The sequence below is a fragment of the Peribacillus sp. NPDC055009 genome (genome assembly GCF_053608705.1).
Genome location: NZ_JBSGVZ010000009.1, coordinates 115,343 through 213,453, shown reverse-complemented (window position 1 = coordinate 213,453; position 98,111 = coordinate 115,343). Strand labels below are relative to the sequence as shown.

Here is a 98,111-nt window from a genome sequence, read left to right as displayed (position 1 = left end):
TTTTTAATTTGTTGTTTTATAATCGAATTAACTAAAAGGAAGGGATTTCATTATGGCTTATAAATTAATCACAAATTGTCCTGTCTGCAGTAAAACATTGAAAATTACAAAGTTGCAGTGCTCTCATTGTCACACTACGATTGAAAATGAATTTGAAATATCTAAGCTGGCATCCTTATCAAAGGATCAGCTTCATTTTGTGGAAGTATTTTTAACATGCAGAGGGAATATCAAAGAAGTTGAAAAGGAACTGGGGATTTCGTATCCAACGGTTCGAGGCAAGCTAACAGACATCATTTCATCCCTTGGATATGTGCAGAAGAAGAAAAATGAAGTGGACGAGAAAAAAGTTGTCACCATGTTGGAAAATGGCGAAATAACACCAGAAGAAGCCATTAAGCTCTTAAAAGAGGAATAGGAGGAATTTATCATGAAAGAGGAAATTACAAGAGTGTTAACAATGGTTCAAGAAGGGAAGATTGATGCAGATAAGGGATCAGAACTGATTCAAATATTAAAAGAGAAAGAAGAAACAGGTAATAAGCTTCTTGAAAAACCGACTAAATATTTAGATAAAACATTAAAAGTTCGTGTTGTATCAGCCGAAAATGATAACGTCACGGTCAATTTGCCTATAAAACTTGTCAAGGCAGTATTAGTGGCTGGACATAGCATCGCAGCGAGTATTCCTCAATCGGAAAAATACGTTAAAGATATAGACATAAGCCTTATTATTGAAGCAATCGAAAACGAATTAGATGGCCAAATTGTTGATATTAAATCGGCAAACGGGGATACCGTTTCGGTCATCATTGATTAGTGATTCGCTTATGATGCATGTTAAAGTGAAAGCGAAAGGCGTTCGGTTTACCCTCCCAATTCCATATGCCATTTTAAACATTGTTATTTCAATTTTATCTTCAAAACTTATTCAGCAAAATGCAAACAAATGGACAAAAGAGCACTTCGAAAGAAAAAAACTGGACTTTACCTTTCCACTAATAGACAAAAAAACGCTAAAGCCTATCGTCAAGGAACTGAAAAATTATAAGGGAATCGTGCTAGTAGATGTTAAAGCTAAGGACGGTACTGAGGTTAAGGTTAGACTATAATTTATCATGGAATACACCGACCACTGAAGGCATATTGAAGAAAAGGCCTAATTTTCCGCTTACAATACCGAGAAAATTGTAAAAAGACAATAAAGTTATTTAATTTTAAAACCTCAAACAAGCATAACCCCGTTCTAAATATAGGACGGGGTTAAAAAAACAGAAAAAATCTTTATTGATACCGTACCAGTGTCTTTTTGCTTTTTTCAACCATTTTCAAATCCCTCCTATAAAAAGCGACTGATTGTTTCCACTAATTTTTGAGGAAACAATTTAAGGTCAGTCATATCGAGAAACCTCTCTCTTCCGTGTAATTCTGCAATCTTTTCTTTATCTTCTCCAATAGCAACAGATAGGAATAGCACGTCTTTTCTTTCATATTCTCTAATAACTGATTGGATATCCACCCTCGCTGCATCCCCTGAATAATTAGGCATGGCTTTTGGTTGTCCATCACTAATATTTATCAATAGCTTGGTAGAAGCGATTTGTTTCGATAGTTTTTCTGCCAATATTCGTAAATTAACACCATCTCGATTATTTTGGCGAGGCTTCATTGTCGCAATTTTCCCTATAGCCCCATCGTACCCATCATCAAACTCTTTGTACGAGTATAGTGAAGTCATTTCCCTTTGACTAATATCTGCAGTGTCTCCATAAATCATCAAAGGAACATTTAACATTCTACAAAACTCTGTTAAAGAGATTATTGCTTTTTTGGCACTCTCCATTCGTTGAGCCCGAACCATGGAACCAGACTCATCTATACGTATCGCTATAGCTAGAGAGGGATTTTCAGTTGGAGGATTTTTTTTATCAAAGTAACGATAGTCTCCCATCACAACCTTAGAAGCATTAAATCGCGTACCGTATAACTTCCCTGGAGTGTATGTTACTGACTCTTCTTTTTCTAATACAGCAAGAATTTTTCTTGCCATACTCTCCACAAGAGGTGTTATTTCCTTTTTAATATGTTCTGCTTCACTCATACTTTCCTTCGTTGCATGAGGGCGGTGAATAATGATCCCTTCTTTTTGATGAATCGTGTTTTTCATAAGCGTTCGAGCTTCTTTATTCAACTCTTTTTTCTTATCAGCTTCTTGCTTCTCTAGTATTTCCGGCAACTGTTTTACTTGTTGCTGAGAAATGCCTGTTTGAGATTCCTCATGCTCTTTTCCTTTATTACTATCGATTTCAATGTCCTTTGATCTCTTTTCAGAAAAAATTTCTAATGGTTTCCCTTTTTCTTGTTGAGGCAGAGCGGAATCACTATTTTGAATTTCCTCCTCTTCTTTTGTAAAATCAATGGAAGATGTATCTTTTTGAAGTTCCTCCTCACCGTCTTGTTGTTCCTCATAATTATCTACCATTGTTGACCCTGGAGGAGCTTGCGGTTTGTTCATTGGATTCTTTTGATTCAGTAAATAAGATTGAATACGCTCCAATAATTGACTGCTTTCTAATTCTTTTTCTAGTATTCTAATCTCAGTTTCATCGGTGGTAATTTTATAGATGACTTTTTGATAAATAGAATCAAAGATATTTTCTCCTTGATGCACTGCATTCACCCAATAGAAATAACTTCTCATTCCTGCTACACCCTTGATTCCATTAGCTTTTGAAGTAGCATCTAATAAAATAATGATTTCAGCCATCATTGCTAATAGCTCTTCATCTGCAAAACCAACTTTACTGAGAGCCCGGTTGACCATCACTTCCTTAGAAGGAAGATTCATTCGTTCCGTGTGTTGAACTCGATCACGTAATGATTCATTAAGAGGTCTATTCCCCTGATAATTTCTATTGGTTGTAATAACTACTACAGCATCATGGTGCCGTTTGATCATTCCAGTTGGAGTATTTAAAATACCATCAATTTCAAGAGCAGAATTCAATGCAACTAAAACCGATGCATCTCTAATGACAGTAGGTTCTTGTATCTCTAACAGGTAGCCTTCTTGTAGTGCACGAACAATTTCTGATGGATAATACTTATATGTTACATTCTTACCGATGTCTTTGATTTTCTTTTCAAGTTTTGCCAAGTATTCTTTCGTTTCTGCCATATTTAACTGTAGATAGGAAGACAAATTTTCTAAAAGCTGCTGAGCCGTGCTATTATTTTCAAAAAACTGAATTATTTTTTTATCTTCCACTTGTGCTTCTTCCATTACTGGCAAAAGTGAGCCGAAAACATCTGATTTATCCATGTCGGCAAAACAGGTAATTTTCGTATATGGCAATCGAAGATCATGAGAGAGAGCTTTGGCAAGTTGTGTTTTACCTGAGCCAGCATCCCCCTCTAGCAGTACATTGATGACTCGCAGTTCTCCATTATGCCAATTCCTATTGATTGTATCTGCAACACGTAATTCCTCCACACTTTCTTGATGGCTAGGAGACTTTTTCCAAATCATTTGTTTTTCTTCTTCTGTAAATTTTCTGCCATCTGAAACGACAAATCCTCTTATCATTTTATGATTCTCCTTACCGATATCCCATTTCCTTCATAATATTGTTGATGATTCTAAATCTTTCTCCCAAAATTTCGCCATCCGATTGCAACATATCATAAAAATATTGAATATCTTTATCTAAATTCTCATTTTTTGTGTCAATTTCTAATTGCATCTTATTTCCCTGCAACCCTAAAGCAGTAACGATTTGATTTTCAGGATCATACAGCTTTTCAAATTTATAAGCATCTCTAAAATATAAGTTGGTCGATAAAATAAGGATGGCTAAATCTAAAATTCTAGTGGCAGATAACTTAATTTCTTGAGCAGAATCATCAGTCATTACAATTTTTCCAACGATATCTCCTGTTCTAGGAGATTTCCCCTGTAGCATTCCTGTGCTTAACGATTCGATTTCTTTACCATAGGCAGCCTTACCATCTACTTTGTCGTAATTTTCAACAGTGATAATTGATTTATACTTATATTCATCTTTATTCATATCATTGCTCCTTTTTATTTTTTCGTTATTTTCCTTCCCCCAATACGATGTTCCGTCAGAAATTTCTGCTTAAAAATCCTAATTATCTTCTTATTTAAGATTTCTGATAAACATAGGACAGGCGAAATTCATATTTTAAACACCACATTCTACTCTTACTAATTAACAAACATTATATTATTATGTTTGTTATATTGCAAACAAAAGTTAATTACGTTTATTTTTATGCATAACAAAATTGATTATGTTTAAATAATGAAGATTTCACGATTTTTTTGGAACGCATTATTAGAAGAATTACGGGGTATATTCGAGAGTCTGATTTATATATGTCTCTTATACGTATTTATCCTCATGAGACGGTATAAAAAAAGGACCTTCAAAACTGAAGGATCCTTTTTACTGCTTATTTAATATAAGTGGAGGAGATAGTTGAAGAAGAAAAGGATTTTCAATACAACTATTGCACTTTTGTATATCTTTATTAATTGATTACCTTTGCTGTAGTACATTTTTTATCCTATAATGATGCGCTCTTTGGGATAGTGATACGGATGTTTAACTGGTTTGCCTCCCATACTGAATAAGAAGGTAAACATCCCGATTTTCCCTATAAACATTAAAATCATGATTACGGCCTTCCCGGCAGTACTCAATTCCGGTGTAATGCCAAGCGAAAGGCCTACAGTGCCAAAAGCAGAGGAAACTTCAAATAAAATTTCCATTAGGGAAAAGGCAGATTCAATGCATGCAAGAATGACAACTGCCAAACTGCACAGTATCATACCTGTTGTGAAAACGATGAATGACTTGATGATATCTTCCTCATCGATCTCCCTTTTGAATATTTTTATTGTTCTGTTCCCTTTCGCATAGTTGTAAATGGTAAGCAGCATCACAGCAAACGTGGTGGTTCTTATCCCACCCCCAGCACTGCTAGGGGATGCCCCTATGAACATAAAAATACTCAGTAACAAAATGGTAGGCACTGAAAATTGGTTGACGTCGCTGATCGCCATTCCGCCAGTCCTTGAAGATATCGAATAAAACAAAGAATGGACAAAGGATTGATGCCAGGTTTCTGAATAGAAATGACTGTACTCAAACAGATAGATGAAAATGGCTCCGATTACGATCAGTATGAAAAAAGTTACGGTTGTAATTTTTGTGAACAAGGTGAACCGGAATGGCATCTTACCCTTATGCCTCAGCCACTGACTTACCTCCATTAGAACAGGAAACCCAAGGGATCCGATAATAAAGAGTACTATATTAAGGGTCAGGACAAAATAATCGTCTGCAAACGGCATCAGTGATTTTCCTGTGATATCAAAACCGGCATTTGTCGTAGCAGACACAGAGGCGAAGAAACCCTGCAAATATGCCTCTTGCCATGTTGGGAAATACTTCAAAAAATATGTACCGAAGACAATAGCCCCTAATAGCTCAATCATGACAAAGAAAAAGAAGATCATTCGTATGAACCGAACAATCCCGGAAAAAGTGGGGCTGTTTTGTTCTGTCGTCATGAGTATTCTTGCCCTGAGTCCTATTTTCTTTCCTGATGCAAGCCATAGTATTGTTCCGAAAGCCATGATCCCAATTCCACCAAACTGGAGGATGATTGCAAAAATAAACGTACCGGGAACACTAAGCAGCTGGCTTACATCTACCGGAGATAATCCTGTTACAGTTACCGCACTAATAGAAATGAATACTCCATCAATAAATGAGAGCTCTGCATTCTGCGTTTGAGTAATAGGAAGCAGCAATAAAATGGTTGAAACCACTACAGCCACTAGGTAATAAAAAACAATTATTTGAGCAGCAGATAGTCGTTTTGTTAAGTTCTCTATTTTACTATTCATTTCTCTCCAATTTCTATATGTTTTTTGACAAACATAAACCTATTTGTACTAACGTACCATTACACAATTCAACTTATAATAATTTGTCCATTAAATTAAGAAAATAAACTACCTCGTTGAAGAAGACCTCAAAGGAACGAATGAATATGTTATACAACTCTATTTTAGGTAGTAGCTAAAAAAGCCAAACCCATGTGTATCAAGGGTTTGGTTCTTAGTCATTTATTATCGTATATTCAGGATTTTATACAACCTTGATGTAGCAAGGCTTTGCTAGATGATCAATAAAATCACTAGATTAACCACTAGAGCTTTTCTATTTCATCTTTATTTATCTAATTATGAAAGCTGTAGGTTCGTATTTATTTAGCAGCATGCTAAAAACCCCTTAGGTCTCAAGGGGTTTAATGTCTTTCGTTTTTATTGTTTATGTATGTATTTATACATCGTTGGACATTAACATTTTGACTTCTGACCGCATAAAAAAATAGTTTTAACAAAATAAAACAGGACATTTCCTAAGCCCTCTTCCTAGTATCGGCCCCGCCTACGCCAGATACTAGGACAGCCACACATGCCATCCAACCCATTATCCTATGGTGCTAATGCACCCGTTAGTTTAAGTACAATATTTCACAAAGTTCACATTAAGTGGGCACATTTTTCTTAAATCACTAAATAGTGCCTTCAATCCAAATGGGCGAGGCACTATTAGTAATTACCTAATTACTGTTCTAAGTAACGATTAAGGCATGATTTTGTTATTCATCTGTTTTTTTACTAGTTAATCAAAATCAAACCTAATTCACTTCAGTTCACGGTTCTTCTTATTTATATATATATAATATTTATCCGCTAAGGGACCAATATAAACTAAAAATAGCGATACACCTAGACCTCCTAAGCCAGGTGTACCGCGATTTTTTCACAATCCGAAACAATACGATGAAGACTAAATCTTATATATATCCTCTTCGTTTGGTAGAGAAGAAATCGCTCCTACCTTCGTACACACGACGGCACCTACTTTATTTGCAAAAAGAATGATCTCTTTAAGTTTACTAAAATCACTAAGAATTGTGTCACAAGACTCAAGATTTGCAAATTGAAATAAAGCAGCACCGACAAATGCATCACCAGCACCAGTTGAGTCAATTGAATTTACTTCGACGCTGTTTATTACACTCATTCCACTTCCATTTGAAAGAAGAGTGCCTTCCCATCCAAGGGTGACAGCCACTATTTTTACCCCTAAATGATGGAGCATTGCTATTCCATCATATTTATCAATTTTTCCCGTGATTAGTTCAAGCTCTACTTCGCTTAGTTTTACAAAGTCAGCCATTGATATACCCTTTCTAGCTAAACTAATAAATTCAGCCACTCTATTTTTCCATAAATCATGTCGGAAGTTAGGGTCAAACGATAGAAATATCCCCCTATTTTGTGCAAATTCCATTGCCTTTAAATAAGTTGTTTTAAAAGGGTTTTCCAGAAATGCAGTTGCAGATCCAAAGTGAATGATCTTTGCACCACTTAATCTATCTAGGTATATGTTATCCTCTGTTAAATTTCGATCCGCTCCTCTATTGAATACAAAATCCCTTTCACCATTTGCTTGTAAAGAAACAAATGCTAAAGTAGTTGGTGCTAAATCGTCAGTAACAATCATCGATGTATCAACCCCCACCTCTTTTATCGTTTCTATTAAAAATAATCCAAATGGGTCATTTCCTACTTTTCCTATAAGACTCGCTTCCCCACCTAGCTTTGAAATAGTAGCTGCGACATTCGCTGGTGCACCCCCGGCTTTCTTTAGAAAATGATTACCTTCTATTAAATTAACATCAATATCTGTACAATAAAAATCGATCAAAAGCTCCCCAACGCATATGACTGCGCGGTTTGTTTTATTCATTTACATTACACTCTCCATTCTTGTGATTTAGGTAAAATGAAAGGCTATCGATCATTTTCGACAGCCTTCATAAACTCTTACTATCAACCCCTCTTTAATAGGATTGAAATATTAGTCTTTATCTTTTCCATATACTCTTTAAAGGGTATATTTTCAAAGACTTTAATGTAACTTCTCCACCTTTACTATAAATTTGTAATCCTTTACTTGATGAATCCGGGAAAATTTGATCAGAAATAACCGTCCCACCTTTGTTTCCAAACACTTCTACAGCAGATTGGTCAATGAAAATATGCATTTTCAAAGTCCCATTTAATGCATTTAACGGTCCGTCATGCTTACCAACTACATTGTTCCCATAATCAAAGCTTCCTGAATTTGAACGGTCTACGAATAACTGTTTGGTCGCAACATCATAGCCAATAGTCGTATATTCAGTTGCTCCTTTACGAACTTGAAAGCCGAATTCAGTTGCTTTTATATCATCTACATCAAACTCTGCTATCATTTCAAATGTATCTTCTGATAGTTTAGATAGGAGATTACTTTCACCAGATATGACTTTATTTTTATATGAAATTTTTTCACTCTTATCTCGAATGGTTTTTAAAGAAACTGGTGTTTGTTTTAAACGTAAACCTTCTTCTGTCTGAGTTAGTTCCATCTTTCTTGGCAATGTCGTTGAACTTCTCCAAGTCGAAGTTGGTGTATTATTTGCATATTGCCAATTACTCATCCAGCCAATCCAATATTTTTCGCCATTCTTCCCTTCAATTCCGCTCCAATCAACTGCGGCATAATAATCTGCCCCGTAGTCAGTCCATAACACTTGATCGGAAGGGTTTTCATTTTTAAACGTTTTCCCGTCAAAGGTACCTACAAAATATTGCATACCTGACCCGCCTGCAGGAGCGCCATCATTAATGCTTACCTGTAGTACCCATTTTGTTTTTGAAGGGTCACCATCAATTGGTAATTCGATTAGAGTAGGACATTCCCAAATCCCTCCGTTACTACCATGAGTAGAAGGTATCCACTCTCCAGAAACAGCAGACCAGTCTGTAAGGATGCCGCTTTCTTTCGAATCGTCTTTCTCAGGCTCTTTGGCAACTTGGTCTACTTCATTTGGCATGGCCCCTTCATTATAAACATTAACATCATCCATGTTTAAATGACCCCAACCACCTGTAGCTTGGTCTACAGCTTTAATATATAACACTTCACCAATGTATTTAGAAGCATCCCAGACGTATTTTTGATATTTTTCTTCTTTAAATTTGGTATTGGCTTGTCGAATTAATTCTTGATCATCAGAGGCTCTCACTAACGAAACATAGCGGTTGTTGATATCATTACCACCGCCCAACAGAAAGTTGATTTCTCCAGAGCCATCTAGTTTAAAATATGCGGAGTGCAGTTCACCTGTTGCGTCATCTCCCTTTTGAAGATCAGTAAACCCCCATAAGTGGTAGTTTCCTTGATGGCCGAAATCCCCTCCCCAGTATGATGGTACATTTGTCACATGATCTTTTGTGAAAGCATTACCTTCGATTGTACTCCACCCAGTTATATCACCTGTCTCAAAATCATGATTAGTAATTTCCTTCTCATTTGTCATGATGTTCTTACCAACTTGAACATCTTGGAATAACGTGGATGAATTCCAAACATTTAAGCCAAAATGCCCTGATGAAAAAGTTGAATCATTTACATCATGAATGAGATTACCATCTAAAGAAATTTTAATATTTTTCCCATGAGTGCTTGCTTTTAAATGGTACCTTTTATCTGTATCTAGATTTATTGTTTTTTCAGCTAGAATGGATATTTCTCCATTTTCAATTTTCATGATTTTTATTGTATCGTTTAAAGCATCGATATTCGCCATATAACCGTTTGTTGCATTAGGATCTGCACGAAAAACGAGCGAGCCAGCTCCGTTGCCGCCTTTTTCCCCAGATACCTCAATGTTTGCTTCATAAAAAAAGTTATCCCCTGTTTGACCACTCATTACAAAAGCATCCTCGGTAGAGGCTCCACTTTTTCCGACCATCGTGTTCTCCCAGCTTCCGTTTACATCTGTCCATTTTGATAAATTGGTTTCAAAGTTAGATGTATTCTTGAACTCCACATTTCGAAAGGCAGCCGTTGAATTCCACGCTGACAATCCATAGTATCCATAATCGAATTCTATATCTGTTTTTTTTATAACGGATTGATCGTTTACAAAGACTTGAATTTGATCCCCATCTGTTTCCACCTTCACATGGTAGGTAGTTGAAGTTTTGAGGGTAAAAGGTTTTCTCGCAATTTCCTCGTTTGTTCCATCTACATTCTTACTTAATGTTATGACATCGTTTTTGGCATCTAAGCTCGCAACATAGCCGTTCTTTGCACTCCTATCTGACCGAAAAACTAAACCGCCTGCCCCTTCTCTCCCATTCTTCTCATTAAGGGTAATATCTCCCTCATAGCTAAATGATTCACCTTTCTGGGATGACATGGTATAAGAAGTTCTGTCTAAGCTATTTGCTTGTATTCCACCATCTTCGCCGAATTCACTTGCATACTCCCACTCTTTTAAATTAGGTGAGGTATAAAACATGATCTTATCCTTAGCCGCTAACGACATAACCCATTGGTTTGATTCTTCATGCCAAAATACTTTAGGATCGCGCCAATCTTGTATAGGAGGGTCTGGCATTACGGGATTCCCTTTATACTTTTCCCAAGTTCTTCCTTTGTCTAGGCTATACGCTATACTTTGGACTTGCTTATCCCCTGAATGCGTAAAGATGGCAACCATTGCTTCTTTTCCAAAGCCAGCTGTATTGTTCCAATCAATAACAGCACTCCCCGAGAAAATCTGACCGTTTTCATCCGGCGATAAAGCAATCGGCAAATGCTCCCAATTAACAAGATCTTTACTGACAGCATGCCCCCAATGCATAGGTCCCCATGCCGTTCCATACGGATGATATTGATAAAACAAATGATATTCACCTTTATAAAAAACCATACCATTCGGATCATTCATCCAGTTAGCTTCAGGAGAAAAATGAAATTGATTACGGTATGGTTCATTATAATACCCAGGGTCTTCTGCATTTGCACTATTAAATGGTAAACAAGTAACAGTTGAACATATTAGTAGAATACTAATAATCCTCTTCACTTTTAATCACATCCCTTTTTTAAAATCTAAAATGACATGTGATCGTTATGCTGGACTATTTCCGCGCAATCGATCTAATAAAACGGCTGCTACAATAACTCCACCTTTTACAACTAACTGCCAATAATAGTTGACATCCATTAGAGTTAACCCATTACTGATTACCCCCATAATTAAAACCCCAATAATTGTTCCTATTATTTTCCCTTTTCCACCTGTTAAACTTGTTCCTCCTAGAATTACAGCAGCAATTGCGTCTAATTCATACATTTGACCAGCAGTTGGCTGTCCAGAAAACAACCTTCCCGCTAAAACGACTCCTCCTAAACCAGCTAGTAAACCACTAATCGAATACACATTGATTAAAGACTTTTCAACCTTAATTCCAGTTAACCGAGCCGCCTCTTCATTGCCACCAATCGCATAAATATGACGACCAAACATCGTATATTTAAGAACAAAAAACATCACAACATATACTAAAGACATGATATAAATAGGAGTGGGGATTCCGAAAATACTTCCACCACCGATGAATTTAAATGTTTCGTTTTGTAAAACAATTGGATAACCGCCACTAATGACATAAGCGAGTCCACGAACATATGTGAAGCTGCCTAGTGTAACAATAAATGCTGGTAACTTTGCTTTGGCTGTGAGAAACCCATTAATCAGTCCTACTGCATACCCTACTAGTACGCCTGATAACATCGCAATTATAGGATTAACTCCTGTAGAAGAGACCATGACTGAGATAACGCCAGATAGAGCAACTGTTGCACCAACTGATAAATCAATTCCACCAGTTAAAATAACAATTGTCATCCCAGCAGCTAAAATAGCAATAATAGAGACTTGTTTTAATACATTCAATAAATTGGCTGTATCTAAAAAATTTGGTGCTGTAAATGAAAGTACTACACACAATAATAATAAAATCATGATCATGCCAAGCCTACTCCATAAAGAATAAAGGACATTTCCTATATTTAGGCGTTGTGAATGTGTAATAGTTTGCGTATTCCCTCTCATTTCTCTCTCCCCCCTTTGGTAGCTAAACGCATAATTGTTTCCTGTGTAGCTTCTTCCTTCGAAAGCTCGCCTGTTAACCTTCCTTCACTCATGACAAGTATTCGATCACTTACCCCCAATACTTCAGGAAGTTCAGATGATATCATTAAAACGGCCAATCCTTCATCTGCAAGCTTCGAAACAATCTTGTGGATTTCAGTCTTGGCACCTATATCAACCCCTCGTGTTGGCTCATCAAGTAGTAATACCTTTGGTGCAATTGATAGCCACCTAGCGATCACTACCTTTTGTTGATTCCCACCACTTAAGTTTGATACTTGCTGTTCTGGGGAAGCTATTTTTATATTTAAGTCTTCAATATATTGGTTAGCGCTTTCATTTGCTTGCTTCCAACTAACAATTCCTGCTTTAGCATGTTTTTTCAATTCAGCCATTATGATATTCTCTTTTACGGACATTGATAAAAATAACCCTTGTTCTTTCCTGCTTTCAGGTACATGTGCAATCCTATTAGCAATAGCATCTATTGAGGATTTGATTCTAACAGATTGACCATCAACCAATATTTCGCCACTTTTCAACTCGGACAAACCGAAAATGGCCCTAACCAATTCTGTTCTGCCAGCTCCAACAAGCCCCGCCAAACCAACAATTTCACCTGGGTAAATTTTTAAAGATACATTCTTTACAATCGTGTTATCAGAAAAATTTTTCAATTCAAGTACAGGTGAAACTTCCTTTGAATTTTTTGTACCAAAAGCTTTTGACCGATTAAACAAGTCCTTTAAATCCCGTCCTACCATTAGCTTTACAAGATGATCAGGATTTGTCTCTTCAATCGGCCCACTTGCAATCCATTCACCGTCACGTAATACAGTGAACCTATTAGAAATTTTAAAGATTTCTTCCATTCTGTGAGAGATATATACAATAGCAACTCCCTGCTTTTTCAAATCATCAATAATTTCAAACAGCTTTTTTATTTCTTTATCTGTTAAGGAGGCGGTTGGTTCATCCATTATGAGTACCTCTGCATTAAAGGATAATGCTCGAGCGATCTCGACCATTTGTTGTTGAGCAACACTTAAGGTCGAAACCAATTGGCGTGGATTTAGATTCGACCCCATTGAATCTAACACCTCTTGGGCACGTTCATGGACCTCATCCCATTTCACCATTCCTAAACCATTTCTAGGAAAGGTCGAACCCATTAAGATATTTTCACTTATTGTTAAATTAGGAGCAAGGTTTAACTCCTGATGAATAACACTAATTCCTTTGTTCCTTGCATCAGTAGGGTCCTTCCATAAAATTGGTTGACCTTTTAAGTAGATTTTCCCACCATTGTCATCAGGTGTATGAATGCCTGCGAGGATTTTCATGAAAGTTGACTTTCCAGCGCCATTCTCTCCCATTAATGCATGTACTTCACCTGGATAAAGTTCAATTCTCACATTGTTCAATACGGTTACACTTGAGAACGTTTTACTAATCCCTTCCATATTCAACACTGGCTTTTTTAGACTTTGTTGGCCTTTAAGGGACATTTCATTGACAGCCATACCTTTATCTCACCCCTTATATTGATTTGAATAGGCTGATTAAAGGAGGAATCCTTATCAGCCTATTTATTGAAAGATTCTTACCAACCTTGGTAAGAATCTAATGTATCTTGAGTTACAATCTCAACTGGAACTTTAATAAGCTCCTCAACTTCTTCACCATTTTTCACTTTCATTCCGATTTCAACAGCTTTTTTGATCATGTTACTAGGTGACTGAGCTGAAGTTGCAGCAATTGTACTTCCTTCCTTTGCCATTGCTTCTGTGGCTTCAGGAGCACCGTCCACTCCGACAATGAAAAATTCATCTTTACGATTCGCTTGCTCTTGAGCAATTTCAACACCAATTGCTTCTGGATCATTAATCGCAAAAACAGCGTCAATAGAGCCAGATGAATTAGCTTGTAAAATACTTTCCATCACCGTTAATGCCTTTTCGCGATTCCCTTCTCCATTTTGCTTCGCAATTACTTTAATTTCGGAATCCTTTATTGCATCTTCAAATCCTTGAATACGATCAGATACAGCCGAAACAGGAGGTCCATCAATAATAGCTATTTTTCCTTTTCCACCTAATTGTTCAATCACATATTCTCCGGCTAGTTTACCAGCTTGATAGTTGTCTGAAGTAACAGTGGCATCGACACCACCTTCAGCATTAGTATCTACAGCAACTACTGGAATATCAGCAGCTTTGGCCTGTTGAACAGCTGCCGCAATTCCTTTTGTATCAACAGCATTTAAAAGAATAATATCTACCTTTTTCGTAATAAAGTTTTCAATTTGAGCAGCTTGTTTTGCTAAATCATATTCAGCGCTTTCAACTAGAACTTCAGCACCTAATTCTTTTCCTGCTTCTTCAGCACCTTTAGCCATGGAGACGAAGAAAGGGTTTGCTAAACTACCCACCGCTACACCGATCGTTAATTGTTTGTTACCTTTTTGTCCTTCGTTACCGTCTGTTGATCCATTTGATGATTCACTAGCCCCACTACATGCCGTCATCGCGGCAATTACAAACGCCAAAACTAGTATTCCTATTATTTTTACATATTTATCCATATTAATCCCCCTAGTTTTTGAAGATGAAAATAATTAGCTACAGAACGAGAAATTGTTACCGCTCTCAATCTCTTAAACTCTTAAACTAGATCACCTCCTTAAATGAATAATTTTGATTGAAATAATGGAAATATGATTGATTTTGATAGTTTTTTCACATAACATCCAATTTATTGATAACGCTTTCATATCTTGTAAAACAATATAATTACCCTTTACACATTAGAATTACAATTGATTGATTTTGGTTGTTTTTGATTGATTTTGATTATATTAAAGCTGTTTATAATTGTCAATGGTTCCAATTATTCCAAAAAATATATTGATAAAATAAAATATTAAACGTTTCAAATGGAAGATTTAATAGATGGAGCAGATTTTCCCTCATTGTTAATTGGCCACATTACAATTAATCAAGCATTCTTTATTATATTGATACAACAAAGGGAAAAATTTTCAATAAAATAATTTCAGAATATTCAAAAAAAGCTGGTATTCTAAATGTCTAATCAGACAGTTTGAATACCAGCTTTCCTTCAACGATAACTAATTTAGTTTTTAGTCCCTCACAATAATTATCTCCGTTTTCTCCTTATATTTTCCTAACGTTATTGTACCTTCCTCATTCGTAATAACTTTTGTCTGGTTTAAATCTGCAAACTTAGAAAATGATACTTCTCCAAATTTTGTATGATCCGCTAATACAAAGGCCTCACGTGACAAAAAAATGGCTCTTTCTTTTATTTGCGCCTCTTCTGGATCAGGGGTAGTCAATCCAAAATTATAATGAATAGCGTTCGCACCCATGAAACACTTATCAAATCTGTATTTTTTTATACTTTCGTATGCATAACGTCCAACTGTTGCTCTGGTAATCTTTTTAACAAATCCACCAATAAAATATGTACATATTTCATTTTCAAGTAATGCATCTAAATGACCAATTCCGTTTGTAATAACAACGATATCTTTTTGTCTTAAATGTTTGATCATCTGATACGTTGTTGTTCCAGCATCAAGATAAACACAGTCGCCGTCCAAAATTAGTTCTGCCGCATATTTTGCTATCTTAGCTTTTTCCTCAAGGTTCTGCGTTATTTTCTCAAACACACTTGGTTCGTCTCGTTTACTATGTAAAAGTGAAGCTCCACCATGTACACGTTTTAAGTAGTTCTGCTTTTCTAATTGATCTAAATCACGACGCAAAGTAGATTCTGAAGTATTTGTTAATTCTACTAGCTCATGAATCTTAACATTCTCCTTTTCTTTTAATAGCTTTATAATTAATTGATGCCGTTCCGTAATAAGCATGATATCTCCTCCTCGTATTACACTTCTATTTAAAGGTTCTTCGTGTATTCTAGTTTAATTAATTTTAGTATATAGAATTTTGCAGTGACATGTGAGAACTATTAGGGTACGCCCATAAGAAAAAGGAGCTGTTGATCAGCTCCTGGTAATGAAGTAAGCACCTGTTTGTTGAATAAACAATTTAAAATCCATTACCCTGGAATATTATTCTCATTAATTCAACAGCTCATAAAGTAAACTAAACCAACAAATATACTAAGACCTAAAGCTAAATTTCTCCAAAGTCCTTTCTCACTAAGAAAAGAGAAAGAGAAAGATATATTGATTTCCACATATCGTCAATACACGAAAAGTTGTTACTCCAGGGTCAATTACTTGTTTTATATTTCCATAAAAGAAACAAATAACCAAGATAATTAAAGCAAACGAAATAGCCCCTAAATATTATTAAACACCCTTCTCCTCTAATTAATCGGTATTTTTTTATTATCGGATTATCTTCCCACTTTAAATGCAGAAAAAGCTGCCTTAAAGACAGCTCCGATCTTCAGCTAACGCACCCTATAGTTTAAGTACAATATTTCACAGACTTCTAACTAATAAAAAAAGACGGTGACTTATATAAGTCATCGCCCCGATATTACTAATTATTCAATGCACTAGTAGCATTCCACTCGTCAACTATATGGTCCCTAAAATGAGCTACTTTAATTGTTTATTCATTCCCCACTGGAAGTACAACAGTAAATGGTTGTAATTCCTTAGCTGGAATAAAGTTTGAAAAATTGAATTGCAAAATTGTATTTTCCAGTTTAAAGTTCATGATTTTTTCTTCTCCATTTATATCGAATGTAGATTGGAAGTGCGCTGTCTTTTTATCGATAGTTTTCACTTTATTAATGCGAATGCTATGATTTTTAGGTGGCACTGGATTTTCAGGATCTATTTCCCCTATATATTCCTTATCTACCAACAATAATTCATATTTCAAATTATTTTCAAATAAATCAAGCTGGTGTTTACTCAATTCCTTGGAGAGCCCTGTAAATTGATAATCGATTACTAGTTTACTACCCTTTTTAGTTATATCATTTACCTGAAGGCCTAAATTGAGCCGTTTGCTTTTTAACGTAAATGATTTTTTGTCCAATAGCTGTTGTACTTTTGGGTCTGCAACAGATAGCTGCGGATAAAAAGTAAGTGAAGTAGTATTTGAGTTCAGCTTGGTCATTTTTGTTCGAGCAGTACTATGATATCCATCCTCTAGTGCTGCCTCCTCTAGAGATGTTCCGTTTCCAAACCTATATACCTTTCCTTTATTATCAATTGCTTTTAGTATATAAATTTCATCATCTTTGTATTTTTCCACCGTCTCATAAATAAGCGAAGATGACGCCCTTGCGGTGAGGACCTCTTTAATACGGATTTTGACCTCATCATCCGGGTACCCTTGCTCTTGATTAATGGCTAATGTACGATTTTTTTCTTGTTGAATTGGAATATCAAAATTCCATTCACCTTTTATCCCGTTGATATTATGAATCGTTATGGGAAGAGTAGAATTCTCCTTAAATGATTTATAAGGATATACCATTTTCCATTGAAAGTTATATCCATTTTCCACTTTCTTAATGTCATTTGACTTTCCATTTAACCAAGGGTCATGATCCCCTTTATTGTGTTCAAAGTTTACATCAAAGCTTACTTCTCCTTTTTCGTTATGCCCCTTTTCCACATCTTCATCTACAAATCCTGTAATTGATACTACATTGCCATCAAAGTAAGCGCTGGTCAGTCTTACAGTTACCCCATTTTTTGTAATTGATTGGTTTAATTCTGTAACTGCATCCTGGTTAGCTAATTCCACGCCTGTTGAATCATTAAATTCTTGAAAAATCCCGCCTATTAAAGGGGTATTAGCTAATACTCTATTCATTGTAGGATTAACAAATCCTGAGGCTACGGTGATTCCAAGAAGAGCAGCAGCAGTCGCCACACCTGCAAGAACCTTTTTTTTCTTTGCCTTTCCACTATTACCTTCCTTGTTTATCCCTTTGGAAATGGCACTAAATACTTTTTCTTTCGGTACAGCTATTTGTTCTATTGCTTCTTTGAGTTCCTTCTTATCCATGGCATTTGTCCTCCTCCTCATTTTTATAGGACTTTTTCAACTCCGCTTTCCCTCTGCTTAAATAAGTTTTTACGGTATTCTCTGGAATTTCCATGACACTGCTAATCGTTTTTATCGAGTAGTCGTAATAGTAAAATAGAATAATAACAGTACGGTAATTCTCTTTCAGCTGCTGAATTGCATCAATCAGCAGTAATGATTCTTCAATGTTTGGATTAACTTGACCCGGCAGGTTTGACAATATCTCATCACTCAAAGGAACGACATTGCTTTTTCTCTTTAGGACATGTCCCGAACATCGTATGACAATCCTGGTGAGCCAGGTCATAAAATACTCCGGATTTTTTAACGAATGGATAGATGTAAAGGCCTGATAGGTTGCTTCTTGGACAACATCCAACGCATCTTCTTCGTTATGTACATAAAGATAGGCAGTACGGTAGATTCTTTCATAATGTTGTTGAACTAACTTTTCAAAGGCGCTTTTATTACCTTTGATTGCTTTTTTAACTAGCCGGTGGCTTTCTATTTCCATCTTATTTGACCCCCTTTACTAATTAGTGGAATCTATAAACAAGAAAAGTTTCAAAAAGTTTAAGTATTTTCCAAGAAAAGCATATCATGCAATTAGAATCCTAAGTTCAAAATAAACAAACGGAAACCATTTTTGGTTTCCGCTTTCTATTTTTCTTGAAAGCTGTACCATTCTTTTAGTGTGTGCTGCGACATCTTATTGAACTATCCTGCCCCGTTTGCTCATTAAGACTTATTGTAGAGTGACACAAACTCTGCGTAAGTTAAATAAAGAAGTAGTTTAGTGGAAGTAAGGTGATTAATAAAGCTTAGTCTTTTTACTTGAACATAATAAAAGGCAGTGCGGGATTTCCCCTCACTGCCCCATTTCTTTATTTTGTTAAAATCTTCGTATGTCGTTTTCGAAAATTAATTGAATTATTTTCACTAATAAAAGTTGAACCTAAAAGGAGTGTGCCACCTATAATTTGAACAATTGTCATTTTTTCTTGTAAGATTACAGCAGAAATCAGTATAGCTACAAAAGGATCTACATAGCTTAGCATAGCAATGCTTTGTCCCTTTAACTTTAGCATACCAGAAAAAAATAACCAAAAGCCAATACCAGTGTTAACAACGCCTAATAGTATTATAAAAGGAATGGAAGATCTTGAGACTTCCAAGATACCAAATCCCTCAGTGAATAATACATAGGGAAAGAGAAGTAAAGCAGTTGTTCCAAGTTGAATGATTGTAATCTCTAACATGCCCATGTTTTGAATGAATTTATTTAATAACATTAAGGCCGCGTAAAATGCAGCCGCAACTAATCCGAAAAGGATTCCAAGTAGATCATCTTTACCAGAGGCGCTAATGCCGTTTCCAATAATCAATAACATACCTAATATCGCTACACCAATACAAACAATTTTTTTAATTGGTAAAAGCTCCTTAAGTACAAATGGCGAGAGAACCATGACAAACACTGGCGCAAAATAATACCCCAGTGTTGCATTAGCAAGTGTTGTATGATCGTAGGATTGATAAAGAAAAATCCAATTCCCTCCTAATGCAATCGCAGAAAGAAAAAGGGCAGAAGCATTAACTTTCACTAAATTCCATGGAATGGATTTCTTCATAATGAAAAATACAAACATTAAAAATAGACACCCAATTGAACTGCTTAGAAAAGCTGTTTCACTCGAAGATAAATCAATGTATTTCACAACTAAACCCATTGTACCGAAAATAATCATTGATAATATAAACTGAATTTTAGATTTCATCGTCTACTCCTTCGAATCTGCGAAACAGCTTATATATTTCGCAGATTCTTAATCTGTTTTATATATAAGCGTATATAAAGGAGTAAACGGTGGTGGTGGTGATGTCGAAACGGACTTTGTAATATATGGATTTATAAATGATATTGGCATAATAAGCCTCCTGATTATTCAAATGTAAGATTTATAAAAAAATATAATTAAAATCTTATTTTTTGAATTGGATATTTTTAAGATTAGTGCTTTCATTAAACATTTAGAAGGTATTTATTAATGGTTTTGGTGTTTGATTTAATTATATTTTTGTTTCCTTTAGTTACAAACATATTGTCTCTTTATTTAGTTCACGATGTAATACATCACCCATACGCTTCATGCCTTCAATGATTTGCTCTTCAGGCATATTCGAGTAATTTAAACGTAAAGTGTTCTTCTGTGTGCCATTTGGAAAGAATGGAACACCAGGAACACAAGCAACATTATTTTTCAAGCACTCTGAAAATATATGTTTGGAATCAACCCCCATTGGGAGCTCAATCCAAATAAACAATCCACCTTCTGGCTTACTGTAAGACAAATCTTCCGGAAAGAATTCTTTTATGCATTTTAACATTATTGTACATCTTGCTTTATAAACTGCTTTGATTTTTTTAATATGCTCTTCCATATCGTAAAGTTCCATATACTTTGCTGTTATCCTTTGAGCAAAGCTGTCAGTATGTAAATCAGCTGTTTGCTTGAAAGCCACGTACTTATCAATAAACGATTGATCTGCACAAATCCATCCAATTCGCATGCCTGGAGTGAAAATTTTAGAGAACGTGCTCATATAAATTACTCTGTTCTCTGTGTCAAAACGTTTCACCGGCGGTATCTCCTCTCCAGCAAACCTTATAGCTCCATAGGGATTATCTTCTACAATCAGTACATCGTATTGATTAGCAAGTTCGATCATTCTTTTACGTCTTTGAAGTGTTAATGTACGACCTGTAGGGTTCTGGAAATCGGGAATAGTATAGATGAATTTTGCGCTTGGATGCTCTTGCAGTTTCCTCTCCAGCTCTTCCATTATCATCCCATCATTGTCCATAGCAACTTCCACAAAGTTTGCATTGTATGATTTAAATGCATTAATTGCTGCAAGATAGGTTGGGCTTTCACAAATAATAGTATCTCCTTCGTTAATAAATAGTCTTCCAGTAAGATCTATCGCTTGCTGGGACCCTGAAGTGATAAGAACATTGTTAATAGCAGAGTTAATCCCAATGGCTTTCATCCTTTGACAAATAGCTTCTCTCAAAGGACCATAGCCTTCAGTGGTACTATATTGAAGAGAAGCCGCGCCCTCTTCATTCAATACAACATTGCAAGCAACTTTAAGGGCTTCAACAGGAAACAGCTCCGGAGCTGGAAGTCCTCCCGCAAAAGAAATGACTTCTGGCCTTTCTGTTACTTTTAATATTTCACGGGTCTCAGACGAATTAACTAGACGGGCCCTCTCAGCAAATTTATTATCCATTTGTAAACCTTCCTTCCTTTAACATTTCAATTTTTTTTACCTACCCAATTCCGATTTTATTGGAATATTCAGATTTTTTACAATAAACTTATTCCAATGATAAGCTTATGACACCAAAATTAATATTGCCTTTCATCCCCCAACTAAGTTTGAATTATCATAACACGTAAAAAAAAAGCCATACAATATAATTATTGTATGGCAAACAATATTTATTTTACATTTCAATTATTTTTCTAAGTATAATAAGAGCTTTTTCAAGTTCCTCTCTCGTTTCTGGAGCACAAACCCCCACACGTACGGCATTTGCTGGAGCGACATTACCTACCGCAAATCGCCGTCCACTATATACCTGTACACCTTGTGCTGCAGCTAGTTGTTCAAATTGGTCACCTGTATACTGATGCGGCAGATGTAACCAATGAAAAATCCCTGTTTCTTCACCTAAACAGTTCTCTTTACCTAAATATTGATTAACCAACTGATTGCGAGCTTTTGTTTCCTCTTTATGAAATGCAACAATGTTTTCAAACTGATTCGATACAATTACTCGTGATGCTAACTCTGCAAGTAGTGGCGATACGGAAATATTTAAATTATAAAGAGCCTTTCGAGTAGAATTCAGGTATTTTAAAGGAACTGCCACATAAGCAAGACGGAGTCCAGGTGCCATCGATTTCGATAAACTCGCTATATAAATCGTATGCTCAGGGGCATATGTCGCTACAGCCGGCAATACTTTTTCTTGGATTAAATGGTACGCTCCATCTTCAATAATAAATAAATTATACTTTACAGCAATCTCAGCAATAGCCTTACGAGTTTCAACGCTCATCGTATATGTCATCGGATTCTGATAATCTGGGATAATATATAATCCTTTAATATTTTCATTTTTACATGCATAAAGAAGTGCTTCCGGACTCATTTCATCAGACTCTGAACGAATCGGTACAAGCTGAATTCCCAGCATCGCGGCTGCTGTCTTTAAGCCTGGATATGTATGGTGATCTACTCCAATTCGATCTCCATGCTGACAAAGGCTTGCAAGTGTTGCTGTGATGGCGTTTTGTCCGCCATTAGCAAGTAAGATATGTTCTCTGGTCGTTTCAAAACCGGCAAATTTCAATAATTTGACGCCTGCATCTTTTTGCCAAATCGAATCGCCTGGTCGACTGTATCCAAACCATCTCGCACAATCTGATTCTTGTAACATCGATTGCAATAAGTCAAATAAAGGCCCATACGACACACGATCTGGTAAAATTGCTCCCATTTCAATTAAATGCTTTGGCTTTTCTTCTGCAAGCAAATAAGCGTTCGAAATCGCATCATACGAAACATAAGTGCCGCTACCTATGGTCGCACTGACCAGTCCTTTTAACTCAGATACTTTAAAAGCTTTCGAAATCGTACTTAGATTCACCTCTAAGTAATCTGCTAACTCCCTTTGTGGTGGAAGTTTCGTGCCAGGCACTAAGCGCCCCTCTATAATGTCATATTCTAACTGCTTAGCTAATGCCTGATAAATCGGTCTGTCTTCTCGATTTATTGTCGGCTTCCATGTCATTGGATAATCCTCAAACGAATTAATCGGCACATTCCTCATCCTTTTTCATACAATCATTAATCATACAATTATAAAATTGTATGGCAACAAATTCAAATCCATAAATTCTTTTAAAATTTTTTACTAGTAGTGTGCGGAACGCTCGTGCCTGGAATATTCACGCAGCATGGATATTCCGGAAAGGAACCCATTAGTGGGGGAAAGAACTATGGAGTTACTTGCAGTCTTCATATTACCTTTTTTATCCACCATTTTTTTTTCTAATTTTAGTCATTTGCACAATCAGTTACTCCAGAATATGGCCCAATTAAAGATCAAACAGCCCTCTCCCCCGATAGTTCTATAAGAAAAAGGCTCGCCTTATTGAAGTAAAGCACCATTAGTTCTAAAAGGCTTAGTGTAGAGTTGACACTAACTATGCAATAAAAATAAAGTACAAACCTTATGGTCTGTACCCGTATCCGAATCCAAAGAAAAAAGTAATAATTAAAAAAATAGCAGTTGCTGGAATGAAACTAACAACAATTCATCCTTTTGCTATCCTGCTTTGTACACTTCTATACCATTTGTAGTAAATAAAAAGGAGAATTACAGCCAAAGGCCAGAAATAATAACCAACCATTGTATTAACCCATCCTGAATTCTTATCCCAATATGCATCTGGTACAGGAAGTATATTCTCATATTGTTTATCAATTTTGTTTTTAGTAGTGATAAAGATATAAGAAATTACAAAATAATAGGCTGCTATTGTGGCTTTTATCCACCAAAATAAATGCCTATTGGAAATTACTATTAAAAAGATAATTGCCAGCATTACGAACAAACCTGTGTATCCCAAAACAAAATCACCTCGTAAACATTTTAACTAATTAATGTAATTTTTTCCATAAAATGTTCGTGTTTGTTTTTACACAGTACGAACATACTACGCTTATTAAACAAACTAACCTGCACCGTTAATTGGATAAAGAAAGAGCTGCCTTAAAGACAGCTCCGATCTTCAGCTAAAGCACAGGTTAGTTCATTAAGGACACAGTAAAAAAAGTCCCTTATTGGGGCTGTATTTATTTAGATAATATTAAATTAAATAAAAGCCTATGACCAAAACAAAAAGGTATATAAACATAGAGTATAAAGTTAAGATGTATTCTTTTTCTTCCCTTTTATATTTCCATTCCATGAAAGCACGAAAACTTAATGAAATAAGAAAGTAGCCAATAAGCCAGGAAATAGGATTATCAACAAACCATATTAATAAAAGAAATGCTATTATCATAGCCATTTCAGTCCACCTCTGAAATGGATTGACACCTTTATAAAATGCCCCCTTACTTTTATCAATCTTCAATTTCCTCTTCAACCAACGTTCAAACACTATTGCAATAATAAAAAAAGTTATAATAAAAATGATGTAATTTAACAAAAAACTCACCTGCCCTGACTACCAATTATAAACCATTTAATGATGTGAATTATTTACCCTGTTCCTTTTTCCAAGCGAATATACTGTCGCTAAACCAATTCCAATAATCATAGAATAGTCGAAATAATTTTTAAGTGGCATACCACTAGAAATAGCTTCAATAAACAAAAGTAAAAAGAAAACCGTATAATTCTTTTTCATAATTCCTCACCACCCTTTATAGATAATGTTAAATAGCTGGCGAGACCTCAATAAGTAAAACAAAAACCCGAAATACAGACACTCATGTTTGAGTGTCTGTATTTCGAGTAGTCATCCCATTGAATGGGTGCTTTTTAATTCCATTTATTTTTCTCTTTTTTCCGTTTTCCACCATAGGGAATCTTTTGGATTTTCAACAGCTTCTTGATATTCAGATTTAGAAGCAACTGTTGGGTAAGAACCTTTTAGGGATTTTCCTGAAGTACTATTGAACAAGAATAATATCACTAAAAATCCGATAATATTCACGGCTGTTAGATAGAAACCAGGTGCTAAGTTATTCCCAGTTTGGTGAACTAACCATGTGGAAACTAAAGGGGTAGTTCCACCAAATATTGAAACCGAAACATTAAATGTCACTGATAATGTTCGATATCGAATATCAGTATAGAACATGGTTGGTAACGATCCAGGCATTGTGCCTTCATAAATTGAAAGCAGAACACCTAGAATTAGAACACCTAACGAAATAAATACTAAAGCATTCAAGTTAATTAAATAAAAAGCAAAGGCAGATAATAGACTTAAACCGCCTAAACCGATTAAGAAAACAGTCTTATTTCCAATTTTATCACTGAGCTTTCCAAACATTAAAGTAAGTGGCACCATAATAATCATTAGAATCGTAATTAATAGGGTTCCTACTGTACTAGATAATCCAATAATCTCATCTAAATAAGAAGGCATGTATGATAATAGCATATAGCTTGTAATATTAAAGAATGCAACAGCTACAAAACATACAAGAATATCCTTTTTGTGATTTTTAAAAATAGATAGAAAGCTTTCCTCTTGGGCTTCATCATCAGAAAGTTCATTTTCAAAAATCGGTGATTCCTCTAAACTTTTTCTTAAGTACAACCCAATAAGCCCTAAAGGTAAGCCAAGTAGAAACGGTATTCTCCAACCCCATGAGGCCATCTGTTGATCAGATAGAGTGATAAAGAGTGTACTGGCAAGTAGTGAAGCTAATATATAACCAATGAGCGTACCAATTTCCAATCCACTTCCAAGCATATTACGTTTATTGTCTGGAGAAGACTCTGCAATATAGACCATTGCACCAGCGTATTCGCCACCAGTTGAAAAACCCTGAATAATTCTAGCTATTAATAAGAGTATAGGTGCCCATATACCGATTTGATCATATGTAGGTAATAAACCAATTAGTAATGTTGAAAAAGCCATCAAAATAATCGTGGTTGTTAAAACGACTTTTCTTCCTAATTTATCTCCGATTTTACCAAATATGATACCGCCTACTGGGCGCATTAAAAAGGCAATCGCAAATGTTGCAAAGGTGAACACTAATTTTAGCTCATCATTTTCAACAGCACTAAAAAAGTTTTGACTAATGATAACAGCTAAATAGGAATATAAGCCAAAATCAAACCACTCCATTGCATTTCCTACCCCTGTAGCAAACACACTTTTCTTCGCTTTTTTAATATCTACAACGTTGATTTTTTTCTTGTTAAATTTCATTTTATCATGTCAACTCCATGGAATACATTTGTGCAAGAATGAGAAATAAAGTCAAACTGGAGGATAAGCGGGTTTTGGGAGTTTTACCAATGGTATCCCAAATAAAATTTTGTCTTCTTATGGAAACAGTTCCAACAACATTAGACTAACATCACCAGAAATCGAATCGAAAAGCCTTTGGACATTAGTTTAGTAGGGTTCTATAAATCGCCTCTCGTTTTATTAAATTCAAGGTTATCGCCTTTTTCCATTTGTTTATCTGTTTGATCAGGGTTTTCATCATGCTTAAATGATCGATTATTATCATCATTATTATTTGGATTCGTGTCAGTGTCATTTCGAACAGGACGATAATCTACTTCCTCTTGATCATTAAAGTCGTTATTACCAGCGTTACATGCTGACAGAATACTTACCGAAAGTAATGCGAATAAAATAGTGATTTTCCATTTGCCTTTCATTTTATAACCCCCCGTATCTTAAGTTTTTGGTATTAATTTTAATATGTACCTTAAACGATGCCCTTAGTCTTAAATGGAGCATGCATGTTTGTTTTTTTAGCATCCTAAAATTAAAAAACTGCACCCAATTATTGTGGGAGCAGGTCATGTTATTTTTAGGTCAAAGAAAAGGGCTTATACGAGAGAACCCCCTTTTTTAAGGTATTTTACAATTCCCTCTGCCGCTCTATATGAAAAAGCACCTAATGTACCAGTTGGGTTAAACGAACTGTTATGAGGAAATGCCGAAGAACCATCAACAAATACATTTTCAGCATCCCACATTTGCAGGTAAGTTTCAAAAATAGTGATGGCCTTAATTAAACTTAAAATAAAACAGCCAAATCCAATCAATATGGATCAGGCTGTTTTGTATTTTTCAGGAGTAAATATATTTAAAAAAATGAGGACCAATTCAAAACAATAGACCAAACAACGGTGTTCAATAATAAGCCTGTAATAAAAAGAGACCATTGGTTTTTCTTTTGTTCCCAACAGGAGATCATGAGGGCAAGACCTATTGAAACACCAATAAAGGAAAGCCATGGAAATGAATCAGTGAACTTTGTGAGAAAAACCGCAAGGCAAGCTGTGAATAATAATGATACAAGGTACTCGGTGAATAATGATAATTCGCTTTTAATGACCGCTCAATTTTTTCCTCCTTCGAAATAGATATTATCTTCATATAATACTTCATGGTGAATTTTTTATACGAAATTGCCGGCGCCCGTTTTAGATTTATAAAAGACAATAGTCTATTTATTCAATCGTTACAGGTGTTATCATCAGTGCTAAAACACCGGCTCCAAATTAATGTTATAACTTCTTAGCCTTTGATTCTAACCGAGAACCGCCGGCATAAGGGAGGCCTTCCGTTGTTAACAGAAGGCAGTGCCTCCTCACACTAATCTGTACCTTCTATTCAAAAATTAAAAGCCGTCTAAGAACAGCTCTCATATTAATATCCCGTTTATTATCGCCTTTTCTTTACCTTAACTTCGGCTATGACATAAACTGTGCAATAGGAGGAGAAAAACTCTACATCAGATTATTTGCTTTTCGGAGCTTCTGAAACCCTTACCTTGCCGGTGGCTTCAATGTTTTCCTGTAACTCTTCCCTTCTAGAGCAACAGAAGAGTTTAATTTCACTTAATCACTGCCTTGATTTATTTTAAATTCTATGCATATAACTCTTAACAATATCAAAACCTATGACTAGCAACACATTACATTCATAGGAGCTGACAACATGGCTAGAAATAACAACAGTAATCAATTAGTAGTTAATGGTGCAGAGCAAGCTCTAGAACAAATGAAATACGAAATCGCTAGTGAATTCGGTGTTACACTTGGCGCTGATACAACATCTCGTGCGAACGGATCTGTTGGTGGAGAAATTACAAAACGTTTAGTGCAAATGGCTGAACAACAATTAGGCGGAAGAACTCGTTAATCGAAATCATATGTAATGTTAGGGATAGTCATTGGACTATCCCTATTTATAATTTTACAAATTTAAAAAAAGAAACAGAAACAATATTTTGCTATGTCGCATTAGGAATACACTACGCTTATTCCACTAACCTGCCCCGATAGTTCCATAAAGAAAAAGCTGCCTTAAAGACAGCTCGATCTTCAGCTAACGCTCATGTTAGTTCATTAAGAAAAGCGATTCTGGAATATTGAAAAAAAGAGGCCATCCTTTTTGGACAGCCCCCCTTCCGCTAATTATAAAATTTCTCGAAATAATTATATTGGTCACTTCAGAATGTTACCATCTATACTTCAGAGAAGGTATCTCCAAAATGAATTGGCTTTCAATCTTTGAAAACTATGAGAATACTGCAATTTTACGTGCGATAGATTCTGTTAAACGAGATGCTACTTTTGGAACAGCCCATTTAATAATTGGTGTTAACACCGCACCAGATAATCCGCCTGCATGGATTTCCACCGTACAAGTCATTATTGTTTTACCATTAACATCTTCTGCAGTAAAGTGACCGCTCCCTGTAAAATTATCTGATAAACCTTTTAGTACAAACTTAATATTTGAAGGTTCATTCCATTCGGTAATATCTACCTGTGCTTGTATTGTTTTTTTAATACCTTTCACACTACCTTCAAACGTCCAAATAGATTGCTTGTCATTTATGATTTCATGTTCTTTATAGGCTGGTACTGTCGTTGCCCATTTTTCGAGATCACTTACATAATCCCAAACTGCTTGTACATCTACTGGAACTACTACAGTATGCGTTCCCGTTGCCATTATGATCGCCACCTTCACTATGTATGAATTGTAACTTTACATCTCTACAAAATAATTATTACATAAAAAGCATAAACTTACATCACTAATTATACATAGCTTTCCTTCTTCCAATCCCCCACAATCCGGCCCTTTAGTTCCATAAAGAAAAGGCTCCCTTAAAGACAGCTCTAATCTTAAGTTAATGCACTCGTTAGTTTAAGGACATTTATTTACAATCACAATATCTAAATAAGGCTTATAATTTTGAAACTTCATTGTTTAAATTAAAGTGTGACAATAATCGGACCATTTTTAGTAAGAATAATCGTATGTTCTAATTGAGCTACATAGCTTTTTTCTGTAGCATAGGTCCAATCGTCTTCTTTTTGGAATACTTCTTCTTCAAAGGTTGAGATAAATGGTTCGAATGCGATAACCATCCCTTCCTTTAATATTTCATTATCCCATGGATCATTATAATTTAAAATATGGTCAGGTGCTTCGTGTATTCTACGACCAACACCATGTCCTGTAAGGTTTTTGATAACAGTGAATCCATGCTGTCTCGCTGTTTCGAATACTGCTTTTCCGATTCTACTTTTTTTGGAACCGGGTTTTGCTTTCTTAAGACCTGCTTCAAATGCCTTTTTAGCAACGTCGCATAATCTCGTTAATACTTCTTCTCCTTCTCCTACTACAAATGAGATTCCTGTATCTGCGAAATAACCGTTCTTTGAAGCAGATACATCTATATTAACTAGATCCCCTTCATGAATAACCCGATGACCCGGAATACCATGTGCCACTTCTTCATTAAGACTAATGCAAGTGTAGCCAGGAAAATCATATTCACCTTTTGGAGCTGAAACTGCACCTGCTTTTTCTAAAAGTTCTCCGGCTATATCATCAAGTTCTTTGGTCGTTATGCCAGGAATTGTTCTTTGTACCAATTCATCTCTAATTGAGGCAATAATTTTGCCAATTTCCTTCAAACCATTAAAATCTTCTTCTGTTTTTGCAATCATTTTTTACCTACCTCATTATCTTTTATCATCATAAAACTATATAAGTACTATTGTACCTTTACTTTCTCAAAAAATAAAAGCAATGTAAATTATTTGGTACAATACCCCTCAGCTGAATTTTTCTTCGATCAAGAAAAAGACCACAAAAAGGATCTGTTACATATGACTATACTATTAATTGGATTTACCTTCCAATTTTTTATAGAGTTAAACTGCCCCGTTAGTCCCATAAGAAAAAGCTGCCTTAAAGACAGCTCTGATTTTCAGCTAACTCACCCGTTGGTTCAACAAGAATATATCAACACTTATTTTACCACTCAAAATCCATATAAATTTCTGAAAGTAGTTTTTCTTCGATTGTTCCGTATTTAAAAAGAGCCTCAGAAGTTTCAAACTCTTGAGTATAGGCACCTCTGACTCGCGTAAGATAATATGCACCTGGATTTTGGCTTATCCAATATTCTTCATTTTGATATATAAATGAGTATTCTTCCCCGATTGCTATACCTTCTTGGAACTCAATAAACTCTTTTAAAGTCATCTTCCCACCACCTGTGAGCTTTTATAAAATTATACCTCTTATTAAACTAACCTGACCCGATAGTTGCATAAGAAAAGGAGCTGCTGATCAGCTCCTGATAATGAAGTAAAGCACCCGTTAGTGGAATAAGAGCACGAAAGGAGGTGACCAAAGGACATCCTCCTTCCAATTATAACGGAATCTCAAATTGTCCCTTTCGCTTCTGCTCCAAACTAACGATAAAGGAACGCATCAGCTTCATGGAAAACTGAAAGATCGGGCTTTGAATAAAGGTATATGCAAACGTCATAATAAACACTGGACCTCCAAGGATGAACCCGATAATCAAGATGAGGCTCTCGACAACGATTCTTGCCCAACTGACCGATAACCCGGTTTTTTCCGAAACGGAAAGCATGAAACCATCCCTAGGACCAGCCCCAATTCCCGCAGCCACATAAATTCCTCCGCCAATTCCGGTTATGATGATACCCATCAACAAGATGAGTATATTCAACCACCAATGCTCCGTTTCATGAGGAAGAATGTCGAGATGCAAAAAGAAATCCATGATCGGGCCGATTGACAAGGCATTTAGAAAGGTACCAATATTAATATACTTCCTATCCACGACAAAGGTTATCAACACAAGTACTAAACCACACATGACACTCCACGTACCAATTGTGAACCCGAACCGCTCGAACAGGGCGACGTTTAAAACCTCCCAAGGATGCAGCCCCAAGGATTGAACATTCACCGCAATCGCATTCCCTAATCCAAAGAAAGTTAATCCAAGAAAAAAAATAAAATACCGTAATAGCCGCAATGCCATCTCTTCACCTCTACACCTTATATATCCATCTACTATAGATTAAGAAGGTTAAATGAACAAGATTAAATGAACATCTTTAATTACCCACTATAAAGTCTATTCAAGAATCGCGCCCGATTACTGAAGAACGAATATAAAACCTTGGTACCAAATGGCCTTGTCATTTATTTATGATACGGTTCACCGCACCTATTCAAGCAGTGATTTTTTTAAAAACTGTCAGCCTTTTAATTTTACACTTCTACTTTAAATCGACGCTGCTGAGAAGCTATCCTTTAACTATAAATTCCTATCTAACAAAAGCCCCACTTGTTCTGCCACGACTTGAGTCGGTTCTGATAATCCATTAGTGAACCACGCTTCTACTATTTCTACTATAGCTGCCCCAAAGAATTTAAGAATTAAATCCTTACTTAAACCTTGATTTTTCCCTTCAGTTACATCTACTTCACCCTCTAACTCTTGGATTACAAATTCCAGGAAATGACTACGAAAAGCAGGGGCTCCTTTACTCCCTAACATTGTTGAAAAGAATGAACTATTAAGTTCAAAGTATTCAAACCAAATCAGATTTCCCTCGACAAAATTCAATTCAGATGCCGATTCGCACAGTATCCTTAGTTCGTTAATATGTTCTTCAATAAGCTTATCCAGTAAATCAAATTTATCCATGTAATGGTCATAAATCGTTCTGCGACCGACATTTGCTCTGTCGGAAATATCCTGTATCGTAATATGATCAAAGCTTTTTTCAGACATTAGTTCAATAAAAGCATTTTTTATTGCTTCTTGAGATTTTTGTACTCTTCTATCTACCCTTGACATTGTAGTTTTCACCAAACTTTCTTAAAAATTATCGCACAATTTCAATTAACTTGTGCAATAACGCACAAATCCTGGCGTTTTGATTGTTGCAGACATCCTCTTTTCATTTTACATTATATACAGAAGTGCGATACCGCATCAATATATGATTTACTAACACATCAAATTTTACTACCTTGGAATAATAGAAGAGTTAATTAAATCCAAAGAGGGGGTTTAGTTATGGACCGTGTTGAAAAGAGCCAGGAAAAGTTCAAACAGCTATTTGGTGAGGGAGTAACTGCCGCACATGCTACTGATCCTGATTTTCAGGACATTCTAAGCCATTTCATTTTCGGGGAAGTATTTTATCAAGGTAACCTTGACGATAAAATGCGTGAGTTGATTACCCTGGTGGTTCTTGCGACCAATCAAACATTGCCCCAACTAAAAGCACATGTTAGTGCTGCACTGAATGTAGGGCTAACTGCTGTAGAGATCAAAGAGGCTGTTTACCAATGTGCTCCGTACATTGGATTCCCGAAAACGTTAAATGCTATCAATGAAGTCAATGAGGTTTTCAAATCCAAGAATATTGCGTTACCAATTGAAAGCCAAAAGAATGTTGTTGAAGATAATCGTTTTGACAAGGGACTTTCAGTACAGGTAGAGATTTTTGGTGATGTCATTGCAAAAGTGAGAGAAGGCGCACCAGAAAATCAAAAGCACATACAGGATTATCTCTCCTCTTTTTGCTTCGGAGACTTCTACACCCGGAGCGGACTTGATTTGAAAACACGAGAGTTGTTAACACTCTGTATCATAACTGCTTTAGGTGGTGCTGAAGGTCAAGTAAAAGCACATGTGCAGGGTAACAAAAATGTGGACAATGATAAGGAAATTTTAATCACCGCAATCACCCACTGCCTTCCATATATAGGTTTTCCAAGGACATTGAATGCATTAACATGTGTGAACGAAATTATTCCTGAAAATTAAGAAAGGGTGTTATTTATTATGCCAAATATTCAAGATAAAGTTGTCATTATTACAGGTGCTTCTTCTGGGATTGGAGAAGCTACTGCAAAAGAACTTGCGTCTAAAGGTGCAAAGTTGGTACTTGCAGCTCGTCGTGAAGATCGTTTAAAGAAATTACAAGATGAAATTAAAAACAATGGTGGACAAGCTATTTATAAAGTAACGGATGTTACTTCTCGTCAACAGATGGAAGAACTCGCTGCGTATGCTCTTAATGAGTTTGGAAAAATTGATGTGCTAGTCAACAATGCTGGAATCATGCCACAAGCATTTCTTGCAGAAAATAAAGTTGATGAATGGGATATGATGATTGATGTTAACGTCAAAGGTGTATTGTATGCTATCGCTGCTATCGTTCCATCTATGAGAGAACGCAAATCAGGTCACGTTATTAATCTTTCTTCTGTAGCTGGACATAACATCTACCCTGGTGGAACGGTATATTGTGGTACTAAATTTGCTGTAAAAGCCATTTCTGAAGGTTTACGCCAAGAAGAAGCAATGAGTGGCACGAATATCCGTGTAACAAATATCTCTCCTGGAGCTGTTACAAGCGAATTGTTAGAGACTACAACAGACCCAGCGATGAAAGCAGGATTAGATGAATTTTACAAAGCTGCCATCGATTCTGACCGTATCGCTCGTGCAATAGCCTTTGCCATTGAACAACCATCTGATGTAGGAATTAATGAAATGATTATACGCCCCACAGTTCAAGTAGGTTAATAATAAAAAATATAGTTTCATGGAGGAGTTAAAATGGCAAAACATGAAGAAGTAAAAAATGGCGTCATTTTCCCAGTGGGTGAGAAAAATGAAGCATATGCAGAATATTTCGTGGGACAAAGTTATCTTAAATCATTAATTGCTGACCCTAAAGTGAGTGTTGGTGTAGGGAATGTGACCTTTGAACCAGGATGCAGAAATAACTGGCATATTCATCGTGATGGATTCCAACTTTTATTAGTAACTGGTGGCGAAGGTTGGTACCAAGAAGAAGGTAAACCTGCTCAATTCTTAAAAGCTGGAGATGTTATTGTCACCCACGATGGTGTAAAACACTGGCATGGTGCTACAAAAGATAGCTGGTTTGAACACATTGCAATCACTGCAGGTACACCGGAATGGTTGGAACCAGTAACAGATGAGGAATACAGTAAAGTAAAATAATAGTTGAGGATAAAAAATGCCCTGTTATTCAGGGCATTTTTTATATCAATCCTAGGATTATGATGTGTTCTTATAGAAAGGAGGAATACTTTGGAAAGGCCATATATAATATGCCAAATGCTGACATCATTGGATGGGAAAATAATTAGGGATTATTTGGAGGAATAACGCACCCAATATTTAATTGACGAGTATGAAAAAATTCATGAACGTTACGGATGCAAAGCATGGATGTGTGGCAGGATTACCATGGAGGAAAACTTCACCTTTGGACATAAATTAGATTTAACACATGAAAACATTCCGTCAATACCAAGAACTGATTATGTAGCAACTACAGATGCTAAAACGTATGCAATTGCAGTAGACCCTTCTGGGAAATTAGGATGGACAAGAAACTACATTTCAGAATGGAGCGAGAATAGGACAGAAGATCATATAGTAGAAGTTCTTACAGAGCTAGTCTCTGATGCTTATCTTGCTTATTTACAAAAAATAGGTATTTCGTATATTTTCGGTGGAAAAGAACAATTAGATTTTATGGTAGTAGTTCAAAAGTTTAAAAAATTATTTTCAATCGACAAAATAATGTTGGAAGGCGGGGGCGTTTTAAACGGAGCGTTTCTAAATGAGGGTTTAATTGATGAGTTAAGTTTGGTCTTAGTCACAATAGCTGATGGTTCTACTAACTCTTTGACACTTTTTGAATCTAGCTCTCATCTCCCAAAGGCAGGACCATTAAATTTTTATTTAAAAGAAATAGATAAATTGAATGATGGCGGGTTTTGGATGAATTATGTTACAAAACAATAGATGAGGAATAAAACAAATTAAATAATAGTTAGTCAAGAATTGCCCTGTTAAACAGGGCTTTTTTAGTAACATTGTTAAAAAGTGTACTTAAACTATCCTGCCCCTTTATTTCTCTATGGAGCTGTTTCCAGCTCCATAGAGAAGTAAAGTACCTGTTAGTTGAAGAAGCAATATATTTTAATTGTGCAATTTCTCATACAATTTCTTATGTTCTTTATCACGTATAATGATTTTATATGGTATTGCTTCAACGGATAATTCCTTCCTTTTTACTTCAACTACCTGTCTTGCATACTCTTCAATTCTTTCAGCTTGCTCTTCAGTCTCCTCTCCTTTGGATAATGAAGTCTTTAAAATGATTTCAAGAGGTTTTGGATGAAAGGAGTAGGCAAAACCATTTGTTTCTTTAAACTTTTTATGTGTTTCTTCCATGACTGCTGTAAAAATAGGCTGCCAATTCTGACCCTTAATTTCGTCTTCACTTTCTCTTTTGACTTCAACTTCAAACTTCTCATGCTTTTTTGCATATATGACATCATGTACATGTTTTTCTATTTGATTCTTCACTTCTTTGTAATGTTGCTCTGTTCCTTCAATCCCCACTTTAACGGAAACCTTTTTGGGGTTCGTAGTTACTCCACTAGCTAAAATGGTATAACCCTTTTCTTCTACAACCTCTTGCGTTATTGTAAGTATTTCATCTGTAAGTTTCTCTAATTCTATATTTTTTTCACTTGGTTCAACATTATCCCGTACTTCTAATACAATCTCAACTTCATCAATTTTATAAGACTTAGCGCATTTAAAAATAATATCTTTAATTTCATCCCCATGTTCTTGTTTAAAATCTACATCCTCTACCCAAACAGTGAATGAAGGGGGCTCAGAGGAAAAAAGCCATGACATTCCAACTTCTACTTTTCCTTTATACTCCTTATTCTCGTTTAACTTTTTAGATATCTCGTCATATAAAGCATCTAGCTTTCCTTTCCTGTCATCCGTTTCCTTCAAGCTTTGCACAATTTGATTTATGAAGGAGACTTTTGATACAACCTCTGCCATTGCAGGAGAAATAAAAGCTGAGCCAATAAATAAACCCAATAATATGATCAACGCGATACCAGAGTATGTAATTTTCCTTATCAAACTTACTTTTTTGAAACTAGTTGATAGGAGGGGAATTTTGCTTCTCTCTTGGGACTCCAACTTTTCAATATCAGAAATGATTCGTTTTTTCAGTTTTTGTTTTTGCTTTGTTTTCCACAGTAGATCGGCATTTAACTTCTTTAAGGAGATATCTAAATCAGTATCTTCATATTGTTTTTTCATCCAAATACCCCTCCTTTATTAGTTGTTTTTTTAATGCTGGAATAGCTCTAAAAAGAGTTGATTTAACTTTACTCTCAGACCAACTCAATATCTTTGCTGTATCCTCAATAGAAAAACCTTTGATTTTTCTTAAAACGATCACCATTCGATATGTATCTTTGATTTCCCCTAACGCTTTATATAGTTCAGATGATTCCTCTTTTATTCGAATCATTTCTTCAGGCAATGAGTTATTATCCTTTTGCAAAAGAAATACTTCTTTAAAGAACCTGCTGGGTTTACGTTTTCTTAAAAAATCAACCGTTAAGTTGTGAGCGATACTGAATAGCCATGTTCTTTCAGTGGAATGCTGATTAAATGAATTATAATATAAGTACGCTTTTACAAAGGTATCATGGGTCAAATCCTCTGCTTGTTGATAATCCTTAACCATCAAAAAAATAAAGCTTAAAATGGATTTACTATGTTGGTCATACCAATCTGCAATTTCTACTTTTATGTACTCCGACAAGTTTCCACCCCTCCTTTTCTTAAATTCAATACTTAGACGTAATAATTAAATAAAAGTTGTGCTTTTGCATAAAAAAATCTCTAAAAGTTTAGATTAGAGATCTTTTTGTTTTTATAGAACTGATGTTTATCAGTTGTTTTAGAAATAAGTTCCTCGTTAGATCTAATATTAGTATCCTTATGGAACTATCCTGTCCCGATAGTTCCATAAAGAAAAAGCTGCCTTTAAAGACAGCTCCGATCTTCAGCTAAAGCACCTGTTAGTTCTATAAGACTTATTGCAGAGTTGACACATACTGTGTCATAAAGTATTTATATAAAATCAAAAAATAACTGCTCCTCAAAAAGCAGGAGCAGAAAAAAAGATGTTATTTCACAACTTTAAGAGGAACAAGTACTTTATTAAAAAAAGACGTTTCGAGCTTGGCTAACCAACCGTTTCCGTTTTCTCCATTAGCTACTTGAGCAGCGTGTTTTTTGTGAAATTCTGCTACCCGTTTATTATGCTCTTTATGCCATTGGTGCATAGAATTATGTTTCATTCTTATTGCCTCCTTTCCGTTTCATTATATTTCTAGAAAAGTTAAATAGAAAGTGCTTTTTATTCAGCTTTTGAAAGAGAGGAAATCGATAAGTTAATAAATTGAATATGCACAGTTCGTATACAACTAACCTGCCCCTTTAGTGACATAAGGGTTTTTAAACAACATTATTATTTTTTAATGACTTCATTGTAAATTAAACAACTTTATTATCTCTGTACAGTAGCGTCAGGAAAATGCGGATTTACAACGTTAAGGAAGTTTCAATATTAAAAAACCTAATTTCTCAGCATTAAATGAGAAATTAGGTTTTTTCATTAATAGAAAAGACTTATAAGTATTTATCACTAATCACTTTCATATGGTGTAACTCGTGCCCGACAATGCCATATGCAAAGGTACCTATCGAAACTGGGCTGTTCATTACAGTTCCATAACGATCCCACGCTGCATCATCAATGGTTGAAATAAGACTTAACGTGTTGGAGCGTACCATGTCTAAACCAGCTAGTAGCTGCTCCCAGGATAATTTGTTGAAGTTTGCCGCAGAAACGTATTGATCCTGATCCATTGCTGGGAGTGGTGCACTTTCATTTCGTGCAATGGCAAGCATTCGATACGACATCACACGTTCCACGTCGGCCAAATGCCCAATCACTTCTTTTAAAGTCCATTTCCCTGGTGCGTACGCCTTCCTTGCTGACTCCTCTGATATGCTGCTCAAGAAGGTAATGGTCTTAGTTCGTTGCTTACTAAGTATTTCTTCAATATCTCCATCTGGCACAAGACTAACATACCTATCATACTCTGGATTTTCAATAGATAATGGTCGTGGACGCACAAGAATCCTCCTCATCGGAATAGTTAATTATGGTTCTAGGCTAATATTCGACTGTCAGGAACATATTTCCTTTATTTGATATTTAATTTCATTACCGCAAAATAATTGCAAATTAAACAAATTTATTATCTCTGTACAACTGATTTATGCAGTTAACATAATACAGATAATAATGGATTAATTCACTTTTTATTCCACTAACCTGCCCCTTTAGTTCCAAAGAAAAAGGTTGCCGCAGCAACCCTTTGTTAAACTATCCGGATCAGTCGAAGAATGGTTAATTTAAAACTTAATGTCTAATAATTCATACATTTCAAGAAGAACATCAAAATGTTTTTCTTTTGATAAATACATCATTTTCTGCCCTGCTCCGTTTGGTTCTTGAAATAATATTTATATCAACAATTGTAGTGAAGCAATGATTTTAATAGTATATTAGGTAACTCTTTTTTAAAAGTCCTTTGACTTACCTTTCTTTTGTTTGGAAAGGGCAGATAGAATGGACTGTTCGCCCTCTACTTGATTTCCTAAAAATTTCTTAGTAAGACTTAACTTAAGAACAATTTTGTAAACGATCGTGGCTGAAATGATACTGATGATAGCTCCGACAAGAACATCTGCTGGATAATGGACACCTACCCAAATTCGCGAAATACCTACAAAGACAGCCAAAATTACCCATAAAAACCCCCAACCCTTTTTGAACAACCAGAAGGTTATACAAAATGAAAAAAATATAATCGTATGGTCACTTGGAAAGGAATTATTGACTGCTTTTTCAACTAACTTATTAACGTTGGGCAACTCAGCAAATGGTTGATAATTCGAGTGGAACTGCCCTGCTATTTTCGCCAATATTTCCGAGATAACTAGTGTAATAAATGCACAGATTACCATGATTCTATTTTTATTTCTTCGAGAAAACAAAAACATCAGGACTGCCAATACTAAGATAAAAATCATGTATTCAGCTATGAATACAAAAAATGGATTTAAATCGGGGTATTGTTTACCTAGATCATTAATCATTCTAAACAATTTACTGTTCATTTCGGACAAAGCCATTGAAAAATTCCTCCAGATTGTTTTTTCACTTTAACCTTTATTAAGCTCCATTATGTAAATAAGATGAACTTCAATTAAACCTATATTTTACATCTTTCAGACAGAAAGTCCATCATCAACTTTCAGAATAAATGTATTTCAAGCCTCAAATACAAATATGGTTCATCTTGTAGATAAAAAAATCGTTCATTCCCATTTGTCTGATGAAAACAGAACTCCTTATTCGATAAGGGGACTTTGATTAGCGTTTCTTTTCCTTTCACTTCTAAAGAATGTACATACAAATGTTATTGACTTTCTTTTGGGAGTTAAGCTGTAGCCGACAGTTGAGATAAGGGTTTTGTAAATGATAATTTTGACAACAGTAATGACGTTAAAGACAGAAATGCTACGATTAGCTGCCTATTTTTCTAATAGGGTAATAATTGGAATAAGCTCAGTAATATGATAAATAACAAGTAGTGAAGTATTAAATTTGTTTGTAACCCAACGGTTATTAGTCTTATCGCCATACATTAAAAAGGGAGATGAACAAATGAATACTACCAAAAAGAGCGCAATAATTGTAGGGGTTCTGTTCATACTTGCAGCAGTTACAGCAATATTAGGTCTAATTTTATACAAGCCTATCCTAAATGGTCCGGATTATCTGATTAATGGGTCTGACCATGCCAACCTGGTGACACTTGGAGCGCTTATGGAATTAATTCTTGTCGCTTCAGCGATTGGTACTGCAACTACAATGTTTCCAATTTTAAGAAGGTATAATGAAACTATAGCTCTTTGGCATGTTTGCTTCAGGTTTCTCGAAGCGATTGTCATCACTATTGGTGTAATCAGCGTACTATCCCTGTTGACCTTAAGCCGCGAATTTGTAGCAGCAGGTGCCCCGGATACCGTATCTTTTCAAACTTCAGGTATAGTATTAAAAGCAGTACATGACTGGACATTTATGCTTGGTCCCCTCTTCCTGTTGGGTATAAACACGATGATGTACAGTTATATATTTTATAAAACCAAGCTCGTACCCAGGTTTATCCCGATCTTAGGTATGACCGGGGCAACTCTTGTTTTTATTTGTGCCCTGTTAGTAATGTTCGGTGTAATTCAACAAATTTCTGTTTGGGGTGCTATTTTGGCACTGCCAGTAGCAGCTAATGAAATGATTTTAGCAGTCTGGCTCATCGTTAAAGGGTTCAATGAATCTGCGCATGCTTCCATGTCTGCATACAAGAAAACGAACGAGAGCTGATGGCAACCACCATTTAATCATCTGAACTTAAAGGAGAGTCGTTTCTTACCTTTAGAGTTAATGCTAATTAAATAAAAGACGTTTGGAAGAATTCCCAAACGTCTTTTTGCCTAATATTTACATACCCTGCCCCTTTAGTTGCAAAACAAAAAGGCTGCTGCAACCTTCCTTATTACCGTGTCTAACATTTTTCTAATGCCATATTAACAGCTTCAATGGCATGGATTACAGCTGTATCAAATAATGGCACTTCTGAATCCTCTGGTTTAACTAGTAAACCAATTTCTGTGCAGCCTAATATTATTCCTTCCGCTCCATCATCAACTAACCCCTTGATAACCTTTTTGTAATATTCCCTTGATGATTGTTGAATTTCCCCTAAACATAATTCTTCATAAATTACTTTATTGATCACTTTTCTATCCTCATCATTTGGTATCAAAACCTTGATACCATTAGACTTAATTCGTGTTTTATAAAAGTCTTGCTCCATCGTATATTTAGTGCCAAGTAAACCAACCGTACTGATTTTGGACTTTTGAATTTGTTTAGCTGTTGAATCAGCAATGTGTAAAATCGGTAAACTGACTTTTTCTTCAATATATCCGACCACTTTATGCATCGTATTTGTACAAATCACAATCATTTCGGCACCTGCCTTTTCCAAAGACAGGGCTACATCGCCTAATAATTTACCAGAGCTTTCCCAATCTCCATCAGCTTGATAGCGTTCGATTTCTTCAAAATCGACGCTATATAAAATGCACTTGGCTGACTGCAATCCTCCCAATTTGACTTTTACATCTTCGTTGATGAGTCGATAATATGCTAACGATGACTCCCAGCTCATTCCGCCAATAAGGCCGATAGTTTTCATGAATGTTCCCCTTTTCCTTTGAAAATAGCTTACTTATCAGTCAAAAAACTCCATATGTGCTTTTTCTTGTTTGTAGTAATCCATTCTATTTTGTAAAGTCCCTGTATGAAACTCAAACTTATGACCATCTGGATCAGTGAAATAAATGGACTTCTTATCTTTTTCATCTCTTGGACGTCCTGACAGGATGTTTACATTCAATAGCTTTAGTTTCTCGTACATGTTCATAATGTCAGCTTCTTCTATGGAAAATGCTATATGTGTGTATGATTGGCTTATTTCATTACGGGGTATATCCTTTTCTACATTCAGGGCAATCCACATTCCATTCAAATCAAAATAGGCAGTGTTTCTCCCCTTAACCAACAATTTTGCATCAAAAACATTTTGATAAAACTCAATGGAACTTTCTAAATTAGAAACTGAAAATAAAAAGTGATTCAAACCAGTTATAGACACATTACCACCTCATATTAAGATTGCTTTTTTTTCGCCATTAGACGCTTATAGAGAGGATAACCGAACATGTAATACCCTGAAAATGACAGCAGGATTAAGGATAAACCGGTCATTGTGAGGATACTGTATCTATACCAATCGCCAAAGAACGATCCATCATGCAAAGTAATCAGGAAAGTCGAATAATCCGGATTTGTGGATAACACTTTTCCTGTACTCACATCTATTTGAACACCTTGACCGTTATTAAAGCGAACCTGGTACACATTTGCACTTGGTCTATATTCAATTCTGAATATATCTTCAACCGAGTCCGCACCTGGAAGATCCTGAGACGTAGCAATGGACACGACCTTCTCCATAGGTATCGCTTGAGCTGGCCCCGCCTCTTTTCCCGTCCTTAACTCATCAGCCACTCCGAGTGGTAACATATAAACAAGTACTAGGCCTGTGACTGCGATGAACATAAAAAAAACAGATAAAACCAAACCAGTCCATTTATGTATTTTTCGGCTTAATTGATACAGCTTTACAGATTTCGACAATTCCATCACCCCTTGACTACTTTTCAAAATAAAATTTTCTTCATAACCACCCTATCTTCATTTACAACATAATCATTTTTCAGATAAAATGCTTCTGCAAGACCGTCATTAGCCGTTAATAAATATAGACTTTTAATCTCTCTCTTCTGCAGTTCAGCTTCTAAAGAACGAAGCATTTTTGAGCCCTGCCCTTTGCCTTGCATTTCATTATTCACACAAAGCTCTGCCAAATAATAAGTTAAACCTTGATAAGACACCTTACTATTTCCAGCAATGAAACCAACTGGATTGTGATCAATATGAAATAAAAAGCCAAGAAATTTAGGCGTATGCAATAAGTCGGAAAGTCTCTCTTTAGCCGTTTCATATGTCCATCCTTCATTCCATGGTTCACGATTAAAAACATTTATGTATAGTTCGATACATAGCTCCAAATTCTCCGATGTTAGCGGTACCATTTCTGTCATATTCATGCTTCCTTTCTATTTTCATTAAAATTTTGTATATTAATCCAAATTATATCTTATCTTATGTGAACTAACCTGTTTCTATAGAACCATAAAAGAAGAGCTGCCTAAGAAGAAGAAAATTACAAAAAAACCAGTCAATCATGAAGGGCTTACAATGAGCAGATTAGATAATTATGAGGTTCTTCAGAGAAATATTACAAAGAACGGGTATTGTACGTGCTATTCCAGGCAGCATTAGGAATGAATAAACGCTTTAGCTGACAGTCCTGCCTTAGTGGATTCTATAAAAAAGGTCAACCGGATTTTTACTGTTCGACCTTAGTTCATTAAGAATTTGATAACTGTTTCATGAATAAAACTCTATCTTGATTATGTCCGTCATAGTCAGAGTGGACTGAAACACCATCAATGAATGTATCTCCCTCTTCCATTTCAAATCCCATCTTAGTATGATAGGCGATTGAAGATTTGTTGAGCGGAGACGTTACACAACGGACAACATTGCGGCCATTTTGATTAACGACATGAAAGAATTGATTATATAGCTGTCTTCCGATATCATTTTTTCTGTATTCAGGATGCACTCCGACAAAGTGTATATATGCCTCATCAGATTGAGATTGAGATAGAATCCCTATTAGGAAACCGACTATGTTCCCTTCCTTTTCGGCTATGAAACTTGTATTTGTAAAATGTTCAAAGAATAATTTCGGTAGCATATCAGACATTTGCCTTCCGCCCCACCATTCATTGATTAGCGGAGATATGGCATAGTAATCTGCCCCTTTCACTGAACGAACTTCCATCCTTCTCCCCCTTTAATGATGTAAAAGTCCAATTCGTTGCCGCTATCCTGCCCCGTTAGTTCATTAAGAAAAGGGATTCTTATTAAAGAATCCCTCCCTTTCGCGGAATACTAATTAATCATTATCATTTGTTCGAGTAAATGATTCTGTAAAATAAATTGTGTAAACAAACCATCGATGCGAGTAGTACAAACTGGACATGCGTTAAGCTGAATGTCCAAAGTACGGATCACGCTTTTCCGGTCGAACCCAGAACCTCCAAATAGTGCTGATTGTACATAATGCCTAGGATGTTCCCAAAGGGATCAACCACTGAGGCAGTAATGAACCCCTGACCGCGAACTGTGGGTGCCTCGTGTTCTTTCGCCCCCATAGACAGCAGCTTCTCGAAAGTTGCTGTCACATCGTCGACGTGCCAGTACACGACAGCACCACCTGCCCGGCCGGTCGACGAACCATCGGGCGCGTAGCGGCTATCGATCAGGCCAAGCTCGTGCTGGTAGTCGCCGAGGCGAAACTCGGCATATCCTGGGCGTTCGAAGTATGGGTCGATACCCAACAGCTCGGCGTACCACTTCTTTGCCGCCACTAGATCAGCCGCCCAAAAACTGACGGTGGTGAGTCCTCGTAATGTCTTTGTGTCGCTCATAATCGATTTCCTCCTCAACTTCGAGTAAGTAACTATACTTTAATTTAGGTCGCCGGGTAATTTCCTAGTTGCTGTTCCAATAGCTATTGTATACGTCTAATGCTGACAACAGTATGTCAGTGGAGAAGAATATTTTTTCAAAAGTGCTTTGAACTTTTATTCCTTTGATTCACTTCGATTTTCTTACGAATAATCCCTTCTCATATTCAAGAAAATAACCCAATTGTTGAACAAAGATCAAACTGCACTGTTGAACTCACCTGCTTTTATCTCCATAAAGAAAAAGAGCTGCCGAAGCAACTCCCTTAAGAAGGTAAAGCACCTGTGCGTATTATAAAATCAGGGAATATTTCGCAATATAATTTCTTAACTTCATTTTACATCCAATTATTCCCCTTAATCTTCTAGGTAAAAAAAACAAAAGTCATAGATAAGCTGAAAGCCAACTTTCTGGTTTTGTCGGCAGAGCCCCCTATGGATGCTACATATTTTCTGAGACCTTTCGTTTCATTAATACCTCATTTCCGTACACGTGTCCCCAATCTCTCATTAGGTAAATAATAGGTTTTAATGTTTCTCCAAAAACAGTAAGGGAATATTCAACTTTTGGAGGAATCTCGCGATATATTTCACGATGGACAATACCATCTTGTTCCAATTCACGAAGTTGCAACGTTAACATACGTTTTGTGGTATAGGGCATAAGTCTCCCTAATTCGTTAAAACGTTTAGGGCCGGAAATTAAGTTATATAATATGATCCCTTTCCATTTGCCTCCTATCACATCTACTGTAACTGCAACAGGACAAGCAGTAGTATCGGGACACTTTTCCGTTTTAAATTCCTTCATATTGCCACCCCAATCTTTTTAGTATCAAATTGTATACTATATTACAAATTTTATCCTATTCAACAAAAATGTGCGTACTTTTAATTTTATATTATATAAAGTATCATTGATTTTGCAAGCAAAGACTAAATATTCGTATTTTTCACACCATTTTAGGATGTTACTATTCGGATGCTTATGTTTCTGGTGTGGCAATATCAAAAAATCTGCTTGCTTTAATTCATCCTAACGATGAATAGTGACCAGACATTTTCCCATAAAAAAATAAATAGGAGTGATTTGAGTGAAAGCACAAATTATTCAATCATTTGGTGATCCATCAGTATTTCAATTTAAAGAGGTTCCAAAACCCGAATTAATACCTGGACATGTACTTATTCAAGTCAAGGCTACAAGTGTAAATCCTATTGATACGAAAGTCCGTGCTGGTGCAGTTCCAGCCGTTTCCCCCGAGTTCCCAGCCGTTTTACATGGTGATGTCGCAGGTTTGGTATCTGCAGTGGGTGAAGGAGTGACTGAGTTTAAAGTTGGCGATGAAGTGTTTGGATGCGCGGGTGGTTTTAAAGGGACTGGCGGTGCACTTGCAGAGTTCATGCTTGCAGATGCTGATTTACTTGCTCACAAGCCGAAAAACTTGACGATGGAAGAAGCCGCTGCTTTACCACTAGTTTCCATTACAGCATGGGAAGCTTTATTTAATCGGGCAAATCTTGTCCCTGGACAAAATATACTGATCCATGCAGCCACCGGGGGTGTAGGACACATTGCCATTCAGCTAGCCAAATGGGGAGGCGCAACAGTCTATACAACTGCCTCTTCGCAAGAGAAACTGGAGATTGGCACGCGTCTTGGTGCAGATGTAACTATTAATTATCGAGAAGAAAGCGTTCACGATTATGTACAAAAATATACAGACGGAAAAGGTTTTGACGTTGTTTTTGACACGGTAGGCGGAGAAAACCTGGATCGCTCTTTTGAGGCAGCCGCGGTACATGGAACAGTGGCAGCCATTGCTGCCCGTTCCACTCATGACCTCTCCCCCGTGCATTCAAAAGGGCTCTCCCTACATGTTACCTTTATGTTGTTGAAGATATTAAACAAGGACATGCATAAGCAATATGGAGAAATTTTGAAGAAGGTTGCCAGTGTGGTTGAGGAAGGTAAGCTGCGCCCGCTTGTGGATCCAAACATGTTTACGTTTGAAGAAGTCTCAAAAGCCCATGAGTACTTGGAGTCAGGCAAGGCGATGGGAAAAATTGTTTTGAGAAATAATTGGTGATTTTATTTTAATGTTCATTCAAAAGCAGAGGTACAGAGAGAATCTCTATAGATCCTCACTGTATCGTCTGCTTCTATTTTTTATTATGTAAAACATCCTCTAGCACTACATTCCACTTATCTATACTTCAAGAAAAATTCATTTAGTTCCATAAGAAGTTTACTTTTCCCGACTGTTAACACCGCCTCTGATGCTGTGTACTTTATTTTACTAAACATCATCGAATTCCAATCATTATTAAATTTTATAGTCATATATCAAGCCATGTTAGCTAAAAAATATTTTCATAGATGCCATGCACTCTTACGTATAATTACTACATTGACAAGACAGCCATTGGCTGGGACTCCGTACTTATGCATCTATTACTCAAAAAATTATCATCCATTATATCCTTAATTAAAGAAAAAAAGCTGCCTTAAAGGCAGCTCTGATCTTTGTTAACTTATTAGAAATTCAAGCAAATCTTACTGAACACCATTACATAACCGACCGATATTCTCGACTTCAACAACGACTTCATCCCCCGACTTGATCGTGCAGCTGCCAGATGGTGAACCCGTAGCCAAAATGTCACCGGGCTCCAGTGTCATTACCTGTGAAAGCCAGCTGATTAGAAAAGGAATGCTTAGTGACATTTCATTGGTATTTCCGTCTTGGACAACACGGCCGTTTAAAGTGGTCACAATCCTTAAATTTGTAGGATCCACCCCGGTAACGATGCACGGTCCCAAAGGTCCGAATGTATCAAATCCTTTGCCCCGCGTAAACTGCGGATCTTTTTTTGTTAGATCTCTTGCTGTGACATCATTAAATATCGTGCAACCAAATACATAATCAAGCGCATCTTCTTCTTTGATGTTTTTTCCGCGCTTTCCAATGACAAGGGCCACTTCCCCTTCAAGTTCCACTTGGTTGGATAGCTCGTTTGGAGGAAGGATAATATTCTCCTTGTCTGCAATAAGCGAAGATAATGGCTTTAAAAATAAAAATGGTTCAACAAGGTTTGCCTCTCCACCCGTTTCCTTCGCATGACCAGCATATGTCCAGCCGAAATTAACCACTTTCGATGGTTTTACAGGTTCCAAGATTTTTACGTCACTATATTTCAGCTCGACCCCGTCATACTTTATTTCCTTGTTGACAAGTTCAGCAAAACTGCTAGACAGTTGTAATATCATGTCATCCTCAACAATACCGTAATGTATTTTGCCCTGTTGATTCTGATAGCGAACTATTTTTTGTGTTTTTTGTAGCACATGCATTATGAATAAACTCCTTTGATGATTAAGATTACCACAGATCATATAAAATCCGGTTCTCCTATACTATAACATGCCTGTTCTTTTACGTGAAAAAAGAGCTCTCGTCGCGACTCACTCTTCAACTAAACCGACCTTTAGTTAATTAAGCTTAAGTTATTTAACTATTTATTTTATGGAACCTACAATTTATATGTAATTTTATCTGTGTATTGCCTTAGGCCGCAATAAATATTCCGATTGATAGACCTAGTATACATTCCCCATGAAATGTTTACTTAATTTTATACATACCTAAAACCAAGCACAAATCAAAGTCTTGGTGCTTATTGATTATCTCAAAATATCAAAACTTTTGTACTGGTAATTCGTCCCTTATTCAGCTAGCCTGCCTCCGTAGTGCCATAAGAAAAAGGCTGCCTGAGCAACCTTCCTACCTGTTAAATTAAGTGGATAACTTCACATTTAACCCTGATATAGGAGCAAAAAAGTATGTATTGCAGCTTTTATGTATCTGTACTTATTTCCTCCCATTCTTGATCCATATAATTCACTAGCCAATTAAGAGTGTAGTGCCTTTCATATACAACGCCTTCATCTAGAGATGATGCAACTTCCAAATGATTTATTTGGGCTTCTCGTACCGCCCAATGTGCCCTATATATAAAATCAAGACTATCTAATATATCACTGGTTGGTTTTAAAGTGGATTCACCAAGCAGCTCTTGTTTAGAATGAAGAGAAAAAACCTTCTCAAAAACATATTCAGCATTGCACGTATCGGCTGGGACATCTATATCGGATATTAGATTTACAGACCAAAGCAGAAGCCAAATACATTCTAACTTCCAAGAGTATTGGATCAGCTCGTTCTGATTAGGTTGTTTTTTCTTTAAAAAATTTTGTTCCTCTTCTGTGAATAATTCATTAGCATTATACCTTTCAATAAATTCCTCAATTTTTTCTGGCGGAGCCTCCATGGCTTTTGCTGAGACTATTGCTAATGAAATAATTCTGTTTATAATTTCTTCCTTTGTTCTAAGGGAAACTTCTTCTTCATTTTCCGTTAAGGGTAAATGTTTATTTATTGGTACCTTTAGGGTCTTTAATATTTTTTCGGATTGTTTTTTTCTCTTTTTCGAACTTTTCATTCCGCACCTCACTATTAGCTGATCCCGCTTCTTTAAAATTATTATTAGAAAAAATTTACGCAAACCGCCTTTTATTGTAACATGCTACTCAACTTTCCTGGGTATTTAGTTGCACAAAGAAAAAGCTTCAGCTCCGATCTTCCGTTAAAGCACCCGGTAGTTCCAGAAGGATTATTCGTCTAAACTCCCCTTTAGTGAAATCCACTTTTATTTCTCAAAATAAAAATAGTGCCAACTTCTCTTTAATAGAAATTAGCACTTCGGTTTATTCACTATATGTTATCGTGCCGCTTTAGGCGGTTGGCACACATCACATTTACGTTGGTTATTATTTTTGAATTTCTTGAATGTTTTTTCAAAGTTGCTGCCACATGTACATTTAAATAGTAACTTTTGAGAAAAACCGTGATATTCCGTCGTCAGCAACTTACTTTCCGAATTGTTCTCAACAAATTCTTTAATTTTACCAATCGTCCATTGTTTATTCATTCTCTTACACCTCCATATTTTATCGCTATGCGGAGGCTTTTCTGGCATCCGTTCAGAAACAGTAATTATCGTAAGCTATTCATTATAACATGAGCTGGCACTCAATTAAACAGATGGATATATCTTAATCTGCCCCGAAGTTGCAAAAAGGAAAAGCTGCCTTAAAGACAGCTCCGATTTTTCAGCTAAAGCACCCGGTAGTACATTAAGAACCCGGTTTGGAATAAGTTCAAATTATCCAGCCATTGAAAACCATACCCAAGTTGATAACAATGTGAAAAACTATGGATGGATATATACTATCGCTCTTTAAAACTACGATTGCATAAAAAAGCCCCCCAAAAGAAAAAAGTAAGCTTATGATTACAGGAATTCCAATTGATATATGTAGTAGCCCGAACCCGATACTGGTTATTACGACAGCATAAAAGGTGGAAACATTTCTTTTTAAACTAGATAACATAATACCTCTCCAAATTACTTCTTCAAGTGTAGCGTTTATGATGGCAAACAATATACCGAAAAGTAATACTGTTTTTAAATCGCTCATTTCTTGACTAAATAATGGTATAAGTAATGTGCTCGATACCATTAGCCCAATAAGTAAAAAATACGGTAATTTAATTGTATGAAACGGCATTGTGATACGCCTGTGCCAATCTGGTAATAGTGTGTAGAAAAATATCTTCTGCTTAGACAACAATAGTGAAATCATTGTTCCAATCATAATGAACATAAGTAAACATCTGTTTATTATGATTTTCATTTCTTTGGATATGTTCCATTCATTGATATAGCTGCTTCCGAGTTGATACACCAATGTACCTAATAAGAAGAAAATGAACAGAGAAACTGATGAACGGTATTTATTAGGTGAGATGTAGAGAATAAGCAAGAATATGAGTGGCAATAATCCCCAAACAAACAACCTATATGAAAAAAGAATAATACCTGCGAAAAATAGGATTGCCAAAAATAAGAGAAACATATTGGTCCGTGAGCGATTTATGCTAATCCCCCCTTAAGAAAGCACAATTCAATCGTTTCAGATAAACGTTTGTAATAACTGCTCTTTAGCTGAATAAGTCCCTGTATTTACAATACCATAAAAAGTAAATTACCCCTCATGTTACTTAAAATCAATAAGCATTATGAAAAGAGCTTTGAACAAAGATCAAATGGCACTCCTATAAACTGACCAATAGCTGCATCAGAAAGAGCTACCTTAAAGACAGCTCCTACCTTCAGCCAATGCACCCTTTTTTCAGTAATTTTACCTAAAAAATCACCTCACCACTAAAACTAGAGGTAAGGTGAGATGAATTTCAATAAAATCTTACATAATCCCCTTCTTTAATTTGATTCTTTTCAAACCAGCCAAGATTCACTTCAATTGCATAGTGATAAGAAATTCCTGGATCATAGGTAGGACATATATCTTCTTTACAAGGCTCCATATGTAGTATTTTTAGAATTTCCCCATCTGAATCAAGAAAAGCAATAGATAAAGGAATTAATGTGTTTTTCATCCAAAAGCCACCATATATTTTTACTGGAAACACAAATAACATCCCCTCGTTTTCGGGTAATTTCCCAACAAACATTAAGCCCTTATCTCTTTTTCTTTGAGTATCTGCAACTTGAACGGTTAATCTAGTTTCCCTGTTTCCGCTGAGTATTTTTATCATTTTTATTTTTATTCTATTTTTCATGTTCACTCACCTTAGGGTAGTTTTATAAGCAGGAAAGAAATTCAAAAGAAGAAAAAATAACTAAGGAAATCCCTTTTACCATCTAATACTTATTCTATGGTTTTAAATTTAATTCTTCGTTTTCAATAAACACTGCAACAATATATATGTAGGTTTGTTCAACAACCTCGTTTATTGCATAAGAAAAAGCTGCCTTAAAGGCAGCTCCAATCTTAGCTAACGCACTTGTTAGCTGAAGAAGTCGATTACTTTTCAGAGTTCTCATCAACAGGTTTTCGTTTATGTATTTCATTAATTATTTTTTTATTAAATATCTTAACTTCCCCAACCATTAGTAACCTCATATCCTCTACAATATACTTGGCTAACTCTTGGTCAGTAATGTCATCTCCATCAATATCAAGGCGGAATTCCTGCCCTTGAAGCCCACCGCCATTAGTAAACTCTATTTCAAAGTCAAATTGAACTCTTTTATCCATTTGAACCCCTCCTAAAATATTGATTGATACTGCAATTGCATTGATAAATTAGCCTTTTGGCAAAACAGGTTTTTTTACTCCACAGTTCTCAATAGACATATTCTAGACGAAAAAGACAATTACCTTCTTCAACTAAGCTGCCCCGATAGTGCTATAGAGAAAGGCTGCTTCAACAACCTTCCTTATTGAAAGAAGAAAACTAATAGTATTTGTAACAAGAAATTATTCACTCAACCTCGAGTTAGTTGTAAGCTTATTAAGGGCACAAAATCTAAATACGCCACAATAATGTTTATATGGTCCAGGTTAAGCTAATCTGAACCATTAAAAAGCTGCCTTAAGACATCTTCACTCTTCAGCTAACGCACCCGTTAGTTCATTAAGACACATATTCCCCCCAAAATTTAAAGTATTACACCTGAAAAATCCCCTTTTAATACTTCTTTTTCATACTGATTTTTACATAAAAAGAATGCAATAATAGCTGTTCTATTATTTTCTTGCCTTTCATATTTTTCAATTTTAACTTCACAAATTATTGTATCCCCGGTAAACACAGGTCTTAAAAACTCAAAATTCATAGTACGAGCCATTACGTGATGATCTCCACCTATTTTTGTTGGTAGAGTTGCCGTTAATAACCCTTGAATTACAAGTCTTCCCTGTTCATCTGGGGTTATATGATGATTCCCTTCATCACCTGAAATCTCTGTAAATAATTCAACATCCCTTACTGTAAAAGTCCGTTCAAACGTAATGATATCTCCTACTTTTAATGACATTTAAATCCCTCCTGAAAGTTTTATGAAGTTGATTAATGCCCGCGGAAAAAACGCGAATTTTATATCTTAATAACTAACAGCGTCATTGAAGAATTTTTTTGGTAATTTGTTTTCGATTAAGCTTTTGGATATAAGATTTTTATCTGAGGCAAGGAAGATAATTACGCTGCATAGAAACCAGAAACGTTTTTCAGATATCCTTATGTGAGAAAATCTTGAGGTTTCCAATCTTTCGGCTTTATGTTCTTATTCATCCATTTCTTTTGTGGTGCTTGGTATGGGGTGGAAGCAATTAAATGATTATTGTGCCAGCTTGCTGCTCCAGAACGAATCATTTCATCGAGCAGGATTGGGATAAATTCTTCTGGCTGAAGTTGGAAAGAGTAGCGTGCAAAATCTTGGAACCAACCACACTTTAGTAGGTAGTTATCGAGTTCTTCTTTTGTCAATCCGTTTTTAATGATTAATGTGAATGAAAAAATCCTTTTGCAGGCATGCCATGCAACTTTTTCTGGCATTCTGAGCCACTTTTCAAACCGTTCCCTTGCTGTATCAATGGCAGCCAGAGGATTCTCTATTTGTGGTCCATGTCCTGAATATGCATGTTGAATTCGAAGCATGGCCAACCGATCCAAACTTTCTATCGATCGTTGGATAGATGAAACACCCTCTCGAAAGATATTTAACCATCCGATATCACCTTTGTGGAAGAGATCCCCGCAAATTAATACTTCTTCTTCCGGTTCATATAAAGAAATATGTCCTAACGTATGTCCTGGTGTGTGCAAGATTTTTAACGTTCTGCTTCCTGTATTAATATCATCGTTATCAGAGAACTTTAGATCGACTCGATAAGGTTCTACAGGCTGATCTAACCATTCTGAACTACAGGCTTCCGAGTCGCAAGAATTAATTAATTCTGCTTCCCATTTATAAGCACCAATCCTTACTCCATAATTTTTTTGAAAATGAAAATTGCCTCCTACATGGTCACTATGATAGTGCGTGTTCACAATAAGGTGTAATTCTTCTGGTGAAATGCCTACTTCTTTAATTAATTGCTCTGTATCTTTCACATCACTTCCAAAACCAGTATCAATAAGGACCGGGAGCTGATCCTTAATAAGGAACATGTTTGCACTTGGGAATTTTCTTTCAAAGAAAATAATACTGGATTTTTTAATAAGCCATTCCTCCTTAAAGTCACCAATAATAATCGAACAAACTACTAATCAATTTAAATGTGAAATATATTCAAAGGCTGTTGTTCCGTATACGCTTTTAAAGTGTTTATTTAAATGGGTTAAATCAACAAAACCACATTCAGCTACAGCTGAATGAATATCTCTATTTTTTTCTATTAACTGCTTTGCATATTCTATCTTGCAGTTAAGAAAGTATTGATATGGTGAAATGCCAGTATGAGTCTTGAATAACCGGATAAACTTAAATTTCGATAAATCAAGCTCTTTACATAGCTCGTCAAGTTTAGGTATAGTTTCTAAGTTGGTGTGAAGCATATCCTTCGCTTTTCTAATTAGAGTGTTATCTTTCTTATAGTCTGTAGAAAGATCAGTTTGAATAAGGTTATCTGTGAGGGATAACAGTAATTCACTGCACAATGCCTCGTCTTTTTCGCTTAATATTGCATTAGAAAGACTTAGTATTCCTTGTTTAAGCCTATAATCATACACAATGGGATTTGAAAAGCGTATGATATCCTTCTTCTCAATAACCTCCAGAAGCAATTGTGGCTCAATATATAGCATCACATAATCTAGTCCTGTCTCATCATGTGCCATTCCGTCATGTGCCTGTTCCGGATTAAAAAGCATAACGCCATTTTGATAGGACAAGTGTAAACTGCCATCCAAGTTATAGTGTTGAATGCCACGCAGTGTGACTCCTATTGCATACTCTTTATGAGAGTGTTTCTTATATGTGAAATCAGAAATACTTGCTGACAAAGCCGTAATACCCGCCGATTTTTTATAGATAAATTTATCCATTTCATTCACCTCTTAAGTAGCTACCTACATCCAGATCATGACTGCAGCATAAACTAAAAACACTGCCATCAATATATTAACAATCTTTTTATGCTTCTGTAAAAACTCCTTGAAGATTGCACCAAAAAGTACCCATGTAATAAATGCTAAGAATCCTATAACAGTTATAGCGATAACGCTTATTGTAACCGCAGGCATTGAGACATAATAGGGCATAATATACGTAGGAATGACAGTCATTGTAAATAGTACTACCTTTGGATTTAAAAACTGCGTAAGAAATCCAGACATAAAGGTACCCGTTTGGTTTACAGTTGGTTTTGATGAATCCATTTTGTAAACTTGATAAGCAAGATACAACATATAAAAGCTTCCGATTATCTGCATAACAATTAAAATTTTTGGTATGATCGTTGCAAGTATCGTATTTAACATAGCAGAAATAGCAAGTAAGAAACCAAAAGCAATCGTTGCTCCATACGTATATTCCAATGCCTTTTTTGTACCAGAGTTATGCACGGTGGATAATATGACGATATTAGTGGGTCCTGGTGTAAATGTAACAATAAAACAGTAAAATACAAAAGATGTAATATTCATGAGGTAAACTCCTTTCAAGATATCCTCATGTAATTGTACATCCTAACTTTAAAAGCTTATAGTATGTTATTGCAGGGTTATATATTGCTTCTGTATAGATAAACCTACAAATTCAGGTTGCGGATACGTCAAAACCCTGACTTCCTTACGTAAGCAGGAAACCAGGGTCTTTATACAATTTCTATGAGATGAACTGAAAATTTACAACCATCAAACTTTAATCTGAAAGGATTTTTGTTGCAGCCTTTCTTTACATAATGGGGGATTGTCTAAATAGTTGATTTGAAGATAAAAATTTTCTTGTGATATTGCAAAATTTTAAAATTCCATTTTCTAATTCACTATCCGATAAATAGGAAAAGTTTAACCTTAAATGATGGTTTTCCGGTTCTCCTGCGAAACAAGCTGAACCAGGAAGAAAGTAAATATTCTCTTTTTGACATTCGATTAATAAATGGTTCGTGTTCCACTCTGATGGAATGGATACCCATATATTTAATCCACCTGTTGGTTCAATCCATTGAACTTCATTCGGCATATGGGAATTGAAGAGTTCTATAACTTTATCCCTTCTTAATTTCAAAGCAAATCTCAGCTTTTCCATATGGTCCTCCATCCTTTTCGAATGAAAAAATGGGAGAATTGCCTTTTGTGTTAATAATGGACTACCAAGGTCCGTATTCACTTTAGATGCCACTAAACGATTAAACAGAGTGCCATTTGCGGCCAGCAGTCCTATCCGGCAACCAGGAACCAATGTCTTGCTTAGCCCCTTTAAATAAATGACGAAACCATTTGTATCAAGACTTTTTATAGGTGATGGAGGTTTCTTGTCAAAAAATATCTCACTCCAGGGTTCGTCTTCTACAATGATTATTTGATGTTCTTGGGCAAATATTAATAATTGCTCCCTTCTTTTTCGACTTAAAACCCTTCCAGATGGATTCTGAAAGTTAGGGATGGTATATATCATTTTGGGTTTATATATTTCGCAAACTCTTTGTAACAGGTCCATTCTCATTCCTTCTTTATCTAATGGAACAGGAATAATAGTAGCCCCACGAGCACGAAATGTATCAATTGCATTAGGATAAGTGGGTGCTTCTGTAACCACAACATCACCTGGTCCTATAAAAGTTTTCGCCACCAAATCTATTCCTTGTTGAGTTCCATTAGTTACCAATATATCTTTATGGTCAATACTTAAATCTTGTTTGCGAAGATACTCGCTCATAGCTTTTCTAAGTTCCTCATCCCCTTGTGCAGGTCCATACCTTGATAAAATACTGGGATTCTTTTCTAAATTTGAATGGATTTCTTTCTCCAGATAACGATTCGGAAGTAAAGATGGACAAATCGCTGCAACAGAAAACTGAAAACAGTTTTCAAATGATCCATAATGTGTACCAAATTGAGTCCGGGGAAGATAATCTAAAACGGATAATTGCCACTCGAAATTGTTCTTTTTATTATTCTCTTTATCTTCTGATGTAATATTAGCTTTAACAAATGTCCCCTTCCCTTGTATCCGTTCAATTAACTCATTTTTTTCTAACAATGCATACACTCTTACAACTGTAAGTACACTTACCCCTAATTGTTTTGCTAACGCTCTAACGGAAGGCAAACGTTCATCTTCCGATAACCCCCCTGACCTTATTCTATCTGCTATATTCTCATAAATTTGTTGATTAATCGGGATATTGGAGTTCCTGTTTATTTCAATCTTCATAATAAAGCCTCCATCAGCACTGTGTTGAAAATTAAGTGTTATATGATCAAGTTGACTGTTATACATATATACCCATTAATATAAGGATATTCAAGTATAACACCTGAACATTTTACGTTCAATTTGATTAATCTAGGAGGAAAAAATTATGAAGTATTATGTGGTTGATGCATTTGCAGAAAAGGTCTTTGAAGGAAATCCTGCTGGGGTTTGTGTTATGAATGAATGGATTTCTGATGACATTATGCAAAAGGTTGCTATTGAAAATAACCTTTCTGAAACGGCATTTGCAGTAAAAGGTGCGGAAAACTATAAACTTAGATGGTTTACGCCTGGAGGAGAGATCAACCTTTGTGGTCACGCAACTTTAGCAACTGCTTTTGTCATTATGAACTATGTTGAAAAGCAATTGAAAACCATTCAATTCGACACGATGAGTGGGGTACTTACAGTAAATAGAAAAGATGATTTGTATGAACTTGATTTCCCAACTGTCCCTTCAAAGGAGATACCTCTTACTGAACAAATGATTGATGCTTTGGGAACCACACCGATAGAAGCATATCTAAATAGAGATTTGTTATTTGTATTAGAGTCAGAAGAAGCAGTGAAAAATCTAAGTCCTGACTTTTCAAAACTAGAACAGTTGCCAGAGGGTCTTGGAGTTATTGTTACCGCCAAAGGAAATGATTATGATTTTGTTTCAAGAGCATTTTTCCCAAAGTTAAAGGTAAATGAGGACCCAGTATGCGGTTCTGCCCACTGCGGTTTAGTGCCCTTTTGGGGAGAGAAACTAAAGAAACGTGAAATGGTAGCAAGACAGTTATCCAATAGAGGCGGTACACTTTTTTGTAAGCACGAGGACACACGGGTAAAGATGGCTGGAAAAGCATCACTCTACTTAATAGGGGATATTAATATTGGGTAATGACTATGGAAGATATGAAATATAGTCAAACCAACGTTCTAACCAAACAAATAATAATAGCTTGGCGTTTTTGCCAAGCTATTATTTTAGCTGCAAATCAACATAGTTATTTAACAGAGCCTTGTAAAGTTATTTCTTATTCAACTCTACTGCTTCGTTTGTTGAATAAGAAAAAGAGATGCCGCAGCACCGTGTGCATTTATGACAGTAAAAACAGAGCAAAAAGACAATTAATTAATTTAATTGTTCACAATCCTGTTGTTGGAAAAAGCGATCTCCATCTTAAAGGATCGCAAGATATTTAATAATAATAATCATCAATAACCTTTTGTGCATAAGGTTGCAAAATAGCCTGTTTGAGGACGGAACAGGCAGCCGTAGCCTACCGCTATGGCTTTTTTATTTTCTTTCAAGTTTTTTTGGTTGTACTTTCTGACTTTCTCTTCACCCATTACAAACAAAGTACGTGCATAATAATTCCTGTTCGGCTTGCCCGTACTGCCACTCAAACGTAGTCTCCTCTATCCTCGTCGTAGTTTTTTTTATACTCGATGAAGTCTTTTCTTGGATGTTTAGCTACATAATCCTGCCCCTGAAAAATAAACATATACTGAATGATACTTGTGACCTGATTAGAAGGGAGAAATCAGCTTTGACAAAATACCGGATCATGTCCTTTGATGGAGGCGGCACCTTAGGTGCTTTAAGTTTACAACTTTTGAACAGACTGGCTCAGCAAAACCCAAAATTAATTAGTCGAACCAATGTTTTTTCGGGAAATTCAATCGGTTCATTCACTGCCCTTGCGTTAGCAAGTGGAAGATCGCCGAAGGAGACACTCCAGTTTTTTAAGGATAAAATCCTGCCGGCTTTCAGCGTTTCCCGACCAGGTGGACCTGTTTTCAATCAACAATTGCCATATTCTGGTTTCATTAAAGCGGTACAAACATTTTTTCCATCAGATCTTCTCCTCAAAAACTTAAAAAGACGAATTGTTGTCCCTGCATTTCATTTATTCTCACCGGAGCTGAATCGTTGGACTCCTGTGTTATTCCACAACTTTCCTGGCTCTCCCTATTTAAATGAGAAAGCGAGTGATGTAATACTACGGAGCAGTGGTGCTCCCGCGACGCAACGAGCCTATCAAAACTATGTGGATGGGTATACTGTAGCAACTAACCCCAGTACAGCCAGTATCGCGTTTGCAGTGGGGAAAGCCAAACAGCCGTTGGATCAAATTGCGGTATTATCCATTGGAACAGGTGAAGAGCCGACTCGATTAAGAAGAGATACGAAGGGGTGGGGGATGGTAAGTGCAGATAACATACGTCCCGAAAATATGAAGAACCTCCCCCCAAATTGGGGAGTTCTTTTGGACCGATCGCCCAATGAACCCTTACTGCCATTTCTACAGATTGTCGCTAGTGGATCCGGTTACTATGAATCCATGGTCAGTTCTCAGCTTCTAGGAAATCGTTTTTTTCGGTTAAATCCACGGATCCCCAATTTCTCCAAAACGGACCCTTCTGTGGTTCCAGCTGTCATTTCAATTGCTAACAAAACAAATTTACAACCCGCAGTTCAATTTATAGAGAAAAACTGGAATTAATAAAATGATCCCATAAGTCTGATTGAATTTTAGTTTTTATTTCAAGCATTTGGATTTTTTATATAAAAACAGCCAGAACCTGGCTGTTTTTATTTATCAGTTCTTCTACAACTATCCTGCCCCGTTAATTGCATAAGGAAAAAGCTGTCTTAAAGACAGCTCCGATCATAAGCTAAAGCACCCGTTAGTTCAACAACGTATATTATTTATGATGTCAATTTCAACCCCACTACCGCTACTAAAATTGCCCCTATAAATAAAATTCGTTTCCAATCTTTTGATTCTCCATAAAACAACATTCCAATAATTACTCCTCCCACAGTTCCAATCCCTGTCCATACCGCATAGGAGATTCCCATAGGGAGAGTTTTCATAGCTAGACTTAGAAAACCAAAACTAATTATAAATCCCATAAACAATACTATATACGACTGTAAGTTTTTATCTTTAACAACTTTATTCATACCCGTAACCCCAACTACTTCAAAAGTTCCAGCCAAGATAAGATATAACCAAGCCATTTATACTGCACCTTCTTTCTTGCTTGGTTCAGTTGTGACAAGTTTTAATCCTACTACACCAGACAGAAGCAGGAGAATAAACAATATTTTTGTCCAACTGAAAGGTTCTCCAAAAACCACCATTTCCACCAAGACTGTTCCCGCTGTTCCTATTCCTGTAAAGACAGCATAGACAGTAGCAACGGGTAGTTTTTTTGTAGCTTTCATCAATACAACAAAGGATACATATATAAGAAAAAATGTACCGGCCCAAGTAATCAAATTATTTGAATACTTCAACCCCATTGCCCACATTACCTCAATAATACCGGCAATAATAACATATGCCCAATTTCGTTTCATAAAATTCCCTCCAAGATCATTAATCATTAGAAAGTCCACGCCAATGCAAATACCAAGCAATAATACCGGCAATGATAACATATGCCCAATTTCGTTTCATAAAATCCCCTCCAAGACCATTAATCATTAGAAAGTCCACGCCAATATCCATTTTGTGCGAAATACTTTAAGGCAACTTCTTTAATTCGCTCTGCAGTCAATTTCCCAACCTTCCGACCGTTCGTTAGTTAAATTTAGCATTAACTTTTTCTCTAGTCAATTTTTATTTATTTTTCTTAATAAAATTCAACAATTGTTATTCAACTAACCTGTTCCTTTAGTTCCATAAGAAAAGAGCTGCCTTAAAGACGCTCCGATTTTCAGCTAACGCACCCGTTAATAACATATGAAAAAGGTTACCTCAGCAACCTTGAGTCTTTTCAAGATGTAGAAATCCTTTTCACAGGTTGTTCTACATAGAACTCTAAATACCCACATTTAGAGCAAACATAAGAAGATACTTGCTGTAAATCGGACTATCGGTGAAAAGACCTCTTGGTTTTTTGTTTATCAGAAATTCTCCTTGAAATCCGGAAATATAGGCTCTCGTAAGTTCGTTGCCGCATTTACTAAAAGTTTCAATTATACACCACCACCCATAATCGTAATCGTTTCCTACCCGCCACTCTCTTTTAAACGATTCCTAAATTAATAAAGCTTCAATCCTTGTTCAACTAACCTGCCCCATAAGTTCATTAACAAAATATCAAACTTTATTTCATGTCTACACAAACACCATTTAGCTCGACACCCTTTGTAGCGTTTGTAACGTACTAGTTCTGTCAGTAAACTTCACTTCTTTTCCGTAAAAGGCAGTGGTAAAGCTCAATCTTCGTAAAAAATTATACAAAAATACTTAGATTTAATTTATTTCAGAAACTTTTCATATAAAAAAAGCTACCCATCAAGTGTGGGTAGCAAGTAATACAAGTTATTTGAAAACAATCTGTAGTTTTCCAGATACTTTACCAGAAGAGTATCCATCTTTCACATCAACATAAAATTTACCTATTTTCATATCTGTGAATAATGTCTTTCCACCTGCTAAGCTATGATAGCCTGTGCACTTTCCAGTACTAGCATTGCAGAGACGAGACCATATGTTACTATAATTAGTCAATAACTTACTTCCAGAAGAGGTCTTTAAATAGATTGGGGAAACCAGTTCTACCTCTAAGTCACTACCTTTGTTAGGATTTCCAATTTCACCATCCCATTTTCCATCTTCTGTTTGAAAAGAATACTGAGGAACACTTGCTTGAGCAGAAGAAGTACCAAATACGATTCCACTTACCAGAACTAACACAAAGGTACTTAAGATTAAAAATAAGCTTTTTATGTTATTTCCTCCTCCAATCTTTATCCCTTTCATAATATCAGAATAAACTGACTATTAAAATGATTAAAAATGACTATAGTTTCTTAAATTCAATCATCTTTTGTTGCGTCATCTTCATCAACCTTGCTTAATTAAAGTTCATGAACTATCTATAATTCCGGTTTCTTCTTATTTATATAGGTTATTTAATTAAATCATGCTCACAATATTAAAAAGCCTAATTTCTGAGCATTAAGAAATTAAGCTTTTTCATTGCACCATTAAAGCGCCCGATTGTTGAAGGGAAATGACAACAATAACTATCGCATATTTACGAATGAACACTATAATTAATTTTCATTCAAATGATATATTAGTTGCACAACGCCAGAGGAGAACGTTCTTGTATTAACCAATTTTAGATTTAACCTCTGCTTTATATCAATAAACAAAGGTTTTCCTTCTCCCAAAATAACAGGATGAACAGATAATCTAAATTCATCAACAAGCCCTAAATTGATAAATGTTGTAATAAGACTTGCTCCGCCATATAGCCAGATGTCTTTACCAGGTTTATTCTTTAATTTATTTACTTCTTCAACAATATTATCATTTATATAGATCGCTTTATTTTCAGTCCCTTTTTGCGTTCTGGAAAACACGTATTTTTCTTTACTATGAACCATTTCCCAAAGTTCTTTTTCAGTATCCGCATCTTCAATTCCTGGAGTGAATTGTCCCCATAAATCGTAGCTTTTTCTTCCATATAAAATAGTATCAATTTGATTTAAGAAATTAATAAACCCCATCTCAGGGTCCATGATGCACCAATCAACTTCCCCATTTTTTCCTTCTATAAAACCATCTAAAGTAACTGCTAAATCTAAAATCATTCTTCTTGGTCTTACGTTAATTGACATAATTCTTCCTCCCTTAATCATTTAAATATTGTTGATCACGCCAAGTTTTTTTATATTTTCATTATTTCTGAAAGGTACTTATGTTAATAATAAGAAAAGGAGATGCTGATCAGCTCGTGATATGAAGTAAGTACCCTTTAGTTGAAGAAGGTTAAGTAACATCTTTAAAAAAACAGTTTATATAAAACATATCCAACTATTAAAACAACAATTAATATCCCCATTCCTTTCCAACCTAAACCACCAACTAAGTCTGCTAAATTGCCATTTCCATTAAATCCATCTTTTAATGTACCTATTGGATTTTTTTTAAGTTCTTCTTGTCTTAATCTCTCTCTTTTCTCTTCAGGCGTTTCATTGTGATTATTCAAACTAAGCACCCCCTATGAATAGGTTCTGTTGGAAATATTCTGTTATTCTATACCTTCTTACGCTAAACTCCCATCACAATTATCTCCCCATATGTAATGTTCAGCATTTTGTTTACTTTTTTTCATCATTTCTATATATCCCCCCTTGTATTTATAATACAATCTTACGTATTCTAACCTGCCCCGTATATAAAAGTAATTTTGTATTTATTTTCTTTTAGAACGCATACCTTTAAGTTTTGTAATGTCAGCTTGCTTAAGCAATTGGTTATACATTTTACTGTTAACATCATATATGGCAATTTTCCCTTGATTATCATAATGAATTCCCCAACCATAATTTTTCACCAAAGTAGAAGCTCTGAAGCATGCCTTGGGTTTTGAAAAGAACTGTTCTCGAAGTTCAGCTGTATTTTCCTCTTCTATTTGACTCTTGATTAAAAAAGTTTTAAATTGGACGTCTTCTTGTGTAAATTTATATGGGTTATTGTTAATTAAATCATGTTCAATATAAGCAATTGTGGGTTTTTCGTTTTTTATGACAGGTACCTTTGCTGAAGTAACTTTTGAATCCTCTGAAATGGTAATAAGTGTGTTCTTATAACTCATATAATAACCTCCTTATTCAGCAGTTTGCTTATCTATATACCATATCATTCCATTGCTTACTTCCGCTATCCCGCTCCTTTAGTGCCATAAGAAAAAGGCTGCCTCAGCAACCTTCCTTCAAAACAAATTTATATCAGAACCAAGTTTAATTTACCTTTTAAATCCACCTTCAAAAAGCACCCGTTAGTTTTTAAGTTTACTCAGGTCAAATCTTGCTATTTCTTGATTATCAATTGTCACAACTAAAAAAGCATCAAATGCATACTCTTTAAGTTTAGCTAATTTTTCTTTTGAAGGTACAAGCAGTGGAACTTGGGAATTTTCTTCGCTTACACCTAAATCGTAGTTAAGAGTATACTCACCCTTTTGATCAGGATTAAGAACCGGTAAAAATGAATGACCGAACCCTACACCACTCCCGTTATAATCTTCAGGATCATAAATATTGAAGCCTATTACGTCTTCCGACACGGCTTTTAATTTGTCTTTGGGCTCAATCTTAAGTTCAATTCCTTTATCAACTTCTTCAATATCTGCTGTTTTATTACCTGTATTTTTAATGGTGAATTCGTAAAATAAAGCTGTCGGGATCAGCTCAACTCCCTTTCTTTCCCCTTCAGTTATCACAATTGCACCGAGCAAATCCTTATCTTTAACAATATCAACTTTCGCATCCACTAGTTCCAGAGAAGGATTTGATGAACAAGCTGATAAAAAGAATAAAACAAAAAATAGGCTTATAAAAACAAAGCATTTCCTCAAGTAATCACCTCTAATTTTAGATTACCATAATTTACCTATATTTCAAACGAATTTCTTTTAAATGCATATGAAAAAGGCTGCCTCAGCAACCCCCTAATTGTTTTAAAGAAAATAAAAACAGTTCTATTGAAAACACTATACCCTTTCAAGGGGTGTATGAGGTAACGGTGGTAATTGAATTCTAACCAGGTCCCCGGGGTGAACCACACCACTTTCCAAAACTATGCTCATTATTCCTGCTTTACGTATCAAGTTCCCATGCAGATCCCGGTCCAAAACAGCGTTCATAAGTCCTGATTTAAATTGATCAATCTGGGCACATGGATTTCGTAGGCCTGTTACTTTAATAACTGCTGTTTCCCCAATAAATAGTAACGAATCCTTCGGTAATTCAAGCAGATCGATACCTTTTGTGGTAATATTTTCACCCATTTGTCCAGTTGAAACATTAAACCTGTCTTTCAATTCATCTAATAATTCTGAGTGGATTAGGTGCACTTGCCGCAGGTTAGGTTGATTTGGGTTCTGCGCTACACGTGAACGATGCTTAACAGTTTTACCCGAATGGGCATCTCCTTCAACGCCCAAACCCTTCAGCAGTTTTATACTATTGCAATTTTCCTTGCTGAATGTGTGTTTATCACTTTTACTTACAGCTATTACTACTCCGCTAGCCGAGCCAATTTTTTCGTCATTCATTTTCTTTCAACTCCCCCAATACTTATATTTGATATCTTTATTCAACTATCCTGCCTAGAAAGAGCCAAAAAGAAAAAGGCTGCCTCAGCAACCTCCCTTAGTAAGCTCAATTAGAATCTTATTGGCACCAATCTTGTAATCCATCCTTATACACACCTTTTATATACTAAGAGATAAGTATTGGAACAACCTTGATCTGTATGTATGCTTTTGTCCATAACCTGATATAATCCGAGGTTTTCTGAACATATATAAAATTATTGAAAATTCGCCATTTCTTGGTTTGTATTATTACCGTCATAACACCTTTTTTGATAAGAGCAGCTTTTGCAAACCAGTAAAGAATTCGTTTTCAAATACTTTTTTGGTTCTTGTAAAAGATTCTTGATTATGTTGAGGTATTCCAATCCATCCGAAACATCATTCATCGTTGGAATATAAGTTTCTATTTTGCCTTCCATAAGCGAGAAAATCTCTATTCTTGCCGGTAATTGACCAAATGCCCTTTCACAAAACACCGAAATCATATTAGTAAATAATAAGTTCATTTCTTCGTGTGTATCAACTACATATTTTTTTATGATGTATGAGCCGCTTGACCATTCTGCTACTTCAAAAGTCAAGGAGAGTTCGGTCCCCAACTCCTCAATATTGATGTTAAACTTTTCATATAAAAATAAAGGTGGATTTTGAATTTTTTTGGAAGTTAAAAATTGGAGTAAATGGTCAGTTATATTAGCAAGAGCCATATAATAATGACTCCTTGACTCGAACTGACGTACATCAATGGCACTCCAATGATCATCTATTAACTCCATAACTTTCTTAGATGTCTGACATATTGGAGGCAGTTTATAATAGCGGCTTACAACTTGATTAACCACAGCTTGAACCATTTTCCTCCAATCCAATCGAGTTGTGATTTTTCCTTCTATATGATGAAAGTAAAATTGATAAGGACATCTTATAAAATCTTGTAAATGGTAATCAGTTAAAGTAGCAATGGAAATCCGATGTTCCTTACCCATCATTCCCCTCACCTCTCTTTCCTCATAAAATAGCTAATTCTATATTGAAGAGACAAGACTATTCTTTATAAAATCCCTCCCGAAATTTCGGCAGTTTTTGATATCCTCATCATCTGGGTTTAATTCTACTTTTAACCCTTCCAGGACGATATCAGCACCCTGTTCCCTTAATTTTTCGGACAAAATATCTACGGCCGCACCATATTGTGAGTAAGAGGAATCGCAGGATCCAAACACCGCTGCTTTCTTGCCAGTTAAATCAATATGATCCATTTCCTCATAAAAGTCTAAAAAATCATCCGGTAATTCTCCGTCTCCCCACGTATATGCACCTAATAAGATACCATCGTACTCTCCAAGTATGGAGGCTTCAGGACCTTCCATTATATCTATCTTTTCGATATTCACATCACTGATTTCTGTGATTCCTTCTATAATGATATCCGCCATTTCTTCTGTATTTCCACTCATACTGGCAAAAATCATAAGGATTTTAGACATGATAAGTTCCCCTTCCAACACTGATGATTATTAGTAAAAATTCAAACTACTCAGCAGCATTATCACCTTTAATTTAAATTTGGTGAAATTGAATTTCCACACCTATTAGCAAAAAAGATAGGTATCGATGTTTTTGAAATATAAAAGCCAATTGCATCTTTATTGAATATGTTCATAAAATTGTCGTGTTTTCCCAAAAAGCATGTAAATCTCCAGTGTTGATTTTATTCTTTATTTTCTGTACGTTACTCAGTTCATCGGCAAATGAAAGAAACGACTGCCTATCATGTGCATCGAGGGCTTCGTTTATTTTAAAGCTTAAATGGTTAATTTTTAGATTCAAATCCAAAATGGAGCAAATGCTTCCCTTGGAATACAGTTCCTCAATATCTTCCACATGCATAAAAAACTGAAACTCGTTATTGATATCTATTAAAAAGTGCCATCCTAAGCAATCAACATACTTCCGCTCGTTTGTAATTGTCCAAACATCACCTTGAAGGAACTCAATCATATGTTGGTGCTTTTGCCCAGGACAGCAGCAGCTTACTTGATGCTGAAATTGTTCCAATATTATAAAATTTTTATCCACAGATGTTCCTCCTCCACCCATATTCAATATTTATTGAATTTTATTTGTTATCGCTAACTTAGTCAGTTGACTGTTTTTTGTCAGACTTACCTTTCTATTCTTTTAAGGTTGAACTATTTTCATTTTTCTTCCTGATCCAAAACTGTTTATTCAATATGTTGACGCCTTTTAATATTTATTGACAGGGAATAGGAATTTGCAAGAGTATTAATTGAAAATGATTATCAATATCAAATATTACTTTATATAATAATGATAATGATTATCAATGTCAATCAGTTTTTAGCCATCTAGATAATATAATCGTTCCGTCAGTAAAAGCATCTTACTGAAATATTCTGGTAAGCTCGTAATTTGTCCAATATGAATATTGGACAATCATAGTCCTAAAGTTTTTTTTCCGAAGTTATTAACACTAGCTTGATCCATTTAAGCCCCTCATTTGTTTCACTCAAATTTCTCATGTTAATTATCTAGATACATGTGAAACTATTCAAAAGATATAAAATCCATAATATTATTTCGAATTTTATCAATTGCCCTCATGCAAATAAGGAGGTGATTAGATTGATTCCAGTAGCCTGTACTTTATTCTGAAGATAATATCGGCAATAAAAATTGCCCCTATAATTACATAAAGAAAAGCTGCCTTAAAGGCAGCTTCGATCTTTAGCTAAGCACCCTTTAATTCAACAAGAGTGTAGTATATTAGTATGTACTCATTATATGTAATCGATATCGAAATGAGGGGATATTAATTCCATGCTTTGTAAATCCCATTCAAAAGTAAGGATGGCTGATTGTTTTGATTTATGTGTCAAAAGGCGTACTCCATTTTTTATGATCATGCTTTCTGCATCCCAAAAACGGACAGTTTCGTCTTCTCCAGTACGATTACAGACAAATACGGGCAGTCCTGTTTCTAATGACCTTTGTTCCCATTCTCCCTCTGGACCGTGTAATCCGGGACCCCAGGAAGACGGTGCAATTAATATTTCTGCTCCCTTCTCAAATAAGCTGTAAGCAATATCTTTGGGATAGGCGTCTGCACAAATCATAATACCAATCTCAACATTGTCTGTTTTTATTGGCTCTATTACATCCCCTGATGCTGACCAATCATCAATAACACTTATTTTTCTCTGTTTGCCTAATAAATGACCTTGTTTATCTATGACAAACACAGAATTATACAACTCTCCGTTACTGCCTTTTTCAGGGCAACCCAAAAATACAGTGCTTTTCAAACTCTTTAGTTTACGGCTCAAATTACCCATCCAAGCATCAGGTTGCCGGTTAATCCATCCAGTCCCAATCTTATGATTGAATTGAAGTCCGCTAACACATAGTTCGGGTGTTATAATCCATTCGGCATTATTATTTGATGCTATATGAATGGCTTGTTCAATTAGTTTTTGGTTATACTCCACATCACCAGCGATAGGCAATAGGTGTAATAAAGCTATTTTTATTTTTCCCATAGTGAACTCCCAAACATCAACTTATATTAATGGCTACGCCTGTAATAATTGTAGCATAGACATTGATTTGCTTGTTCAACTATCATGCCCCGTTAGTTCCATTAGAAAAAGGCTGCGGTAGCAACCTCTGCATTACAGTAAAGCACCTATTAGTTGAATAGTTTTTTTATACCAATAATATTCCGATAATTTACAGATAACACTTTCAATAAAAATACCACTATGAGAACAACAATCATTATGAGCCAATTTTTCTTGTTGAACTAAACTGCCCCTTTAGTTCCATAAGAAAAAGCTGCCTTAAAGACAGCTCAGATCTTCAGCTAACGCACCCTATAGTTTAAGTAGAAACCTTCACATTCTCTTATGTGTATCATAAAAAGGATGGAACCAATGCGATCCCATCCTAAAAATCTTTATTGTTTGTGTTTCTTTTCCTCTTGTTGTTTATGCTTCTCTTCCTCTTTTTTATGTTTCTTTTTCTCTTGTTGTTTATGCTTCTCTTCCTCTTTTTTATGTTTCTTTTCCTCTTGTTGTTTATGCTTCTCTTCCTCTTTTTTATGTTTTTTATCCTCTATTGGTTTATTTTTATTATTTTTTATAACAGGTGGAGCTTCTTCAGGATTTGCACCTTTAATGAACAGTTCATTATTCACCCGGTAAACATCACTAGGCTGCTGGAAGCTACTTTGGTCTGTTCCAAACGCTTCCATCATGGCCTTAAACATTTGGTGTGAGATTTTAGTTGTATTTCCATCCATATAATTACCTGGACCATTTTTAGTATATCCAGTCCAAACCGCCATAGTGTATTGCGGTGTATAACCAGCGAACCAACTATCATTTACCGCACCGGTTGGATATCCATATTGTGCTCTGGTTTTACTGTCAAAATTGGTTGTGCCAGTTTTTCCAGCCACATCTAGTCCAAGGACATTTGCTGTTTTTCCTGTACCAGATTTTACGACTGTCCGTAACATATCCGTCACCAAATAAGCTGTGTAATCATGCATAGCACGTTTTGGCTTTGGAGTTAAATTAACAACTCTGCCATCAGGATAGACAACTTTACGAACAAAATGTGGTGTATTGAATTCACCGTTATTTCCAAAAGCACTATATGCCCCTGCCAACTCTAATGGATTAACCGTATTACTTCCAATCGCATATGATTCATACACCTTATTATTATTAAAAGTAATACCCAGATTTTCTGCAAAATTTTGTGCTTTATCCATCCCCACATCTTGAAGGGTAAGAAGTGCTGGAATATTGTATGACCATTGAAGTGCTGTTCTAATCGACATCATTCCGTGATATTGATGATCCCAGTTAGAAATAGACTGACCATTTGAGTAGGTTATCTCATGATCATTAATTTGGTGTGCTGTAGACCATTTTGAATTTTCAATAGCCGGACCATAATCAAAGACTGGCTTGAAAGTAGATCCTGGTTGACGTTTAATATCAACCGCAAAGTTGTTGCCTCGGAAGGAAGCTTTATATTGGTTTCGACCGCTTCCAATAGCTCGAACTTCTCCTGTTTTTGTATCTGAAAATACGAAAGCTCCTTGAAAATTGTCATTTGGATAAGAAATAATCGTATCGGTGTTCATTATTTTGTCCGCAAAGGTCTGAGCTTTTGGATCTAGCGTCGTATAAATAGATAATCCATCCGAACTGATATCTACATTTTTCAGCTTTCTTTCAACTTCTTTTACAACAGCGTCCAAAAACGCCTCGTACGGCATTCCTTGCTGTTTCGTTTTTGGAACAAGTCCTGCTGTAACTGAAACCTTCTTTGCATCCTCCAATTGCTTTTTCGTAATATACCCTTGTTTATACATAGCTTCTAAAACAATATTACGACGATTTGTTGCAGCTTTCACATGTTCGGGTTCAGTGGGATCGTAATTACTTGGACTCTGTGGGAGCCCCGCCAACATAGCGGCCTCCGGAAGCGTTAATTTATTTAGATGATCGGCATCGATTCCGTAGTAATTTTTGGCGGCAGCTGCTACACCATATGTCCCGTCTCCAAGGTATATCTTATTTAAATACATCATTAAGATTTGATGTTTGGAATACTTTTGCTCAAGCTGATAGGCCAAGCTCCATTCCTGTACCTTCCGCTTTATTGTTTTCTGAGGTGACAAAAAGGAGTTTTTAATGACCTGCTGTGTAATGGTACTTCCGCCTTGAGATCCGAAATCCCCTATTAGGTTCTTGGAGATTGCTCTTGCAGTTCCTTTTATATCAATGCCATTGTGTTCATAAAAATGTGCATCCTCCGTGGCAATGAAAGCATGTTCCAACATTTTTGGAACTTGAGAATACTCAATTTTTGTCCGCTTTTCTTTACCATATTCGTAAAGGAAATTCCCGTTTTTATCGTATAATTTGGTAGAAAGCGGATCGACTAGTTTTGAAGCATCTATTTTAGGTGCATCCTTAATCATTGCTGCAACCGTAACTGCCCCTATTCCAATTGAAACAACACCTAACAGTAAAAACCAAAGTAAAACTTTATTCAAGAAAGACCTTCTTTTAGGGGAATTTTTATCTTTTTTTTGATCTTGTTTTGTTTTTTCCACTTGTTTTCGTTCCTGACGAGAACGATACGTTTCTGACATTAATCTTCTCTCCCATATTCAAGTTATTCAACAAAATTTAAGAAAACTATGCAAAGAAATAACCTTTTATTTACTCACTAGCCATTTATGGTCAGTATGGTATTTATAACAATGCATTTCATGCAAAACCTGTATATTAAGGAAGAATTTATCCTATACTCTCCTTGGTCGGTTTTCGCCATAAAGTAATCACTTCGTACTATCTCATCTAATGCATCTTGTAGAACGTCTTCCTTCTTTACATCTGGCCCTTTTAATATTTTTTCTCGTTTAATATCATTATCCAAGGTATAACAAACAATGACATATAGTGAACAAATAAAAAAGACAACGTACCACGCTGCCTCTTTTTGTATGGGTTAAAGAAAACGAAGAATTATTTAAACTTATCTAGTGAAATTATTCTATGTTTTAATTCTGAATTCATATCTAAAACACCTATCACAAATTGATTATCTTCCGTCAATGTTATGTATCTGAAATACTCATCATCAGAAATTAACAAATCGGTGTCATTCGTCATTTTTTCTATTTTGGCAAATACATCTTCTGTGTACTCAAGGTGAAAAAAATCATCAAATCCCTTGCTTGAGCTACCTACCCAGGTATACAGAAAATCTTTCAGTGTGATTTGTTCAAGCATCGATAATTGTTTCTTGAATTTTAACTTATCTACTGTTACGTTTATCATCTTTCAACACTCCTAACGAGGATTAATTATATACAATGAAGTCTCCTCCAACAATGCTATCTGTATAACAATCCGTTTACAATTTAGTTACTATAGGGGTACCGCCACATCGCAATCAAGCTAAGAAAAAGGATTATCCCCAAAACGAAAAAATATGCTATTCTTTGTAAATGCTGCTGAAAAGGAATTCCCTATCATTTATAAATTTTAGAGAATAGGCATTTAAATAAATTAGAAGGAAGAAGCCATTGAAGACTAGTATCATCATTATCGATGACCATCAGCTTTTCCGTGAAGGCGTTAAGCGTATATTAGATTTTGAATCATCCTTTGATGTTGTTGCCGAAGGCGATGACGGAAGCGAGGCTATGGATCTTGTTAGCACACACAAACCAGATTTCGTTATCCTGGATATCAACATGCAGAATATGAATGGTATCGAAGCAACTAAAATGCTTGTAAACCGTTACCCTGAAACGAAAGTCATCATTTTATCGATTCATGATGATGAAAACTATGTACAGCATGCATTGAAAACAGGAGCACAAGGTTATCTGTTGAAAGAAATGGACGCAGATGCGTTAATTGATGCTGTTCGTGCAGTAGCAGAAGATGGCTCATACCTTCATCCGAAGATGACACATAATCTAGTCAAAGAATATCGCCATTTAGCTACTGATCGTGATTCAGTGCATGCTGTAGAGATCAGAAGACCGCTTCACCTATTGACTCGACGCGAGTGTGAAGTTCTTCAAATTTTAGCATACGGAAAAAGCAACCGTGCCATCGGCGAAACTTTATATATCAGTGAAAAAACAGTAAAAAACCATGTGACTAACATTCTTCAAAAAATGATTGTAAACGACCGTACACAAGCTGTTGTTCTAGCTATTAAAAACGGATGGGTAGAAGTGAAATGATTTCAACTTATGTTAAGTCCGGCTCTTCAGTTTTCGCAATGCGTGCTGAAGAGGCGGGCTTTTCTCACGAAACGATCCTTAGAAACAAGAACTAGCAAAATGTATAGAATACTATAAACACAAACGAATCAAGGCAAATTAAAAGGCATGAGCCCGGTACAATACCGAGCTCATGCCCAACGGGCTGCCTAACGAAATAACCTGTCTAACTTTATGGGGTCAGTTCAACGTTAAGGAATCGACTTTTTTTACTTTTTCTTAAGGAACTAACGCACCTGTTACTTTAAGTACCATTCTTCACAAACTGATATTGCTTAACAAAACTGACCTGCAGCACCTGCAGCAGAACCTCGAAAAGGCGATTTCTAATTGAAGGATTACACCCAATATATATAGAAACCGACTAAATTAATATCTATTTGAATTATTTATTGGAATGAGAGGAAAGACCCCGACCTATAAGGTTTGCAGAAACAGGCTTTTTCCCTAATTCCCTTGCCCAAATTGATAATTGCCCTATATGGTGAATTTCGTGAGCAATAGTATGTCGCATTATTTCACCCCAAGTATCTGTCACAATTTTTCCATCTTGCAAGGTATCATAAAATAATTGATTTTCCATACTAGCATCCCAGTTGTTAACAAATTTTTCCACTTCTAAATGAAATTCAGCGTCCAATTTTCGAACTTTGTTCAAGCTTTTATAACTATCGAAACTCTCCTGAAAGTCAGTTTTACCTTGTAAGAGACGTATCCAGCTCCATTCGACATCAACAATATGGAAAAGTGTATGCAATATACTTCCCATTCCACCCGTTCGGTTCCGCAGAAGTTCTTCTTCACTTAACTCTTCACACCAACGATACCAGTCTAATCTTACCATCCAGTTATATCTAAAAAAAGTTTGCAAAAATGCCCCTCCCCATTTAGAAAATAATTTAACTGTTAAAATACTATTAGAGAAATGCCATACATTGTTAAATATTACTATTTATACAAACATAGGTTGAATTCCTTTTTCAACAATCCTGCCCCGATAGCGCCATAAGAAAAAGTTGCCTTAAAGACAGCTCCGATCTTCAGCTAACGCACCCTGTTAGCTGAAGAACTAGGATATTTCAGTTTTTCTTTTGTAAGAAGACAGAATCCCAAAACCAATAAATAGCAGCTGCTGCAAAACTAAAACAGTAATATATTTGGGTTTTAACTAAATATGTAGGTTCAACTCTAAATAACATTACATTAAATAAAAATACTGCTACAAAAGAAAGTACCGTGTAAATTAAAAGATAAAACACATTAAATTTTCTCGGGCGTTTATTAAATATAATTTGCAATGGTACTGCAAAAAGTAAATAAGGTATAACAACATAAAAAGAATAAATAATAACAGGCATTAACTGCAACCAAGAGGGTTCTCCACTAAATACAATTATAAAAACAGAAAAAGAGATACAAGACAAGAATAGACTAAAAAAATAATAAGGTATTACATCGCTAATTTCCGATACTTTTTCACTTAATTTCCAAATCTCCAATTTTGCTCAACCTTCCCAAATGTCATGTTAATTTATTCCATAATAATATCATTTCTTCAACTATTCTGCCCCGTTAGTTGTATAAAGGGGTATCGCCAACATTTCGGAAATTTTGTACGCTAAGCAAATCCAAACATAAAAAAGTCGAATTCCCTGTACGTTAAGGAACCGACTTTTTTATTTGACTTCTTCAAGTAAAGCACCCGATAGTTTAAGAAGAAATCTTTAAAGTTGGAGGTCTAAATCATGTAAAGTCCCATTCAATATTTATTTGATTTTCTCCGCCAATTCTAAAATAATTCCCTCTGGACCACGAACGTAGCATAACTTATAACTTTCTTCATATTGCTGTATCTCACTAAAGATTTCCGTGCCTTTCTTTTTTAATTTTGCAACAATAGCTTCAATATCTTCAACAGCAAAGCAAATATGTCGGATACCCAGCGTATTTGCCAAAGGTTGCTGAATATCTTTTTCATCTGAAGGCCTATAAAATTTGACTAGCTCTATCCATGCCTGACCATCTGGCATCCCCAATCCTACACATGCCGTTTTAACATCATTAAGCCCAACTATTCTGTCCAACTGTTCTCCATCCAATTCCCATTCCGCTTGTACTTCAAGTCCTAAATCAAGAAAAAACGCTTTAGCCTCTGAAAGATCATTTACGTTTATACTCACATGATTTATTCTATTGATCTTCATATCTCATACCTCCTATATTCCTGTTATTTTCAATACCTGTATTCGTGTAAAGTTTGTTTGAAATTCTAAATCGCTTAAAACAGAAAATATCCTGCTTCAACAAACCTGCCCCTTTAGTTCCATAAAAAAAAGGAACCATCCAAGTATGAACAAATTAAAAAGGTTTAATCAAATATACCATCCCCATAATTTGTTCCATCCGTATCCAAAATGACTACCTTTGATTTAATACGAGTAAGTGCTACAGCTATATACGGATTGGGCTCAGGATTTTTATTATAAGATGTCCGAATGCGAATGATAGTCTTCTCACTATCATCTTTCACTTCCAACACTTCAATGGTATTTCCCTTTCTTTCACCACCCATTGATATTAATAAAAAGTCCTCCCCTTCACCTCCATTAAACTTTTTGTAACCGACAATCGATGTATCTTTCTCGATTTTTTCAATATAATTCCCGGTTTCATCATCCGTCAGTCTTTCTTTATCCACTACCCAGTAGTCCACTTGATTGATGAACCCAATGAATATATGAATAACGATGATGAGTGGAACCCCTATAAAAAGTATTTTCTTTCCTATAACATATTTCTTTAAGAAAAAGTATAGAATCGCCAGTGTGAATACTCCAAGGCTCAACACAGCATACGGCATTCCCTCAAACCCACCAATCACAGATAAGGAAAACACTAAAATCAATATGCCTAGCGAAAATTGAAGTAAGATTTGCGTTCTATCCTCTATCCCTTTTACAAATACATAAGCGAGTCCGAATACAATCATTGCTAGGATTATTCCTGCTTCATAAACGTATAAAAAAATACTTATCTCTCCCTTGGGTTGTTATTTATATAAGGATATGTTTGTATAAATGGTTGTTAAGGAATTCCAGTCAAATTTCCAAGGAATGTTTTGTGCGGTAGAGACGTGAATACATGAGCATTTCACTCGTTTTTTTTGATCATTCTATTAATTGAATAACGTTGTCCTATGTAACCTCTAATTTGTTTGTCCTAATTAAAAAGCCTAGTTTAGGGTTGTAATACAAAGCTGTAAACCAATCGTATTCTTTTAAAATTTCAATGTGTTTGTCCGTATGTTTCGTATTATTATGCAGTGACATTGATGCAATGAATAAAAAATCTAATACTAACGATAATAATTCATCCACTTATTTGGATAATATTACTAATTAATAGGATACCACATTCATTTATTTTATTACTATTCTTAAGGTGTATTAATGTTCACCGCACAGTTTGTGTCAACTCTACAAAAAGGCTACTTAAACTAACAGATGCGTTAGTTTAATAAAAAAGAAAAGGAGAGCACATATTATACATGGCTAATATGTGCTCTCCTTTTCTTTATTAAAGTTTTTTATAAATTAGGTCTTGATAAGGTAATTAATTATCAATATACCGATGCATTAATAACCAGATTAAGAATAAACAAATTTGGTTTGCTTCCGGGAATTGAAGAAAAATAATCGGATAAAGCCAGCCGGCATAATGGAGTTTGTCACTCCTGCACCCAGGAAACCATTCTATAGCTAGTATCAGGATTCAATTGTTGGTGAAATTCATTTAGAAATCCGAAGATTAGGTGCAAGGGAAGGCTCAGAAATTATACAACGGAGGGGCTAATGCGTATTCCGTCCATATTGTTGGATTGAAAATGAAATTTTTCAGAAATATTATATTAGGTGATTTTATAAAAAAGTAACCGTTCGTAAAAGTGTACTTTTAGGAACGGTAAATCTGTTCTTTTGATTTCTGATTTGAAGCAGCGGGAACTTTTCGTGTCTTATAATTTATCATATCTGAAGAGTAAACCATGATACTTACCATTCCCCCTTGGATTGTAGCTCGGATTAGAATAGGTTGATTGTATGTGTTTTTAAAACTAAAATCAGGACCATACCAGCTTACTGTAGCATCGCGGCCAGATGGAACATACGGAACGCTCCTAGTATGGGAATAGCGTTGAATAGTTTGCAATCCTGCATTGTCGATAGCATTAAACAGGGTGGATGACACCTGACATATCCCTCCACCAATCCCTTCAGAAAACTCTCCTTTAACGATAACTCGAGCGAGCATATATCCTTTATTTACTGATCTCTTGCCAACGGCTTGATTAAAAGAAAACACCTCTCCAGGAAACACGACATAATTATTAATGGCTTCTGTAGCAAGCGAGATATTATTTGTACGATTTTTGTTGTTCACATTAAAATAAGTTCTATATTCACCTATCTTTTTTTCACGAATCTCTGCAAGTAATTCGCTGTCAACTTTTGGATGAATAGCAAGCAAAGGTACTTCTAGTTTATATGCTTTACTACTGTACAAAAAGGAATAAAATTGCTCTTTAAATGCTTGATGGTATAGCCTGTAACCTACCCGCCCAGGAAGAATATTACCTTGTTTGTCTATTGTGGCATCTACAGGTTTTTGGTACACTTGTCGATCTATTTTTTCGACAAATTGATTGTATTTATCCACGTCCATGATAGGAACATCCAGTAAGGGCAAAGTAATATCAGCATGGTTGACACTGGCAATCGTTTGTCCTTGGTGGGTTACCGATATGCTTTCAGAAATATTCACAGGTTGAACGAATAGTAAAAGTCCGGCAATCCATGTTAATCGCATAGAATGCACCCCCACAATGGATTGGAATTTATTTTTCCGTATCTTCACAAATCTTATTTTAAGGCTTCATAGATCGCCTCTTGATCAATGAACCAACGATCAGTCAAACTCTCCCTTCGGATCATAAAATGGATGATTTTGCTTTCACTCCCTTTTTTCTCTTTATAAATCTTCACTTGAACCGGTACATCCACGAATATTAACCCGTTTGCGTCTTCAAGTGGTTGTCTTGAAAAATCTTCAACCCCAAAATATGTAATATTTTCAGCAAGTTTAATGAAACGTTTGGAATGATCCGGATTTGATAAGGTCATTGATAATAATTTTCGATCTCCTTGATTTATGGCGATGGTAAAAATATGGATAAGTTCGTAGGGACTTATCGTGCCTAAATATTCATCAAGCTTACCGGCCGCTTTCAGTATCATCAATTTATGCGCGGAATCTTCGTTTTTTAAACGATGCGTTAAACTTCCATAGAAATGAATACAGAAGTGGCCTGGAAAACCATTTTGAAGAGAACCGGCACCATGTGGCATTCCATTCATAGAGGCAGCGATCATTTGATTATTTATTAATACAATAATCGCTCTTCTTTTCCAGCTCCATTGATTATGATAAATTTTCTTCATAATCTGAGTATCATCCTTGGTTAGTGGCTGAGCATCGACATGATGACTACCTGCTCTTCGTTGAACCTTAAATGATAATCCCGTTTCAATGTCTATAATGGTGAAAGTCGTTTTATTAGGAATAGTGTTGTTTACTATCTCCCAAGGTAATATCTCAGTTTTAAAGTTTATAGGTACTTCTTTATCTTCCCATTCATTCGCATAGACCGAGTGACTCAACATTAAGACAGATATAAAAATAGTGATAAATCCTTTATAACTTTTTTTGCTGTTCATATTATTTCTCCTGCTTTTTTTTTATTATTTCAGGATATGATCATTAGAATACCTTTGAATATTTGGAAGTTTTTCAAATAAAACTTTGAAATGTTAATTTATGTTTAAAGATGGGAGAATCAGCTATAAAGGCATAAATTGGCTCAACCCCTGATCTTTCTCTCTGATAAGGGATCAAAAAGTTATATGGTCATATTTCATTACTCTTAATCATAAGGAACAAGGAGAACATTTATTAGGGGGTGGTCTTTATGAGAACAAGTTATAGAAGATGGACAGAATTTCCTTACCCAGGGGAAAGTAACCCCCCTAAAGGTTCTCCAGAAGCAGGAAATTGGCCAATGTTTTTTATTTCAAGGGGAAGAGACAATGAATTCCTGGACCCCTTTCATCAACGAATCATTTGGCGAATTAAAAATCCTCTAGATATTGATTGGGTAACAGAGTTATTCATTGTAGAAGATACATTAAAGTCATTGACTTCCCAGCAAATAAGCATCGCACAATATTGGGGAACAGGTGAATTAACGGCGAAAATTACCACTCTAATTTTCAATTTAGCTGAAAAGTTTATGCTGGGATCACCGAGTGTTGCAAGGGTTCAGAGTTATTTCCACGCAGCTATGAATGATACCTTTGTTATCACGTGGTTGCTTAAATATCATTGGGATGTTGCACGTCCAAATCAATATGGCAGAAATCTGTCTACTGTGTTGTTTACCCCTCGTTTTCCCGCTTACCCTTCTGCACACGCAACTGTGGCGGGATGTGCAGAGACAGTATTAAGTTATTTCTTCCCTCAAGAGTCTTCAGAAATAAAAAAAATAATGGAAGAAAGTGCTCAATCTCGTTTGTACGCTGGCGTACATTTTAACGTGGATAACAACGAAGGCTTAAGGTTAGGCAGACAAATTGGAGAGGTAGTTGTAAGTTACTTAAGGGCACAAAATCTAAATACGCCTCAATAATATTTTGGGTTCAGGTTGTGCTAACCTGAACCTTTTTTATAATCAATTGAATATATTAAGATCTTAAGATCGCTTTTTAATCTTAGATCCCTAAAGAAAAGGCTGCCTTAAAGACAGCTGCGATTTTCAGCTAATGCACCCGTTGTTTAATATCTGTTTAAATTTGAAAGGATTGAACCAAACATTCTTCATTATCGACAATTTGCTTTTTTTCTTCAAAATCTATATTTAGCTCACTAAAAATCTTTCTCCAAAATATAACAGCAGGGATATTCTTGGCTAATTGAACAACAAAGTAACTACCTTTTTTTTGTTTAAACAATTCCTTTAATAATGAAATTGCAGCACCTTTTCTTCTATATTTTTTTAAAATAAAAATATCATTAATGCTGTAATCATAGTCCTTATTTAAAAACGGCCTTTCTAACAGTAATAAAAACCCGACAATTTTCATATCTTTTTTCAAAAAATATGGTGTTAATCCTTCCTTCTTCCAAATTAATTCAAATGAATCAAATTCAAATGAACCATCTGTTGATATGTCTAAACCCTCGGTAAACTCCGAAAGGTCATGTAAATAAAGGGAATATAAATTCTGAAGAATATGCTTTTCATCTTTGGAAATGGGGTTGATTGAAACAGCCATTGTTCTACCTCTTTAACATTTAATTAATCTCTTACTTAATTAATTTCGATATAAACTTTCATTTGTCCTTCATGAACTAACCTCCCGCGATAGTTGCATATAAAAAAGCTGCCTTAAGACAGCTCCGATATTCATCTATCTCACCTGCTAGTGGAATGAGGATTAATGATTTTTATTGGCATACATTCTTGCCATTGTCGAAGGTGAAAATTTAATTCTATATTTCCCTTCAAGTTCTTTCTTAACTTTCTCTGTTATATTTAATCCTTGTTTATTGTGTTCTTCTTCAAGTTCTATCCCATTAGGAAGCAATTTATCTTCATCCCAATCAATCCATTCACCATACATATTTGCCCATTCAATCAATTCTCTACTTAACTTATTTGAAATCGGAATATCCTCTATTTCCAAGTTACAACCACATTGATTGCACCATATAGGGTCCGCCCCAACATCACCTTCAACTTTTAACTCACTTGTTTCTTTTTGTTCACAATGACATTCCATATTATTTTCTGACTCCTCTACTACACGCCTTTTTTATTATACATTACATTACTTTTGTTAAAGTAATCTGCCCCGTAAGTTCAATAAGAAAAGCGATTCTTCTTTAAGAATCGCGCAGTTTGTAGACAAAAGGGTTCTTTCTAAAAGTTAAAACAAAGTTGATTGGAGCGGGTTTGCGAGCCTCCTGCGGGAAAAGCGTGTCCAGGAGAGACCCCAGGAGGCTCCCGGACCGCCCGCGGAAAGCGAGTGCCCTACGTTCCAATCAACGATCAAATTGTACAAGCCCCTGTATAAAAAAAACATCCGAACTTACGAGTTGGATGAAAGAGTAAATGGGATTAAGATTGAATATGCAGAAAAATAATCACTATTCATTAAAGGTTTCGATGCCTCATTTTGCTATAATATTTCGTGCTAATAATACACCAGAAAACAGTGAGAAAGTATATGTTTTTCCCGCAAAACTCCCCATTGAGGGAACCTCAGGCTTTTTCCCTTATCCCTTTTCGTTCATGTAAAATTTCTTGAATGATTTCAATATGAACAAAAGACCATGATCTTTCATGAAAGTGAAGAAACACACTAATGGAAAGAATGATAATATAAATTAAAATAAAGAAAACCCAAAGCAAACTCCCATCTTTAAAAAGGAAATCCTGCAATTGATTTGAAAATAGAAGAAAAAGCCAAGGCCCAGAGGAAATTATAATAGGAATGATTCCCGATCCGTTTTTCTCTTTTATCATACAATAATAAATTTTTTTTAACGTATCACTATCAATCGAACTATAAAAATTTTGAATTTCGTCCACTTCCATTAGTTTCTTCATACTTTTGAAAGTTCGGTCTTTGATTGAGGCTTTTTTTAATTGAAGATAAATTTTATGAGCATCTCCACGTAACGAAAACATATATCTTATCATTCCCCCCTTCCAAAAAGCTCCTTACTAAAAGGTTTTGTAATAATCGGTATTTTATGTAGTCTTTGTCTTTTGACTTTTACAGTATCTACTTCAGGGGAAGACATCCTAATTATTGTCCATACTATTACCATAAAAATGTGTAAACCTAAAAGAGAGGCTACCCCAAGGGAGCTGACCTCACTATTATGGGGATCTGACCCTTTGGGATTGCCTCTCATTCTTAAACAGTTTTACTTAGTTTTAGATTCACTTTTGCCCGTATCTTCAGCTAATTGTTCAAAGGAATTGACCTTACCATGTGGATGCTGCGATTGTTTACGATCTTTCCATTGGCGTTCTTGTTGTCGCTTAGATTGAGTCATCTAAATAAGCTCCTTTACATAAAGTTCAGTAAACAGTGTGAGTCTGGCAAGTATAAGTTAATGCATGCCTTTCCATTCACCTTGATTCTTAGATGCTTTTTCTTTTTTTGCTTTATTTTTATGTGCTTGATTAGCGTTTGCACTGCCAAATTCTTTAGAGAATTCTGAATCGGTTTTGCTTGAATCAAATCCTTGTTTGTTCTTTTGATCTGCATCATTTTTCTTTGTTCGTTTTGCCATGTATACCCCTCCTTCTTAACTTTAGTATGAGATCAGAAAGGAGAAATATACCCCGAATTAAACCCGATAGTAACATGAAAATCTTCCATGTAATTCGGGTAAAATAACAAAGTGAATAATAAGTTCCAGTTCGGTTATTTCAGCTAACTCACCCGTTCATGCAGTAACATTCAAGGTTATTTTATGGGCTTTGCCTTTACCGTTCTTTAATTCGTTATATGAGTGTTTTGGTCATTATAAAGTCCGTTTGTTCTTCATCACTCATATAAAAAGAATGGGCTCCAGTTTGTACAAACCCAATTTTCTGATAAAAGCCAATAGCATTTTCATTTTTTTCCCATACGCCCAGCCAGATTTTCTTTTTATTACGTTCCATTGCGATTTCCATAGCTTTATTTAACAGATATTTACCAAGCCCAAGTTTTTGAAATTTGTTCTTTATATAAATCCGCTCGATTTCAAGTGATTCATCACCCATTCCTTCAGTCTGAGCATCATTGGTATTGACCTTTAAATATCCAGCGACCTCATTATCAAAATAAACAAAAAAGAATTGTGAAGAAATATTGGATAATTCTTTTTCTAATTGTTTTAAGTTAAATGCCCTTTCCAAATAGGCATTCATATTCTCGGGAGAATTCTGATGCTTAAATGTCTCATTAAATGTTTCATAACTAATTTCTTGAAGTTTGCGTGTATCTTCAAGGGTACACTTTTTTATAGTCATTTAAATATATTCGCTCCTTTATATAATCAATAATTTCTCTTGTTCCCTTTTTTACAAATTCCCAGTCTTTTTCTATATTTTTTCTAACTCTTTGAAGAAGATTGAAAATGGTTTCTACTTCTCTTTTGGAAAATCCCTCTAATGCAACGATATTGGAATAATCATTTTCGCTTTTTATGAAAGGATAAACTTTATTCCCTTTCTCTGTTGGAAAGAGTTTTTTAATTTTTTTGTTATGTTTATCTTCTTTCTTTACAATAAAGCCATTGATTTCAAGTTTTTTTATAGCACGAGCTGCTGTTGTTCGATCTACTTTTATCATCTCAGCTAACTTTTCTTGAATGAAGCCTGGGTTTTCACATATTCGAACAAGGTACAAATACTGCCCTTTTGTAAGGTCATACTCTTTAAATTCAATATTACTTATGGAATCTAATGCCCTTGCTATCATTCCAATTCCACGAAGAATTTCCTTCATAATTAACCCCTTAGTGCGTATTTTTTGTTGCAAATGCAATAAAAATACCATATATTTAATTTAACTCAGCTTTGTTGCGTTTGCAATAAAAAAATATGATGGAGGGGCCAAGTAAAGTGAAATATGTTTTTTATGTATTGGGAATTATAATATTAACCCTTGGTATTTCTTTCACTATACAATCAGACCTTGGAACTTCACCTTTTGATGCACTTTTGGTGGGACTGTCCATAAATGTGGGGCTTACTGTGGGAAGTTGGGAAATAATAATAGCTTTAATATTGATATGCAGTAATTCATTCTTAAAAAGACAAAGACCAGAAGTATTGGGATTGTTAACAGCATTTATAACTGGTATCGGTATTGATATGTGGCTTTTTTTATTCCACAATTTGATAACACCTGAACTTTGGTACAGCAAAGTTGTTTGTTTTGGAATCGGCTTAGTTGTTATAGGATTAGGAACTGCAACATATTTACACACAAATTTTGCACCGATTCCAGTTGACCGATTAACATTAATCATACAAGAATTAACTAGAACAAATATATTCCTTTCGAGAACATTCATTTACCTCCTATTCTTGATATTGGCAATGATTTCAAATGGACCAATTGGCGTTGGAACTTTATTAACCGTTTGTTTAGGGGGGCTAATACTTAATTTCTTTATGCCATTTACTGAAAAAGTATTAGACCGCATATTAACACACTCCAGTACATCACCAAATTATGATAAAGATAAAAACCATTCATTATAGAATGGTTTCAGACTGTAGACAAATTCGAAGAAAAGCGAGATTGACTGAAGTTTTTTATTTAAAAAACGTTCCAGTTGATTTCAGAAATCGCTCCCTTTCCGCCGACTGCCTGCCAAGCCTCCTCGCCGCGAGCGGCTGCGGTGTCCCGGCTAGCCAGTAATTCGGCAGGAGTGTCGCAAATTTCTTCAATCCAATAAGGATTATAGTAAAAAAAACATTAAGTATAATCTAGTCTTGTTCGTTTTAAAATTTAGGTAGAACCCCTTTTTGTTTCTTGAACTAACCTGCCCCTATAGTTTCATAAGAAAAACGGTTAAACTTTTTTTAAATCGGTACGACTTTATGTAAATTAAACAACTATAAGAATAAAATAAGCCTACGACCCTTGCTATTAAAGGATGTAGGCTTTCTTTTATTTCAGTTATTTTTTGGCTTTTCTCTATTTTTTAAATGGAATTCTGGGTACTTCTTCTTTATATCGAGAATAAGTCGTTCCTGCGCTTTCCATTTCTGAGCATTGTTCATTACTGCAAGCAAACAGATAGGTTTGTATGTCAGTACGGACACTTACTCCAAAATAGTAGGGGAATATTCCACCTTTATTTTTATCCATGTTTGCATCAATAGCAATGATATTCTCTTTTTCTGCTATCTTTTTATACTCTTCACTCTCAACCGTTTTTTGAACCATTTCACTTAAAATAACCTTTTCTTCAGAGGAAGGTTCATACCTTTGTTCAGTCAGAAACCATTTTCCCGAATATATAAAAATTCACTCCTAAACTTATTATCAATAGAACAAGCAAAATCTTATTCTTCATATATCCCTATACCTTTGTCTATCTCGATATTCCCCATATCCTGTAATTCATTTAAACGACTTAAACTCTCTTCTTTATCAAAAGAACTATGCCAACGATAATCATATTGATCCAATATACGGTAATGGTTACTAATCAAATTTTGTTGCAAACGAAAATCCCCTCTAGACTCTATTTCTTTCCACCATATCTTACCACCCATTGTTTTTTCTTTAGGCGTACCACCATTTTTGCTAGCAATTAACTGAACAAAATCAACTGGATTGTCACCAATTGATGATATCAATAATTGGCTATGATTAAACAAAGCACAAAAGGCAACAACGGTGGTCCAATTGGCTTCTGTTCTTCTTTTTTCAATTTGAACTAGTGTTTTTTTTGAAATCCCTAGAATTTCAGACATCTTATCCTGAGAAAAACTTTGTTCTGTTCGAACAAGTTTCATTTTTTCTGATATTAAATTGATGAAGTCTTCTTTTTCCATATATACTAAATTCTCCTTTTAGTGTAATTTTACACTAAAAGTATTGTTTTTCAACAAAAAAATACCTATTTGAATAACTTAAATTGTTTGAAGTCACTGCCCCTTTAGCTGCATAAGAAAAGGAGCTGCTGATCAGCTCCTGATAATGAAGTAAAGCATCTTTTAATTCATTAAGCATTAAAGAACCGTTCCCTTTTGTTGAATACCGACATCATTATTAAAGGCCTTTGTGCCTGTTCACGCGTTTATTGCAATAAAGAAATCCGTTAGATACACTCAACTATAAAAACGAATTGTAGGTCATAATATAATTTTCAATGGTTTCTTTGCTCTTTTCACTAATCATGATATATCCCTCTCATCAATATAATTTTTTTCAATATATATTCTTTACGACACATATATTCCCTTCAATTCCACAAAATAATACGATGAAGTATGTAGAGCATCACTTGAGTTTCCGAGAGATGTTACTCGTTTTCAGGGCTATTTTTGCAAAAGTAATTTGCTTCTGTTTCTTCAACAATCGGGCCCAATTGTTAAACAAATTTCAAATAGTACTCTTGAACTTTTTTGTAAATAATAAGATTTCAAACAATAAATTGAGGAGGACTTGTATGCAACAAAATCAACCAGCTAAAGGAAACTTGGGTTCAATTATGAAACCGGAATTTGCCGGATCTGATGCACAAAAAGTAAAACAACAAATTCAAAAAGATGTAAGCGAAGGACAAGGTGCAATGACTTCCCGAGAGGCAGGAGCAATGCGCGATTAAAAAACACTCTGAGTGGTTTTTTATTTTTCTGCTTGAAAATTAATGAGCTAGCCTGCCCCTTTAGTTAATTAAGGATGTTTTTTACATTTAAAAGGCCATCAAATGATGGCCTTTTTTTAAGGTACAAACACCGGTGGGAATTAAAGAATGTTAACCTATTTAAGACTTTTGTGACATTATTTCTAATGTGCTATGGAAATTGGGGTGACCGGGCGTAATGTCCAAAGAGTAATACTGAGACAAGCTAATAGTTTTATAAACCGTAAAAAAACTTCTAATTCACTTCTAACCAAACTAAAGCACCTGTTAGCGAAAAAATGCTTCCCTACACGGCAGTTTTAAGGGTAGATTCTATTCCATCCACTTTTTGTAGAGGGAATCAAATTTTCCTTGGAGCTTCATTTCATCTATCCACATTTCCAAGTAGCTTGCATAAATGAAATCGCCTCTTGGGATCATATAACCTTTTTCACTGTTTGTGAAAGGCTTGTCAGTTTGAGCCGCATACAATCTTGGATCATCTTTTGCATACAGCATTGCTTCTACTGTGTCTGTGATCATAACATCATACGTACCTTCTGCAACAAGATGTGGGATATCAAGATTGTTTTCTACAACCGTTACGTTAGCATTGCTTAGATACTGACGGACAAATTCTTCGTTTGTTCCGCCTGGATTTACGCCAATGCGTACAGAAGGCTTGTTGATATCTTCAATGGTAAGATACTTGTCTTTATCTTCCTTGCGAATCAAAGGCACCTTACCGAATGAAAGGTAACCTTGGGATACATAAGCGCTTTTTTGTCTGGCTGTGTTGCGAGTCACACCGCCCACAGCGATATCAAATTTGTCCGTTTGCAAGTCTTTCATCATCGCAGGCCATGTGGTAGCGACAAATTTCACCTCCACACCAAGGTCTTTGCCAAGCTCTTTGGCAGCGTCCACGTCAAAGCCTTCATACTCATTTGTTTCCGGGTTCAAATAGGTAAATGGTTTGTAGTCCCCGGTCATTCCTACCCTGATGTATCCACGTTTGATAATTTCATCAAGCTGGGAAGACTCCACTTTTTTCAAATGCCCTGGTGCATTTTTAGCTGCCGGTTCAGCCGAGACGTTTTGCGAGGAGATCAGGTCGTGACTGGCGTACCCAGTACCTAGCAAGGATAAGCTGATCACTCCAGCCATCAGTGTTTTTTTCCAATTGTTAAACATGTGATTTCCCTCCGTTTGTTGTATTTTTATTAATCCATCAATTAATAAAAATACAACAAAATAAGAGAATCACCTTCAAAAAACAAATATTTTCCACAATTGATAGGAAAAGGACTACACATATTAGATATCTAAAATGTGTAGTCCTCATTTAATTGTATCTAGTTATGGTCCATAAAAAATCATAAATAGCATTAGAAATATGTTTAATACTAACAATATCTTACCAAAGAGATTTTTTATAGCTAAAACAGAAAATACACAAGAAATCAAGAATGCGAAAATTGCTATTTTTGGTGTAAAGTACACAAGGTCTAAAATGCCTATCATAGGAAAATACAAAAGAAAAATGCTAATAAATAGAAATATCATTGAAAATATTAATGCTATCGTGATATAAGTAAAAGTCCTAAGTTTTTTGAGATGTTGTTTCTCATAACTATTATCAACCATTTTCCCCTCCTGTATTAAGTTAGTTTATTCCTTAAAATCAACCTTTACCGAATACTATTCTTTAGCTGAACAATAAATACCTTCTTCCACTAATCTGCCCGATGGTTGCATAAGAAAAAGCTGCCTTAAAGACAGCTCCGATCTTCAGTTAACACACCTTTAGTTCAACAAAACTCGGTTTTTACCGTGATCAGTTTATAGCTGCTTTTATGACAGCTCCGTTTTACCATTAGTGGGAAATCCATTAGTTCCTTAACGCTTTTCTGACTTTCCTTGCAAAAACTAATGGATCATCAACAGCTTCGATATTAACGTAAATCAAATTCGGATTATCGAATAGCCACTCATTGTGTACGGATGAAACTATTATTCCTTGTTTATGAATGGAAGCAACAAAATTCCCGACTTCTTTTTGCAAGAGTGCTACCCTGCCTAGGCACAATGCTCGTCCAGTCTGATTATCTCGGGATTCATATGAGAAAGAAGAGGTTACACTAAAACGTTCCCCTAAAATTTTTACTTTTATTTCATTTCGATTTATGGTTACCACACATTTGCCACCCGCAAATCCTTCTTGGCCGCCGATAATCCTAGCAAACTTTTGACAAATCAATTCATCATTAGATGCCAATCTATTCATCTCCTCCCTAGTATTAATAGGATATGAACTAATGAATAGATCCGAAACGGATATGCATCTATTTTGAAATATTAATGACATTTTTTATAGCTAATTAAAACTACCCTGCTTACATTAGCTCCATAAGAAAAAGGCCAATCGCCACAGCTCACTAATTAACGAACGCACCCGTTAGTTCTATAAGACTTATCGCAGATTTGACACAGACTGTGAATAAAAATATTTAAAGAAAACAGGAGAATTAACTGCCTTTTATAAATAAGTAGGGAGACGGTGTAGTGAGCGATATAGACAAACGAAACAGATTAAGTGAAGAACCATTTACTTATCGAATAACGAAAAAAGGAACAGTAGTAATCTATTACAAAGGTAAACAAATTAAATTTTTAAAGGATAGGGAGGCTCTTCGTCTAATAGAAAGAATCAATGAAGTTGAAAATAATATAACAGAACTACAGTTATTGTTAGCTAAAATTACGGGTAACTTTAAACGGGTAACGAGAAGTTGGGGAAAAATAAATAAACTAAGTCTTCGTATTTCGAGTACACAACGCTTATGGAACTAACCTGCCCCGTTTGTTGCATAGAAAAGGAGCTGCCTTAAGAAAACTCCGATCTTCAGCTAACGCACCCGTTAGCTGAAGTACAATAATTCACAATCTTACTTTTTTAGATAAAAACTATTACTAAAAGTTTTATAAATTGTATAAATATTTTAAATATGTAAAAAAGCTTACTCAAAGAGTAAGCTTAACCTCTATAAACACTATCACATGTTCCAGGTTTTGGTTCATAAAAACAATGGTCTTTAAATTGACCAGTATGTGGCTGATCATACCATGTTGGAGGGCATGGAGCATATGGATTAAAATACCAAAGAGCATATCTAGCCGGATGCTGTCTCCAGTGCTTCAAATTCTGTTCTGCTAATCTTCTTTCAATACCTCTCGCTCTTTGATAAAATACATTCCCTTTTTGAACAGCTTCAAAAGAATAATTTCCTCCTTGTACTTGATAAATGACTTGTGGAATTGTTCTTAAACCTTTAAAGTCTAAACAATTAGCTACAAGACGATTCACAATTACATTTCCAACATATAACATTCCTTGTTTTCCTTCACCTTCGGCTTCTGCTCTCATCATCCTTGCCATTAAGTCAACGTCTGAACTTGTGTATTTTGCTCTTGTCATTTTTTCACCCCAAAAATATTGTATGAAAAATAGCCTACAGTCATGTCATTATTTATGTAATATAAATGCTTAGTTATAATAACTTACAGCTTTTAAGTAAAATGAAAACTATTGCATTCTTTTTTCCCCTTTAATTCAACTAACCTACCCCTTTAGTTCCATAAGAAAAAGGCTGCCGAAACAACCCCTGTTAATGAACTTAGGCACCCGTTAGTTTAAGTACAAAATTTCAATTACTTTTTCTATATAAAAGCTATACCGTATTCACTGTTTTTTTTTGTAAAGATCAGCAAAAAAAATTAATTATTCATCTGCATTACCCATTGTTATACCAAGGCCTACTAAGCATCCTGGACTTCTTTTAAAGCTTTTGTACGCTGCTTAATCCTGGTGCATTAGAAGTTAATTAAAAAGTAAAATCAACTTTAGTACTTTATAAATAAGCATGAAATAAAATAGTTACAATAATAAGTAATTCTAGACCAATAAAAGAGAGCTATTTTGAATTACTAGCTCTCTGCAATTTATTATGTTTATATGATTAAATGGATAGTACTCCGAACAAAACACCAACAATTATCATAACTAATGCTGTACCTACCGCATACTTGGCTGTAAAGCGAATATGATCACCTATTTCTATACCAAGAAGCCCCATTAATATATAGATAGAACCTTGGAGTGGACTTAACAAGTGCAAGGGTTGTCCTAATAAAGAAGCTTGTCCAACTTCCATCGGATGGATACCGAAGTTGGCAGCTGTTTCTGCCATAATCGGAATAATCCCGAAATAAAAGGGAGCATTCGCCATGAAAAATGTAAATGGCATGCTTATAAGTGCAACAATGACTGTTAATTTTGGTCCGAGAGAGTCTGGAATAACTGCTATTAGGGTATCTGCCATCGCGCTAACCATGCCAGTACCATCTATAATCCCAGTAAATACACCTGCTGCAAATATCATGGAGACAACAGTTAATATATTACCTGCATGTGCGTGTAAGCGATCCTTCTGGTCCTGCAAGTTTGGATAATTTACAATCATAACGATGGCAAAGCCGAGCATGAATAACGCAGGCAACGGTAGGAAGCCCGTAAGTAAAGCTGCCAATACTAAAATCGTAAGGCCTAGGTTAAACCAAAATAATTTAGGTCGTTTTATTGATGAGTCCATTCCTACCTCAAGTGCAGCAGCAAGTTCTTCTTCATTAAAGCTAGCTTCAATATTGATAACTCCTAATCTCTTACGCTCACGTCGACCCAAGAAGTATGCCACTCCTAAAATCCATAACACACCCGCAATCATAGAAGGAATGATTGGCAAAAGCAAGTCTATTATATCCACTTTTACCGCCGCCGTAGCTTGGGCAGCTGGTCCACCCCACGGTAACAAGTTCATAACCCCCATCGCTAACGCAGGAATGCAGGCCAAAATGAGTTTATTCATACCCAGTTTATTATATAAAGGAAGAAAAGCTGTTACTACAATAAGGTAGGTAATAGTACCATCACCATCTAAAGCAACTACCAATGATAAAATCGCAGTGCCCAGCACAATTTTTAATGGGTCACCGCCTACCATTTTTAAAATTTTTGATACTAGTGGATCAAATAATCCTGTATCAATTAATACACCAAAATAAAGAATGGCAAAAATAATCATAATAGCAGTAGGAGCTATAGTCTCTAGACCTTTTAACATCATCGGTCCTAAATCCGTAAATCCTGCAATTAGCGCAAAAACTATCGGAACAACCGTAAGTGCACTGAATGCTGATAAGCGCTTACTCATGATTAAATACATAAAGACCACAATCATGGCAAATCCCAGAAATGTTAACATAGTATGCCCCCTCTTTATCTTCCCTGACTTTTTAGAATACATGTTGAATACGTTATTTCGAATCATATATGAAAATTTTCTATAATATAAGTTAGCACTGCTTAATGGACTCTTAACACCACTTCATTGTAAGGGTTTACAAAACTGACATTATTGAATTCCCCTGTAATTGTTGCTATGAACCATATCTTGAAGTACTAGTAATTATACATCCAATTGATCATTAGATCCGTTAAGATAATATTACCAATACGCTGGTATCTTGCTCTTTTAATAGTCTGATCTGATTTTTACAGTTTTAAATTATTCACCTAATTACACCTCTTTTTCATTTAAAATTTTTTTATGAATCACCACTTTAATTAAAGAGTGCTCATTACATGTAAGAAATTTTTCTAATAGTTAAAGTAACATAAAGATCATTTATTATCTGTAAACAAAAAACTCAAAAAGATAACGTTTTCAAAAACCTTTAATTTTAAAAATAAAGCAATATTCGATGATTCTTAGATTCCAATAGTCATTCAGCATATTATAATAATTTCTTTTGTAAAAAAATTCAGGCATATACTGGTGATATTTTTAACAAAACCATAAATTGGAGAAAACTAACTATATCTCTAAGAATTAACGTCCTTTTTCGTAGTAATATTTTTTACCTTTATAATTTATGTTGTAATATTTTTAACTATTAAAAGCATACTATCATGGATGCTTATTGAAAGTAAACCTTTTTTTATCAAGCAGAGAGTAGATGATGGTGAGTAGGATATCTGGTTAAGAAGAAATAAAAAGATGATAGGAGCAAGGGTTCAATTGAATCCTTGCTCCTATCATCTTTTAAATTTAATCACTATAGTGATAATTCATTTTGGTAAGAATTGAATTAATTTCATCAAGACGATTTTTTGTTTTTTCAGGATAATTAATGGCTATGGCGCTTACAAGATAATCTGCTACAAGCATAGATGCTATTGGTGAATTATGAAAAGCGATACTACTAGAATTACATGGCAATACTAAATCCGAATACTTAACTAGAGGAGAAGAATAACTATCAGTAATAGAAATAATTTGTGCCTTATTGTCTTTAGCTACCATCGCGAATTCAACAATTCTTCTAGCGTATCTTGGAAAAGAGGTTGCGATGACTAAATCCTTCGAAGTAAAATTAATTCCTTTGTCAACCCAATCGCTTAAATCAGCAACAATCAATTCACAGTTTCCAAGTAGACGATTAAGTCCAAAAGTTAAATGTTGTGCCACTGGTAATCCACTTCTCACACTGGTACAAAATATTCGATCTGCAGACACAATCATTTCCATCGTTTTATTTAAACTCTCCGTGGAAATCATCTCTACTGTAGATTGAATATTATCGAGTTGACTTTCTGCAGAGCGAATCCACAAATCACTTTCATTTAAATCTTTCAAATTTGCCTCTAATCTAATTTGAGGAGCTGCTCTATTACGTAAAAGTTCCTGAAGTCCTTTTTGAAATTCAGTATATCCCGAATAATTCAGACTAAAAGTCAATCTCATAATGGTGGTAGTACTAGTTCCTACAATTCCAGCCAACTGATCAACGGTTAAAAAAGCGACATCCACAGGATTTTTAATAATATAGTCCGCAACTCTTTGTTGTGTTTCTGTTAATTCTGATATCTTGTTTTTTAATTTTATTATTGGGTTTTCCATAAGATTCGCTCCAATTGAACATATTATAGTGTAAATTTTATATTTTTTTATTCCAATAAAGTATTTATTACGATATTTAATTGAATTTTAGCATTTTTATTTATTAATGTAAAAAGGAGTCCCTTAAATAAGAGTATTAATAATTTCCTTACCTGAAACTTCTAGAACGTATCCATAAACGTTATGCATGATTACTTCATAAGTAGTAAATAAAATTAATTTCTTTTAGAACTTCGGAATAAATGAGCTAATAAAGGTGATTGAACCTTTCAAGTTAACAATCTAATTCGCTTTCTTTGTTCTTAAGCCCTTTTTCTTCTTAAAATTCAGTTTCTTTTCAATGTCATTAAAAAAAGGGTTTACTTTAATAAATAACGCTGTTAGTATACATTTAAGTTATTAGTAATAAATATTACCCCCAAACAAGTTTTAGTAATATTTATTACTTTGGAACTGAAGTTAACAAAAATAGTGGATTTTCCAATGACCTACAACTCTTTTTTTGTCAATAAACTTAGTAAAATAACGTGACAAAGTGTTGAAGAGACAGGAAATACACTAAAAATTATGTAATTTTTGAAAGCGTTATCTTAGTTGATAGTACATCAAAGATAACAAGTTACATTTAGTAGCTAATTGTTTAGTTATTGGAAACATAAAAAAGTAAAAGGAGTGCATGTCATTGAGTAACTTAGCACCGTTATTGTCGGAAGAAATTATCGAAAGAGCAAAACGTCTTAACACTACACTTATATCAGATGCGATGGGATGTACAGGTTCTATGGATTATAAAATAAAGCCTGTAGCACCAGGTATGAAAGTAGTTGGTACTGCTCTAACAGTAAGCTTAAGACCTGGAGATAATTTGTTCCTTCATCAAGCTATCTATGATGGGAAAGAAGGTTATGTATTAGTTGCGGATGGAAAAGGACATACTTCAAACGCCTACCTTGGAGAATTGATGGCAGGAGCTGCGAAAGCCATTGGACTTGAAGGAGTCATCATTGATGGATTAGTTCGTGATAAAGAAACACTTAGCCAATTAAAATTCCCTATTTTTGCAAAAGGATTTATTCCAAACGGTCCTCTTAAAGATGGTCCTGGTGAGCTTCATAAACCTATTTCTTGTGGAGGGGTATCTGTAATTCCAGGAGATTTGATCATTGGTGATGATGATGGTGTTATTGTGGTTCCAAGAGACAAGATTGAAGTGGCTCTTTCTAAGGCAGAGAAAAAACTAGATTATGAGAAAACGCGCATAGAAACCATTACAGCTTATGAAACAACCCGCAAGCAAGGTAAACCAGAAGGAAGCATTGAACCTCCTTGGTTGAGAGAACAAATAAAAGCGTATGGACTATAAAAAGAAGGGAGAACTTTAGAATGAAATTAGGTTTTATTGGATTTGGAGAAGCAGCCTTTGAATTATCCGTTGGATTAAAACAAGAAGGTTTAGAAAAGATCCTCGCTCATGATGTCATGTTAGACCATCCTACTTTCGGTCCGCAAATAAAAGAACGGGCTATACAAGCGCAAGTGGAGCTTCGTTCCGATCCCGAGGGCGTATTAAATGAAGTTGATGTAGTCATGGTAGCAGTACCAGCTGATAAAGCTTACGAGGTTAGCGAAGTGTTAAAACTTCATCTGAAGAAAGATTGTATTTACGTTGATGTATCGGCTTCGACTCCTGTAGTAAAACAAAATATTAACAAAAACATACAAGAAAAAAAAGCATTTTTTGTCGACGCAGCAATGTTAGGACCCTTACCAGTTTATAAACATAAAGTTCCTATTTCAGCAAGTGGTAACGGAGTAGATCGGCTTATCGCCTTAATGACTCCATACGGCATGGATATAACTAAGGTGAGTGAGAATCCTGGCGACGCTTCTGCTATAAAACTAGTCCGTAGTATTTATATGAAGGGAGTAGCCGCGCTTTATTTAGAGTTGTTAGAGGCCGCCCATGAATTTAATATAGAAGAATTGGTTTTAGATTCGATAAGTGAAACTATGGATAGCAAGAGCTTTAAAGAAACCATGAATCGATTAGTAACGGGAACGTCTATTCATGCATTAAGAAGATCAATTGAACTAGATGGTTCTATCCAAATGTTAGAAGTTTCTAATCTTAATTCAGTCATGTCTAAGGCAGCAAAAAACAAATTAGAAAGATTAGCTACATTCAATTTGAAAGAGAAGTTTAAAGGACAAAAGCCGAATCATTGGTTAGAAGTAATTAAAGCATGCAAAGAAGAAAATACAATTGTAAGAAGTTAAATGAAATAAGCTATATCAATAGGGTACCACCATTGGTACCTGTTCCTTTGTGCTTCGAATCAATAACACCTTCCCTTTGATTTTATATTATCTACCTAAGAGAATATTGATTTTTAGTGCGACAATTTTTTATGATGGTAACTTTGTTTATCTTCCCAACGCTACACAAAACAGAGCAACCCTTCGAAGATGGAGATTTTATAACTGAACTTCAATTATCAAGACCAAAATTATAAAAGCCTTAATATTAAAGGAGAGCACATATTAACCATGAATAATATGTACTCTCCTTTTATCTTTTTACGAACTAAAGCACCTGTTAGTTAAAAAGAAAATGGCCTAGCAGGATGAGAAAAGATTAGCGATTTCCTGATAACTAAGTCATACAAGTAATTAGCTACATTGCCCATTCTCAAAGCTATTACTACTGAACTAATTGCAATTACAGCTAAACTCAACTCACAACTTTTATAGTTCTAATCTCCTCAACCTGAACTATTTATGAGCATATATTCTGCAACGAAAATAATTAAGCCTCGTGCAACTATCATGCCCCGTTAGTTCCATAAAGAAAAAAGCCACCACATGGCAACTCTATATCTCAACTAATGGACCTGTTTATTCAAACAATAATATCAAATCACAAAAATTCATAGTAACTATCTAATAATTCTTCGCTTCTGTTTTCTGCTTCTTTCTCATCCATTTCCTTATTTCTAGCCATTGTTGATAATGGATTATTTCATGAGCCGTGCTGCGTAAAATTGCCCATAAAGCATCATTTTTTCCTTTCTGAAACTAATTCTTCATAATCTCCTGTTGCAATTCTTATGTAAGGTTCAACAGTTTTATCATAAGGTGCAAAAAAAGTAGCACTTGCCAGTTCTCTTGTATCTCTGGTTTTAAGTTGAGAATCCGTTTTTAGATATACAACAACCCTTATAGGAAATTCCATATATGTACGTAACCAAACCGCAAAGCTTAAACAAAGTTCGTCTTACTGATGGATTTACATCCTTCTCACACCTGACTCTTAATCCTGAGCGTAGATATTGCACATCATTTGTGGTCATAGCTAATCACCTTTAGCTTCATTTTATTGCATAATTCGCTATCTTACCGAAATTTCCTTCTCCCCAACCTGCCCCTATAGTTGCATAAAGAAAAAGCTGCCTTAAAGACAGCTCCGATTTCCTGCCAACGCACGCGTTAGGGAGAACAGCAACTATAAATACCTCGCAGATTCTAGGGATCAAAAAAACCAGCTAAAGAGAGTGTAAATTCCGATTAATGTAAAGAAAATGATTAATATTAATATCGTGATACACCCAATAGTAAATAACTTATCCTCCAATGTCTCATCAGGTTCTTCCGTTAATTTTTCTTTAACTTTATTTTGTATAGGAGAAATTGCTTGATCTTGCAGTCTTTTTATAATTTCACTATCTCCTTTAAATTTTAGAACTCTTGCTATTCTAATAGGATCGTTACCCATAGAATTTTCAAACTGAATACACGCATCTACCATTTCAGGTGTCTTATTCTTTTCTAGATACCAATATCGACCGGCCATCGAAGGGTATTTTAATCCAAAATAAATGTCCCCCAACTTTCTGCGAAGTTCTAACTCATTAGGATAGGTTGAAATTAACCCGTGTAGTCTATCCCTTGCTTTCCCTAAATCATTTTTTTCAATGTCCTCTTCTATCTTCTTAATCGTTTTAACAGGTACCTTTTCTATACAAACACCTCATTATCCTTTTTCTTTATAGTCTTTACTTCTAGATAGTTCAAAATAGTTCCTTCTTCAACTAACCTGCCCCGATAGTTCATTAAGGGGTAGCGTCAGGATAGTGTCGGATTTACAACGTTAAGGAAATCACAATACATAAAGCCTAAATTACCGGTGTTATAATTGTGATTTAGGCTTTGGTTACTTCATTAAAGCACCTGTGCGTTGAAGATCATTTGTAGCTTTAGAATAAAGATTGATTGAAAAAAGTTACCTTTACCCTAGATTTAATATCCTTACAAAAGACTCCATACTGAAAAAAGATTGATTAAAAGGGAGTGACTTTATAGAGTTATTAAAAAGGAAAAATGGAAAGTTGGGAAATATTTTTAACTTCGTTTGACGACTATCTGATTTTTAATATTATTTTCCCTTTCGCCCTTCCTGACTCCGCATATTCCATCGCTTTTTGAGCATCTTCAAAAGGAAAAACTCTATCAATTATAGGTTTAATTTTACGAGTCTCAATAAAGTTTGCGATTATACGTAATTGCTCTCCACTTGGCTTCATAAACAAAAACGTATACTGAACATTATGCCTTTTTTCAAGCGCAGTAAGTTTATTACTTGCTGCAGAAAACAACAACGTTTTAAAAAATCCGGAACCATATTCTTTACCAAAACGAGCATTCGGTAATCCCGAAACGGAAACAATTTTCCCTCCGTTTTTTATCACTTCGAATGATTTTTCAAGTATCTCA

106 protein-coding genes and 2 pseudogenes (1 of these 108 cut by a window edge) are annotated in these 98,111 nt (G+C 35.4%); 21 read left to right on the top strand and 87 right to left on the bottom strand.

Annotated elements, in window-relative coordinates; translation table 11 throughout:
• Positions 1-52 precede the first annotated feature (52 nt).
• From ACWF5P_RS15860 to ACWF5P_RS15850, 3 genes are read left to right on the top strand one after another with little or no spacing between them, the layout of a single operon-like run.
• Positions 53-418, top strand: coding sequence for a DUF2089 domain-containing protein (locus ACWF5P_RS15860; RefSeq protein WP_350301414.1), 366 nt, complete (start codon positions 53-55; stop codon positions 416-418).
• A gap of 12 nt (positions 419-430) precedes the next feature.
• Complete coding sequence (locus ACWF5P_RS15855; RefSeq protein ID WP_063236560.1) at positions 431-820, top strand: SHOCT-like domain-containing protein; 390 nt, start codon at positions 431-433, stop codon at positions 818-820.
• Positions 821-830: 10 nt separating this feature from the next.
• A complete protein-coding gene (locus tag ACWF5P_RS15850; RefSeq protein WP_434168608.1) occupies positions 831-1,112 on the top strand; it encodes a hypothetical protein in 282 nt (93 codons plus the stop codon).
• 227 nt (positions 1,113-1,339) lie between these two features.
• Here the strand turns inward: ACWF5P_RS15850 and ACWF5P_RS15845 are convergent, their stop codons facing one another.
• From ACWF5P_RS15845 to ACWF5P_RS15745, 21 genes and pseudogenes are all read right to left on the bottom strand, one after another.
• Positions 1,340-3,586 carry an AAA family ATPase gene (locus ACWF5P_RS15845; RefSeq protein ID WP_434168607.1) on the bottom strand — a complete coding sequence of 749 codons (2,247 nt, stop codon included), beginning with the start codon at positions 3,584-3,586 and terminating at the stop codon, positions 1,340-1,342.
• A gap of 13 nt (positions 3,587-3,599) precedes the next feature.
• Positions 3,600-4,070 carry a DUF6530 family protein gene (locus ACWF5P_RS15840; RefSeq protein WP_434168606.1) on the bottom strand — a complete coding sequence of 157 codons (471 nt, stop codon included), beginning with the start codon at positions 4,068-4,070 and terminating at the stop codon, positions 3,600-3,602.
• Positions 4,071-4,585: 515 nt separating this feature from the next.
• A complete protein-coding gene (locus ACWF5P_RS15835) occupies positions 4,586-5,938 on the bottom strand; it encodes a potassium transporter TrkG (RefSeq protein WP_434168605.1) in 1,353 nt (450 codons plus the stop codon).
• A 952-nt stretch (positions 5,939-6,890) separates the two neighbouring features.
• On the bottom strand, positions 6,891-7,856 hold the full coding sequence (locus ACWF5P_RS15830; protein WP_434168604.1) for a PfkB family carbohydrate kinase: 966 nt from the start codon (positions 7,854-7,856) through the stop codon (positions 6,891-6,893).
• 118 nt (positions 7,857-7,974) lie between these two features.
• Positions 7,975-8,988, bottom strand: a complete 1,014-nt coding sequence (locus ACWF5P_RS15825; protein ID WP_434169609.1) for a GH32 C-terminal domain-containing protein — start codon at positions 8,986-8,988, stop codon at positions 7,975-7,977.
• A gap of 999 nt (positions 8,989-9,987) precedes the next feature.
• Positions 9,988-11,013: pseudogene (locus ACWF5P_RS15820) on the bottom strand (glycoside hydrolase family 32 protein); the annotation flags it as partial.
• 63 nt (positions 11,014-11,076) lie between these two features.
• The gene (locus ACWF5P_RS15815) at positions 11,077-11,979 is read right to left on the bottom strand and encodes an ABC transporter permease (protein WP_241637511.1); all 903 of its coding nucleotides are present in this window, start codon (positions 11,977-11,979) and stop codon (positions 11,077-11,079) included.
• A gap of 80 nt (positions 11,980-12,059) precedes the next feature.
• Positions 12,060-13,625: an ATP-binding cassette domain-containing protein gene (locus ACWF5P_RS15810; protein ID WP_434168603.1), complete on the bottom strand. Its 1,566-nt coding sequence runs from the start codon at positions 13,623-13,625 to the stop codon at positions 12,060-12,062.
• A gap of 80 nt (positions 13,626-13,705) precedes the next feature.
• A complete protein-coding gene (locus tag ACWF5P_RS15805; RefSeq protein WP_434168602.1) occupies positions 13,706-14,686 on the bottom strand; it encodes an ABC transporter substrate-binding protein in 981 nt (326 codons plus the stop codon).
• Between the two features lie 558 nt (positions 14,687-15,244).
• Entirely contained in the window at positions 15,245-15,997 is a 753-nt protein-coding gene (locus ACWF5P_RS15800; RefSeq protein WP_434168601.1) for a DeoR family transcriptional regulator, read from the bottom strand.
• A 715-nt stretch (positions 15,998-16,712) separates the two neighbouring features.
• Positions 16,713-18,128 carry a DUF4179 domain-containing protein gene (locus tag ACWF5P_RS15795; RefSeq protein ID WP_434168600.1) on the bottom strand — a complete coding sequence of 472 codons (1,416 nt, stop codon included), beginning with the start codon at positions 18,126-18,128 and terminating at the stop codon, positions 16,713-16,715.
• Positions 18,121-18,663, bottom strand: a complete 543-nt coding sequence (locus ACWF5P_RS15790) for a sigma-70 family RNA polymerase sigma factor (RefSeq protein WP_397314200.1) — start codon at positions 18,661-18,663, stop codon at positions 18,121-18,123. Before ACWF5P_RS15790 ends, ACWF5P_RS15795 begins: the two co-directional genes overlap by 8 nt.
• A gap of 370 nt (positions 18,664-19,033) precedes the next feature.
• Positions 19,034-19,927 (bottom strand): DMT family transporter, encoded by an 894-nt coding sequence (locus tag ACWF5P_RS15785; protein WP_101225732.1) that lies wholly within the window; start codon positions 19,925-19,927, stop codon positions 19,034-19,036.
• 313 nt (positions 19,928-20,240) lie between these two features.
• Positions 20,241-21,443, bottom strand: coding sequence for an aminotransferase class I/II-fold pyridoxal phosphate-dependent enzyme (locus tag ACWF5P_RS15780; protein ID WP_434168599.1), 1,203 nt, complete (start codon positions 21,441-21,443; stop codon positions 20,241-20,243).
• 217 nt (positions 21,444-21,660) lie between these two features.
• Positions 21,661-23,043, bottom strand: a complete 1,383-nt coding sequence (locus ACWF5P_RS15775) for an aminotransferase-like domain-containing protein (protein WP_157831166.1) — start codon at positions 23,041-23,043, stop codon at positions 21,661-21,663.
• A gap of 496 nt (positions 23,044-23,539) precedes the next feature.
• A complete protein-coding gene (locus tag ACWF5P_RS15770; protein WP_434168598.1) occupies positions 23,540-23,854 on the bottom strand; it encodes a hypothetical protein in 315 nt (104 codons plus the stop codon).
• Positions 23,855-24,094: 240 nt separating this feature from the next.
• Entirely contained in the window at positions 24,095-24,391 is a 297-nt protein-coding gene (locus ACWF5P_RS15765; protein WP_434169608.1) for a DUF4181 domain-containing protein, read from the bottom strand.
• Between the two features lie 84 nt (positions 24,392-24,475).
• The gene (locus ACWF5P_RS15760) at positions 24,476-24,640 is read right to left on the bottom strand and encodes a hypothetical protein (RefSeq protein ID WP_434168597.1); all 165 of its coding nucleotides are present in this window, start codon (positions 24,638-24,640) and stop codon (positions 24,476-24,478) included.
• Positions 24,641-24,784: 144 nt separating this feature from the next.
• Entirely contained in the window at positions 24,785-26,185 is a 1,401-nt protein-coding gene (locus ACWF5P_RS15755) for an MFS transporter (protein ID WP_101225727.1), read from the bottom strand.
• A gap of 200 nt (positions 26,186-26,385) precedes the next feature.
• Positions 26,386-26,646: a hypothetical protein gene (locus ACWF5P_RS15750; RefSeq protein ID WP_230178574.1), complete on the bottom strand. Its 261-nt coding sequence runs from the start codon at positions 26,644-26,646 to the stop codon at positions 26,386-26,388.
• A 174-nt stretch (positions 26,647-26,820) separates the two neighbouring features.
• Positions 26,821-27,039 (bottom strand): hypothetical protein, encoded by a 219-nt coding sequence (locus ACWF5P_RS15745; protein ID WP_434169750.1) that lies wholly within the window; start codon positions 27,037-27,039, stop codon positions 26,821-26,823.
• An 898-nt stretch (positions 27,040-27,937) separates the two neighbouring features.
• On the opposite strand from ACWF5P_RS15745, the gene ACWF5P_RS15740 reads away from it, so the two are divergent.
• On the top strand, positions 27,938-28,141 hold the full coding sequence (locus tag ACWF5P_RS15740) for an alpha/beta-type small acid-soluble spore protein (RefSeq protein WP_034304517.1): 204 nt from the start codon (positions 27,938-27,940) through the stop codon (positions 28,139-28,141).
• A 378-nt stretch (positions 28,142-28,519) separates the two neighbouring features.
• Here ACWF5P_RS15740 and ACWF5P_RS15735 read toward each other — a convergent pair whose 3' ends face one another.
• The 5 genes from ACWF5P_RS15735 to ACWF5P_RS15715 all read right to left on the bottom strand — a co-directional run bounded on the left by ACWF5P_RS15735 (position 28,520) and on the right by ACWF5P_RS15715 (position 32,147).
• Positions 28,520-28,960 carry an SRPBCC family protein gene (locus tag ACWF5P_RS15735; protein ID WP_434168596.1) on the bottom strand — a complete coding sequence of 147 codons (441 nt, stop codon included), beginning with the start codon at positions 28,958-28,960 and terminating at the stop codon, positions 28,520-28,522.
• A gap of 266 nt (positions 28,961-29,226) precedes the next feature.
• Positions 29,227-29,967 (bottom strand): type I methionyl aminopeptidase, encoded by a 741-nt coding sequence (gene map / locus ACWF5P_RS15730; RefSeq protein ID WP_101226155.1) that lies wholly within the window; start codon positions 29,965-29,967, stop codon positions 29,227-29,229.
• 310 nt (positions 29,968-30,277) lie between these two features.
• Entirely contained in the window at positions 30,278-30,508 is a 231-nt protein-coding gene (locus tag ACWF5P_RS15725) for a hypothetical protein (RefSeq protein WP_260356704.1), read from the bottom strand.
• Positions 30,509-30,677: 169 nt separating this feature from the next.
• Entirely contained in the window at positions 30,678-31,322 is a 645-nt protein-coding gene (locus tag ACWF5P_RS15720; RefSeq protein ID WP_402940535.1) for a YczE/YyaS/YitT family protein, read from the bottom strand.
• Positions 31,323-31,601: 279 nt separating this feature from the next.
• The gene (locus ACWF5P_RS15715; protein WP_260356702.1) at positions 31,602-32,147 is read right to left on the bottom strand and encodes a TetR/AcrR family transcriptional regulator; all 546 of its coding nucleotides are present in this window, start codon (positions 32,145-32,147) and stop codon (positions 31,602-31,604) included.
• 222 nt (positions 32,148-32,369) lie between these two features.
• On the opposite strand from ACWF5P_RS15715, the gene ACWF5P_RS15710 reads away from it, so the two are divergent.
• The 4 genes from ACWF5P_RS15710 to ACWF5P_RS15695 all read left to right on the top strand — a co-directional run bounded on the left by ACWF5P_RS15710 (position 32,370) and on the right by ACWF5P_RS15695 (position 35,147).
• On the top strand, positions 32,370-33,125 hold the full coding sequence (locus ACWF5P_RS15710) for a carboxymuconolactone decarboxylase family protein (RefSeq protein ID WP_402940532.1): 756 nt from the start codon (positions 32,370-32,372) through the stop codon (positions 33,123-33,125).
• 18 nt (positions 33,126-33,143) lie between these two features.
• Entirely contained in the window at positions 33,144-33,890 is a 747-nt protein-coding gene (locus ACWF5P_RS15705) for an SDR family NAD(P)-dependent oxidoreductase (RefSeq protein ID WP_434168595.1), read from the top strand.
• 33 nt (positions 33,891-33,923) lie between these two features.
• Positions 33,924-34,334, top strand: a complete 411-nt coding sequence (locus tag ACWF5P_RS15700; protein ID WP_260356699.1) for a cupin domain-containing protein — start codon at positions 33,924-33,926, stop codon at positions 34,332-34,334.
• Between the two features lie 249 nt (positions 34,335-34,583).
• A complete protein-coding gene (locus ACWF5P_RS15695) occupies positions 34,584-35,147 on the top strand; it encodes a dihydrofolate reductase family protein (protein WP_434168594.1) in 564 nt (187 codons plus the stop codon).
• Between the two features lie 177 nt (positions 35,148-35,324).
• On the opposite strand, the gene ACWF5P_RS15690 is transcribed toward ACWF5P_RS15695, so the two are convergent.
• The 5 genes from ACWF5P_RS15690 to ACWF5P_RS15670 all read right to left on the bottom strand — a co-directional run bounded on the left by ACWF5P_RS15690 (position 35,325) and on the right by ACWF5P_RS15670 (position 39,434).
• Positions 35,325-36,476: a DUF4179 domain-containing protein gene (locus tag ACWF5P_RS15690; protein WP_434168593.1), complete on the bottom strand. Its 1,152-nt coding sequence runs from the start codon at positions 36,474-36,476 to the stop codon at positions 35,325-35,327.
• Positions 36,460-36,987, bottom strand: coding sequence for a sigma-70 family RNA polymerase sigma factor (locus tag ACWF5P_RS15685; protein ID WP_434168592.1), 528 nt, complete (start codon positions 36,985-36,987; stop codon positions 36,460-36,462). The genes ACWF5P_RS15690 and ACWF5P_RS15685 overlap by 17 nt, the downstream gene beginning before the upstream one ends.
• Positions 36,988-37,354: 367 nt before the next feature.
• Positions 37,355-37,528, bottom strand: coding sequence for a hypothetical protein (locus tag ACWF5P_RS15680; protein WP_169803995.1), 174 nt, complete (start codon positions 37,526-37,528; stop codon positions 37,355-37,357).
• Between the two features lie 331 nt (positions 37,529-37,859).
• Positions 37,860-38,369: a DinB family protein gene (locus ACWF5P_RS15675; protein WP_230178584.1), complete on the bottom strand. Its 510-nt coding sequence runs from the start codon at positions 38,367-38,369 to the stop codon at positions 37,860-37,862.
• 450 nt (positions 38,370-38,819) lie between these two features.
• The gene (locus ACWF5P_RS15670; RefSeq protein WP_434168591.1) at positions 38,820-39,434 is read right to left on the bottom strand and encodes an undecaprenyl-diphosphatase; all 615 of its coding nucleotides are present in this window, start codon (positions 39,432-39,434) and stop codon (positions 38,820-38,822) included.
• Positions 39,435-39,969: 535 nt separating this feature from the next.
• On the opposite strand from ACWF5P_RS15670, the gene ACWF5P_RS15665 reads away from it, so the two are divergent.
• A complete protein-coding gene (locus tag ACWF5P_RS15665) occupies positions 39,970-40,686 on the top strand; it encodes a DUF4386 domain-containing protein (RefSeq protein ID WP_434168590.1) in 717 nt (238 codons plus the stop codon).
• 181 nt (positions 40,687-40,867) lie between these two features.
• Here the strand turns inward: ACWF5P_RS15665 and ACWF5P_RS15660 are convergent, their stop codons facing one another.
• From ACWF5P_RS15660 to ACWF5P_RS15630, 7 genes are all read right to left on the bottom strand, one after another.
• A complete protein-coding gene (locus ACWF5P_RS15660) occupies positions 40,868-41,563 on the bottom strand; it encodes an aspartate/glutamate racemase family protein (RefSeq protein WP_452445063.1) in 696 nt (231 codons plus the stop codon).
• Positions 41,564-41,599: 36 nt separating this feature from the next.
• Positions 41,600-42,022, bottom strand: a complete 423-nt coding sequence (gene fosM, locus ACWF5P_RS15655; protein ID WP_434168588.1) for a FosM family fosfomycin resistance protein — start codon at positions 42,020-42,022, stop codon at positions 41,600-41,602.
• Positions 42,023-42,036: 14 nt separating this feature from the next.
• Entirely contained in the window at positions 42,037-42,567 is a 531-nt protein-coding gene (locus ACWF5P_RS15650) for a PepSY domain-containing protein (protein WP_434168586.1), read from the bottom strand.
• 23 nt (positions 42,568-42,590) lie between these two features.
• On the bottom strand, positions 42,591-43,034 hold the full coding sequence (locus ACWF5P_RS15645; RefSeq protein ID WP_434168585.1) for a GNAT family N-acetyltransferase: 444 nt from the start codon (positions 43,032-43,034) through the stop codon (positions 42,591-42,593).
• A gap of 329 nt (positions 43,035-43,363) precedes the next feature.
• On the bottom strand, positions 43,364-43,843 hold the full coding sequence (locus ACWF5P_RS15640) for a GNAT family N-acetyltransferase (protein ID WP_452445061.1): 480 nt from the start codon (positions 43,841-43,843) through the stop codon (positions 43,364-43,366).
• A gap of 229 nt (positions 43,844-44,072) precedes the next feature.
• Positions 44,073-44,492, bottom strand: coding sequence for a VOC family protein (locus ACWF5P_RS15635; RefSeq protein WP_434168583.1), 420 nt, complete (start codon positions 44,490-44,492; stop codon positions 44,073-44,075).
• A 481-nt stretch (positions 44,493-44,973) separates the two neighbouring features.
• Positions 44,974-45,342, bottom strand: coding sequence for a winged helix-turn-helix transcriptional regulator (locus ACWF5P_RS15630; protein WP_434168582.1), 369 nt, complete (start codon positions 45,340-45,342; stop codon positions 44,974-44,976).
• Between the two features lie 283 nt (positions 45,343-45,625).
• On the opposite strand from ACWF5P_RS15630, the gene ACWF5P_RS15625 reads away from it, so the two are divergent.
• Positions 45,626-46,621, top strand: a complete 996-nt coding sequence (locus ACWF5P_RS15625; RefSeq protein WP_434168581.1) for a zinc-dependent alcohol dehydrogenase family protein — start codon at positions 45,626-45,628, stop codon at positions 46,619-46,621.
• 467 nt (positions 46,622-47,088) lie between these two features.
• On the opposite strand, the gene ACWF5P_RS15620 is transcribed toward ACWF5P_RS15625, so the two are convergent.
• The 11 genes from ACWF5P_RS15620 to pdxR form a co-directional block, all read right to left on the bottom strand.
• Entirely contained in the window at positions 47,089-47,886 is a 798-nt protein-coding gene (locus ACWF5P_RS15620; protein ID WP_101226022.1) for a fumarylacetoacetate hydrolase family protein, read from the bottom strand.
• A 503-nt stretch (positions 47,887-48,389) separates the two neighbouring features.
• Positions 48,390-49,034 carry a DUF4272 domain-containing protein gene (locus tag ACWF5P_RS15615; RefSeq protein WP_434168580.1) on the bottom strand — a complete coding sequence of 215 codons (645 nt, stop codon included), beginning with the start codon at positions 49,032-49,034 and terminating at the stop codon, positions 48,390-48,392.
• A 279-nt stretch (positions 49,035-49,313) separates the two neighbouring features.
• On the bottom strand, positions 49,314-49,523 hold the full coding sequence (locus ACWF5P_RS15610) for a hypothetical protein (protein WP_063235826.1): 210 nt from the start codon (positions 49,521-49,523) through the stop codon (positions 49,314-49,316).
• A gap of 229 nt (positions 49,524-49,752) precedes the next feature.
• Positions 49,753-50,073: a CPBP family intramembrane glutamic endopeptidase gene (locus tag ACWF5P_RS15605; protein ID WP_260356673.1), complete on the bottom strand. Its 321-nt coding sequence runs from the start codon at positions 50,071-50,073 to the stop codon at positions 49,753-49,755.
• Between the two features lie 775 nt (positions 50,074-50,848).
• Entirely contained in the window at positions 50,849-51,235 is a 387-nt protein-coding gene (locus tag ACWF5P_RS15600) for a DUF192 domain-containing protein (RefSeq protein ID WP_434168579.1), read from the bottom strand.
• Between the two features lie 245 nt (positions 51,236-51,480).
• Positions 51,481-51,714, bottom strand: a complete 234-nt coding sequence (locus tag ACWF5P_RS15595; protein WP_434168578.1) for a cyclase — start codon at positions 51,712-51,714, stop codon at positions 51,481-51,483.
• Positions 51,715-52,118: 404 nt separating this feature from the next.
• A complete protein-coding gene (locus tag ACWF5P_RS15590) occupies positions 52,119-52,496 on the bottom strand; it encodes a hotdog domain-containing protein (protein WP_101225823.1) in 378 nt (125 codons plus the stop codon).
• A gap of 200 nt (positions 52,497-52,696) precedes the next feature.
• The gene (locus ACWF5P_RS15585) at positions 52,697-53,629 is read right to left on the bottom strand and encodes an MBL fold metallo-hydrolase (RefSeq protein WP_452445060.1); all 933 of its coding nucleotides are present in this window, start codon (positions 53,627-53,629) and stop codon (positions 52,697-52,699) included.
• Between the two features lie 99 nt (positions 53,630-53,728).
• Positions 53,729-54,505: an AraC family ligand binding domain-containing protein gene (locus tag ACWF5P_RS15580; protein WP_452445059.1), complete on the bottom strand. Its 777-nt coding sequence runs from the start codon at positions 54,503-54,505 to the stop codon at positions 53,729-53,731.
• Between the two features lie 24 nt (positions 54,506-54,529).
• Positions 54,530-55,105, bottom strand: coding sequence for a LysE family translocator (locus ACWF5P_RS15575; RefSeq protein ID WP_452445058.1), 576 nt, complete (start codon positions 55,103-55,105; stop codon positions 54,530-54,532).
• Positions 55,106-55,355: 250 nt separating this feature from the next.
• Positions 55,356-56,837 (bottom strand): MocR-like pyridoxine biosynthesis transcription factor PdxR, encoded by a 1,482-nt coding sequence (gene pdxR, locus ACWF5P_RS15570; RefSeq protein WP_452445057.1) that lies wholly within the window; start codon positions 56,835-56,837, stop codon positions 55,356-55,358.
• Positions 56,838-56,985: 148 nt separating this feature from the next.
• Between pdxR and ACWF5P_RS15565 the strand changes: the two genes are divergently transcribed.
• Together ACWF5P_RS15565 and ACWF5P_RS15560 are read left to right on the top strand one after the other, a co-directional pair.
• Positions 56,986-57,765 (top strand): PhzF family phenazine biosynthesis protein, encoded by a 780-nt coding sequence (locus ACWF5P_RS15565; RefSeq protein ID WP_452445056.1) that lies wholly within the window; start codon positions 56,986-56,988, stop codon positions 57,763-57,765.
• A gap of 5 nt (positions 57,766-57,770) precedes the next feature.
• Complete coding sequence (locus ACWF5P_RS15560; protein ID WP_452445055.1) at positions 57,771-58,070, top strand: hypothetical protein; 300 nt, start codon at positions 57,771-57,773, stop codon at positions 58,068-58,070.
• 12 nt (positions 58,071-58,082) lie between these two features.
• Here the strand turns inward: ACWF5P_RS15560 and ACWF5P_RS15555 are convergent, their stop codons facing one another.
• A complete protein-coding gene (locus tag ACWF5P_RS15555) occupies positions 58,083-58,274 on the bottom strand; it encodes a hypothetical protein (RefSeq protein ID WP_452445054.1) in 192 nt (63 codons plus the stop codon).
• Between the two features lie 143 nt (positions 58,275-58,417).
• Here ACWF5P_RS15555 and ACWF5P_RS15550 point away from each other — a divergent pair, with 143 nt between their 5' ends.
• Positions 58,418-59,374 (top strand): patatin-like phospholipase family protein, encoded by a 957-nt coding sequence (locus ACWF5P_RS15550; protein WP_101225816.1) that lies wholly within the window; start codon positions 58,418-58,420, stop codon positions 59,372-59,374.
• Between the two features lie 206 nt (positions 59,375-59,580).
• Here the strand turns inward: ACWF5P_RS15550 and ACWF5P_RS15545 are convergent, their stop codons facing one another.
• The 14 genes from ACWF5P_RS15545 to ACWF5P_RS15480 form a co-directional block, all read right to left on the bottom strand.
• On the bottom strand, positions 59,581-59,895 hold the full coding sequence (locus ACWF5P_RS15545; protein WP_101225815.1) for a DMT family transporter: 315 nt from the start codon (positions 59,893-59,895) through the stop codon (positions 59,581-59,583).
• A complete protein-coding gene (locus ACWF5P_RS15540; protein ID WP_452445053.1) occupies positions 59,896-60,237 on the bottom strand; it encodes a DMT family transporter in 342 nt (113 codons plus the stop codon).
• Between the two features lie 970 nt (positions 60,238-61,207).
• Positions 61,208-61,648, bottom strand: coding sequence for a hypothetical protein (locus ACWF5P_RS15535; protein WP_230178850.1), 441 nt, complete (start codon positions 61,646-61,648; stop codon positions 61,208-61,210).
• Positions 61,649-61,944: 296 nt separating this feature from the next.
• Positions 61,945-62,514, bottom strand: a complete 570-nt coding sequence (locus tag ACWF5P_RS15530; protein WP_452445052.1) for a dihydrofolate reductase family protein — start codon at positions 62,512-62,514, stop codon at positions 61,945-61,947.
• Positions 62,515-62,678: 164 nt separating this feature from the next.
• Positions 62,679-62,885 carry a DUF6366 family protein gene (locus tag ACWF5P_RS15525; protein WP_101225813.1) on the bottom strand — a complete coding sequence of 69 codons (207 nt, stop codon included), beginning with the start codon at positions 62,883-62,885 and terminating at the stop codon, positions 62,679-62,681.
• A 207-nt stretch (positions 62,886-63,092) separates the two neighbouring features.
• Positions 63,093-63,494 (bottom strand): DUF6157 family protein, encoded by a 402-nt coding sequence (locus ACWF5P_RS15520; RefSeq protein WP_452445051.1) that lies wholly within the window; start codon positions 63,492-63,494, stop codon positions 63,093-63,095.
• 183 nt (positions 63,495-63,677) lie between these two features.
• Positions 63,678-64,256, bottom strand: a complete 579-nt coding sequence (locus ACWF5P_RS15515) for a hypothetical protein (protein ID WP_452445050.1) — start codon at positions 64,254-64,256, stop codon at positions 63,678-63,680.
• A 135-nt stretch (positions 64,257-64,391) separates the two neighbouring features.
• Positions 64,392-64,955, bottom strand: a complete 564-nt coding sequence (locus tag ACWF5P_RS15510) for an MOSC domain-containing protein (RefSeq protein ID WP_452445049.1) — start codon at positions 64,953-64,955, stop codon at positions 64,392-64,394.
• A 257-nt stretch (positions 64,956-65,212) separates the two neighbouring features.
• Positions 65,213-65,986, bottom strand: a complete 774-nt coding sequence (locus ACWF5P_RS15505; protein WP_452445048.1) for a hypothetical protein — start codon at positions 65,984-65,986, stop codon at positions 65,213-65,215.
• Positions 65,987-66,022: 36 nt separating this feature from the next.
• The gene (locus ACWF5P_RS15500) at positions 66,023-66,484 is read right to left on the bottom strand and encodes a flavodoxin (protein ID WP_452445047.1); all 462 of its coding nucleotides are present in this window, start codon (positions 66,482-66,484) and stop codon (positions 66,023-66,025) included.
• Between the two features lie 172 nt (positions 66,485-66,656).
• Positions 66,657-67,076, bottom strand: a complete 420-nt coding sequence (locus tag ACWF5P_RS15495) for an IDEAL domain-containing protein (protein WP_101225807.1) — start codon at positions 67,074-67,076, stop codon at positions 66,657-66,659.
• Between the two features lie 722 nt (positions 67,077-67,798).
• Positions 67,799-68,557 (bottom strand): carbon-nitrogen hydrolase family protein, encoded by a 759-nt coding sequence (locus tag ACWF5P_RS15490; RefSeq protein WP_452445046.1) that lies wholly within the window; start codon positions 68,555-68,557, stop codon positions 67,799-67,801.
• 416 nt (positions 68,558-68,973) lie between these two features.
• Entirely contained in the window at positions 68,974-71,190 is a 2,217-nt protein-coding gene (locus ACWF5P_RS15485; protein ID WP_452445045.1) for a transglycosylase domain-containing protein, read from the bottom strand.
• A 376-nt stretch (positions 71,191-71,566) separates the two neighbouring features.
• On the bottom strand, positions 71,567-71,881 hold the full coding sequence (locus ACWF5P_RS15480) for a hypothetical protein (protein WP_434168560.1): 315 nt from the start codon (positions 71,879-71,881) through the stop codon (positions 71,567-71,569).
• 248 nt (positions 71,882-72,129) lie between these two features.
• Here ACWF5P_RS15480 and ACWF5P_RS15475 point away from each other — a divergent pair, with 248 nt between their 5' ends.
• Entirely contained in the window at positions 72,130-72,801 is a 672-nt protein-coding gene (locus ACWF5P_RS15475; protein WP_434168559.1) for a response regulator, read from the top strand.
• An 82-nt stretch (positions 72,802-72,883) separates the two neighbouring features.
• Positions 72,884-72,993, top strand: a pseudogene (locus ACWF5P_RS15470) (IS3 family transposase); the annotation flags it as partial.
• 232 nt (positions 72,994-73,225) lie between these two features.
• On the opposite strand, the gene ACWF5P_RS15465 reads toward ACWF5P_RS15470, so the two are convergent.
• The 6 genes from ACWF5P_RS15465 to ACWF5P_RS15440 form a co-directional block, all read right to left on the bottom strand.
• The gene (locus ACWF5P_RS15465) at positions 73,226-73,711 is read right to left on the bottom strand and encodes a DinB family protein (protein WP_434168558.1); all 486 of its coding nucleotides are present in this window, start codon (positions 73,709-73,711) and stop codon (positions 73,226-73,228) included.
• A 208-nt stretch (positions 73,712-73,919) separates the two neighbouring features.
• Positions 73,920-74,339 (bottom strand): UPF0715 family protein, encoded by a 420-nt coding sequence (locus tag ACWF5P_RS15460; RefSeq protein WP_434168557.1) that lies wholly within the window; start codon positions 74,337-74,339, stop codon positions 73,920-73,922.
• 267 nt (positions 74,340-74,606) lie between these two features.
• A complete protein-coding gene (locus ACWF5P_RS15455; protein WP_434168556.1) occupies positions 74,607-75,044 on the bottom strand; it encodes a VOC family protein in 438 nt (145 codons plus the stop codon).
• Between the two features lie 164 nt (positions 75,045-75,208).
• Complete coding sequence (locus ACWF5P_RS15450; RefSeq protein ID WP_434169606.1) at positions 75,209-75,838, bottom strand: YesK family protein; 630 nt, start codon at positions 75,836-75,838, stop codon at positions 75,209-75,211.
• Between the two features lie 953 nt (positions 75,839-76,791).
• The gene (locus ACWF5P_RS15445) at positions 76,792-77,703 is read right to left on the bottom strand and encodes a VanW family protein (protein WP_452445044.1); all 912 of its coding nucleotides are present in this window, start codon (positions 77,701-77,703) and stop codon (positions 76,792-76,794) included.
• Positions 77,704-77,756: 53 nt separating this feature from the next.
• Entirely contained in the window at positions 77,757-78,611 is an 855-nt protein-coding gene (locus tag ACWF5P_RS15440; RefSeq protein ID WP_434168554.1) for a hypothetical protein, read from the bottom strand.
• Between the two features lie 251 nt (positions 78,612-78,862).
• On the opposite strand from ACWF5P_RS15440, the gene ACWF5P_RS15435 reads away from it, so the two are divergent.
• Entirely contained in the window at positions 78,863-79,579 is a 717-nt protein-coding gene (locus ACWF5P_RS15435) for a phosphatase PAP2 family protein (protein ID WP_434168553.1), read from the top strand.
• 157 nt (positions 79,580-79,736) lie between these two features.
• On the opposite strand, the gene ACWF5P_RS15430 is transcribed toward ACWF5P_RS15435, so the two are convergent.
• From ACWF5P_RS15430 to ACWF5P_RS15400, 7 genes are all read right to left on the bottom strand, one after another.
• Positions 79,737-80,225 (bottom strand): GNAT family N-acetyltransferase, encoded by a 489-nt coding sequence (locus ACWF5P_RS15430; protein WP_230177717.1) that lies wholly within the window; start codon positions 80,223-80,225, stop codon positions 79,737-79,739.
• A gap of 162 nt (positions 80,226-80,387) precedes the next feature.
• Positions 80,388-80,732, bottom strand: coding sequence for a hypothetical protein (locus ACWF5P_RS15425; RefSeq protein WP_230177719.1), 345 nt, complete (start codon positions 80,730-80,732; stop codon positions 80,388-80,390).
• Positions 80,733-81,214: 482 nt separating this feature from the next.
• Positions 81,215-81,643, bottom strand: a complete 429-nt coding sequence (locus ACWF5P_RS15420) for a hypothetical protein (protein WP_452445043.1) — start codon at positions 81,641-81,643, stop codon at positions 81,215-81,217.
• 242 nt (positions 81,644-81,885) lie between these two features.
• Positions 81,886-82,017, bottom strand: a complete 132-nt coding sequence (locus ACWF5P_RS15415) for a DUF6254 family protein (RefSeq protein WP_452445042.1) — start codon at positions 82,015-82,017, stop codon at positions 81,886-81,888.
• A 57-nt stretch (positions 82,018-82,074) separates the two neighbouring features.
• Positions 82,075-82,257 carry a hypothetical protein gene (locus tag ACWF5P_RS15410; RefSeq protein WP_034310968.1) on the bottom strand — a complete coding sequence of 61 codons (183 nt, stop codon included), beginning with the start codon at positions 82,255-82,257 and terminating at the stop codon, positions 82,075-82,077.
• Between the two features lie 214 nt (positions 82,258-82,471).
• Positions 82,472-82,984, bottom strand: coding sequence for a GNAT family N-acetyltransferase (locus ACWF5P_RS15405; RefSeq protein ID WP_452445041.1), 513 nt, complete (start codon positions 82,982-82,984; stop codon positions 82,472-82,474).
• Positions 82,959-83,462, bottom strand: coding sequence for a MarR family winged helix-turn-helix transcriptional regulator (locus tag ACWF5P_RS15400; RefSeq protein ID WP_452445040.1), 504 nt, complete (start codon positions 83,460-83,462; stop codon positions 82,959-82,961). Before ACWF5P_RS15400 ends, ACWF5P_RS15405 begins: the two co-directional genes overlap by 26 nt.
• A 116-nt stretch (positions 83,463-83,578) precedes the next feature.
• Between ACWF5P_RS15400 and ACWF5P_RS15395 the strand changes: the two genes are divergently transcribed.
• Complete coding sequence (locus ACWF5P_RS15395; protein WP_402940367.1) at positions 83,579-84,223, top strand: YczE/YyaS/YitT family protein; 645 nt, start codon at positions 83,579-83,581, stop codon at positions 84,221-84,223.
• 439 nt (positions 84,224-84,662) lie between these two features.
• On the opposite strand, the gene ACWF5P_RS15390 is transcribed toward ACWF5P_RS15395, so the two are convergent.
• Together ACWF5P_RS15390 and ACWF5P_RS15385 are read right to left on the bottom strand one after the other, a co-directional pair.
• Positions 84,663-84,914, bottom strand: coding sequence for a hypothetical protein (locus ACWF5P_RS15390; protein ID WP_452445039.1), 252 nt, complete (start codon positions 84,912-84,914; stop codon positions 84,663-84,665).
• 119 nt (positions 84,915-85,033) lie between these two features.
• Positions 85,034-85,528 (bottom strand): helix-turn-helix transcriptional regulator, encoded by a 495-nt coding sequence (locus tag ACWF5P_RS15385; RefSeq protein WP_101225789.1) that lies wholly within the window; start codon positions 85,526-85,528, stop codon positions 85,034-85,036.
• A gap of 617 nt (positions 85,529-86,145) precedes the next feature.
• Here ACWF5P_RS15385 and ACWF5P_RS15380 point away from each other — a divergent pair.
• The gene (locus ACWF5P_RS15380) at positions 86,146-86,304 is read left to right on the top strand and encodes a hypothetical protein (protein WP_202190661.1); all 159 of its coding nucleotides are present in this window, start codon (positions 86,146-86,148) and stop codon (positions 86,302-86,304) included.
• A gap of 351 nt (positions 86,305-86,655) precedes the next feature.
• On the opposite strand, the gene ACWF5P_RS15375 is transcribed toward ACWF5P_RS15380, so the two are convergent.
• Both ACWF5P_RS15375 and ACWF5P_RS15370 read right to left on the bottom strand, forming a co-directional pair.
• Positions 86,656-87,516 (bottom strand): transporter substrate-binding domain-containing protein, encoded by an 861-nt coding sequence (locus tag ACWF5P_RS15375; protein ID WP_434168547.1) that lies wholly within the window; start codon positions 87,514-87,516, stop codon positions 86,656-86,658.
• A gap of 697 nt (positions 87,517-88,213) precedes the next feature.
• Complete coding sequence (locus ACWF5P_RS15370) at positions 88,214-88,600, bottom strand: DUF1259 domain-containing protein (RefSeq protein ID WP_452445038.1); 387 nt, start codon at positions 88,598-88,600, stop codon at positions 88,214-88,216.
• 287 nt (positions 88,601-88,887) lie between these two features.
• On the opposite strand from ACWF5P_RS15370, the gene ACWF5P_RS15365 reads away from it, so the two are divergent.
• The gene (locus tag ACWF5P_RS15365; protein WP_434168545.1) at positions 88,888-89,175 is read left to right on the top strand and encodes a hypothetical protein; all 288 of its coding nucleotides are present in this window, start codon (positions 88,888-88,890) and stop codon (positions 89,173-89,175) included.
• A 184-nt stretch (positions 89,176-89,359) separates the two neighbouring features.
• Here the strand turns inward: ACWF5P_RS15365 and ACWF5P_RS15360 are convergent, their stop codons facing one another.
• The 3 genes from ACWF5P_RS15360 to ACWF5P_RS15350 all read right to left on the bottom strand — a co-directional run bounded on the left by ACWF5P_RS15360 (position 89,360) and on the right by ACWF5P_RS15350 (position 93,341).
• Positions 89,360-89,800: a cell wall hydrolase gene (locus ACWF5P_RS15360; protein ID WP_034310898.1), complete on the bottom strand. Its 441-nt coding sequence runs from the start codon at positions 89,798-89,800 to the stop codon at positions 89,360-89,362.
• 541 nt (positions 89,801-90,341) lie between these two features.
• Complete coding sequence (locus ACWF5P_RS15355; RefSeq protein ID WP_434168544.1) at positions 90,342-91,643, bottom strand: citrate:proton symporter; 1,302 nt, start codon at positions 91,641-91,643, stop codon at positions 90,342-90,344.
• 846 nt (positions 91,644-92,489) lie between these two features.
• Positions 92,490-93,341, bottom strand: a complete 852-nt coding sequence (locus ACWF5P_RS15350; RefSeq protein WP_101225846.1) for a MurR/RpiR family transcriptional regulator — start codon at positions 93,339-93,341, stop codon at positions 92,490-92,492.
• Between the two features lie 682 nt (positions 93,342-94,023).
• Here ACWF5P_RS15350 and ACWF5P_RS15345 point away from each other — a divergent pair.
• Together ACWF5P_RS15345 and ACWF5P_RS15340 are read left to right on the top strand one after the other, a co-directional pair.
• Positions 94,024-94,704 (top strand): RraA family protein, encoded by a 681-nt coding sequence (locus ACWF5P_RS15345; RefSeq protein WP_101224748.1) that lies wholly within the window; start codon positions 94,024-94,026, stop codon positions 94,702-94,704.
• 20 nt (positions 94,705-94,724) lie between these two features.
• Complete coding sequence (locus ACWF5P_RS15340) at positions 94,725-95,618, top strand: prephenate dehydrogenase/arogenate dehydrogenase family protein (protein WP_434168543.1); 894 nt, start codon at positions 94,725-94,727, stop codon at positions 95,616-95,618.
• Positions 95,619-96,396: 778 nt separating this feature from the next.
• Here ACWF5P_RS15340 and ACWF5P_RS15335 read toward each other — a convergent pair.
• From ACWF5P_RS15335 to ACWF5P_RS15325, 3 genes are all read right to left on the bottom strand, one after another.
• A complete protein-coding gene (locus ACWF5P_RS15335; protein WP_434168542.1) occupies positions 96,397-96,573 on the bottom strand; it encodes a hypothetical protein in 177 nt (58 codons plus the stop codon).
• Positions 96,574-96,870: 297 nt separating this feature from the next.
• Positions 96,871-97,359: a DUF6584 family protein gene (locus ACWF5P_RS15330; RefSeq protein WP_101224750.1), complete on the bottom strand. Its 489-nt coding sequence runs from the start codon at positions 97,357-97,359 to the stop codon at positions 96,871-96,873.
• A gap of 397 nt (positions 97,360-97,756) precedes the next feature.
• Positions 97,757-98,111: the end of an NADP-dependent oxidoreductase gene (locus tag ACWF5P_RS15325; protein WP_452445037.1), read on the bottom strand. It continues 644 nt past the right edge of the window; only the last 355 of its 999 coding nucleotides appear in the window; its start codon lies beyond the right edge, outside the window; its stop codon occupies positions 97,757-97,759.

What these genes read in the sequence shown, in the direction of transcription:
- ACWF5P_RS15860 (WP_350301414.1), top strand. Translation starts at nt 53, where the DNA reads ATGGCTTATAAATTAATCACAAATTGTCCTGTCTGCAGTAAAACATTG.
- ACWF5P_RS15855 (WP_063236560.1), top strand. Translation starts at nt 431, where the DNA reads ATGAAAGAGGAAATTACAAGAGTGTTAACAATGGTTCAAGAAGGGAAG.
- ACWF5P_RS15850 (WP_434168608.1), top strand. Translation starts at nt 831, where the DNA reads ATGATGCATGTTAAAGTGAAAGCGAAAGGCGTTCGGTTTACCCTCCCA.
- ACWF5P_RS15845 (WP_434168607.1), bottom strand. Translation starts at nt 3,586, where the DNA reads ATGATAAGAGGATTTGTCGTTTCAGATGGCAGAAAATTTACAGAAGAA.
- ACWF5P_RS15840 (WP_434168606.1), bottom strand. Translation starts at nt 4,070, where the DNA reads ATGAATAAAGATGAATATAAGTATAAATCAATTATCACTGTTGAAAAT.
- ACWF5P_RS15835 (WP_434168605.1), bottom strand. Translation starts at nt 5,938, where the DNA reads ATGAATAGTAAAATAGAGAACTTAACAAAACGACTATCTGCTGCTCAA.
- ACWF5P_RS15830 (WP_434168604.1), bottom strand. Translation starts at nt 7,856, where the DNA reads ATGAATAAAACAAACCGCGCAGTCATATGCGTTGGGGAGCTTTTGATC.
- ACWF5P_RS15825 (WP_434169609.1), bottom strand. Translation starts at nt 8,988, where the DNA reads ATGCCAAATGAAGTAGACCAAGTTGCCAAAGAGCCTGAGAAAGACGAT.
- ACWF5P_RS15815 (WP_241637511.1), bottom strand. Translation starts at nt 11,979, where the DNA reads ATGATCATGATTTTATTATTATTGTGTGTAGTACTTTCATTTACAGCA.
- ACWF5P_RS15810 (WP_434168603.1), bottom strand. Translation starts at nt 13,625, where the DNA reads ATGGCTGTCAATGAAATGTCCCTTAAAGGCCAACAAAGTCTAAAAAAG.
- ACWF5P_RS15805 (WP_434168602.1), bottom strand. Translation starts at nt 14,686, where the DNA reads ATGGATAAATATGTAAAAATAATAGGAATACTAGTTTTGGCGTTTGTA.
- ACWF5P_RS15800 (WP_434168601.1), bottom strand. Translation starts at nt 15,997, where the DNA reads ATGCTTATTACGGAACGGCATCAATTAATTATAAAGCTATTAAAAGAA.
- ACWF5P_RS15795 (WP_434168600.1), bottom strand. Translation starts at nt 18,128, where the DNA reads ATGGATAAGAAGGAACTCAAAGAAGCAATAGAACAAATAGCTGTACCG.
- ACWF5P_RS15790 (WP_397314200.1), bottom strand. Translation starts at nt 18,663, where the DNA reads ATGGAAATAGAAAGCCACCGGCTAGTTAAAAAAGCAATCAAAGGTAAT.
- ACWF5P_RS15785 (WP_101225732.1), bottom strand. Translation starts at nt 19,927, where the DNA reads ATGAAATCTAAAATTCAGTTTATATTATCAATGATTATTTTCGGTACA.
- ACWF5P_RS15780 (WP_434168599.1), bottom strand. Translation starts at nt 21,443, where the DNA reads ATGGATAATAAATTTGCTGAGAGGGCCCGTCTAGTTAATTCGTCTGAG.
- ACWF5P_RS15760 (WP_434168597.1), bottom strand. Translation starts at nt 24,640, where the DNA reads ATGAAAAAGAATTATACGGTTTTCTTTTTACTTTTGTTTATTGAAGCT.
- ACWF5P_RS15755 (WP_101225727.1), bottom strand. Translation starts at nt 26,185, where the DNA reads ATGAAATTTAACAAGAAAAAAATCAACGTTGTAGATATTAAAAAAGCG.
- ACWF5P_RS15750 (WP_230178574.1), bottom strand. Translation starts at nt 26,646, where the DNA reads ATGAAAGGCAAATGGAAAATCACTATTTTATTCGCATTACTTTCGGTA.
- ACWF5P_RS15740 (WP_034304517.1), top strand. Translation starts at nt 27,938, where the DNA reads ATGGCTAGAAATAACAACAGTAATCAATTAGTAGTTAATGGTGCAGAG.
- ACWF5P_RS15735 (WP_434168596.1), bottom strand. Translation starts at nt 28,960, where the DNA reads ATGGCAACGGGAACGCATACTGTAGTAGTTCCAGTAGATGTACAAGCA.
- map (WP_101226155.1), bottom strand. Translation starts at nt 29,967, where the DNA reads ATGATTGCAAAAACAGAAGAAGATTTTAATGGTTTGAAGGAAATTGGC.
- ACWF5P_RS15725 (WP_260356704.1), bottom strand. Translation starts at nt 30,508, where the DNA reads ATGACTTTAAAAGAGTTTATTGAGTTCCAAGAAGGTATAGCAATCGGG.
- ACWF5P_RS15720 (WP_402940535.1), bottom strand. Translation starts at nt 31,322, where the DNA reads ATGGCATTGCGGCTATTACGGTATTTTATTTTTTTTCTTGGATTAACT.
- ACWF5P_RS15715 (WP_260356702.1), bottom strand. Translation starts at nt 32,147, where the DNA reads ATGTCAAGGGTAGATAGAAGAGTACAAAAATCTCAAGAAGCAATAAAA.
- ACWF5P_RS15710 (WP_402940532.1), top strand. Translation starts at nt 32,370, where the DNA reads ATGGACCGTGTTGAAAAGAGCCAGGAAAAGTTCAAACAGCTATTTGGT.
- ACWF5P_RS15705 (WP_434168595.1), top strand. Translation starts at nt 33,144, where the DNA reads ATGCCAAATATTCAAGATAAAGTTGTCATTATTACAGGTGCTTCTTCT.
- ACWF5P_RS15700 (WP_260356699.1), top strand. Translation starts at nt 33,924, where the DNA reads ATGGCAAAACATGAAGAAGTAAAAAATGGCGTCATTTTCCCAGTGGGT.
- ACWF5P_RS15695 (WP_434168594.1), top strand. Translation starts at nt 34,584, where the DNA reads ATGGAGGAAAACTTCACCTTTGGACATAAATTAGATTTAACACATGAA.
- ACWF5P_RS15690 (WP_434168593.1), bottom strand. Translation starts at nt 36,476, where the DNA reads ATGAAAAAACAATATGAAGATACTGATTTAGATATCTCCTTAAAGAAG.
- ACWF5P_RS15680 (WP_169803995.1), bottom strand. Translation starts at nt 37,528, where the DNA reads ATGAAACATAATTCTATGCACCAATGGCATAAAGAGCATAATAAACGG.
- ACWF5P_RS15670 (WP_434168591.1), bottom strand. Translation starts at nt 39,434, where the DNA reads ATGGCTTTGTCCGAAATGAACAGTAAATTGTTTAGAATGATTAATGAT.
- ACWF5P_RS15665 (WP_434168590.1), top strand. Translation starts at nt 39,970, where the DNA reads ATGAATACTACCAAAAAGAGCGCAATAATTGTAGGGGTTCTGTTCATA.
- ACWF5P_RS15660 (WP_452445063.1), bottom strand. Translation starts at nt 41,563, where the DNA reads ATGAAAACTATCGGCCTTATTGGCGGAATGAGCTGGGAGTCATCGTTA.
- ACWF5P_RS15645 (WP_434168585.1), bottom strand. Translation starts at nt 43,034, where the DNA reads ATGACAGAAATGGTACCGCTAACATCGGAGAATTTGGAGCTATGTATC.
- ACWF5P_RS15640 (WP_452445061.1), bottom strand. Translation starts at nt 43,843, where the DNA reads ATGGAAGTTCGTTCAGTGAAAGGGGCAGATTACTATGCCATATCTCCG.
- ACWF5P_RS15635 (WP_434168583.1), bottom strand. Translation starts at nt 44,492, where the DNA reads ATGAGCGACACAAAGACATTACGAGGACTCACCACCGTCAGTTTTTGG.
- ACWF5P_RS15630 (WP_434168582.1), bottom strand. Translation starts at nt 45,342, where the DNA reads ATGAAGGAATTTAAAACGGAAAAGTGTCCCGATACTACTGCTTGTCCT.
- ACWF5P_RS15620 (WP_101226022.1), bottom strand. Translation starts at nt 47,886, where the DNA reads ATGCATGTGCTACAAAAAACACAAAAAATAGTTCGCTATCAGAATCAA.
- ACWF5P_RS15615 (WP_434168580.1), bottom strand. Translation starts at nt 49,034, where the DNA reads ATGAAAAGTTCGAAAAAGAGAAAAAAACAATCCGAAAAAATATTAAAG.
- ACWF5P_RS15610 (WP_063235826.1), bottom strand. Translation starts at nt 49,523, where the DNA reads ATGAATAAACAATGGACGATTGGTAAAATTAAAGAATTTGTTGAGAAC.
- ACWF5P_RS15605 (WP_260356673.1), bottom strand. Translation starts at nt 50,073, where the DNA reads ATGAGCGATTTAAAAACAGTATTACTTTTCGGTATATTGTTTGCCATC.
- ACWF5P_RS15600 (WP_434168579.1), bottom strand. Translation starts at nt 51,235, where the DNA reads ATGAAAAATAGAATAAAAATAAAAATGATAAAAATACTCAGCGGAAAC.
- ACWF5P_RS15595 (WP_434168578.1), bottom strand. Translation starts at nt 51,714, where the DNA reads ATGGATAAAAGAGTTCAATTTGACTTTGAAATAGAGTTTACTAATGGC.
- ACWF5P_RS15590 (WP_101225823.1), bottom strand. Translation starts at nt 52,496, where the DNA reads ATGTCATTAAAAGTAGGAGATATCATTACGTTTGAACGGACTTTTACA.
- ACWF5P_RS15585 (WP_452445060.1), bottom strand. Translation starts at nt 53,629, where the DNA reads ATGTTCCTTATTAAGGATCAGCTCCCGGTCCTTATTGATACTGGTTTT.
- ACWF5P_RS15580 (WP_452445059.1), bottom strand. Translation starts at nt 54,505, where the DNA reads ATGGATAAATTTATCTATAAAAAATCGGCGGGTATTACGGCTTTGTCA.
- ACWF5P_RS15575 (WP_452445058.1), bottom strand. Translation starts at nt 55,105, where the DNA reads ATGAATATTACATCTTTTGTATTTTACTGTTTTATTGTTACATTTACA.
- pdxR (WP_452445057.1), bottom strand. Translation starts at nt 56,837, where the DNA reads ATGAAGATTGAAATAAACAGGAACTCCAATATCCCGATTAATCAACAA.
- ACWF5P_RS15565 (WP_452445056.1), top strand. Translation starts at nt 56,986, where the DNA reads ATGAAGTATTATGTGGTTGATGCATTTGCAGAAAAGGTCTTTGAAGGA.
- ACWF5P_RS15560 (WP_452445055.1), top strand. Translation starts at nt 57,771, where the DNA reads ATGGAAGATATGAAATATAGTCAAACCAACGTTCTAACCAAACAAATA.
- ACWF5P_RS15545 (WP_101225815.1), bottom strand. Translation starts at nt 59,895, where the DNA reads ATGGCTTGGTTATATCTTATCTTGGCTGGAACTTTTGAAGTAGTTGGG.
- ACWF5P_RS15540 (WP_452445053.1), bottom strand. Translation starts at nt 60,237, where the DNA reads ATGAAACGAAATTGGGCATATGTTATTATTGCCGGTATTATTGAGGTA.
- ACWF5P_RS15535 (WP_230178850.1), bottom strand. Translation starts at nt 61,648, where the DNA reads ATGAAAGGGATAAAGATTGGAGGAGGAAATAACATAAAAAGCTTATTT.
- ACWF5P_RS15530 (WP_452445052.1), bottom strand. Translation starts at nt 62,514, where the DNA reads ATGTCAATTAACGTAAGACCAAGAAGAATGATTTTAGATTTAGCAGTT.
- ACWF5P_RS15520 (WP_452445051.1), bottom strand. Translation starts at nt 63,494, where the DNA reads ATGAGTTATAAGAACACACTTATTACCATTTCAGAGGATTCAAAAGTT.
- ACWF5P_RS15510 (WP_452445049.1), bottom strand. Translation starts at nt 64,955, where the DNA reads ATGAATGACGAAAAAATTGGCTCGGCTAGCGGAGTAGTAATAGCTGTA.
- ACWF5P_RS15505 (WP_452445048.1), bottom strand. Translation starts at nt 65,986, where the DNA reads ATGATGGGTAAGGAACATCGGATTTCCATTGCTACTTTAACTGATTAC.
- ACWF5P_RS15500 (WP_452445047.1), bottom strand. Translation starts at nt 66,484, where the DNA reads ATGTCTAAAATCCTTATGATTTTTGCCAGTATGAGTGGAAATACAGAA.
- ACWF5P_RS15490 (WP_452445046.1), bottom strand. Translation starts at nt 68,557, where the DNA reads ATGGGAAAAATAAAAATAGCTTTATTACACCTATTGCCTATCGCTGGT.
- ACWF5P_RS15485 (WP_452445045.1), bottom strand. Translation starts at nt 71,190, where the DNA reads ATGTCAGAAACGTATCGTTCTCGTCAGGAACGAAAACAAGTGGAAAAA.
- ACWF5P_RS15480 (WP_434168560.1), bottom strand. Translation starts at nt 71,881, where the DNA reads ATGATAAACGTAACAGTAGATAAGTTAAAATTCAAGAAACAATTATCG.
- ACWF5P_RS15455 (WP_434168556.1), bottom strand. Translation starts at nt 75,044, where the DNA reads ATGAAGATCAATAGAATAAATCATGTGAGTATAAACGTAAATGATCTT.
- ACWF5P_RS15445 (WP_452445044.1), bottom strand. Translation starts at nt 77,703, where the DNA reads ATGCGATTAACATGGATTGCCGGACTTTTACTATTCGTTCAACCTGTG.
- ACWF5P_RS15440 (WP_434168554.1), bottom strand. Translation starts at nt 78,611, where the DNA reads ATGAACAGCAAAAAAAGTTATAAAGGATTTATCACTATTTTTATATCT.
- ACWF5P_RS15435 (WP_434168553.1), top strand. Translation starts at nt 78,863, where the DNA reads ATGAGAACAAGTTATAGAAGATGGACAGAATTTCCTTACCCAGGGGAA.
- ACWF5P_RS15430 (WP_230177717.1), bottom strand. Translation starts at nt 80,225, where the DNA reads ATGGCTGTTTCAATCAACCCCATTTCCAAAGATGAAAAGCATATTCTT.
- ACWF5P_RS15425 (WP_230177719.1), bottom strand. Translation starts at nt 80,732, where the DNA reads ATGGAATGTCATTGTGAACAAAAAGAAACAAGTGAGTTAAAAGTTGAA.
- ACWF5P_RS15420 (WP_452445043.1), bottom strand. Translation starts at nt 81,643, where the DNA reads ATGTTTTCGTTACGTGGAGATGCTCATAAAATTTATCTTCAATTAAAA.
- ACWF5P_RS15415 (WP_452445042.1), bottom strand. Translation starts at nt 82,017, where the DNA reads ATGACTCAATCTAAGCGACAACAAGAACGCCAATGGAAAGATCGTAAA.
- ACWF5P_RS15410 (WP_034310968.1), bottom strand. Translation starts at nt 82,257, where the DNA reads ATGGCAAAACGAACAAAGAAAAATGATGCAGATCAAAAGAACAAACAA.
- ACWF5P_RS15405 (WP_452445041.1), bottom strand. Translation starts at nt 82,984, where the DNA reads ATGACTATAAAAAAGTGTACCCTTGAAGATACACGCAAACTTCAAGAA.
- ACWF5P_RS15400 (WP_452445040.1), bottom strand. Translation starts at nt 83,462, where the DNA reads ATGAAGGAAATTCTTCGTGGAATTGGAATGATAGCAAGGGCATTAGAT.
- ACWF5P_RS15390 (WP_452445039.1), bottom strand. Translation starts at nt 84,914, where the DNA reads ATGGTTCAAAAAACGGTTGAGAGTGAAGAGTATAAAAAGATAGCAGAA.
- ACWF5P_RS15385 (WP_101225789.1), bottom strand. Translation starts at nt 85,528, where the DNA reads ATGGAAAAAGAAGACTTCATCAATTTAATATCAGAAAAAATGAAACTT.
- ACWF5P_RS15380 (WP_202190661.1), top strand. Translation starts at nt 86,146, where the DNA reads ATGCAACAAAATCAACCAGCTAAAGGAAACTTGGGTTCAATTATGAAA.
- ACWF5P_RS15375 (WP_434168547.1), bottom strand. Translation starts at nt 87,516, where the DNA reads ATGTTTAACAATTGGAAAAAAACACTGATGGCTGGAGTGATCAGCTTA.
- ACWF5P_RS15360 (WP_034310898.1), bottom strand. Translation starts at nt 89,800, where the DNA reads ATGACAAGAGCAAAATACACAAGTTCAGACGTTGACTTAATGGCAAGG.
- ACWF5P_RS15355 (WP_434168544.1), bottom strand. Translation starts at nt 91,643, where the DNA reads ATGTTAACATTTCTGGGATTTGCCATGATTGTGGTCTTTATGTATTTA.
- ACWF5P_RS15350 (WP_101225846.1), bottom strand. Translation starts at nt 93,341, where the DNA reads ATGGAAAACCCAATAATAAAATTAAAAAACAAGATATCAGAATTAACA.
- ACWF5P_RS15340 (WP_434168543.1), top strand. Translation starts at nt 94,725, where the DNA reads ATGAAATTAGGTTTTATTGGATTTGGAGAAGCAGCCTTTGAATTATCC.
- ACWF5P_RS15335 (WP_434168542.1), bottom strand. Translation starts at nt 96,573, where the DNA reads ATGGAATTTCCTATAAGGGTTGTTGTATATCTAAAAACGGATTCTCAA.